Source organism: Enhygromyxa salina (genome assembly GCF_002994635.1).
Lineage (GTDB): Bacteria > Myxococcota_A > Polyangia > Nannocystales > Nannocystaceae > Plesiocystis > Plesiocystis salina_B.
This window is the reverse complement of record NZ_PVNL01000139.1, coordinates 114,470-200,418: the sequence shown is the minus strand read 5'-3', so window position 1 is coordinate 200,418 and position 85,949 is coordinate 114,470. Positions and strand designations below refer to the sequence as shown.

The 85,949-nt window shown below is 67.7% G+C and carries 79 protein-coding genes (1 of these 79 cut by a window edge); 40 read left to right on the top strand and 39 right to left on the bottom strand.

The features are described 5' to 3' along the window. From ENSA7_RS38965 to ENSA7_RS38955, 3 genes are all read left to right on the top strand, one after another. A partial coding sequence (locus tag ENSA7_RS38965) for a dihydrolipoamide acetyltransferase family protein (protein ID WP_146158656.1) occupies positions 1–776 on the top strand: 776 nt, incomplete at its 5' end. Positions 777–830: 54 nt separating this feature from the next. Continuing rightward, complete coding sequence (gene lpdA / locus ENSA7_RS38960; RefSeq protein WP_106094505.1) at positions 831–2,246, top strand: dihydrolipoyl dehydrogenase; 1,416 nt, start codon at positions 831–833, stop codon at positions 2,244–2,246. 469 nt (positions 2,247–2,715) lie between these two features. Beyond that, the gene (locus ENSA7_RS38955; RefSeq protein ID WP_146158655.1) at positions 2,716–3,249 is read left to right on the top strand and encodes a helix-turn-helix domain-containing protein; all 534 of its coding nucleotides are present in this window, start codon (positions 2,716–2,718) and stop codon (positions 3,247–3,249) included. 109 nt (positions 3,250–3,358) lie between these two features. On the opposite strand, the gene aat is transcribed toward ENSA7_RS38955, so the two are convergent. Genes aat through ENSA7_RS38935 form a run of 4 tightly spaced genes read right to left on the bottom strand, consistent with a single transcriptional unit; the run spans position 3,359 to position 8,014 of the window. Beyond that, positions 3,359–4,048 carry a leucyl/phenylalanyl-tRNA--protein transferase gene (aat, locus tag ENSA7_RS38950; RefSeq protein WP_106094518.1) on the bottom strand — a complete coding sequence of 230 codons (690 nt, stop codon included), beginning with the start codon at positions 4,046–4,048 and terminating at the stop codon, positions 3,359–3,361. 5 nt (positions 4,049–4,053) lie between these two features. After that, entirely contained in the window at positions 4,054–5,004 is a 951-nt protein-coding gene (locus tag ENSA7_RS38945; RefSeq protein ID WP_106094503.1) for an HTTM domain-containing protein, read from the bottom strand. Beyond that, entirely contained in the window at positions 5,001–5,483 is a 483-nt protein-coding gene (locus tag ENSA7_RS38940) for a hypothetical protein (protein WP_106094502.1), read from the bottom strand. The genes ENSA7_RS38945 and ENSA7_RS38940 overlap by 4 nt, the downstream gene beginning before the upstream one ends. Beyond that, positions 5,480–8,014, bottom strand: a complete 2,535-nt coding sequence (locus ENSA7_RS38935) for a prenyltransferase/squalene oxidase repeat-containing protein (protein ID WP_106094501.1) — start codon at positions 8,012–8,014, stop codon at positions 5,480–5,482. Before ENSA7_RS38935 ends, ENSA7_RS38940 begins: the two co-directional genes overlap by 4 nt. Positions 8,015–8,276: 262 nt before the next feature. Between ENSA7_RS38935 and ENSA7_RS38930 the strand changes: the two genes are divergently transcribed. Continuing rightward, complete coding sequence (locus tag ENSA7_RS38930) at positions 8,277–8,936, top strand: hypothetical protein (protein ID WP_106094500.1); 660 nt, start codon at positions 8,277–8,279, stop codon at positions 8,934–8,936. 69 nt (positions 8,937–9,005) lie between these two features. After that, complete coding sequence (locus ENSA7_RS38925) at positions 9,006–9,890, top strand: class II glutamine amidotransferase (RefSeq protein ID WP_106094499.1); 885 nt, start codon at positions 9,006–9,008, stop codon at positions 9,888–9,890. Between the two features lie 26 nt (positions 9,891–9,916). On the opposite strand, the gene ENSA7_RS38920 is transcribed toward ENSA7_RS38925, so the two are convergent. Together ENSA7_RS38920 and ENSA7_RS38915 are read right to left on the bottom strand one after the other, a co-directional pair. Continuing rightward, a complete protein-coding gene (locus tag ENSA7_RS38920; RefSeq protein ID WP_106094498.1) occupies positions 9,917–10,561 on the bottom strand; it encodes an L-threonylcarbamoyladenylate synthase in 645 nt (214 codons plus the stop codon). 55 nt (positions 10,562–10,616) lie between these two features. Continuing rightward, complete coding sequence (locus ENSA7_RS38915; RefSeq protein WP_146158654.1) at positions 10,617–12,089, bottom strand: hypothetical protein; 1,473 nt, start codon at positions 12,087–12,089, stop codon at positions 10,617–10,619. Between the two features lie 45 nt (positions 12,090–12,134). Here ENSA7_RS38915 and ENSA7_RS38910 point away from each other — a divergent pair, with 45 nt between their 5' ends. Genes ENSA7_RS38910 through ENSA7_RS38885 form a run of 6 tightly spaced genes read left to right on the top strand, consistent with a single transcriptional unit; the run spans position 12,135 to position 18,261 of the window. Next, positions 12,135–13,358 carry an Ig domain-containing protein gene (locus ENSA7_RS38910; RefSeq protein WP_146158653.1) on the top strand — a complete coding sequence of 408 codons (1,224 nt, stop codon included), beginning with the start codon at positions 12,135–12,137 and terminating at the stop codon, positions 13,356–13,358. Positions 13,359–13,412: 54 nt separating this feature from the next. Beyond that, positions 13,413–15,479 (top strand): class I SAM-dependent methyltransferase, encoded by a 2,067-nt coding sequence (locus tag ENSA7_RS38905; protein ID WP_181234542.1) that lies wholly within the window; start codon positions 13,413–13,415, stop codon positions 15,477–15,479. Further along, positions 15,479–16,612 (top strand): FAD:protein FMN transferase, encoded by a 1,134-nt coding sequence (locus ENSA7_RS38900; RefSeq protein WP_106094494.1) that lies wholly within the window; start codon positions 15,479–15,481, stop codon positions 16,610–16,612. Before ENSA7_RS38905 ends, ENSA7_RS38900 begins: the two co-directional genes overlap by 1 nt. A gap of 36 nt (positions 16,613–16,648) precedes the next feature. Next, complete coding sequence (locus ENSA7_RS38895) at positions 16,649–17,209, top strand: hypothetical protein (protein ID WP_146158652.1); 561 nt, start codon at positions 16,649–16,651, stop codon at positions 17,207–17,209. 1 nt (position 17,210) lies between these two features. Next, a complete protein-coding gene (locus tag ENSA7_RS38890; RefSeq protein WP_106094492.1) occupies positions 17,211–18,065 on the top strand; it encodes a deaminase in 855 nt (284 codons plus the stop codon). Between the two features lie 10 nt (positions 18,066–18,075). Next, positions 18,076–18,261: a hypothetical protein gene (locus tag ENSA7_RS38885; RefSeq protein WP_106094491.1), complete on the top strand. Its 186-nt coding sequence runs from the start codon at positions 18,076–18,078 to the stop codon at positions 18,259–18,261. 34 nt (positions 18,262–18,295) lie between these two features. Here the strand turns inward: ENSA7_RS38885 and ychF are convergent, their stop codons facing one another. Then, complete coding sequence (gene ychF / locus ENSA7_RS38880; protein WP_106094490.1) at positions 18,296–19,396, bottom strand: redox-regulated ATPase YchF; 1,101 nt, start codon at positions 19,394–19,396, stop codon at positions 18,296–18,298. Between the two features lie 54 nt (positions 19,397–19,450). Beyond that, positions 19,451–20,137: a ribonuclease HI gene (locus tag ENSA7_RS38875; RefSeq protein ID WP_181234541.1), complete on the bottom strand. Its 687-nt coding sequence runs from the start codon at positions 20,135–20,137 to the stop codon at positions 19,451–19,453. 220 nt (positions 20,138–20,357) lie between these two features. On the opposite strand from ENSA7_RS38875, the gene ENSA7_RS38870 reads away from it, so the two are divergent. The 4 genes from ENSA7_RS38870 to ENSA7_RS45960 all read left to right on the top strand — a co-directional run bounded on the left by ENSA7_RS38870 (position 20,358) and on the right by ENSA7_RS45960 (position 23,401). Continuing rightward, positions 20,358–21,266 (top strand): hypothetical protein, encoded by a 909-nt coding sequence (locus tag ENSA7_RS38870; protein ID WP_181234540.1) that lies wholly within the window; start codon positions 20,358–20,360, stop codon positions 21,264–21,266. A 97-nt stretch (positions 21,267–21,363) separates the two neighbouring features. After that, positions 21,364–22,347, top strand: coding sequence for a hypothetical protein (locus ENSA7_RS38865; RefSeq protein ID WP_146158650.1), 984 nt, complete (start codon positions 21,364–21,366; stop codon positions 22,345–22,347). Positions 22,348–22,461: 114 nt separating this feature from the next. Next, positions 22,462–22,824 (top strand): hypothetical protein, encoded by a 363-nt coding sequence (locus ENSA7_RS38860; RefSeq protein WP_146158649.1) that lies wholly within the window; start codon positions 22,462–22,464, stop codon positions 22,822–22,824. Positions 22,825–23,272: 448 nt separating this feature from the next. Next, the gene (locus ENSA7_RS45960) at positions 23,273–23,401 is read left to right on the top strand and encodes a hypothetical protein (RefSeq protein WP_280524068.1); all 129 of its coding nucleotides are present in this window, start codon (positions 23,273–23,275) and stop codon (positions 23,399–23,401) included. A gap of 87 nt (positions 23,402–23,488) precedes the next feature. Here ENSA7_RS45960 and ENSA7_RS38855 read toward each other — a convergent pair whose 3' ends face one another. Continuing rightward, the gene (locus ENSA7_RS38855) at positions 23,489–23,791 is read right to left on the bottom strand and encodes a hypothetical protein (RefSeq protein WP_106094485.1); all 303 of its coding nucleotides are present in this window, start codon (positions 23,789–23,791) and stop codon (positions 23,489–23,491) included. Positions 23,792–24,121: 330 nt separating this feature from the next. Between ENSA7_RS38855 and ENSA7_RS38850 the strand changes: the two genes are divergently transcribed. Further along, positions 24,122–24,499, top strand: coding sequence for a hypothetical protein (locus ENSA7_RS38850; RefSeq protein ID WP_146158648.1), 378 nt, complete (start codon positions 24,122–24,124; stop codon positions 24,497–24,499). A gap of 17 nt (positions 24,500–24,516) precedes the next feature. On the opposite strand, the gene ENSA7_RS38845 is transcribed toward ENSA7_RS38850, so the two are convergent. Beyond that, positions 24,517–24,864 carry a hypothetical protein gene (locus ENSA7_RS38845; protein WP_106094483.1) on the bottom strand — a complete coding sequence of 116 codons (348 nt, stop codon included), beginning with the start codon at positions 24,862–24,864 and terminating at the stop codon, positions 24,517–24,519. 58 nt (positions 24,865–24,922) lie between these two features. Here ENSA7_RS38845 and ENSA7_RS38840 point away from each other — a divergent pair, with 58 nt between their 5' ends. From ENSA7_RS38840 to ENSA7_RS38820, 5 genes are read left to right on the top strand one after another with little or no spacing between them, the layout of a single operon-like run. Further along, the gene (locus ENSA7_RS38840) at positions 24,923–26,305 is read left to right on the top strand and encodes a hypothetical protein (protein WP_181234539.1); all 1,383 of its coding nucleotides are present in this window, start codon (positions 24,923–24,925) and stop codon (positions 26,303–26,305) included. Then, complete coding sequence (locus ENSA7_RS38835; protein ID WP_106094481.1) at positions 26,302–28,458, top strand: hypothetical protein; 2,157 nt, start codon at positions 26,302–26,304, stop codon at positions 28,456–28,458. The genes ENSA7_RS38840 and ENSA7_RS38835 overlap by 4 nt, the downstream gene beginning before the upstream one ends. Beyond that, positions 28,455–31,403, top strand: a complete 2,949-nt coding sequence (locus ENSA7_RS38830) for an SNF2-related protein (protein ID WP_106094480.1) — start codon at positions 28,455–28,457, stop codon at positions 31,401–31,403. Before ENSA7_RS38835 ends, ENSA7_RS38830 begins: the two co-directional genes overlap by 4 nt. Next, entirely contained in the window at positions 31,400–33,121 is a 1,722-nt protein-coding gene (locus ENSA7_RS38825) for a winged helix-turn-helix domain-containing protein (RefSeq protein WP_106094479.1), read from the top strand. Before ENSA7_RS38830 ends, ENSA7_RS38825 begins: the two co-directional genes overlap by 4 nt. Further along, positions 33,121–34,305 (top strand): 5-methylcytosine restriction system specificity protein McrC, encoded by a 1,185-nt coding sequence (locus tag ENSA7_RS38820; protein ID WP_106094478.1) that lies wholly within the window; start codon positions 33,121–33,123, stop codon positions 34,303–34,305. Before ENSA7_RS38825 ends, ENSA7_RS38820 begins: the two co-directional genes overlap by 1 nt. Before the next feature lie 115 nt (positions 34,306–34,420). Here ENSA7_RS38820 and ENSA7_RS38815 read toward each other — a convergent pair whose 3' ends face one another. From ENSA7_RS38815 to ENSA7_RS38785, 7 genes are all read right to left on the bottom strand, one after another. Beyond that, the gene (locus ENSA7_RS38815) at positions 34,421–36,520 is read right to left on the bottom strand and encodes a hypothetical protein (protein ID WP_146158647.1); all 2,100 of its coding nucleotides are present in this window, start codon (positions 36,518–36,520) and stop codon (positions 34,421–34,423) included. A gap of 7 nt (positions 36,521–36,527) precedes the next feature. Next, entirely contained in the window at positions 36,528–38,480 is a 1,953-nt protein-coding gene (locus ENSA7_RS38810; protein ID WP_106094476.1) for a SpoIVB peptidase S55 domain-containing protein, read from the bottom strand. Beyond that, on the bottom strand, positions 38,464–39,042 hold the full coding sequence (locus tag ENSA7_RS38805) for a thioredoxin family protein (RefSeq protein WP_181234538.1): 579 nt from the start codon (positions 39,040–39,042) through the stop codon (positions 38,464–38,466). The genes ENSA7_RS38810 and ENSA7_RS38805 overlap by 17 nt, the downstream gene beginning before the upstream one ends. A 347-nt stretch (positions 39,043–39,389) precedes the next feature. Continuing rightward, positions 39,390–40,253, bottom strand: coding sequence for a carboxylating nicotinate-nucleotide diphosphorylase (gene nadC / locus ENSA7_RS38800; RefSeq protein WP_244924056.1), 864 nt, complete (start codon positions 40,251–40,253; stop codon positions 39,390–39,392). Further along, a complete protein-coding gene (locus ENSA7_RS38795) occupies positions 40,250–41,035 on the bottom strand; it encodes an HAD family hydrolase (protein WP_106094474.1) in 786 nt (261 codons plus the stop codon). The genes nadC and ENSA7_RS38795 overlap by 4 nt, the downstream gene beginning before the upstream one ends. Further along, positions 41,032–41,889 (bottom strand): myxosortase MrtZ, encoded by an 858-nt coding sequence (gene mrtZ, locus ENSA7_RS38790; protein ID WP_106094473.1) that lies wholly within the window; start codon positions 41,887–41,889, stop codon positions 41,032–41,034. Before mrtZ ends, ENSA7_RS38795 begins: the two co-directional genes overlap by 4 nt. Positions 41,890–41,977: 88 nt before the next feature. Beyond that, positions 41,978–42,268 (bottom strand): hypothetical protein, encoded by a 291-nt coding sequence (locus ENSA7_RS38785; protein ID WP_146158646.1) that lies wholly within the window; start codon positions 42,266–42,268, stop codon positions 41,978–41,980. 373 nt (positions 42,269–42,641) lie between these two features. Here ENSA7_RS38785 and dnaG point away from each other — a divergent pair, with 373 nt between their 5' ends. The 3 genes from dnaG to ENSA7_RS38765 all read left to right on the top strand — a co-directional run bounded on the left by dnaG (position 42,642) and on the right by ENSA7_RS38765 (position 48,074). Next, the gene (gene dnaG, locus ENSA7_RS38780) at positions 42,642–44,483 is read left to right on the top strand and encodes a DNA primase (RefSeq protein WP_106094471.1); all 1,842 of its coding nucleotides are present in this window, start codon (positions 42,642–42,644) and stop codon (positions 44,481–44,483) included. 28 nt (positions 44,484–44,511) lie between these two features. After that, positions 44,512–46,281: an RNA polymerase sigma factor RpoD gene (gene rpoD / locus ENSA7_RS38775; RefSeq protein ID WP_106094516.1), complete on the top strand. Its 1,770-nt coding sequence runs from the start codon at positions 44,512–44,514 to the stop codon at positions 46,279–46,281. A gap of 152 nt (positions 46,282–46,433) precedes the next feature. Next, positions 46,434–48,074, top strand: coding sequence for a vWA domain-containing protein (locus ENSA7_RS38765; protein WP_181234537.1), 1,641 nt, complete (start codon positions 46,434–46,436; stop codon positions 48,072–48,074). Positions 48,075–48,153: 79 nt separating this feature from the next. Here the strand turns inward: ENSA7_RS38765 and ENSA7_RS38760 are convergent, their stop codons facing one another. Then, positions 48,154–48,453 carry a rhodanese-like domain-containing protein gene (locus ENSA7_RS38760; RefSeq protein WP_106094469.1) on the bottom strand — a complete coding sequence of 100 codons (300 nt, stop codon included), beginning with the start codon at positions 48,451–48,453 and terminating at the stop codon, positions 48,154–48,156. Positions 48,454–48,567: 114 nt separating this feature from the next. Between ENSA7_RS38760 and ENSA7_RS38755 the strand changes: the two genes are divergently transcribed. The 3 genes from ENSA7_RS38755 to ENSA7_RS38740 all read left to right on the top strand — a co-directional run bounded on the left by ENSA7_RS38755 (position 48,568) and on the right by ENSA7_RS38740 (position 51,296). Then, positions 48,568–50,085, top strand: coding sequence for a vWA domain-containing protein (locus tag ENSA7_RS38755; protein WP_181234536.1), 1,518 nt, complete (start codon positions 48,568–48,570; stop codon positions 50,083–50,085). Between the two features lie 100 nt (positions 50,086–50,185). Continuing rightward, entirely contained in the window at positions 50,186–51,007 is an 822-nt protein-coding gene (locus tag ENSA7_RS38745) for a hypothetical protein (RefSeq protein WP_181234535.1), read from the top strand. Between the two features lie 46 nt (positions 51,008–51,053). Then, on the top strand, positions 51,054–51,296 hold the full coding sequence (locus tag ENSA7_RS38740) for a hypothetical protein (RefSeq protein WP_106094465.1): 243 nt from the start codon (positions 51,054–51,056) through the stop codon (positions 51,294–51,296). 17 nt (positions 51,297–51,313) lie between these two features. Here ENSA7_RS38740 and ENSA7_RS38735 read toward each other — a convergent pair whose 3' ends face one another. Genes ENSA7_RS38735 through ENSA7_RS44680 form a run of 3 tightly spaced genes read right to left on the bottom strand, consistent with a single transcriptional unit; the run spans position 51,314 to position 55,466 of the window. Then, positions 51,314–54,085, bottom strand: a complete 2,772-nt coding sequence (locus ENSA7_RS38735) for a serine/threonine-protein kinase (protein ID WP_106094464.1) — start codon at positions 54,083–54,085, stop codon at positions 51,314–51,316. A 41-nt stretch (positions 54,086–54,126) separates the two neighbouring features. Continuing rightward, entirely contained in the window at positions 54,127–54,792 is a 666-nt protein-coding gene (locus tag ENSA7_RS44685) for a hypothetical protein (RefSeq protein ID WP_181234534.1), read from the bottom strand. A gap of 32 nt (positions 54,793–54,824) precedes the next feature. Beyond that, complete coding sequence (locus ENSA7_RS44680; protein WP_181234533.1) at positions 54,825–55,466, bottom strand: hypothetical protein; 642 nt, start codon at positions 55,464–55,466, stop codon at positions 54,825–54,827. Positions 55,467–55,646: 180 nt separating this feature from the next. On the opposite strand from ENSA7_RS44680, the gene ENSA7_RS38710 reads away from it, so the two are divergent. Further along, positions 55,647–56,294, top strand: coding sequence for an RNA polymerase sigma factor (locus ENSA7_RS38710; RefSeq protein WP_106094460.1), 648 nt, complete (start codon positions 55,647–55,649; stop codon positions 56,292–56,294). Between the two features lie 3 nt (positions 56,295–56,297). Here the strand turns inward: ENSA7_RS38710 and pseB are convergent, their stop codons facing one another. Next, positions 56,298–57,311 carry a UDP-N-acetylglucosamine 4,6-dehydratase (inverting) gene (gene pseB / locus ENSA7_RS38705; protein ID WP_244924055.1) on the bottom strand — a complete coding sequence of 338 codons (1,014 nt, stop codon included), beginning with the start codon at positions 57,309–57,311 and terminating at the stop codon, positions 56,298–56,300. A gap of 135 nt (positions 57,312–57,446) precedes the next feature. Between pseB and ENSA7_RS38700 the strand changes: the two genes are divergently transcribed. Continuing rightward, positions 57,447–58,334, top strand: a complete 888-nt coding sequence (locus tag ENSA7_RS38700) for a hypothetical protein (protein WP_146158644.1) — start codon at positions 57,447–57,449, stop codon at positions 58,332–58,334. Beyond that, positions 58,331–59,920 carry a lipopolysaccharide biosynthesis protein gene (locus tag ENSA7_RS38695; protein WP_106094457.1) on the top strand — a complete coding sequence of 530 codons (1,590 nt, stop codon included), beginning with the start codon at positions 58,331–58,333 and terminating at the stop codon, positions 59,918–59,920. The genes ENSA7_RS38700 and ENSA7_RS38695 overlap by 4 nt, the downstream gene beginning before the upstream one ends. 1 nt (position 59,921) lies before the next feature. Here ENSA7_RS38695 and ENSA7_RS38690 read toward each other — a convergent pair whose 3' ends face one another. Together ENSA7_RS38690 and ENSA7_RS38685 are read right to left on the bottom strand one after the other, a co-directional pair. Then, on the bottom strand, positions 59,922–61,004 hold the full coding sequence (locus ENSA7_RS38690) for an AAA family ATPase (RefSeq protein ID WP_106094456.1): 1,083 nt from the start codon (positions 61,002–61,004) through the stop codon (positions 59,922–59,924). A gap of 41 nt (positions 61,005–61,045) precedes the next feature. Beyond that, positions 61,046–63,088: an RCC1 domain-containing protein gene (locus tag ENSA7_RS38685; protein WP_106094455.1), complete on the bottom strand. Its 2,043-nt coding sequence runs from the start codon at positions 63,086–63,088 to the stop codon at positions 61,046–61,048. 87 nt (positions 63,089–63,175) lie between these two features. Here ENSA7_RS38685 and ENSA7_RS38680 point away from each other — a divergent pair, with 87 nt between their 5' ends. Next, the gene (locus ENSA7_RS38680; RefSeq protein WP_146158643.1) at positions 63,176–63,826 is read left to right on the top strand and encodes a hypothetical protein; all 651 of its coding nucleotides are present in this window, start codon (positions 63,176–63,178) and stop codon (positions 63,824–63,826) included. Here the strand turns inward: ENSA7_RS38680 and ENSA7_RS38675 are convergent, their stop codons facing one another. After that, a complete protein-coding gene (locus tag ENSA7_RS38675) occupies positions 63,827–64,654 on the bottom strand; it encodes a lysophospholipid acyltransferase family protein (protein ID WP_146158642.1) in 828 nt (275 codons plus the stop codon). A 98-nt stretch (positions 64,655–64,752) separates the two neighbouring features. Here ENSA7_RS38675 and ENSA7_RS38670 point away from each other — a divergent pair, with 98 nt between their 5' ends. From ENSA7_RS38670 to ENSA7_RS38645, 7 genes are all read left to right on the top strand, one after another. Further along, on the top strand, positions 64,753–65,910 hold the full coding sequence (locus ENSA7_RS38670; RefSeq protein WP_106094452.1) for an esterase/lipase family protein: 1,158 nt from the start codon (positions 64,753–64,755) through the stop codon (positions 65,908–65,910). 60 nt (positions 65,911–65,970) lie between these two features. Beyond that, a complete protein-coding gene (locus tag ENSA7_RS38665) occupies positions 65,971–66,321 on the top strand; it encodes a helix-turn-helix domain-containing protein (protein ID WP_106094451.1) in 351 nt (116 codons plus the stop codon). A gap of 16 nt (positions 66,322–66,337) precedes the next feature. Beyond that, entirely contained in the window at positions 66,338–66,496 is a 159-nt protein-coding gene (locus ENSA7_RS44675; RefSeq protein WP_181234532.1) for a hypothetical protein, read from the top strand. Positions 66,497–66,583: 87 nt separating this feature from the next. After that, positions 66,584–67,348, top strand: coding sequence for a lysophospholipid acyltransferase family protein (locus tag ENSA7_RS38660; protein WP_106094450.1), 765 nt, complete (start codon positions 66,584–66,586; stop codon positions 67,346–67,348). 143 nt (positions 67,349–67,491) lie between these two features. Beyond that, a complete protein-coding gene (locus ENSA7_RS38655) occupies positions 67,492–69,366 on the top strand; it encodes a mechanosensitive ion channel (protein WP_106094449.1) in 1,875 nt (624 codons plus the stop codon). A gap of 163 nt (positions 69,367–69,529) precedes the next feature. Next, complete coding sequence (locus ENSA7_RS38650; RefSeq protein WP_181234531.1) at positions 69,530–70,921, top strand: serine/threonine-protein kinase; 1,392 nt, start codon at positions 69,530–69,532, stop codon at positions 70,919–70,921. 168 nt (positions 70,922–71,089) lie between these two features. Beyond that, the gene (locus ENSA7_RS38645; protein WP_106094447.1) at positions 71,090–73,072 is read left to right on the top strand and encodes an ATP-dependent nuclease; all 1,983 of its coding nucleotides are present in this window, start codon (positions 71,090–71,092) and stop codon (positions 73,070–73,072) included. A gap of 137 nt (positions 73,073–73,209) precedes the next feature. On the opposite strand, the gene ENSA7_RS38640 is transcribed toward ENSA7_RS38645, so the two are convergent. The 14 genes from ENSA7_RS38640 to ENSA7_RS38575 all read right to left on the bottom strand — a co-directional run bounded on the left by ENSA7_RS38640 (position 73,210) and on the right by ENSA7_RS38575 (position 84,621). After that, positions 73,210–74,031, bottom strand: a complete 822-nt coding sequence (locus ENSA7_RS38640; protein ID WP_106094446.1) for a GNAT family N-acetyltransferase — start codon at positions 74,029–74,031, stop codon at positions 73,210–73,212. Positions 74,032–74,117: 86 nt separating this feature from the next. Beyond that, positions 74,118–74,954 carry a F0F1 ATP synthase subunit gamma gene (locus tag ENSA7_RS38635; protein WP_181234530.1) on the bottom strand — a complete coding sequence of 279 codons (837 nt, stop codon included), beginning with the start codon at positions 74,952–74,954 and terminating at the stop codon, positions 74,118–74,120. Beyond that, positions 74,951–76,525, bottom strand: a complete 1,575-nt coding sequence (locus ENSA7_RS38630; protein ID WP_106094444.1) for a F0F1 ATP synthase subunit alpha — start codon at positions 76,523–76,525, stop codon at positions 74,951–74,953. The genes ENSA7_RS38635 and ENSA7_RS38630 overlap by 4 nt, the downstream gene beginning before the upstream one ends. After that, positions 76,522–77,277, bottom strand: coding sequence for a F0F1 ATP synthase subunit B (locus ENSA7_RS38625; RefSeq protein ID WP_106094443.1), 756 nt, complete (start codon positions 77,275–77,277; stop codon positions 76,522–76,524). Before ENSA7_RS38625 ends, ENSA7_RS38630 begins: the two co-directional genes overlap by 4 nt. Positions 77,278–77,281: 4 nt before the next feature. Then, on the bottom strand, positions 77,282–77,536 hold the full coding sequence (locus ENSA7_RS38620) for a F0F1 ATP synthase subunit C (RefSeq protein ID WP_219908136.1): 255 nt from the start codon (positions 77,534–77,536) through the stop codon (positions 77,282–77,284). Then, positions 77,533–78,216: a F0F1 ATP synthase subunit A gene (atpB, locus tag ENSA7_RS38615; protein WP_106094442.1), complete on the bottom strand. Its 684-nt coding sequence runs from the start codon at positions 78,214–78,216 to the stop codon at positions 77,533–77,535. The genes ENSA7_RS38620 and atpB overlap by 4 nt, the downstream gene beginning before the upstream one ends. Next, entirely contained in the window at positions 78,213–78,497 is a 285-nt protein-coding gene (locus tag ENSA7_RS38610; RefSeq protein ID WP_106094441.1) for a hypothetical protein, read from the bottom strand. The genes atpB and ENSA7_RS38610 overlap by 4 nt, the downstream gene beginning before the upstream one ends. Then, positions 78,494–78,832, bottom strand: coding sequence for an AtpZ/AtpI family protein (locus tag ENSA7_RS38605; RefSeq protein ID WP_106094440.1), 339 nt, complete (start codon positions 78,830–78,832; stop codon positions 78,494–78,496). The genes ENSA7_RS38610 and ENSA7_RS38605 overlap by 4 nt, the downstream gene beginning before the upstream one ends. After that, complete coding sequence (locus ENSA7_RS38600; RefSeq protein WP_181234529.1) at positions 78,829–79,242, bottom strand: F0F1 ATP synthase subunit delta/epsilon; 414 nt, start codon at positions 79,240–79,242, stop codon at positions 78,829–78,831. The genes ENSA7_RS38605 and ENSA7_RS38600 overlap by 4 nt, the downstream gene beginning before the upstream one ends. Further along, positions 79,239–80,645, bottom strand: coding sequence for a F0F1 ATP synthase subunit beta (atpD, locus tag ENSA7_RS38595; RefSeq protein ID WP_106094438.1), 1,407 nt, complete (start codon positions 80,643–80,645; stop codon positions 79,239–79,241). The genes ENSA7_RS38600 and atpD overlap by 4 nt, the downstream gene beginning before the upstream one ends. A gap of 94 nt (positions 80,646–80,739) precedes the next feature. Continuing rightward, complete coding sequence (locus ENSA7_RS38590) at positions 80,740–82,092, bottom strand: DNA ligase (protein WP_106094437.1); 1,353 nt, start codon at positions 82,090–82,092, stop codon at positions 80,740–80,742. Between the two features lie 35 nt (positions 82,093–82,127). Next, positions 82,128–83,111, bottom strand: a complete 984-nt coding sequence (locus tag ENSA7_RS38585; RefSeq protein WP_146158639.1) for a hypothetical protein — start codon at positions 83,109–83,111, stop codon at positions 82,128–82,130. Between the two features lie 2 nt (positions 83,112–83,113). Continuing rightward, entirely contained in the window at positions 83,114–83,545 is a 432-nt protein-coding gene (locus ENSA7_RS38580) for a hypothetical protein (protein ID WP_106094435.1), read from the bottom strand. A gap of 26 nt (positions 83,546–83,571) precedes the next feature. Then, on the bottom strand, positions 83,572–84,621 hold the full coding sequence (locus ENSA7_RS38575) for a WD40 repeat domain-containing protein (protein WP_106094434.1): 1,050 nt from the start codon (positions 84,619–84,621) through the stop codon (positions 83,572–83,574). A 162-nt stretch (positions 84,622–84,783) separates the two neighbouring features. Between ENSA7_RS38575 and ENSA7_RS44670 the strand changes: the two genes are divergently transcribed. Both ENSA7_RS44670 and ENSA7_RS38570 read left to right on the top strand, forming a co-directional pair. Further along, positions 84,784–85,686 carry a TlpA family protein disulfide reductase gene (locus tag ENSA7_RS44670; RefSeq protein WP_181234528.1) on the top strand — a complete coding sequence of 301 codons (903 nt, stop codon included), beginning with the start codon at positions 84,784–84,786 and terminating at the stop codon, positions 85,684–85,686. After that, on the top strand, positions 85,662–85,949 hold the 5' end (the start) of the coding sequence (locus ENSA7_RS38570) for a DUF7168 domain-containing protein (RefSeq protein ID WP_181234527.1). The gene runs 855 nt beyond the window's last position; the window shows 288 of its 1,143 coding nt (coding positions 1–288); it begins with the start codon at positions 85,662–85,664; its stop codon lies beyond the right edge, outside the window. The genes ENSA7_RS44670 and ENSA7_RS38570 overlap by 25 nt, the downstream gene beginning before the upstream one ends.

Below are 85,949 nucleotides of genomic sequence, written 5' to 3'. Positions count from 1 at the left end.
CCCTACCAGCCGCGCGCGCGCCCGCCCCCGCGCCCAGCCGCCCCGCGCCAGCGCAGCGCGTCGCCGACCGCGAAGATCAGACCATTCCCTTTCGTGGCATGCGTCGACGGATCGCCGAGGGCCTGGTCCGCTCGTACACGACGGCGGTCCACTACACCTACGTCGAACAGATCGACGTCACCCGCCTCGTCGAGCTGCGCAACCAGGCCAAGGCGGCCGCCCAGCAACAGGGCGTCTCGCTCAGCTATCTGCCGTTCATCATCAAGGCGGTCTGCCACGCGCTCAAGCGGTTCCCGATCGTCAACGCCGAGCTCGATGAGGCGAATGGTCGGATCATCCTCAAGCAGCGCTATCACGTCGGAGTCGCCGCCGCGACGCCGCAGGGCCTCATGGTCCCGGTGATCCACGACGCCGACACGCTCAGCTTGCTCGACATCGCCCGCGAGGTCGCGCGATTGGGCGAGGGCGCCAAGGCCGGGTCGCTCAGCCGCGACGAGCTGAGCGGATCGACCTTCTCGGTCACCAGCCTCGGCTCGATCGGTGGGGTGCTCGCCACGCCGATCCTCAACTACCCCGAGGTCGGGATCCTGGGCGTCCACGCAATTCGCAAGGTCCCCGTCGTCACCGACGACGATCAGATCGGGATCGGGCACATCATGAACCTGTCCGTCTCGTTCGACCATCGCGTCGTCGACGGGTTCGAGGGGGCCAGCTTCCTGCAAGAAGTTCGGCGCTTTCTCGAAGATCCCACGCTCCTGCTGCTCGCGGGAATCTAGCCGGCTGGCTTCTCCGGGCACCTCCGGGTGCTTCACGACCCATCGAGTCTCCCCATGCCAACAATCAAGAAACAGGCACTCGTCATCGGCGCCGGCACTGGCGGCTATCCTTGCGCGATCCGGCTCGGCCAGCTCGGCGTCGACGCCATGCTCGTCGAGAAGGCTGAACCTGGCGGCGTGTGCCTCAACTGGGGGTGCATCCCCAGCAAGGCCCTGATCTCGGCGACCAAGCTGGCCCACAAGGCCCAGCACGCCGAGCACATGGGTCTGAGCTTTGGCGCGCCCACCACCGACATGCCCAAGATGCAGGTCTGGAAGGCGGGCATCGTCAGCAAGCTGACCGGTGGCGTCAAACAGCTGGTCAAGGGCTCGGGCACCCAATACGTGACCGCGACCGCCGAGATCCTCGGGCCGGGGCGGGTCAAGCTCAGCTACCCCGACGGCAAGCCCGACGACATCGTCGAGTGCGAGCACCTGGTGATTGCGACCGGCAGCGTGCCGATCGAGATCCCTGGGTTTAGCGTCGATCAGGACAAGGTTCGCGACAGCACGGGCGCGCTCGAGCTCGACTTTGTCCCCGAGCACATGGTCTGCATCGGCGGCGGGATCATTGGCCTGGAGCTCGGTCAGACCTTTCAGCGACTCGGCACCAAGCTGACCGTGCTCGAGGGCCTCGACCGGATCTTGAGCGTCTGTGACAAAGACCTGGCCCAGGTCGTCGCCCGCCAGATCAAGCAAGATGGCGGCGAGATCGTCACCAACGCGATGGCCAAGGGCTTTAGCGAGCGTGACGGCAAGCTGTGGGTCCGCGCCGAGGTCGGTGGTGAGAGCAAAGAGTTCCCCGCCGATGTCGTGCTGGTGGCCGTTGGCCGCCGCCCCGTGGCCAAGGGCTTTGGCCTCGACAAGCTCGGCGTCGAGCTCGACGAGCGGGGCTTCATCAAGGTCGACGCCCGCCAGCAGACCAACGTCGCAAAGGTCTATGCGGTCGGCGACGTGTGCGGACAGCCGATGCTGGCCCACAAGGCCAGCCACGAGGGTGAGGTCGTGGCCGAGGTCATCGCCGGCAAAAACACCGTCAACGACGCCCGGACGATCCCCAACGTCGTATTTACCGAGCCGGAGATCGCCTCGGCGGGGCTCGGTGAGGCCGAGGCCAAGCAGGCCGGTCACACCATCGAGATCGGCAAGTTCCCGTTTTCGATCAGCGGTCGGGCCATGGCGATCGACGAGACCAACGGGTTCGTGAAGGTCATCATCGACAAGTCGGACAATCGGGTTCTGGGCATTCACGTCGTCGGCCCGGAAGCCAGCGACCTGATCAGCGAGGCGGCCCTGGCGATCGAGATGGGCGCCTTCGCAGAGGACATTGCTCTGACCGTTCACCCACATCCAACCCTTGGTGAGGCGGTGATGGAAGCGGCCAAGCACGCGCTGGGCGAGGCCATCCACGTCGGAAACCGTCGGCGCTAGGGATCCGCTGTTCGCGCGCGGCGCCGCTCTGTGCGGCGCCGCGTCTCGTTTAAGAACGACGTTCAGGATTGTGGGGTCGTCGGCGCCGTGACACATCTGAGCATGGCGTGAGTGGCTGCTGCTCGGAGGTTCAGTGTAGCGGGTGACAGAGATCGACCGTGTGCCATTAGCATGGATCGCGGGGGTGATCGCGGCTGACCACGATCGAACGGTCTGGATCCAACTATGCCCAAACGACGGTCAATTCGCCCGAATTCGAGATCGCGGGGCATATCTGTGACTCGAATACCACGTTGGCCAACGCCGCAAAGCAGGCCCGGATGGATCCCCTTCGAATCGCATTCTGGGCGTGGCCACAAAGCAACCCACATGCTCATGAATCGAGTTACGGATCGAGCGCACATAATCCCGTGAAAAAAACTGACATGGCCCCCTGTCATTTCGAGATCTTTCGTGCATAAATGCCGCCATGGCCAATCTCTCCAGCGCCTTTCAGGATGCCCTCGCTGACCAGTCCAAAGCTGCACTGGTTGCGATCATCGCTAAGAACCCCGGAACTACGGTCAGGGATCTGAAGCAACTCGTCAGTGACAACCCCATGCTCGGCTCGATCACCCTTGGTGGTCTGCTCGGTGTTGGCGGCGTCGCGCGGGGCCGCGGCGGTCGACCCAAGGGTTCCGGTTCCAACGTTGCTGCTGCCGCAGCTGCTGCCCCCGGTGCAGCGGCTGCTGGCGCTGCCCCACGCAAGGCCGGCAAGCCCGGTCCGCGCAAGGGTGCTGCCCACAAGCGCAATGTTCGTACCGAGACCGGTCGCGAGGCACTCGACAAAGAGGTCCTCGAGGCGCTTACCGCGCACGGTGGTGAGGCGGTCGCGGCGACCCAGCTGCGTCAGTCACTCAACGCCGATCCGACCCAACTCCGTACTTCCCTCAATCGCCTGATCGAGCGCGGCCTGGTGACCTTCACCGGCAAGGCTCGCGGCACCCGTTACTCGCTGTCCTAGCGCAGCGCGAGCGGCCCAGGTCAGCTCAGCTCAGCTCTTCACGTTTGTACAAACCCCGGGTGGCTTCGCCGCTCGGGGCTTTGGTGCGTCCAGGCTCCAACGCTCCGGCTCAGGCCTCGAACGCCCACGGACCGGCCGGGCCAGCTTTGCGCTGGCGCAGGCGCTCGAGGGTCGCCAAGAACCGTGACCGGGGCCAGTCGACCGCCCCAAACCGCTGCAGGTGATCCGTGTGGACCTGGCAATCGATCAGCTCGAAGCCCCAGCGCCCGAGCTGCTCGACCAGCTGCACGAACGCAACCTTGGAGGCGTCGGGCGCCAGCGCGAACATCGACTCGCCACAAAACACGCTGCCGACGACGACGCCATAGATCCCGCCGACCAGCCGCTCGCCGTCCCAGGCTTCGACGCTGTGTGCGTGACCCAGGGCCGACAGCTGCTCGTACGACGCCATCATCTCCGAGGTGATCCAGGTGCCGTCTTGATCGTGGCGAGGGACCTCGGCGCAGCGGCGTATCACCTGATCAAAGGCGGTGTCGAAGCTCAGCCGATAGCGCTGACGACGAAGGCTCTTTCGCAAGCTGCGATTGACTCGCAGCGCGCCGGGCTCGAGCACGAAGCGGGGATCCGGGGAGTGCCAGAGGATCGGCAGGCCCTCGCTGTACCAGGGGAAGATGCCGCGACTGTAGGCGTCGAGCAGGCGCGTGGGCCGCAAATCACCCCCGATTGCGACGAGCCCCCGGGCGTCGGACTGCTCGGGATCGGGCAGTGGTTGGTCTCCGCGAATCAGGCGAACAGGCACGGCGGTCACTCTGGCAGCAGGCGCGAAAGGGGAGAGTCGGGTCGCCGCTGGCGAGCCCAGGCCGCGAGCGCGAGCACGGGCCGCTCGACCGCGAACAAGGGCGCAAACGCGACCCCGGACAGGGGATACGCAAACACAATCCACATGATCGCCACGACCCCCAGGTGAAAGCACCAGATGCCAATCGACCACACCCACGCGAGCCGCCGGCCGAACAGCGCGAGCGGGGCGCCCAGCTCAAGCGCGACGCTGACCCAGGACAGCGGGATGAACACCGAGGGAAATGCACACAGGGCCGCGCCAAGCGGGGAGTGGGTGCTGCCGAGCTCCTGCTTGCGCAGATTGTCCCAGCCGACGTGACTGAGCAATACATCGCCATCGAGCCAGGCCCAGCCGGCGGTGCGGAGCTTGGCCACGCCCGCGAGCACATACGCGAGCGCGGTGACCGTTGCCATCAGCTTGGGACCCCATCCGTAACGAGCATCCGGCTCCAGCGCGAGCGCGCGCTGGTCACTGGGGCGCGCGCGCGCGTCGAGAGACCACGCATCGCTTGCGGGGAGCATCACGACAATCAAGGTGTGGACGACCAGCAGATTCTCGGTGTGGAAGATCATCCCCCACGAGTTGCGGTAGCTCGCGACCCACAGCAGCCCGAGCGCGTAGACCGGGCCCAGCACGCGAAACCGCCAGCCCAGCAGCGCCGCGACCCCGAGGAGCACGGTGACCAGCCAGATCCCCGCGCCCAGCCCGAACGAGACGGGCGCGTCGAGCAACGAGACGACCCCGGTTGGCGCGAATTGCTCGGGCGCGAAGCGCAGGTTGGCGAGCAACAGCGGCGCAAAGCCGACCAGCCAGATCAGCCCATAGCCAATGATCAACACGCGCAAGACCGCGAGGCGGAGCGCGGGCGCCGGGCAGAACCACCAGCGATCGAGCTGATCCAGCAACCGACTCATGCGCCGTCCTCGGGGATCTCGCACCCCGCCCGCCGACGCAGCTTTAGCGGGATCTTGCCGTCGGCCTCGACGAAGTAGGTGCGGGGATCAAAGCGGCGGCTCTGGACCTCGAGGCGCACGATCTGCGCAAACTCGGGATCGTCTGCGACGCGCGCGGCGACCTGCTCACAGAGCAGCTTTGGCCGGCGTCGCCGGACCGCGATCCGGATCGTCTCGGCTGCCTGCATGACCTCGACGTTGGCGACCAGGCGCGGGGGAATTGCGCGTTCGTTGTCCTGGGCGTCGAATCCGACGATCACGTGGATCCACGCCTGCTTGCGCACGGTCGAGAACATTGGATAGGTCGAGAGCGGGAACGAGTCGCGCGGGGGGTCACGCAGGGCCGGGGCGACCACCGCGGCCACGACCAGCGCACACAACAGCAGCGCAGGGGCGCGGCGCAGCGATCCGCGAGCGGGCTTGATCTCGGCCTCGCTCACTCTTCGCCCGGGGCCAGCGCTGGCAGCTGATCGTAGATCCAATCGCCGCCGTGCCCGAGCGCGGACCAGGCGTGCTGGGTGTAGTCGATGCGGATCTCGGGCGCGCTCATGGACTCAGAGAACCCGCCGACCACCGTGCGGTGGGGCGTGCAGGCGAAGCAATTGTCCTTGTTCCATTGCTGGCGCAGCAGGAACTCGATGACGTCACGCATTTGCTCGATGTCGGCCTCGACGTCTTCCCCGCGCGCGCGCTTGAGCGCGATCGCGGCCGCCATGCCCTCGCCAAACCCGGCGGCCGGGGTGTTGACCGGCGTGAGGATGTTGCCGAACGAGTAGCCGCCGTAGAACTCGCGGGCCACGTCGGCGCTCTCGTCGAGCACCAGGCGCGCCTTGTAGGTCATGTAGTCGATGCAGTAGCGCTCGTACGCGTCATTGCGGTGGTGATCGAGTGAGGCCCGGGCCGCGAGGCAGTGCCAGTTCTCTTCGAGCCAAAAAAAATCGCGGACGAAGGTCGCCCAGTAGGGCCCGGTGTAGAACGCCATCGCGCGCTCGACCGCTTCGTTGAGGACCTCGGCGCTGGGTAGGCCGGCGGCTGCGGCGGCGTCGGGTTGCTCGAGCGCGAGCTTCTCGGCCAGGCTCAGCGCAAAGATCGCCTGGCCGCCCGCGTACATCGGCTCGGGACCGTCGATGACGTGACCCCCGGCGAGGTCGTAGAGCGGATAGAAGCTCCCGTCTTCGCGCTGCATCGCGAGCAGGAATCGGGTCATGCCAGCAAAGGTGCGATCGTGCTTGTCGCCGACGTGCTCGCGGCAGCTAGCGAACGCGATCGCCGGCAGCGCGGTCGAGCCCAGATCCGCCTGCTCGGCCCGGCGCCGCTTGGTCAGCGGGATCAGCTCGCCGGTCGGCCGCGCGTGCCTGGCCATGAACTTCAGCGACAGCCCGCCCACGCGCCGGGTCCGGCGAGCGTCGTTGCCGAGCTCGCACATCACCAAGGTGGTGCCGGCCTGGCGGGGCAGGTTCCAGTTGTTGAGCTCCTGCGCGCCCGTGAACGGATCGAGGGTGTAGCGGAACCGACCGTCCTTCAGCTGGGCCTTGGCGATGTGCATGTCGGCGGCGACGCGGGCCTGATCGAGGCTGCGCTGGCTGAGCCGAACCTCGCGCTTGTGCATGCGCACCAGCGAGGTGAACAGGCCGTTGCGCGTGACCATGTAGCTGAGGGTCTCGATCCGCGTGAGGCCGTCGATCAGCTGCCAGGACTCGACGTCGGCCGGCCGCGGGGTCGCCTTGCCGGCTTCGATCAGCCGCTCGAGCCGCGCGGGCCTGCGCTGCTCTCGGTCAAAGCGGAGCACGTCCTCGGGCACCTCGAAGCCCAGCGCGGCGCGCAGCTCGACGGCCGACACCCCCACGCGAAAGTCGGGCACGAACGGCAGCGGCTCGTTGGCCGTGAACTGGTCGAGCGCCACGAGCTGCCACGGCATCAGGCAGTGGTGCTCGTCGCACACCCCGTCCAAGCCTGGGCGCAGCGAGAACATGTCGAGGGCCGGGACCCGCGAGCGCAGCGGCGCGACCCCGCTGATCACGTCGATCTTCACGGGCGCGCGCAGGGCCTCGGACGCGATCAGGCTGACGATCTCCGCGACGATCTGGTCGGGGGCGGCGCGGAGGCAGCGGGTCACGGGCTCGACGGCGGCGACCTCGTCAGGCCGCGCGGACGGCTTCTCACTGAGGACCATGTAGGTCACGACCGCGACCGACTCGTCGGACGCGGGATCGGGGACGCAGGCGATCGGCGCGACCGTGTACAGCGACGGCACCCGCAGCTTCGCGTGGCGGTAGCCGCCCTCGACCTTCTCGATCGGGCCTTCGGTCGGGACCTCGGGCAGCACCCCCCAGTGCTCGATCCGGCCCGACATCTCGGCGAACAGCAGGGCCTCGACCACGCTGTTTTGGACGCCAGGGTCGTGGCGGTCGACCAGCTCGAACTCACCGGGCAGCGGCACCAGCTCGGCGTGGGCGTCCTCTGCCTGACCCAGCGCGCCCAGGGTCCACACGCACAGCAGCACGGTCGTGGCCGCGGCCGCGCCACCGTTGTAGGCGCGCCGCCAGGTGGCCGCGAGGCCCCACGCCGAGATCGGCAGGCTCAGCAGCGCGACCAGCCCGATCACCGCCAGCAACCCCGCGCCGATCCCCTCGCCCAGCGAGCCGTACAGCCCCGCGAGGTAGCTCGCCGCCGAGGTCAGCTCCCACGCCAGCCAGCCCAGCACGATCAGCCCAAACGCCGAGCTCACCCGCCAGATCGGGGCCAGCGCCCGCAGCCTCGCGCCAGCCGCCACGGCTGTCAGCGCGTGCCCCAGCGCGAGCAAGTAGCAGACGATCGTGAAGCTCGACCACTCGCTCCAGGCCAGCTTCGCGCCAGCCCAGGCGAAGATCAGCGCATGCAACCCGGCGACCAGGACCAGCGACCAGCGCGGCAGCGGGCGCGCGGGTGGGTCGGCCGGTTGGGGATTTGCCTCGGCTTGGCCCGTCGACATCGCCGCGAGGATACGGGTTTTTTTAGACCCCCACATCGGTCGGGGTGTTCGCCGACTGCAGCCGCTGGCGGGTCTGGTCGCTCTGCTCCTCGGGGCTGTTTGTGTGCGGTGGCATGTGTGGCCCCCTGGGAGGGGGCTCGGTGCGTGCCCGACCTACGTCGGGGGTGTTTGCCGACTGCAGCCGCTGGCGCGTCTGGTCGCTCCTCGGGGGTGCCGGCGTCCAGGCTTTGCGGGTGTGTGTTGGCCTGTTAGCTTTGGTGTGGTGAACGAGGGAGCTGGCGGTGACGCGGACGAAGACCGCTCGGGCCCTGCGGTGCGAGCCAGCTACCTGCGCGCGCTGTTGTTCGCTTGCGATGAGTTCGGTCCGCCGGCCATGGAGATCCGCAGGCAGCTCGGTGACACCCATCAGACCAGCATCGAGTGCGCCGGCCCGCTCGTGTGGTTGCCGATCGAGGCCGACCTCGCGCTGCAGCGCGCGCTCGACACGGTGCTGGGGGCCGAGCGCACCCGCGCGTTCGTGCTCGCCAACCTGCGCGAGTTCATGGTCGCGTCGATCCTACAAAATGTCGTGCAGACCGCCGTCGGCCTGTTCGGGCTCGACCCCGGGTCGTTCGCGCGCTTGCTGCCGCGCGCGTGGGGCTTGCTGTACCGCGACTGCGGCAAGTGGAGCGTGAGTCGCAGCCTCGATCCCGATCGCGCGCGCGCCCGCGAGTGGCGCGAGGTTCAGATGTGCCTGTCGAGGCTGCCGCACGCGTGCGCGACCGAAGACGCGTGGCTGGCCGCGGTCGCAACTGTCCAGCACGCGCTGCTGATCCTGTGCGGTCGCGCCCAAGACGAGGGCGACGGCGAGGTCGAGCTGCTCGAGCGGATGCTCGACGAACCGTCGCAGGTCGTGTTTCGCCTGGCGTGGAAGAACCGGTAATCTGGTCCCCGTGGTCCAGTCTGTCAAAGTCCCGAGCCGCTCGAACCACCTCACAAAGGGGTCCTAGCCATGTGCAGGATCTTCGGGTTTCGCTCGGTGATGCAGAGCCAGGTCCATCGCAGCCTGGTCAGCGCCGACAATGCGCTCATGCAGCAGAGCGAGCACAACCCCGACGGCTGGGGGGTGGCCTACTACGTGGGCGGGGCCCCGCACGTGGTCAAGAGCGTGGCCACGGCGGTGTCCGACGAGATGTTTCGCCACGTGTCGGGGGTCGTGACCTCCGAGACCGTGGTCGCGCACGTCCGCAAGGCGACCCAGGGCCAGCTCACGGTGTTCGACACCCACCCGTTTCAGTACGGCAGCTGGGTCATGGTTCACAACGGCAACATCGCCAACTTCGCGGCGATCCGCGACGAGATGCTCGATCGCGTGCCGCCGGTGTTGCGTCGCTTCATCCTGGGTCACACCGACAGCGAGGCGCTGTTTTATCTGATGCTCGGCAAGATGGCCGAGCGGTGTGACCTCGAGCGTCGCGGCTATCCGCTCGAAGAGCTGGCGGCGGCCGCCCGCGAGGCGATCGACCTGGTCAGCGAGCTCGCGGGTGAGCTGTGTGAAGACGACAGCGCCGATCCGCTGACCAACAATTTTTTGACCTTCGTGATCACCAACGGCCAGACCATGCTCGCCCACCAGGGCGGCAAGATCCTGCACTGCTCGACCCACAAGAAGCACTGCCCCGAGCGCGACACCTGCCCGTATTGGGCCGACGAGTGCGAGCGCAAGGTCGAGGACGGCTTCGTCAGCCACCTGGTGTTCTCGAGCGAGCCGCTGCTCGGCGACAACGTGTGGGAGCCGATGCGGCTGGGCGAGATGATCGGCGTGGACTGGCGCATGCAGATGCAGCGGTTTCCCAGCCCCAGCTCCGGTGGGCGGGCTTCGCTGTCGGTCGTCTGACTACCAGTCCGCCCTAAAAGTCCGCCCTACCAGTCCGGTAGCGGCCCCTGTCCTGCGCGCAGGACCTCGATGTCGCCGGACTCGTCGAAGCGCAGCACCGTCGAGGGCTCGGGCCAGATGTGGCCCGCGTCGATCATCAAGGCGATCTCCCGCGAGTAGCGACTCTCGAGCTCCTGTGGATCCTCGAGCTCGGGCGCGTCCTCGCCCGGGGTCACCGATCCAGTCAGCAGCGGCTCACCTAGGTGCTCGACCAACATCGTGCTGACCTTGTGATCCGGCAGCCGCATGCCGACCTCCTGGGCCCGGTTCTTCATGGCCCGCGGCACGTCCGAGGTGGCCTTGAGCACGATCGTGTAGGGCCCCGGCAGCAGTCGGCGAACCACGCGAAAGGCCGTGTTGCTCATGACCCCGTAGCGGCCCATGTCGTTGAGGTTCTCGACCAGCATCGTCAGGGGTTTTTGATGCTTGGCGTGGATGCCCTTGAGCTGGCGCAGCTCGGCGATCCCCTTGCTGCTCGACAGCGCGCAGCCGAACGCGTAGCCGGTGTCCGTTGGATAGATGATGACCTCACCGCGGCGCAGCGCGTCGACGGCTGGGATCAGCTTGCGCGGATCAGGTCGGTCGGGGTCGATGCGCAGGCGCGCGAAGGTGTGCTGACGGGCGGCGGACATGCGGAACGGATCCCAAACTGGTTGGGCGGACCATCGGGCGGGCTTGGGGGGCCTGTCAATCTTGGCGCAGGCGATGCGCGAGCCGTGTTGTCGCCCACGAGACCAGCGCGAGCGCCAATAATAGAGCGAAGGGATCGTAGGGCACCCGGAGGCGCGGAGTGCCGAAGAACACGGCCGAGATCACCAGGATTGACAGCAACTGCAGCGCGCACACGCCCAGACAGGCCTGGCGCTCGTGTTGGGCGGACGGTCGGGCCGGCCTCGCCAGGCCCCAGCCGAGCAGCGCGAAGATCATTCCGGCCACGCACAGCGGGGCGAGCAGGGCCGCGAGATCACGACCGCGGACCGCCAGCGGCAACAGCTCCGGCGCCCACCTGTCCGAGCTCTCGGGCCACGGCCGGGCCACGACCCACAGCAGCGCCGTGTTGGTGATCGCGTAGCGCAGCTGCCCGGCGATGCCCGTCGCGGCGTAGCAGCGCTGGCGGATCTCGCGATGGACCGCGGCGTCGCCGATATAGCCGACCAGATCGATGCTCTCGCCGCCCAGCGCCGGGCGCAGCGCGAGCGGGTGGTCGGGTCCCTCGCGCCCCAGCGCCCGAAACCCTGGCAGGCTGATCCGCCGATCAGCGACAGGGCTGCCGGTCTGTCGCGCTGACTCGAGCGCGGCCTGGCTCGGATACGAGCGCGTGACGATGTTGTGGCAGCGCCCGGCCGTGAGGTTCATGCTGCCGTTCTCGGCCATCGCCCCGAACGAGCCGGTGTACACGCGAACTCGCACCACCGAGATCGCCAGCGCGAGCGCGAGCGGCAGCGAGAACAGCAACGCCGCGCGCCCGTCGACCCGCCGCGACCACGTGCCGCGGATCCCGTGCGCGTCATGGTGGCGGCGATCGAGCAGCCACACCGCCCCGAGCATCAGCAAGAACACCGCCGACTGCGGCCGCAGGACGAACGCCAGCGCAGCCCAGATCCCGGCCCCGAGCGCCCCGCGACCGTCCTGGATCAGCCGCACGATCGCCAGCGTCATCGCCAGCAGCACGCAGGTGTACGGCGTCTCGCTGATGAAGAACCCGGTGTGCGAGAGCAGCGGGATCCACACGAGCAGCACCAGGCCCAGCCCCGCCGCCAGCCACCGAGTGTTGCGCGAACTCGGCTTGCCCGCGCCACCGAGCGTCCGCAGGCCCAGCTGGTAGCCGAGCACCACCGTCGCCGCCGAGCACCCGGCCCAGACCAGACCGGCGAACTCGAGCGCAGACTCGCCGGGACCCATGAGCAGCATCGGGATCGCCAACAGCGCATGCGTGCCCCAGGCCTGCCACACCATCTCGCGCATGCCCGCGTGGACCTCGAAGCTGGCGACCAGCCGCGCCCGGTGGACGTAGTGGGCCATGTCGCTGAACACGTGGTCGCGCGGGGGGTGGACCCACACCACCCACACCAGCCGGCTGATCACGGCAGCTGCGAGCAGCGACCAGAACACCCAATCGCGGGAGGTCCCCGCGGGCGACTGCGAATCTGGCGCGTCCACGAGCGGCCATGATATGCTGCCGCCGGTCCGCGGAGATTGTTCTACATGCTCGAGCCCAAGAATTATCGTCCACGCCCGGGGAGTTTGCGCGGCATCGTGCGAACCGTCGGGCTCAGCGTGCCCGCGCTGGCGCTGCTGACCACGATCGGCTGCAGCCGCGACGAGCTCGCGCCCGACTGCTTCGAGATCGACCCCGACACTGGCATCTGTCTGGTCCCGGATCCGGGCGGCACCGCCGTGGGGATCGACTGCGAGATGTTCCCAGACGGCGCGGTCGGAGCCGAGTACAGCTTCACGCCGCCAGTCGGCGGCGGCAGCGGCAACTACAGCAACTGGATGGCCAGCAACCTGCCGCCGGGCCTGAGCATCGACCCGAACACCGGTGAGATCACGGGCGTCCCCGAAGAGCCCGGCAATTTCGAGTACCAAGACATCACGATCACCGTGTTCGACGAGGGCAAGGGCCAGTCGTTCGACGCCAGCTGCGGTCCGCTGCTGGTCAACGAGCGGCTCAACGCCAACATGGTGCGCACCGAGCCGCTGCACTGCATCCCGCACACGGCCTCCAAGGCGGAGATGATCGAGTTCCTCGGTGGCGGTGACGAGTCCGACATCAGCTGCAGCGCGCTCAACATCAGCGACCTGCCGTGTCCGCTCGGCGACGGCAACGGCCGCCCGCCGCCCGGCATCAGCTTCAACGAGTCGAGCTGCACGCACTCGGGCGACATCACGGGCAACCGCCGCGGGACCTGGGTGTGGATGGTCGAGATCGTGCAGAGCGGGCTCAAGACCCGCGTGCCGTTCTGCGCCAGCAACGACGTCACCACCTTCCACGACATCACGGTCACCGCCAACAACGTCGACGAGTCCGACCTCAAGCCGGGCTTGCTCGAGTTCGATCCCAGCATGCCGCTGGGCTTCGGCAACGGCAGCTACGAGTGGAAGATCGACGATCCGGCCTGCGTCAACGACCCCTCGCTGTGCAGCAGCTTTGGGTTCCGGTTCAACGTGACCTGCTCGCCCTTCGACGAGCCGTTCGTGCTCAACGGCATGCTCAGCATGACCGGCATGGCCCACGGCCTGACCGCGACCGGCCCCACGCCCAGCGCCGGCTTCGCGACTCGGCCGTTCGTCGCCTCGTTCGAGATGAGCTACTGCACCTCCAACGACGGGGCCGTCTGCGACACTGACGACCCCAACTTCGACCAGAACGCGCAGACCCAGTACCACTTCGACGTGGTCGGGTACCCCGTGCTCGGCAACCCATGACCCCGACGGGCTGATCCCTCTCCAGTGAACACCCAGAGGAGCACAGCCTCCAGCGTGCGCGAGCAAAAGCTGGCGCGCGTGATCGACCGGGAGGTCGCGCCGATCTGGCACGATCGGTTCGCGCGTCTGCTGATGCGCGAGCTGCCCAGCGCCCCGGAGACCTTCGCGCTCGACATCCACAGCGGCGCGGGCCACACCACCGCCGAGCTGCTGCAGCGCCTCGACGAGAGCTCGCGGATCGTCGCGCTCGGCCGTGACCCGTGGCTGATGCAGGTGTCCAAGACCCGCGTGCGGCCCGAGTGGAAGCGCCGCGTCTACTTCAAGTCCGGTGACATCGACGACGTCACCGACATGAACGACGACACCTACGATCTCGCGATCGCCAACCTGGTGCTGGGCGAGCAGGTCGTCGAGTGGCTGCCCGCGCTCGCCGAGCTGGTCCGAGTGACCAAGCCGGGCGGGCAGGTGCTGGCCACGCTCCCGCTCGCGGGCACCTGGCGCGAGGTCGAGGACATGTTCGAGGAGGTCCTGCGCGACGAGGACATGCGGCGCGAGGTCGCGACCTTGCAGATGCTGCGACGCCGCCGACCCTCGCCCTCGCAGCTGGTCGCGGGGCTCGAGAGCATTGGCTTGACCGAGCGAGACGTCGTCGTCGAGCACGAGCACTTCGAGCTGCTGTTCCGCAGCGGTCGCGAGTTCCTGTTCGCGCCGGTCATCGAGCACGGGCCGCTGCGCCTGTGGAAGGCGATCATCGGCCGGGCCGAGAAGCCGCAGGCGCTGTTTTGGCGGTTCAAAGAGGCGATCGACACCTACTACGCTGGCCACGTGCTGGCCGTGAACGTCGTCGCCGGGCTGGTCCGCGTGCGCGTGCCAGGCGGCCCCGCAGACGAGTTCTCGACCAGCTACTGGCGCCGTTACCCGACCCTGGCCAAGCTCTGGGGCGGCCTGGGCGGCGAGGCCGAGGCCGACGCGTCCGCCGAGGACGACTTCGAGTTCGACCTCGACATCGATCTCGACGAGGCCGAGGCCGCGATCGATGCCCTGACTGACGACGCGGGTGAGGACTCGGTCGACGCCGGTGACAGCGCCGCGCTCGCTGCATCCCTCAACGAGGTCGGGTTCGCGGACGCGGGCGCAGGCTTCTCGGCGATCGAGCTCAGCGGCGTCAACGAGCTGCCCGCGATCGAGGACGTCGCGCTCAGCGGTGACAGCGACGACATGTTCGCCGGTCTGCTCGAGGAGCTCGACGCCGAAGAGGCCGCCGCCGCCGAGATCGCGGCTGCCGACGCCGAAGTCGAGGCCGCCGTGCAGCCCCGCAAGCACCAGGCCTCCGGCCGGGCCGCGACGCTGGGCGGCGTCGAGCACTCTCCGCTGCCGGGCCGGCTCCCGCGCAAGCCCGGCGAGAGCGGCGTCGCGCCGATCCCCGCCGCCAAGGGCTCGGGTCCAGTTCCGGCGGCGCCATCGGTGGCCAAGCCGTCAGGCACCGGTCGGGTGCCGCTCGCGAGCCGGCTACCCGGGCGCAACCCCGGCGACAGCGGGACCGGTCCAATCCCGGGCAAGCTGCCGCCCGCGCCCAAGCTCGGCGACAAGCTGCCACCGCGCCAGCCCGGCGGTAGCCTCGCGAGCCGGCTGCCCCGCCGGACCGGCTCCGGGTCCACGCCGCTGCCGCCGATCCCAGCGCCGCCAGCCGCCTCGGCAGCCGCCCCGCCGGGCACTCGGTCCGACGTCGCGGCGCCCGGCGAGTCGCGCCGCACACCCACGGACACCAAGGCGCTGCTGGCCAGGCTCGGCAAGCGCGGCGACACCCAGTCCGGGGTCAAGCCGATCCCGCGCCCACCGGTTGGACCCCCGCCAGCAACCGCGACGCCGCCGGCCGTGTCGACAACACCGCAGCCCCGCGTGACCCAGCCCGGCGAGGACGACCCGTTTGCGAGCATGGAAGACGAGGTCGAGGACGAGTTCGAGGAGCTCGACGAGATTGAGAGCTCGCTGATCGCGGGCGAGCTCGATGAAGACGACGACTTCGCCGACAGCTTCGGAAACATCTCGCCGGATCCCGCCGCGGGCCGCTCGGGCTCACGGCCGATCCCGCCGCCGCCTCCTGGCCGGAAAAAGAAGTGATGCGGCCCGCGAGCTTGGTCGGCGCCGCGCTGCTCGTCGTGGTCGGTGCGTGCTCGCGCGACGCCGACCCGGCGGCTCGCACCAATGCCGCCGACAAGCCCGCCGTAGCTGGGGAAGTCGCCGCCGAAGATCAGGCCCAACAATCGGCCAAGACCGCAGCCGAGGCCGCGTCCTTGATCCGCGAAGACGGCACGATCTTCGCCGAGACCGAGCTCATGGGCACGCGGGTCTCGATCAACTTGTGGGTTGGCCCTGGCGGCGACGCGCTCGCGGCCAGCGAGGCCATGACCGACGCGATCCACGAGATGGCCAGGATCGAGGACATCGCCTCGGAGTGGCGGGCGACCAGCGATCTGACCCGCGTCAACGAGGCCGGCGGCGCCCCGGTCACCGTCGCCCCCGAGTTGATCGAGATCCTCGCCCGGGCGGCCGCCGTCTCGGCCCAGACCGAGGGCCTGTTCGACGTCAGCTTCTACAGCGTCGGCCAGCTGTGGCGGTTCGAGCCGGGGGCCGAGCCGCCCAGCAAGGATCGGATCGCCGAGCGTCTCCCGAGCGTCGACTGGCGATCGATCGAGCTCGACCCGAACGCCGGCACCGTGCGGCTCGGTAAGCCGGGCATGAAGGTTGGGCTGGGAGCGATCGCCAAGGGCTACGCGGTCGACCGTGCCTCGGCCGTGTTGCTAGCGCGTGGGTTCGCCAACCATATCGTCGAGGCAGGCGGCGACACCCAGGTCAGCGGCCAAAAGGGTGACAAGCCCTGGCGCGTCGGTGTTCAGGATCCCAGGCAAGTCGCGGGTCGCATTGGCCACATCAGCGCCAAAGACGAGGCCGTCGTCACCTCGGGCAACTATGCCCGCTTCTTCGAGTGGGAGGGCGTGCACTACACCCACATCCTCGACCCGCGCACGGGCTGGCCGATCCCCACGGATCGCAGCCCCAAGAGCGTGACCCTGGTCGCCAGCAACGCGACCGACGCAGACGCCTATTGTACGGCCGTCAGCGTGATGGAGCCGGCCCAGGGGCTCGCGTTCGTCGAGGCCCACGCTGGGCTGGAGGCTGTGATCATTGGGCCTGATGATGCGCTGTATGTGTCGGCTGGGTTGAAGGATCGCTTCGTCGACGAGCGTGAGTGATCGAGTAGCTGTGGAGTGATCTTGTCTGATACGAACATGTCCAAATTCACTCCGCCGTCGCCCTTGGACCAGCCGGAGCTGTTCTTTGCGTTGGTTGGACCCACCGGGACGGATCTCGACAGGGTCACGGATGCGCTCGACGCCGAGCTGGGAATCGTGGACTACGAGCTCCGCGAGCCGATACGACTCAGCCGGCTGATCGCAGGGCTGCCAGGCCACGAGCACCTACACGACTTCAGCGGTACGGAGGATGAACGAATCGAGGCCTACATGGACGCTGGCGACGAGGTCCGCGAGACGTTTGGTCATGCGGGGGCGTTGGCAGCGCTGGCCGTTGCCGAGATCCGACGGATCCGAGGCGGCGATGAGGCCCAACCCGCGACCGCATTCTTGTTCCGGTCGCTAAAACATCCGAAGGAGGTTGAGCTCTTGCGAGACGTCTATGGGACCTCTCTGGTTGTGATTGCGGTCTACGAAGTGGAGGAGAAGCGTGAGCGGCACTTGAGCCGACCAGGAAGGGCGGGGCACTCCAGGTTTTGGACAGAGCGTCCGCAAGGCGTTTCCGCTCGCCGACTTTTTCCTCGATGCCGGTGTTAATTTGCGCAACCAGATCGAGCGCCTGATCCGGCTTCTCTTTGGCCACCCACAGATGAGTCCGACGCGGGACGAGTACGCCATGTTCTCGGCACAGGCGGTCGCGTTGCGCTCCGCTGACATGTCGCGGCAGGTCGGCGCCGTGATTGTTGACGGTGAAGGTGAAGTCTTAGCCTGTGGGTGCAACGAAGTCCCCAAACCCCGCGGTGGCGTGTACTGGGAAGGCGACGTCTCGGACGGACGCGACTTCAGGCGCGGCTCGGATCCAAATGCGATCTTTGGTCGCGAGATCCTTCGAGAGCTATTTGACGTGCTTCACGGTGAAGGATGGCTTGCAGAAGAGAAGACCCAACTTGGCACGGCGGCGCTCGTTGAGCAGGCGCAGAGCACGAAGTTGTTCAACGATGCTCGGATCGGCAACCTCATCGAGTTCGGTCGGGTCGTCCATGCGGAGATGAACGCTCTCGTCTACGCGGCTCGCCGGGGGATCCAGGTCGACCAGCGTCAGCTCTACTGCACGACCTTCCCCTGCCACGTTTGCGCGCGACACATCATCGGCGCGGGGATCGCCGCGGTCGTGTACATCGAGCCATACCCGAAGAGTCTCGCGGTTGATCTCTATCCAGAAGCCATCACGCTGGGAGGAAGCGACGAGCGCAAGCTCGCCTTCCGCGCATTCACCGGTGTGGCCCCGCGGCGGTACCTCGACTTCTTCAGTTTTGGCCGACGCAAGGATGGCCGGGGATACGCGGTGGAGTGGATCCCCGGGGGGGCGAGCCCACGTGCGCGTGCGCTCGGAAATCCTCACCTGTTGGCGGAGCAACTGCTCTGCGATACCCTCGACCAGGTCCTGCAGTAAGGGTTACCCAATGCCAGAGAAGACTCCACGCGAACTCCTTCGAGAGACGCTCGATCGTAACGCCGAACAGGTCAAGGCGTTGCCAGCGTGGCTGCGCGCGTCGATCTCGACACAGAACATCTTCAAGGTCGCACCTGCAGGCACGCGACGAGAAGACGACCGCGACGCAGCGCAGGCCGAGCGAACCCGCGGGTGATGGCAGGGCCGCTGGGCCCCACGCGCTCATCTGGCTACACGTTGAAGCGGAAGTGCATCACGTCGCCGTCGCGGACCACATACTCTTTGCCCTCGACCCGCATCTTCCCAACGGCCTTGACCGCCGCGTCGGACTTGAGCTCGACCAGCGTCTCCCAGTCCACGACCTCGGCGCGAATGAACCCCCGCTCGAAGTCGGTGTGAATCACCCCCGCGGCCTGGGGCGCCTTGGTCCCGCGCTTGATCGTCCACGCGCGGCACTCTTTCTCGCCGGCGGTGAAGTAGGTGATCAGGTCCAGCAGCGAGTAGGCGGTGCGGATCAGCTTGTTGAGCCCCGGCTCCTCCAACCCGATCTCGGCCAGGAACTCCTTGCGCTCGTCCGGCTCGAGCGCGGCGATCTCCGCCTCGTTGTTGGCCGAGATGACCACGACCTCGGCGCCGCTCGGCGTGACGTGATCGACCAGACGCTTCACGAGCGGATCGTCGAGCCCGGCCGCGAGCTGATCCTCGCCGACGTTGGCCACATAGAAGACCGGCTTGGCGGTGAGTAGATCCAGCTCGGCGAGCACGGCCGCCTCGTCGGGGGTGAGCTCGAGCTCGCGCGCGGCCTTGCCTTCGTTGAGCTCGGCGATCACCCGCGGGCACAGCTCGAACGCCAGCTTCTCTTGCTTGTCGCCGCTCTTGCTCTGCTTGCGAGCCCGCTCGAGCCGGCGCTCGAGCGACTGCAGATCCCGCAAGATCAGCTCGGTGTCGATCGTCTCGACGTCGTCGATCGGATTGACCTTGTTGGCGACGTGCTGAATGTTGTCGTCTTCGAAGCAGCGGACCACGTGGGCGATCGCGTCGACGCTGCGGATGTGGGCCAGGAACTGGTTGCCCAGCCCTTCACCCTTGCTCGCGCCCGCGACCAGACCCGCGATGTCGACGAACTCGACAGTGGTCGGGACGGTGCTCTTCGGCGTGATCACCCGGATCAGCGCGTCGAGGCGAGGATCGGGGACCAGCACGATCCCGTGGTTGGGCTCGATCGTGCAGAACGCATAGTTGGCTGCCTCCGCGCCCGCGTCGGACAGCGCGTTGAACAGCGTGGACTTGCCGACGTTGGGGAGGCCGACGATGCCTACAGAGAGCGCCATGGTGGGGCCGGAGGTAGCACGGGCGCGAACCTTTTTACAGCGGTAGCGGTAGCTCTACCGCGGGCGTTCGCGGACGGTCGAGTCTTCGATCCTGACCGCCTTGGTGGCGAGCGCGTCCGCCTCTTCGTTGCCGTCTTGCCCGGCGTGGCCGCGCACCTTGAGCAGCTCGAGCTTGGGGAACTCGGGCAGCCTGGCCTTGATCTTGTCGATCAGCGGGACGTTCTTCTTGGCCTTCCAGCCGCCGATCAGCACCCCGAGCGACCAGCCGCTGTCGGTATAGAGGTGGATCGTCCGCTCGCGCTCGTCCTCGTGGAGCTCCTCGATCGCGCGGAGGATCGCGCGCAGCTCGGCGACGTTGTTGGTCGCCTCGCCGATGTACTCGCTGATCTCGCTGATCTTGTCGGGCCGCACGATGTGCACGCCGATCCCCGCCGGGCCGGGGTTGCCGGAGCACGCGCCGTCGGTGTGGATCACGATCGTCTGCTCGTCGGCGGCGACCGCCGGCTGTTCGCGGAGCTTGGTCGAAGGGGTGGTGGCCTGTCCGCCGAACGCCTCATCCGAGAGGATCTCGCCCGTGCCCTCGCCGGCCTCCTCGAAGTTCTCCCGCTGGGTGCGGTACGACTTGATCGCCCCCTGCTTGTAGCGAAACTCCACGAGCCCGCGCCGCACGATCGGCTTGCCGGTCTCCAGCACCCGAACCCAGACTGACTCACCGCGATATTCGAAGGCCTTCCAGGGCATGAGCGCGGGGATGGTAGCCGGGCAGGCTCGATCCTGCACATCGCGTCTCCAAACCGTCCGCGCTAACTTCGCGCCGCCGCAGAACGGCCTAGAGAAGCGAGCGGTGCTCTGTTCGGCGAGCCGCGCGAGCCGCCGATCAGCCGAGTGAGAATCTTTCGTGCGCGAGCGGGTGCACACCGGCTTGACCGCGAGAGTTGCGCCCGCGTATAAGCCGACGACCATGAAGCGTATCTGGACGACGTCGCTGGCTGTCTCCCTGTTGGTTCTTCCCGCCTGCAAGGGGGGAGCGAGCGCCGACGCAGTCAAGCTCATCCCCGACGAGGCTGAATTCATCGTTGGGTTGAACCCCAAGACCATCACCGGCTCGGACCTCTACAAGGAGTTCTCCTCGGAGTTCGAGAAGGAAGATGACTTCAAGGAGGCCATGAAGGCCTTCGAGGACTGCGGGCTCAAGCCCACCGAGTTCGACGCGGTCGTGATCGGTGCCAGCCAGACCGAGGACTTCGTCGCGGTCATCGTCGGTGACGGGATCGGCGAGGACGACAACGCCTCGTGCGTCATCAAGAACATCCAGAAGATGAGCGGCGAGGAAGAGGCCGCCGAGGTCAGCAAAGAGGACGGCAAGAAGGTCATCCAGTTCACTGACGGCCGGGCCTACCTGGTCAACAAGAACATGATGGCCCTGTCCACGACCGCGTGGGAGGACAAGGTCGGCGAGCTGATCGACGGCAAGGGCACCCCCGCGATCGAGAACGGCAAGAAGGACCTCTACGGCAAGGTCGACGCCAAGGCCGCCGTGTGGTTCATCGCCGACGTCCCCGCCGAACTCGCTGGCATGGCCGCGATGGCCGCTCCCGAGGCGACCGCCGTCAAGACCGTCGCGGGCAGCGTGGATCTGAGCAAGGGCGTCGCGCTCGACTTCATCGCCGGCTTCGGCGACGAGGCCAAGGCCAAGGCGACCGCCGACAAGATCCAGGAGATGTTCGACGGCCTCAAGGGCCAGGCTCCCCCGGAGCTCGCGGGCGTGGTCGAGAGCGTGAAGATCGAGGCGTCCGGCCCCGACGTCAAGGTTGGCGTCTCGGCCAGCATGGACGACATCAAGGCCGGCAAAGACAAGATGCCGCTCTAGTCTCTCGAGCCACTGGCTCGCGCTCAAAAAGGGACCGGTGACGGTCCCTTTTTGCGTGCTAGCGTCCCGACAAATGTCCGGCCAACGACCGTCCACCATGCCCAGGCGACTGTATGTGAGGCTCGCGCTGGGTCTGGCGGTGGCTGTTGGCTCGGGCTGCGGGCGCGAGGCCGAGTCGGACGCCGTCGCGGTCGCCCCGGCACAGCCAGCACGCGAGGCCTTCCCGCAGCCGATCGAGCTGATCCCCAACGAGGCCAGCGTCATCGCGGGGCTCACCCCCACCGTGTTCGCAAGCTCGCAGCTCGCCAGCCAGTTCGCCGCCGAGCTGGCCGCCGAGCCCCAGTTTCAGCAGGCCAAGCAGGCGCTCGACGGCTGCGGCCTCGAGCTACGCAGCTTCGAGAGCGTGGTGATCGGCACGCACGCCGACGAATTCGTGGTCGCGCTGACCGGCTCGGGGTTCGGCGAGGACGCGCGGGCGCTCTGCATGATCGAGGCGGCGCAGCGGCTGGTCGGGGCTGCACCCAGCGCGGAGATCAGCGTCGACGACAGCAAGAAGATCATCGACTTCCCCGACGGTCGGGTGTTCTTGGTCAACGCGAACCTGCTCGTGCTCGCCACGGCCGGGTGGCAGGGGCAGGTCGGCGAGCTTATCGACGGAGAGGGCGAAGCCAAGCCGGCGGCCAAGCACGCCAAGCGCGAGCTGCTGACCACCGTCGACACCCACGCCGCTGCGTGGCTCGCCGCCGATCTCCCGCCGCAAGTTGCGATGCTCTTCAATTTCGTGGGCGTGCCCGAGGCCGCCGCGGCCATCAACTTGACCGGCGCCGTCGAGCTCGGCGAGCGCGCGCGGGTCGAGCTCACGGCTGGCTTCGAGACCGACGCCGCAGCTCAGACCGCCGCGGCGGGGCTTCACGGCCTGCTGAGCAAGGACGCCGCCGCGGAGCTCCCCGCCGCGCTCGCGGGCGTGCTCGGGCGCGTGAACGTGGGCAACGTCGGCGACCGCGTGCGGGTCGGCCTCGAGCTTCAGGCTGGTGACTTCGCCGCGCTCGCGGCCGCGGCCCACGCGACGCCAGCACCCTGAGCGCCCGCCCCAAAAGTCACGCCCAGCGCCTGGACGCGCCCCGGTTCCTGAGTTTCAATGCCGGCCCCCTCCTCCCGCCAGCTGCTGTTGGCGGTGCCCAACGGGAAGAGAACCATGGCCAAGCAAACACCCCTCCAGATCCTCAACGAGAAGTACGGCTCCAAGAAGGAGCTCGCCAAGCAGCTGTCCGACGTGCTCGAGCCGCTCGAGGACGAGTCCAAGGACGAGCTGGCCGAGCGCCTGACGCTGGTCTCCAACGCCAAGTTGCTGCACCTCAAGGCGCTGTCCGACAAGGTCGCCGCCCACGGTGGGCGCGAGGGCCTGGTCCAGAAGGTCGCCGCGGCCGAGAACAAGACCGCCGACAAGGACTACGTGCAGGCGCTGACCAGCAAGCGCACGCTTGGGTGGCTGCTCGACCGCGTGGAGTCGCAAGAGCGACGCGCTCGCAAGGCCGCCAAGGCCGCGAAGTCCGCTTAGCAACTCCTCGCCACCCCAAAGGCCGGTGCTTCGATCGTTCGGCGGTCGAGGGGCCGGCCTTTGCCGTAGGTGAGAGCGGGCCTACCAAAAATCCAGAATTCCAGTGGGGCTGGAAATCCCAGCTAGAAATTCCAGGTTGGCTGTTGGTCGGGCCGCTCGATTCTGCCCTCATTATCAGCATATTTCGTATGTAAAACTACTAAATAATGCGTATAGTACGGCCTTGGAATCACGTTGAACGCCGATTTCAACCAGCTAATGGTCCAATGGAGCTCGATCTGAGGGGGCCGAGCGCCTAACCTCAAAAATCCAGTGACATGAAAATTTTCCATCAAATAGGTTGACCTCCAGATTCAGTATCTGTAAAACAGAAGCACGTCAGGCATCACCTCCACCCACAAGCCGTGAGGGAGGCGCCAGCCGCTAAACCGCCAAGAAAGGCAAGACCATGCGCTTTATCACTAAGATTGTTCGCCGCCTCGACCTCATCGGATTTGCCGAGCCACCCAAGGCCCGCGTTCGCGGCAAGTCACCGCGCGCCCGGCTTCGGGCCGAGGCGCTGAGCTTCTTGGCCTGACCAGCCGAGCGAGCATGGGTCTGGCTCACGGATGAGCCGAACAACCGCAGAACCAGGGGCCGAGTCGTTCAGCTCGACGCGAGCCTGTCACGCCAGCTCGCGGCGCAGGTGCTTGTGGGCGAGCTCGACCTTCTCGGCTGCGTTGACGAGCGCCCGTTGGGCCCGCTCCCACGCCTCCGCGTTGATCTTGCGGATCAGCTCTTCGCCGCTCACTTCCTCGGTGTCGGGCTGAAGCCCGGCCACGAATTCGACTCGCGCTTGGCCGCTGTCGCCCGGCTTGGTCGCAGACATCGGCAGCAGCTCGGCGAGCCGTGTCCTCGCCGCACGCAGCTCATCGTATGCCTCGTCGAGTGTGCTGAGGATGCCTTCGATCTCTGCTTGTGCCGTCATGAAACCGCGCCCCGGGGTGTGGCCCCCAGAGTGCCACGATGTTTGGGCGCGTGCATGTGTTGGATGCGTGGGTTGTCAGCCGGCCCGCCGGCCGAACTTCTGAGCGGCGCTGACACTCACGCCCCGTGGCGTGAGGGCGGCGTGGGCTCAGCCGCCGACTTCGAGCGCCACGGTCGTGAGGTTGCCCCGCACGTCCCGCGCGCGCGCGACCACGCGGTGCAGCCCGGGCCCGAGCGCGCTCGGCAGCACCAGCTCGAACTGCTCGGCGCTCGAGGCCGTGGAAGAGATCGTTGATGTTGGCCATGCTGGTGGGGCGGCATTGCCAGCACCGTGCCGATCTTCGACGCTGGTGGAGCCGAACCATCCCCCGCGGTGCCCGACCCCGTGAAAAATGCTTCGACCGCGTGCCGGTGCTCCGAGGATCGCTTCATCGACGCGACGACGCTCGGGGCAGGGGGATCCAGACACCTACGACGCCGCCAGCTCTGGCTCTGGCGCCGGACCCTGCTCGACTCCAACGCCGCCGACGCCCGGGTCGAGCGCGCGAACGCGACGTTTCGCTGGACCGGGAGCTGGCTGACGATCTTCGTTTCTGTCGATCCGATCGGCGCCTTCACCATGACCCGCGCGCAGCTCAAAGAGCTCGAGGATTTGGTGGATTGCGTGCGCCAGGTCGGCCGCGACGTCCACGTGCTCGCGCAGATTTGATTGCAATCGTATGGGTGCTACTCGAAGTCCAGCCACCACCGCGCTGGGGTGATCCGTGGATCTCGGTCCGAGCCGCGTAGGCGCAGGGCCTCTTGGATCAGCTGGCGCACGAGCTTGGGCGTGACCGGGGCGATGTGGTGGGGCCGCAGCTCCCGGCGCAGCTCGCCGACGTGGAGGTGGACGCCGTCCCAGGTCGCGAGGAGGCTCTTGTCTTCGGCGATGATGCGAACCACCGCTGGCCGCGGCGCGAAGTACATGTCGTCGGCCGTGATCTGCCCCGGCCCGCGCCCGCTCGCGCGGTAGTCCCAATGGTAGGCCTGACCCTCGACCTCGATCCGCCTTCGGCCCTTGGTTCGAATTCCCACGGCTGAAATCTAGCAGTCTTCCTACCGCGCGGAGCGAGACCCATGGGAGACAAAACGGGTGCGTTTGGATATCGTGCCGACCCGTCGTCGTGATCTCATGTTGCTGACACAAAAAACTCTGCCCAAGACGCTATACTGGTCGGCGCCCCTCGACCTCGACTCCGACTTCACGCCCGAGGACCCGCTGGCGTTCGACTACCTCGGACAACAGGTCGGCCTGTGGCTGTTCGAAGGGTTCACGACCCGTACGAGCCGGGCACAGAACTACGCCGTCGTCATTTACGGGCTGCATCTCGCCGAGCTCGCTTGTCAGCGGTATGACATCCCGAGCGACGACGTCTCGCGCACCAAGCTGTTCGAGCGCTGGGAACGGTTCTGGGCACTGGCCACGCTCGAGTCTCATGGTCGGTCGCTGGGGCGAGGTCACGCGGACGGGATGCGAGGCATACGTGGGGCCACGCGAGCGTGGTTCGACGGAGCCAGGCCGTTGCGGCTCGACTATAGCCTGATCTCTCGTCAGAGCGAGCTGGGGAGCCTTGGTGCCTACCTGTCGTCGCTGCGGACATACAAGCTCGTGGTCCCTGGCACGCTGCGACCATCGCTGGCAGCCAGGACGATCATCGACGCGTTCTGGGACGAACCCGACCAAAATCAGGCCGTGGGCCAGTACCAGGAGTACGCGCTCCGAGCCCTCGACCCCAAGCGGCTCACGATCGAGCGCAAGCACGGAAGAATCTCGCTCGCCAAGGTCGGGAAGATGTCGCGCTTGTCGTCGCTGACCGAGCGCGGCCGAAAGGCTCAGCAGGATCGGCTATGGCAAGCCTTGTTCCTCAACGCCCGCGACGGCACGACCTTGTCGCTCGCCCACCAGCTGATCGCCGCTCGACGGGACGGCGTGGACGCGTCCGCCGAGCTGCTCGAAGGGATGTTGGAGGGCCGTTGGGGCCCGCTCGATCCCCCGTTGCGAGACTTGGTCCAGACCGCGATCGCGTTTGGCCGCTTCGCTCAGCTCGTGCTCGATCGCTTCGCCAGCGCCTATGCGTTCATCAACGACCACAACTGGGTCGCCGACTTCGCGGCCACGGCCAGCGCCGCGTTTCCAGCCGCACAAATGGACGAGCTGCGTGCTGCGTGTCGCGAGGTCCTCGATGCCCCGGCTTCGGCCCGCTTTCGCCGACTCGTGTTCCACGGGCCTCCCATGATGCAGCTCGTCGTGGAGCTCTCGGTTGCCGATAGCTCGACGGCCCTCGATCGACTGCTCGCGTTTCACCGGGCCGTGCAGCAGTCTCGGCGCGGTGGAGGGTCGTGGATCCGTCGGCAGGACGACAAGCTCATCTTGCAGGCCACCAACTACACGGGCTATCGCACGAGGGCCCAGTTTCCGGAGTTCAAGCTTGGTGTCGTCCAGCGGCTGCTCCACGATCTCGGGAGGCTCTCGTGAAGGTCGCCGTCGGCAAGGTGCTCGACCGTCTCGCTGCCGAGGAGATGTGCTTCGGGGCCCTGTTTCTCACCTACGCGTTCGACCCGTCGTTCTTCGAAAACCACGTCCTGCGCGCGGTCCTCCGGCTCAGCTCAGACCCCGTCGAGCAGCCGACGCGCTACCACGACGAGGCGCTCGCCAGCTTGCAAGTCACGCCGATCGCCGTGATCGCGGACGCCGGCGTGCGCCAGGGTGGACGCCGCCTGGCCTACGACCTCCTCGACGTGTCGGCCCGAGTCTTTCACTCGAAGCTGGCGATCTTGCTCTACGAGGGCTTCGCTCGGGTCCATGTCGGATCGGGCAACCTGACCTCGGCTGGCTATGGGAGCAACGCGGAGCTGTTCCTCACCCTCGACCTTCGCTACGACATCCAGTCGGAGGCGCAGACGCTGCACGAGCTGGTCGGGTGCATCGAGCGGGCTTCAGCGTTTGCGCGGCGACGAGGCACGCAACTTCACTTGTTCATGGAGGAGTTCGAGCGCCGCCTGCCAGGGCGGACGGGAGACGTGGACAGCTCGGTCGCGTGCCTCGACTCGACCCTGGATAGCTGCATCCTCGACCAGGCGCTCGCGCTGTTGCCTGCAGACGCCGTCATCGAGCGAGTCGGGATCATGGCGCCGTTCTTCGAGCGTGATGATCGAGCCGCCGCCGAGTCGCTCGACTCCGTGTTTGGCCGTCTGTACCAGCTCGCCGGTCCGAGCGCGCACCTCGATGTCGGCGTGCTCTGGGAGAACCCGGCGGTCCGGCCCCAGTCACACACCACACGCATCGCCGACGGTCTCGGCCGCTTGTGGGGGTGGCTCGGCAAAGACGAGGCTGGGAACGAGGCCGTGACCTACCTGGTCCCGACCAAGGTCGCGCGGACCCGACTCCACGGCCTCGATGCGCACGCCGAACGTCAGTCGTGGCCATTGAAGGGTATCGAGGCCGCGCTCGCCAAACAGACCCTCTGGCCGTTGGAGCAGCCCCGCGCCTACGCACCGCCCGCGGCCCTCGAATCCGCCCGCGCCGCCTTCGAGTCCATGCAGGTGTGGCTGCACCCCACGACCCAGTTGGTCGATGGGCGGCTGGTCTATCGCCCGCTCCACGCCAAGCTGCTCGTGCTCGCGTACGAGACCGCGGGCCGCAGCGAGACCCTGGTCGTCGTGGGCTCGGCCAACGCATCGCGCAAGGCGTTGTTGCTGACCACGGCGCAGACTGGCAACGTCGAGCTGTGCTTCGCGCAAAAGGTCGAGGGGTCGCTCGCGCTCGACGACATCGCCCCTGATCTCGTCGCGTGCCCACACCTCGCGGTGTCGGTGCACGAGCGCGAGTTCCCCGACCTGGGCCCCAACTACGCGCTGGCGGTGCTCGACGCGGTGTATGACGCCGCCGCTCGAACGCTGGTCGTCGAGTGGACCCAAGCGGTCGTGCTGCCTGCGTGGTCACTCACCTACCGCGACGCCATCGTCGCCAGCGGGGTCGGGGCCCCCACGCAGGCCACGGTCATCAACGAGTTCGACCTCCACCGATCCAGCGCCGAGCTCACGCTGATCGTCGGCGACTTCGCATGCGCGATCCCGATCTTGGTCAGCGACCTCGTCGCGCTCCCGGTTGGTCCCGGCGAAGGATTGTTGGGCCTCTACGAGCTCTTGCTGCTGTTGGGCCGACGCTTGGGACGCGAACGCCTCGAGCATCTGACGCAACAGCGTCTCGTGGCTGGCTCGGACTCCGACGCCCCGCTCGACGAGTTGTTTGGGCTCGGCTTCGGTCCCACCGACGTGTTCAAGGCGTGGTGGAGCGTGGCGGCCGAACTCGCTCATCCCGAGACCTCGGTTGCCGCCTTTCGGCTCGGTATCGACGGCTCGTTGGGGCTGCGCGCGGTCTGGAAGCGCATGCTCGAGGCGGCCGCCACGGAGGCGTTCTCGCGCGACACGATCTGGTTCTACGGGGCCGAGCTGCTGCGGGAGCTCTCGACCGTTCACTTGCCCGACGACGACGCCAGCGACAAGAAGAGGGGCTACCTCGACGGCTTTGTCGAGCAGCTTCAGTCCGACCTCGACACGCTGGTATCGGACTCGCCGCCTCGGGCCTGGCTCGCGCAGGTTCGCTCGTTCTACGGAGTGCAATCATGACTGACACGGCGACCCTAGATTGGCTTCGGTGTTTCTTGCAGCTGGGCGCTCGGCGAGCGCAGGACGGGATCCCGTCTCGGGATGTGCGTCGGCAGGAGGACACTGTCCTTCGCGCCCTGCATACGCTCGAAGATCGCCCGGGCGTCATCTTGGCTGACGAGGTCGGGATGGGGAAGACCTTCGAGGCGCTCGGCCTCGCCGCGGCCGTCCGACATCGCAAGCCCAAGGCGCGGATCGTCGTCGTCACGCCCGGGCCCGACCTCAACACGAAGTGGGTCGAAGAATTTGCGCGCTTCAAGCAGATGTACGACTTCGGGGGGGAGGTGCAGTCGGCGACCAGCCTCTCGGGGTTCATCCGTCTGGTTCGTGAACACCCGATCGTCGTCTCTCCGGTGACCATGTTCCAGGGGGGCAAGGGCGGAGGCGCACAGACCTACCTGCTGTCTTTGTTCTTTCACTGGAAGGGTCTCCACGGCAGGACCGCGAACGCGATCATGGCCAGGTTCAGGGAGGGGAAGCACGAGCGCGTCGACGTCACGCACGAGCGCTTCCTCGGACATTTCGGTCTCGGAGATCTCGAGCGACACTTGCGGTCGGCATTCCATCGAGGGAAGAAGGGTGAGGGTGAAGGCAGCAAAGGCTGGGCTGGACTCGATGACATCTATGAAGCCGAAGGTCTGGCTGGCTTCGAACGACCCTACGCCGTCCGCAACGCCCTGTATCGAGCGCGCTTCATCCTCGCCGGCCGCCTACTCCCCGCCATCGACCTGCTGATCGTCGACGAGGCCCACAAGCTAAAGAACTCGGGCTCTTTGCGCTCTCAGGGCATGAGAACCATCTTCCACAACGGCTTTCACAAGGCCGTGTTCCTGACCGCGACGCCCTTCCAGCTCGACATCGGCGAGCTCCGCGAGGTCTTCGGCCTGTTTAGCTTGGCCAAGTCAGCACCGAGGGGCCTGCTCGACGAGATCGACGCCCTGTTGTCCAAAGTCCGCGAGTACCAACACGCCTACGACGCGTTTCAAACCACCTGGACCAACCTCGAACCATTCGTCGCGGCCGAGTTCTCGCGCGACTACGACGCTGACCCGGAGCGCTACGCACCCGAGGATGAGAGCCTTCAGATCGTGCTGGCGCAGGTGAAGAACCTCCGACGACTGAAGAACGACGTCATCGAACCCGGGTTTCGCAAGTGGATGATCCGCAGTCTGCGCGAGGACAAGCGCCAGTACCGGGACCACCAGCCCAAGACCCTCGACGCCAAGGGTGACTCGGTCTTGCCCTTCCTGATCTACGAGCGCCTGACCGCCGAGATGTTTCGACGTCACCGCCCCACGCACAAGGCCGCCGTCGAGATCAACATGGTGTCCTCCTATGCGGCCGCGTCGGGTGGCGCGATCATGACGACTGAAGGCACCCCCCTGCCGCCGCAGGCCGAGGTCTACCGCGAGCTGCTCAAAAGCGTGCTTGGTCACATCGACGCCAGCGCAGAGAGCCACCCCAAGCTCGAATTCGGGATCGCTGACGCGTTGACGGCTGCCGAAGGCGGAGAGAAGACCCTCATCTTCTGCTCGCGTGTCGCCACCCTCGAGCAGCTGCGACGCGAGATTCGAGCCGCTTGGGATCAGCGGATGCTCGCTCGCTGGCAGCGGGTCTATCCCGGCGCGACCGCCGACGAGATCTTTGACCGCAAGGGTGAAGGCGAAGACCCCAGCCGAGTCCGTGGCAAGCACACCCGACTTCAGCAACGGTTTCACCGAGCTCAGGATTCGCTATACCTGGCGCTGCGCGAGCGATACCTTCGCACCGTCGTACCGATCTCCGGCTGGGCCCTGGTCAACGTTGGGCCGATCGCGGAGGAGGCGAATCGGCTCCTGCGGTCGGTGACCGTCGCAAGCTCCGCTGCGAGCGACATCAGCTACCAGGTCGCCAAGCGATGTGTCGAGCAGGCTGCGGTTCGCTTGTGGGAACACGCCGGTCGGCCGGTCGCAGCGGCCGCAAACCCGGAAGCGATCCACGCCATCTTGCGCGCCGACTTCCTGACCCTCGGGCTCGATCTCGAGAAAGACGAATTTGAGAATGACTCGGTAGGCGATCAGCGCCCCACTTGGACCGTCAGTGAATCGATTGCCCGCCTGGTGATCGGAGAGCACGGAAATCTCTGGGAGTCGGTGACCGGGCTCTTGGATCGGCTGGCGCTGAAGCTGCGGGTCCGCGTCGTCGAGCAGCTGAGCCGGTACCTCACCTATCGACAGGTCCCGTTCGTGCCGGAGTTCCTCCACGCGGCCATTGACCATGGTCTCTCCGTCGACCCTGTCCACTCCGCCCCGAGCTTGGCGTTCCTCGATCAGTATTGGACGCTGCCCGAAGGCCGGCATTGGCTCGAGCTCGTGCGGAGCTTCCTCGAGTACTTCATCGATCGGGACGATCGGCAGCAGGCGATGATCCTCGAGGGACCGATCCGGTCGGGCAGCTTTGTCCGACACACCAAGAGCCCCGAGGGGCGCGATCGCCTGCGCGAGGCCTTCAACACCCCGCTGTTTCCAATGGTCCTGGTCGCGAACGAAGTCATGCAAGAGGGCCTCGACCTCCATCGACATTGTCGTCGCGTGGTCCACCATGACCTCGTCTGGAACCCGGCGCAGATTGAGCAACGAATCGGCCGGATCGACCGACTCGGATCCAAGCTCGTTCGCGTCCGTAGCGAGACGCCGGACGCGAAGCTCGATGTACTCTACCCGGTGATCAGGGGGACCATCGACGAACGCATGTTCCGCACGGTGAAGCTACGCGAGAAGTGGCTCGAGTTCTTGCTCGGCGCCCAACCTCAGTTCAACGAGTACGAACTTCACGATGTCGAGCCTCCGGAGCTGCCGTCGCGGTTGGCGGAGTCGCTCGCGATTGATCTCGGGCCCGGGCCTCGTACGTTGACGGCCGCATCATGACCAACGACCCCACCCTCGAAGCGGCCGAAGCGAGCTTGGCTGCGACCTCGAGCTCCCACCGCCCATTCTTCGTCCCGGTCACACGTGCGCTGAGCCAGCTCGGCGGCCGTGCTCGCAAGCAGAGGGTCGTGATCAGGATCCGAGAGCTCTTGGCGGGAGAGCTCACCGAGGGGCAGCTCGACTACCTCGAGTCAAAGAACCGATTCGGTTGGGCTCGACACGACCTCAAGCACGCAGGCCTCATCGTCGGCGAGTACGGCTGGTGGGAGCTCACCGAGCTCGGCCGTGCCCACGCCCGTGCTCACGAGAGCGATCCACTCTCCGTCGACCTCGCCATCCCCGAGGCCACCGAGCCAATCGCGCGCAAGGTCCAGACCGACACCGTCGAGGTCACGGCATTCAAAGCCTATGAGGTCCCCATACTCGAAGCGCTGGCCCTCAACCTCACCGATCGCGGGGAGATCCTCGAGCGCGTCGAGCGACACCTCGGCGACCGACTCCGACCGGGCGACCTTCGTCTCATGCCTGGCGGTGTCCGGGTGTTCGAGTTCCGAGCCGCCTGGGCGCTCTCGAACCTCGGGAAGCGAGGGCTCGCCGAGAACCCCCAGACCGGCCAGTGGAAGATCACTCCTGCCGGGCGCCTGCACCTCGAGCAAGAGCGCGACGGCTGGGATCCCAACGGGTTTGCGCCCGCCAGCGCCAAGGTGCGGGCCGACGGGAGTGGAGGCGCCCCCGTGTGGCCGCCACCGACCGCCAATGCCCCCGCCCATCGGGTGCTCGACACCTGGCAACGCCTCCGGCCCAAGCTCGGCAAGCCCATCCACGACGCCCTGACCCTCCGTCTCGCCCCTCAGCTCGGCGCGTCCCCGGACCTCGCCCCGCCCCGCAACCTGATCTTCTACGGCCCACCCGGCACCGGCAAGACCCACGTCGCCAAGCAGGTCGCTCGCGCGCTCACAGGCGAGGACGCGGCCGACGAGGACGGACGGTTTCGCCTGGTCCAGTTCCACCCCAGCTACGCCTACGAGGACTTCATCCAGGGCCTGCGTCCAGACATCAAGCAGACCACGCTGCGCTACGAGCAGACCAAGGGGCCGTTCGTGCAGATCGCCGAGGCGGCGGGCGAGGACCCCGACAATTTTTACGTGCTGGTGATCGACGAGATCAACCGTGGTGACCCAGCGCGGATCTTTGGCGAGCTGCTCTACGCGCTCGAGTACCGTGGTGAGTCCGTGACCCTCGCGCTCGGGGGCAAGCTGGTCGTTCCGCCCAACCTCGTGGTGATCGGCACGATGAACTCGGTCGATCGCAGCGTGGCGTTGGTCGACTACGCACTGCGTCGTCGGTTCGGGTTCGTCCGCGTCGACCCCAACCCAGAGGTCGTTGGGGCGGCCCGTGTGCCCGGGCTGATCGCCGAAGTGGGTCCGGGCATCCTCGATGCGTTCAACCAGTGGATCGCCAAGCGTCTCGACCGGGACCATCAGATCGGCCACAGCTACTTCCTGTCCCCAGCGCTGGTCGAGGACGGCGACCCGTTCGGGCAGCTATGGGCGATGGACATCCGGCCGCTGCTCGAGGAGTACTTCTTCGGTGACGAGCAGGCCTTGGCCGAGGCCGACGGAATCTGGCGGGCGATCGTCTCGCGCGAGCTCTCCGACCGCCAGACCCTCCAAGACGAGGATGACGAGCTCGAGGAGGGCCAGGTGGCGGAGCCTTGATGGTTCGGGTCGTCTACGAGAACGAGCCCTTCGCTGCGTCGCCAGAGCATGCCAGTCACCTCGGGCGACTGCTGGGTGGGAACTTTGGGGTCAGCGCCGATGGCATGCGAATCGTGCGGGTCGCAGGCTCGCTGCGCATGCCGGATGGATCGACCCTGTGCATACGCTCGCGCAAGGCTCCGCTCGCGTGTCTGCTAACTTGGGCCGCCTATGCCTACCCGGAGCTGTCGGCTCTGCGGCACGTGAGTCGCAGCGACCACGGCGGTGAACAGGGCGACGTCGCGGCCGCGCTCGCGCGGGTGTTCTGCGACGAGCTGAGTCGCGCGATCCAGGCGACGGGGCTGCTCCGCCACTATCGCCGGCAAGAGCAGGTCTCGTCGGTCGTACGCGGTCGTATCGACTTCGCCCGGATGTCTCGGATGGGCGCGAACCTGGCCCAAGTCCCCTGCATCGTGTTCTCGAGGCTCCCGAACACGCCTTTGAACGGGCTGCTCGCGGCCGCGCTGGCGTCGATCCAACGAGTGTCCGTCATGCGCGCCGCCGCAGGGCCGGCCCTCGGTCCCCTGACCGCGCTGTTCGCCGAGGTCCAGCCCCGCGTCGAACCTGCGCTGGTCAGCGGCAAGCTGCCCTTGACCCGACTCGAGCGTCCGTTCGAGCCGAGCGTCGCCCTGGCCCTGTTGCTGGCTCACGCCCACGGCCTGACAGAGGGCACGGGCGTCCGCGGGCTCTCGTTTCTGATCAACCTCGCCAACTTGTTCGAGCGCTCGGTCGCCCGCGCGCTCACCCGGTCATTGCCCGGCGCGCGCGCGAAGGTTCAGCTCCCGTACCGACGCGGCCCGGTGGACGCCTCGGTCCACGGGGGCAGCATGGAGATCGACGTATTGCTCGAGCGCTGCGACGGTGACCGCCCCGTGATCGTCGACGCCAAGTACAAGACCACCCCCGCGTCGGCGAACCTCCAACAGACGCTGACCTACTGCTGGATGACCGGCGCGCGACAGGCCGTGCTGGTGTTCCCCAAGGGGATGCTGAGCGACCTCCGGCCGTTCCGATACCGCAACGTCGACGGCTCGCGGATCACGGTCCACTTGGTCGAGCTAGCGACCGATTCGGACACCCTTCAGGGCTGGGAGGAGGCGGGCGAGCGACTGGTGGCACGTGTACAGGCGACCACCGAACGATGATCTCATGGCCGTGGTGAACACCACGGGCGGACGTCACGAGGCCAAGCTAGTGTCGTACTCCGCAGGCGGCACGAACCCCAGCGGCGTCAGCGAGGGCGCGGCCAGGTTCGAGCGCTCAGCCGCCGACTTCGAGCGCCACGGTCGTGAGGTTGCCCCGCACGTCTCGCGCGCGCACGACCACGCGGTGCAGCCCGGGCCCAAGCTCGCTCGGCAGGACCAGCTCGAACTGCTCAGTGCTCGAGTCATACAGCCCATCGCTCGCCGAGGCCGACCGAAACGCCCCACCGTCGATCGAGAACGCCACGTCGCGCACGTAGCTCCCCTGGTCCTTGGCGACCCCGGTGATCCGCCCCGCGTTGGCGCGCACGTTCTCCAGCGTCGGCCGACGTCGGTCGATCACGAACGGCTCGGAGATCAACGAGTCCCGCGCCGCCGCGCCAGCGCCGTTGCTGGGCTCGTCGCTGGCGATCACCTGGACCTCATAGATCCCGTCAGCCAGGGTATCGAGGTCGAGCTTGATCTCCTTCTTGGTGAGCGGCCCGTCCTTGTTGAGCCTGACCCAGGCGTCATCCCCGGTCCCGGTGCGCCGGATCGCAACCTCGTACAGCAGGTCGTCATCATCGCGGGCCTCGGCGTCCCACTCGATCGTGATCGTGGGATCGGGCTCTTCGTCGCTGCTGCTGCTCACGCTCGGCATCTTGACGTCGATCTCCTCCACCAGCGGCGCGAGGTTCTCGGGCGCGTAAAAGGCAGTGATCGAGCTGAGCTCGGCGCTGTCGTCCCCAAGCGCGACCTCGACCTGCAGGTAGCGACGCTGCGGCAGATCCGTGGACCCACGCAGCTCACCGTTCTCGCTGGCCAGCTTGACGGGCTTCCAGGCGCTCCAGCGATCATCGACCTCCTCGGTCGGCCCCGAGCGCACGCGCAGCTCGAGCTTGCCCTTGCCCTCGAGCGCGAAGCTGCCGTAGCGGGCGGGGTGATCGGCGTCGAGCACCTCGGACACCCAGCGCGGCTTGGTCTTGGCGTTGGCGGCCTTGGGCGAGAGCAGGTACACGGCCGCGCCGTCGCTGGCGGTTGCGAGGATGTCGCCGCTGTCGGTCCGGCACATGCTGGTCGCCTGGCGCTCCTCGAGATCCGCGACGATCGAGACGTCTCGGCGCCCGCGGGCCCGATAGATCCTGCCGCCCTCGGAGCTGGCCGCGAGCACGGTGCCGCTGTCGTCGAGCGCGATCAGATCAATGAAGTACTGCGAGCCCTTGGCGAACCACTTGTCCCACGCCGCGTCCTGGGCACGCAGCACGTCGCGCTTGCTGCCCAGGTCCACGGCCCACAGCTCGGCGTCGGCGTCGGCGCGGGACCGGGCGGTGTTGTTGTCCTCGGGCTTCTCGCCGGTCAGGCTCGAGCGGTTGAGCTGCTTGGTCAGGGCCACGCGGCTCGACACGCTGCGATCCTCGAACTTGTTGACGGCGGCGATCACCGTGGAGCCGGACAGCGCGAGCGCGCGGATCTCATCGCCCTTGAACTCGTGGAGCAGCACGCCCTCGAGCGCGGCGTCCAGCTTGTACAGCCGCGACTTGGGCGAGGTCCCAACTAGGATCTCGTCGCCGACGGCGAGCACCGACAAGATGTCTTTCTCGGGCACGTCGAGCACGACCTTCGGGTCCTTGCCGTCGGTGCCGACCGACCACAGCTCGCCCTTGGGACCGGTCGCAACCAGCAGCTTGCCCTTGTGGGGGACGATCGCCCAGATCTGCTCGACGTCCTTGAGCTCGGCGAAGTCGCTGACCTCGCCGTTCTTGTCGACCCGCAGCAGCTTGGAACCAGGGAGCACGGCGACGACGAGATCCTGGCTGGGCAGCCGGGCGATCGCGCTGACGACCACGCCCTCGAGCTCGACGAGCTGCTTGACGGCCGGGGTCCCGCCGCGCAGGTCAACCTGCTGGATCGTGGCGTTGTCTGCGGTCCCGACCCAGGCTTGCTTGCCGTCGGTCACGCAGGTGAACGCGGAGCTGAGCTCGAGATCGGCGCGCTCGCTGGCGTAGCCCCGGGTGACCCGGCCGCTGGTCTCGATCGCGGCGCCGACGACCTCACCGTCGTCGAACTCGTCGAACTCGTCGAGCTTGTGGGTCTTGGTGCCGCCGGCCTGTGCTGAGCCAGCAGCGAGGATCAGCGAGGCGCACAACAAACTACGAGGGAACCACTTGGATTTGGTCATCGGGAGCTCAGTCGATCGCCTTGGCGGGCCGCACGTCGATCTCCAGGCTGGCCTCGCCCCGGATGATCGAGTTGGTTCGGATCACCCGCCGCGCGGCCTGCTTGAAGTGGACAGCCTTGCGGTTGCTGCCACCCGGGCTGAGGGTCTGCAGCACGCTCTCGGGCAGCTCTTGAACCAGGCCATGCTCGGTCGCGAGGCCCTCGCCGGGGCGATAGATCGTGCCGATGATGCTGCGCGCCGGGTAGCTCGCGGCCAGGTTGTCGAGCAGGTCGTCGAGGTTGCCGGGCAGCGGGGCGTAGGGCGTGATCCACTCGCCGCCGCCGAGCTCGAGCACGACCCGCTCCCCGCCGGCGTCGGCGGGGATCCGCACGCTGACGGTCTGGGTTCGCGTGGGCCCGCGCGGGGGCTTGAGGTCGACGAGGATCTCGAGCAGGTCGCCCGCGCGGACCACCTCATTGGTGATGCGGATCCGATCGATGGTCTCGACCTCGGCGCCGTAGTGCACGACCGCGCTCTGCTTGACCGACTTGATGCTGGCGAGCTCGAACGGGTTGTCGAGCGCGGCCATCATGATCAGCAGCGCGCGGCTGCGGGCCGCGAGCCCGCGCACGATCCCGCGCGGGTAGTAGGTCTCTTCGTCGAGCACGAGCGTGCGCGGACCCTGCGAGGTCTCGAGCAGGATCTCGTGCCGGGTCTCGAGCACGACCTCGACCGCGTCGCTGCCGGCCTCCTCGATCGCGTCGAGCATCAAGGTGGTGACCAGCGGCGGCGTGAGCACCTCGGAGTCGGCGACGGCGCTGTGGTAGCTGCGGGTCTTGAACTCGGGATCGGGGCCGGTCACGCTGGTCGTGACCGGGATCATCGGGGTGTGGATGTCCGTCCGCAGCGAGATCGCCGGCTGGCGATCCTGGATCATGGTGCCCTGGATGTCGCGCGGGCTCGACAGCTTGACCGAGCGCTCGACGCTGGCGAGGATCGTGTGCACGTGGCCGTTGGCGATCGGGTACTTGGACGGCCCCTCGCCGTACATGGGGTGGCCGAACGCGAGTAATTTTTCTTGCTGGGCGCCGCCGACCCACGTGACCGTGCCGTTGGGCGCGGCGCCGTTGTCCCCGGCGATCAGCACGACCGAGACCGAGTCGCCCGGGGTCCACTTGTGGCGGGTACCGGCGCTGGCTTCTTGTCCCGAAGACGGCGCCGAGCGCATGGAGCCGCCGCCGAGCACCGGGACCAGGCCGGTCGCGTCGGCCAAGAATTGCGCAGCGTGCGGGCTGAGCCCGGCGACCGACATCGGCGCGCCGATCGGCGCAAGACCGCCCGAGGGCATGCCGTTGGGCCCCGGGATCTGCTCGGGGACCTGGCGCGCGGGCAGCTGATCGGTCCCGAGCGCGAGCATTTGATCGGCCCACGCCGCGGTCCCGGTCCGGCCGCTCGCGCGCGCGGTCTTGGGGAACACCTCGGGCCGATAGGGTAGATCCGCGACCTCGAGCATGTTCTCGATCGGGGTCATGCCGCCGAGCGGGTCCTTGCCGAACCGGTAGCCGTAGGCGAGCGCGCCCGCGAGCTTGTCTTGAATGTAGATCGGGCTGCCGGACATGCCGCCGACGATCCCGGTGTGAACCAGGCGTGGATCCGGCGAGCGAAACAGGACGGCGTCTTGCCCGGTGACGTAGTCGCGGACCACGTCGACGACCTCGATCTCGAACTTGTCGGGGACCTCGCCCTCGAACACCGTCAGCGCGTAGCCCTTCATGCCGGGCTTGATGTCGTCGATCGGGATGATGTTCGCGTCTTTGCTGCGCTTGCCGGGCCGGGCGCTCTCGGTGCCCGAGCCGTCACCCGCGATCGCGTCGCCAGCCAGCCAAAAGCCCCCGTAGAGGGTTGCCAAGGCCGCGACTGGCGCGAGCACGGGCCGCAGCAGGCGGCGGAGATTCGAGGTGCGATCAGGACTTGTTGCCATGCTGGTCCAGGGCCCGTCGCATGGTCGCGACAAGGTCTTCCTGCGGCGTGTAGAAGTAGCGGAACCTGCTCGGCCGGTTGGGGTTTTGCAGGCCCTGATCGACGTTGCCGTTGGCGTCGAGGAACATCACCCGGGGGATGTACTGGCCGTCTGGCCCATACAGCGTGGCCTCGGGGTTGTCGTCTTGGTTGACGTGAACCATGACGAAGCGCTCGGACAGCTGCTCGAGCTTGGCGTCGGCGTTGAAGGTGCGCTTGAGCTTCTGGCAGTTCCCGCACCAGTCGGTGTGGACGACCATCATGACCGGCATGCCCGAGCTCTTGGCTTCTTTGAGGCCCTCTTCGAATCCACGCCAGGCGATGTTGTCGTTCCAGCCGTCGGCGGGGATCGTGGCCTGTCGCTTGGCGCTGGTCGGCGCGTCGGCCTTGGCGTGGGTGCTGTCGGCGTCGGCCTCGCGCTCGGGCGGCTCGATGCAGCCGCCGACGAGCAAGGGCACCACGGTCAGCAAGCTCATGGCCACCGCGAACAGGGGCCTGCGTGGCGGCTGTGTCCGGGTTCGCAAGGTGCGGGAGCGTAGCATTTTTAGACCCCCACAGAGAGCTTGGCACTTCGCCGACTGCAGCCGCTGGCGCGTCTGGTCGCTTCGCTCCTCGGGGCTAGCTGTGCGCATGGGTATGTGTGGCCCCCTATGAGGGGGCTCGGAACCTTGTTTGCCGGCGTCCATGGGCCGCGCAGCGCGCGCGAACCTTTGGCTAGATTTTTGCGTAGCGGAAAATGTGCTCAGAGCCCCCTCCCAGGGGGCCACACATGCGCCTGCGAGCAAACGGTCCCGAGGAGCGAAGCGACCAGACGCGCCAGCGGCTGCAGTCGGCGAAGGGCAAGCTCTCTGTGGGGGTCATTTACAGCGGGTCAGGGCAGCTCGAACAGCAAAGACATGTCCACGCTTGGGGCGGAGTGGGTGATCGCGCCGACGCTGACCAGGTCGAGGCCGATCGTGGCCAGGGTCGGCAGCCGCGCGAGGGTGATCCCGCCGCTGACCTCGAGCAGCACGCGATCATTTTGTTGGCGGGCGATTTCGACGGCCTCGCGCAGGGTCTGGTCGTCCATGTTGTCGAGCAACAAGACGTCGGCGCCTGCGCTGATCGCCTGGCGGACCTCGGCCAGGGTCTCGACCTCACACTCGACGCGGACGGCGTGTGAGGCGTGCTCGCGGGCGGCCCGAACCGCGGCGTCGACCGAGCCGGCGCAGCGGATGTGGTTTTCTTTGATCAACAGCCCGGCGCCAAGGTCGTTGCGGTGGTTGTGGCCGCCGCCCATGCGCACGGCGTAGCGGTCGAGCGCGCGCAGGCCCGGCATGGTCTTGCGGGTGTCGACGACCCGCAGGGTGGGCCCGGCGGCCTCGACGTAGGCGTGGGTGAGGGTCGCGACCGCGCAGGCGCGGCCGAGCAAGTTCAGGGCGGTGCGCTCGCCAGCCAGCAGCGAGCGGGCGAGCCCGGCGAGGCGGACCAGCTCGGTGCCCGGCTTCACGCGATCGCCCTCGCCGACACACAGCTCGACCGTGACCGCGGGGTCGACCTGCTCGAAGGTCCGCACGACCACGGGCCCGGCGCAGAAGCTGAGCGCTTGCTTGGCGATGATCCGGCCATTGGCCGGCGCCAGCGCCGGGACCGTCAGCCGCGAGGTCATGTCGCCCGACGCGAGATCTTCGTGGAGCGCGGCCGCGATGATCCGATCGATGTCGCCGAGCTCGGCGAGCTCACCCCGACCGCTCACGCCTGTCCCCCGACAGTCTTGGGCGCCGAAGGCTTGCTGGCGGCGCCACCTGGCGGCACCGCTTGCGTGGGGTCCACCCCTTGCGGATGCCACTGCTCCCAGGCCATGCCGCGCCGCTGCGCCCAGGCCTTGAGCCGCGGGTCGGGGTTGGTGATCTTGGGGTGCCCGACCCGGTCGAGCATCGGCCGGTCGGAGTAGCTGTCGGTGTAGAAGTACGAGCGATCCAGATCGATGCCGTGCTGCTCGGCGAACGTGAGACCGGCCCGGAGCTTGCCCGGCCCAAAGCAGCTGGGCGGGTAGTAGTTGCCCGTCAGCTTGCCTTCCTCCATTTCGAGCTGGGTGCACACGAGGTGTGGGATGCCCAGGATCTCTTGCAGCGGCTCGACCGAGAAGAAGGTACCCGAGGTCAGCAGCACCAACACGTGGCCCTGGGCCCGGTGCCACTCGACGCGCTCGCGCCCCTCCACGCAGATCCACGGCTCGACGTCGCTGTGAAACCAGGCTTCGATCTCGGCGCGGAGCTCTGCGACGGACTGCCCGGCGTAGTCGGCGAGCACCTTCTTGGTGACGTCTTCGTAGTCGAGCACGCTCAGCCGGTACTTGGCCAGCCACCAGACCGAGCGCAGCGTCGCGGCGACCGAGATCTTGCCATTGCGCCACAAGTACTCGACCCACTTGCGCGCCGAGTTGCAGGCAAGCAGCGTGTGATCGACGTCGAAGAAGGCCGCGACCTGACTGGGAGTGGGGTCCGCGTCCATGTTCGAGTTCACGACAGCGCTCACCGTGGCGCGAAGGTACTCGCGAGCAGCACATCCATCAACAGGTTGGAGGCCACGTGGAACAGCGCCGGGGCCCACAGACTGTCGCTTCGCCGCCACAGCCACGCGAACACCAGCGAGGGAAAGAAGGTCGCGAGGCGGGCGGTGCTCGGCGAGGCGACCAGGTGGCCAAGAGCAAACAGCACGCTCGAAATGATCGCGGCCCAGCCAAACGGGACCCCGAACAGCTTGCGCGTGGGCGGCCAGCGTTGCTCCAGCGCGCTCATCAGGTAGCCGCGATGAAACACTTCTTCGGGCAGCGCGATCGCGAACAGCCCCACCGCCACGGCCTGCACGAACCCCAGCCCGTAGTACTCGACCCACGCGATCGGCACGTAGAAGCCCCGCGGCCAGAACCCGCCGGGGTGGGCGCGGCACTGTCGGCCCAAGAACCGCGCGAGGCTGCCGTCGGCGGGGGTCAGGCGCTCGACCGCGAGCACGGGTGAGAGCAGCGAGAGATCGCCCTGGCAGACCTGCCAATAAAAGCCCCAGGTCAGCAGCGCGAACAGGGGAAAGATCGCCAGCGCAGCGTACAGGGCCCAGCGCCAGCCGCTGCGCCGCCACGGCGGGATCGGGACGTCCGGGCCGACCTGCCAGCGCTTGGCCAGCTCGGGCTGGTTGCGCAGCATGAAGCCGGGCAGAAAGTAGAACCCCGCGATCAGCACGACGCCGAGCGACTCGGCGATCAGCGGCGGCGCCGGGATCTGTCGGACCAGCGCGTAGCCGCCGTAGAGCCCGACGGTCGCGAGCAGCGCCTTGCGGGCGAGTGTCCGCGCCTGCTCGGGAGACACCTCGACTGGCTGGGCCGGCTCGCTCACCTGTGTGCGGTCTACGTGAAGCGGCCGCCCAGGGAAAGGGTCGCCGCGCTCACGATTGATCTCATGGACAGTCGAGCGGCGCCCGCCCTCAGAGCACGTGCGCGAGCCGGGCGACTCGCCGCCGCAAGCTCTCGAGGTTCTCGTTGAGCAGGTCGATCTGATCCAGCACGTCGACGTCCGTGGCCAACGCGTGGACGTCGGCGCGCACCAGGTGGTCGGCCTCGAGCATCTCGAGGGTGGAGATCAGGTAGCGCTCGATTCGCTCCATCGACAGCGCCGTCTCGCGCAGGTCGTCGTCGATGAACATCATCAGGTTCTCGACGTGGCGGATCTTGGCCAGCTCGGGGTTGGGCGCGTAGGGCTGGCTAGCCCGATCCATCAGACGATCGCGCGAACGCGCGCGCCGACCGCTACCGCGTCGGTTCGCCTCGGTGTCCTCGGTGTGCGGAGCGTGGGCGGCGGAACTGGTGACGTGGACCATGCCCAGACCCGTTGCATGGGTCGCCCGGCCTCAGCAAATTTTCGACGGTTCAGCGCGGTGGCGCTGGCGTGGGTCCGCGCCCCCAACCGTTCGGGTGGCCGCGCTCGCGCACGGTGTTTGCAGGCGCTGACCGGTGCGTCGTGGGGCGTGGGGGCGGCGACCCGCGGACGCATCCAACGACGCCGCCAGACCGACGTGGCGCTCGCCGACTTGCGATTTTCGAGATTGTGGGGATGCTTGCCCTGGGCGTCGCGTCGGCGCTCGTTCACCGATGGCGGCGATCCCAGAGCAGATCATCGAGCGGATCCGCGAGCAGACTGACATCGCGGATGTCGTCGGCGGACACGTCGGGCTCAAGCGCTCCGGCAAGCAATTCAAGGGCCTGTGCCCGTTTCACGACGAGAAGAGCCCAAGCTTCTACGTCGACCCGGTCCGGCGCAGCTTCAAGTGCTTTGGCTGCGGCGCGTGGGGGGACGTGTTCGACTTCATCCAGAAGGTCGAGGGCATCGGGTTCTTGGCGGCGGTTCGAACCCTGGGCGCGCGGGTCGGCGTGGCGATGCCGGATCAGAGCACGGGCGACGTGCGGCGGGCCGAGCAGCGCGAGCGCGAGCGCGAGGACGCCTATCAGGTCAATGCCTGCGCCGCCGAGCTGTTCCGCCGGGTCCTGACCGACGAGCCGGTCGGCGAGGCCGGGCGCGCGTACCAGCAGCAGCGCGGGATCGATGCCCAGACCAGCGAGAGCTTCCGCGTCGGCTACGCCCCGGCGCCCGAGGAGGGCGGCTGGGACACGCTGGCGCGAGAGCTGCAATCCAAGCAACTGTCGCTCGATGTCGCCGAGCAGCTCGGCCTGGTCGCGCGCAGCCAGCGGAGCGGCAGCTACTACGATCGATTTCGGGGTCGCCTGATGTTCCCGATCCTCGCGCCAGGCGGAAGGGTGCTCGGGTTCTCGGGTCGGGTCCTGCCCGCGTTCGCCGAGACCGACGACGGACAAAAGGCACCCAAGTACATCAACTCGCCAGAGTCGCTGCTCTACAAAAAGTCGAAAACGTTGTTCGGTCTGCACGCCGCCGGATCGAACATGCGTGAGCGCGAGCGCGGGATCCTCGTGGAGGGCCAGATCGACGTGGTCGCCATGCACCAGCGCGGCTACATCGAGACCGTCGCGGCGTTGGGCACCGCCCTGACCAAGCAGCAATGCGAGCTGCTGGCCCGGTTCACCGACACGATCGTGCTGTGCTTCGACGGTGACCGGGCCGGGGCCAAGGCCGCCTACGCTGCGCTCCCGCTGTTGCTCGAGATCGGCATGGATGTCCGTATTGCGGCGCTCGAACCGGGGGAGGACCCCGACAGCACCTCGGCCGAGTTGCTCGACAACCTGCTCGCTCGTCCCCGCCCGGCCATCTTGTGGTTCGTCGACCGCATGATCGCCAAGGGGGCGCTGCGATCAGTCGAGGCCAAAGAAAAAGCGCTCGATGCGCTGTTGCCGCTATTACGACATGTGCGCCGGCAATCGGCCCGAGAGACCTACGCCGACCTCGCGGCGGACATGCTCAACGTACCTGTCGCGAAGATCAGGGGGTCGATCGAGAATGGCCAGAGGTCGCATTTTTTGGCGGATATGCAACACTCCGCGGCCATGCGCCCGGTCAAGCCTTTGCCGAGCGGACAGGCGAGCGTCACCGCGTTGTTGGTCGATCGCCCGGAGCTCGCGCGCGTGGCCGAGCGCGAGGGAGTCTTGAATCACGTCACCGATGACCGCCTCGGTCCGATCGTTCGCCGGACCATCGAGGCCGCCAAGAACGGCGAGCCTCGCCCGAGCGCAGGCGAGCTGCTCGAGCTCGTCGATCCCAGCCAGCGCCACGCGCTGCACCTGTTGTTCACCCCGGATCGCCGCAGCCCGAGCTTCTCCGACGAAGAAGATCCCAAGGCCGCGCTGCAGGCCGCGCTCGCCCTGTGTGAGCGCGAAGTGTTGTTCGCCACCCGCCACCGGCTCGAGCAACAAATTTCCCAGACCATGGCCCGCGGCGATCAAGACCGCGCCCGCGAGCTACTCGCCGAACTTTACGAGATCAAGGGCAAGCTCGAGCCCCCGTCTCGTTCCCGCCCCAACTGACTTGAGCCCGCAAGAGGTCCAGCATCGCATGTCCGGCAAGAACCGCCCCGTAGACGTCGAGAAGATCAAGAAGGCCGTTGTCGCCTTTGGCAAGAAGAAGGGTCATGTCACCGTCGATGAGCTGCGAGAGCTGCTCCCCCCGGATGTCGTGAACCACGAGAATCTTGGCGAGTGGCGCAAGCAGCTCGAGGCCGCCGGCGTCAACATCGTCGACGCCGAGCCGGCGACCAAGAAGACCAAGGCCCGGGCGCGTCGCCGCGACAAAGAAGAGTCCGAGACCGCGCGCACCAACGACCCGGTTCGCATGTACCTGCGCAAGATGGGCTCGGTCTCGCTGCTGACCCGCGAGGGTGAGGTCGAGATCGCCAAGCGGATCGAGCAGGGCGAGATGCAGGTCCTCTCGATCGTGCTGCGCAGCCCGGTCGCGGTGCCCTACGTGCAAGAGATGTTCGACCAGATCAAGCGCGGGCAGCTGCGGATCAAAGACGTCGTGCAGATCGCCACCCCCAACGACGGGCCCAACCAAAAAGAGGACACGCCGATCAACCAGGAGGCTGCGTTCGAGAACATGACCAAGCAGCTCGAGAAGATCCGGCGCCACCAAAAGGACGTCGAGAAGCTGCGCACGGCCGCCGCCGAGGCGGTGGAGAAGCCAGCCAAGGAGCGGGGTAAGACCGTCGAGCAGCAGATCGACGACCACCACGCCGGGATCGCCGACGACATCCGCGAGATGTTCCTGGCCCGCCGACCGATCGACGGCATGGTCGAGGAGCTCAACTCGATCGTCGACCGCCTGCAGAAGTCCACGGCCGATCTCGCGATGTGTGAGAAGCGGGCCGGCATGGAGCTGACCGAGCTCCGCGGTCTGTTTGGCAGCGCGCGCCTGAGCGAAGAAGAAGAGTTCAAGCTGTGCCGTCGGCTCGGCCTGCACCCGTCCGAGCTCCACGAGATCGAGGCGCGGATGAAGATCGCCGACAAGCGGATCAAGCAGGTCGTCGAGGAGACCGGCATCACCTCGTCCGAGCTGTTCGAGCTGCACACCGAGCTGACCACCGCGCGCCGCCAGGCCGACAAGGCCAAGGCGGAGCTGGTCGAGGCCAACCTCCGACTCGTTGTCTCGATCGCCAAGAAGTACACCAACCGCGGCTTGCAGTTCCTGGACCTGATCCAGGAGGGCAACATCGGCCTCATGAAGGCCGTCGACAAGTTCGAGTACAAGCGCGGCTACAAATTCTCGACCTACGCGACCTGGTGGATCCGGCAGGCGATCACCCGGGCGATCGCCGATCAGGCCCGGACGATCCGGATCCCCGTCCACATGATCGAGACCATCAACAAGCTGATCCGGACCAGCCGCAGCCTGGTCCAGGAGCTCGGCCGCGAGCCGACCCCGGAAGAGATCGCCGAGAAGATGGAGCTGCCGCTCGACAAGGTCCGCAAGGTCTTGAAGATCGCCAAGGAGCCGATCTCGCTCGAGACCCCGATCGGCGAGGAAGAAGACTCGCACCTCGGTGACTTCATCGAGGACAAGAACGCCGTCAGTCCGTCCGAGGTGGTGATCAACATCAACCTCGCCGACCAGACCCGCCGCGTGCTCGCGACCTTGACCCCGCGCGAGGAGAAGGTCCTGCGCATGCGGTTTGGGATCGGCGAGACCTCCGACCACACCCTCGAGGAGGTCGGACAGGACTTCTCGGTCACCCGCGAGCGAATTCGCCAGATCGAGGCCAAGGCGCTGCGCAAGCTCCGGCATCCCAGCCGCAGCAAGCGCCTCAAGGCGTTCGTCGAGAGCACCTGAGCTGTTTGGCGTGATCGGGAGTGATCGGAGTGATCGTGAGTGATCGTGAGTGATCGGGAGTGATCGGGAGTGATCGGGAGTGATCGGATCAGGGTCGTCGGGGTACCAGGGGAAGGAACCTCCCTTCGGTAAGACCCATGCGACGCCATAATTTGAACTCCCTCTTCCTTTCACTGCCCATTTTCGCGCTTCTGGCCCTGCCGGGGTGTGGTGACGACGGCTTCTCGGACGACGGCGCTGCGTCGGGTCTGGGCGATGGTGAGACCAGCGGCCAGACCGGTGGCGAGGGCAACGAGGGTGACGGCGACGGCGACGGCGACTCCGGCAGCGACAGCGGTGATGGCGATCCCGGCGGCGATGGTGACGGGGACAACGGCGACGGCGACGGCGACGCTGACACCGGCGACGGCGACGGCGACGGCGACGGCGACGAGAGCGAGAGTGAGAGCGAGAGCGAGACCGGCGATCCGCTGTGCAACGACGTCGACGACGTGATCTTGTACCTGTCGCCGGACGACTCGAACTCGATGAGCTCGCCCGTGCAGGTGCGCGAGCGCGTGCTGACGGACGGCTCGGGCTCGCTGTCCGGCGTGCCCGTGCGCGTGTGGGAGTTCATGAACTACTACGGGTTCGACTACCCGGCGGCCGAGGACGGCGAGCTCGCGCTGTTCGCCAACATGCAGCCGCTCGAGGGGGAGCCCTCGACCTGGCAGCTGCAGCTCGCGGTCACCAGCGAGGTCATGACCCCGGCCGAGCGCCCGCCGATGAACCTGGTGTTGGCGCTCGACACCTCCGGCTCGATGAACGGCGAGCCCATGAACCTGCTCAAGGAGACCTGCCGGGCGATCGCGGCCAACCTCGCCTTTGGTGACACCGTCTCGATCGTCGAGTGGGACACCGAGAACGTCTGGACCCTGGCCGGCTACCCGGTGACCGGGCCCAACGACGCGGTCCTGTCCGAGAAGATCGAGGAGCTCGCCGCGGGCGGCGGCACGGATCTAAACGGCGGCTTGGTCTCGGGCTACGAGCTCGCCCAGCAGACCTACGACATCAACATGCTCAACCGGATCGTGTTGATCTCCGACGGTGGCGCCAACGCGGGCGTGACCGACATCGACCTGATCGCCGAGAACGCCGCGTTTGGCGGGTCCGACGGGATCTACATGGTCGGCGTCGGCGTCGCCAAGGACTCGAACTACAACGACAAGCTCATGAACGACGTGACCGACGCAGGCAAGGGCGCCTCGGTCTTCGTCCCCAACGACGCCGAGGCGTGGTCGGTGTTCGGCGACAACTTCGAGAACACCATGGCGATCGCCGGCCGCAACGTCCAGGTCGAGCTGACCATGCCGCCCGGCTTCGAGATCGTGAAGTTCTCCGGTGAGGAGTTCTCGAGCGATCCCAAGGAGGTCGAGCCCCAGCACCTCGCCCCCAACGACGCGATGGTGTTCCATCAGCAGATCGAGACCTGCGCCCCCGAGCTCGTCGACGACGAAGCCGAGATCACCGTGGTCGCCACCTGGGAAGACCCCTGGACCTTCGAGTCCAAGCAGATCATGCAGTCGTGGACCTTTGGTGACCTGGCCGGCATGGATCAGGGCCTGCTGCTCAAGGGCGCCGCCGTCCTGGCCTACGCAGAGTCGCTCAAGGCCTACCAAAAGGCCCAGAACGACGCCCAAAAGACCGCGGCGCTGTCCGCCGCCTTTGCAGCGATCAGCCCGGCCCAGGCAGCGCGTCCCAACGACGACGACTTGCTCGAGATCGCGATGATCCTGGCCCAGCTCAACCCCTAGAGCTCAGCAACGGTGGCTGCACCGAGCACACAACTCCCGTTCGGCGGGGGTTGTGTGTTTTCGTTTGTTTGAGACCCCCTCACCAGGCGTCGATCGAGCCGAGGTTGGTCACCTCGGTGAACCCGCTCGCGAGCAGCGCCGCCTTGGCGACCTCCGCCCGGCCGCCGCGGCGACAGAACACCACGATCGGCTTGCTCTTGTCCCCGCCCTGGGCATCTAGCACCTCGGCGATGCGCGCAGGCAGCTCGGTGTGGGGGATCAGCAGCGAGCCGTCGAGGTGGCGCTCGGCGTACTCCGCCTCGGTGCGCACGTCGAGCAGCAGCGCGCCGTCCTCGACGAGCTTGTGGGCGAGCTTGGAGTCTCCATCGGGCAGGGGCATGGGCGGGACGATAACCCAAGATGATCCAAACGTGCCGCTGGGGATACATCCAAACCGTACCCCGAACGCGACCTTGCCATGAAACGTATCGAGCTTCCCTGTGCCCTCGCTCTCGTGACCCTGACCGTCAGCCTCGCCGGCTGCGGTGACGACGGCTCCTCGTTCGGCGACGAGGGCTACTACACGTCGGGCGATGGGGGCGAGAGCGGCGGCGGGCAGGACGGCGGCGCCGAGGGAGGCGACGAACCCGTGATCCCCGACGAGGAGGGTCCCACAGAGGAGACCGAGACCGAGACCGACACTGGCGAGCCGCTGTGCAACGACGTCGACGACGTGATCTTGTACCTCTCGCCCGACGACTCGAACTCGATGAGCTCCCCGGTGCAGGTGCGCGAGCGAGTCCTGGTCGATGGGCTCGGGCTCGGGCCCGTGGCGATCCGGCCGTGGGAGTTCATGAACTACTACTCGTTCGACTATGCCCCCGCCGACGACGGCAGCCTGGCGCTGAGCGCTGAGCTGCGCATGCTCGAAGGGTTCCCGGAGGACGCGCCGCACTACCAACTGCAGCTCGGGGTCACCAGCGAGGAGATGACCGACGCCGAGCGGCCGCCGATGAACATCACGCTGGTGCTCGACACCTCGGGGTCGATGTCGGGCGAGCCGATCGAGCTGCTCGAGCACAGCTGCCGGGCGATCGCGGCCAGCCTGCGCGAGGGCGACAAGGTCTCGATGGTCGAGTGGGACACCCAAAACTCGTGGACGCTGGCCGGCTACGCGGTCACCGGGCCCAATGATCCGCAGCTGCTCGACAAGATCGAGGCGCTCACCGCTGGCGGTGGGACCGATCTCCACGGCGGGCTGACCTCGGGCTACGAGCTGGCCCAGCAGACCTGGGACATCAACGCGCTCAATCGCCTGGTGTTGATCTCGGACGGTGGCGCCAACGCGGGCGTGACGGACATCGAGCTGATCGCCGAGAGCGCCAACTACGGGGGCTCGGACGGGATCTACCTGGTCGGCGCGGGGGTCGATCTGGTCGGCACCTACAACGACGATCTGATGGACGTGGTCACCGACGCGGGCAAGGGCGCCTCGGTGTTCATCACCAACGAGGCTGAGGCCTGGGACACCTTCAACACCAACTTCATCAGCACGATGGGGCTGGCGGCGCGCAACGTTCAGGTCGAGCTGAGCTTGCCGCCTGGGTTCGAGATCGTGAAATTCTCTGGGGAGGAGCTGTCGTCGGATCCCAAGGAGGTCGAGCCGCAGCACCTCGCGCCGAATGACTCGATGGTGTTCTTGCAGGAGCTGGTGACCTGCGCGCCGGAGCTGATCGACGAGGCCGCACAGATCACGGTGACCGCCACCTGGGAGGACGTGAGCAGCTTCGAGAGCATGGAGGTGTCGCAGAGCTACAGCTTCGCGCAGCTGCTCGACAGCGACGCGAGTCGGATGGCGAAGGGCGCGGCGATCATCGCGTATGTGGACGCATTGATTGCGATCAAGTCGGGCACACTCACGGAAGCAGGCGTCGCGATTGACGCGGCGTATGCAGCGATCGCGGCGGCGCAGGCGGTATTGCCGGGAGACGCGGATCTCGACGAGATCAAGCAGATCCTGGACGCGCTGTAGCGGCGAGGGGCTCGCCAAGCGGCGAGTCTGCGTGTCACAGGGTTTGCGAGCGCAAATTAGTAGAGGCGATCGGTGCTCTAGGGTGTGCTATTCGGCTGACGTGCAAGCTTCAGCGTCAGCTTCATGGATCGTCGTCTTCGCCTTGCTCGGAACCGCGTGCGCCGAGCCGCCCGACAACGGCGACACGGCGGGCAGCCTGGACACCGCGGCGCCCGAGACCGAGTCGGAGTCGGGAACCCAGACCGAGACGGGGACCGAGACCGAGACCGAGACCGAGACCGAGACGGGCGACGGTGATGGGGACGGCGATGGAGATGGCGATGGAGATGGCGATGGAGACGGCGAAGCCCAGTGCTGGGACGCGCCCGACAAGTGCTTGAAGTACCTGACATGCTTCGGAGCGATCGACCCCGAGCAGCTCGAGTCCGCCGAAGCCATGTACGGCGAAGGGGGATCATGCTGGTGCGACAGCACCGAAGAAGAAGCGCAGGCCTGCTACTCGGCGTGTGTGCACGGCCTGACTGACGCCGTGAAAGACCACCCGACCGCGAACGAGTGTCAGGACAGCTACTGCACCATCGACGAGCTCGACCCGACGCTACCTTACGGGCCGGTCGTCGACGGGCAGTGTCCCGCGCACGGTAACTCGCCGCAGCTGGCGTTGATCGAGCCGTTTGGGCTGGCGGGCAGCGTGTGCGCGCCGAAGTGCTCGGGCCTGGCCAACTACTGCCCGGAGCACCCGCAGACCTCGGCGGCCGGGACCTGCTACCTCACCGTGGGGGACACCAACTACTGCGTGAACCGCTGTTGGGTGGACTCGACGTTGATCGGCGGGACCCAATGCCAATGTGGGGCCCGCTGCCAGCCGCACGGGTCGCCCGACGGCGAGGGCAACATGCGGGGGATCTGCACCTTCGAGTAGAAGCTCGCGATTGCGCGGAAGCCCCGCACGGAGCACACTCACTCCAATGGATACAGATTTCGATCCGAGCGTCGCGCCCCCGTGGCTGGTCCGCGTTCGTGAGACAGTCTACCTGGCCGCAAGGCGGTGGTGGCTCGTCGTCCCCGGCGTCATCCTGCTCGGACGGGCCTGCGGATTGATGTGGGGCGGGGCTTGCCTGCTCGGGCTGTTCGCGTTGGCCGCGATCCTCGTGAGCCCCTTCGCGTTGGGCGTGCTCATCGCGTTCGTGAGCCGGGCCAGGCAAGCCTAGAGATTTTGAGCAGCCGCTCAGTCGATCGGGTTGGCGGCCAGCCAGCGCTCGACCTGCTCGCGCTCGCCGCGAAAGTCTTCGCCGGCCTCGAGGTAGTCGGCCCGGGCCTCGGTTGCGAGCGCGTGGGCCTCGAGCGTGGCCTGCTTGCGATCGCCGTCGGCAGCCGCGAGCTGCACGGCCCGCGCGAGCGCAAACAACGACTCGGCGATCACGTCGGGCGAGCGCTCTTGTTGCTTGCTGGGATCCGCGGCCGAACGCAGCAGCGCGAGCGCGGCCTCACTCTCGCCAAGCTCGGTCAGCACCCGACCCAGGGCCGTGATCGTCAGCAGCACCGAGGGGTGATCCTCGTCCATGTGCTTGCGCTTGATCTCGAGTGAGCGCTCGAGGTCTCGGCGGGCGTCGAGGTAGTTGCCCAGCCAGCGCTGGGCCTCGGCCAGGTTGTGAAGGTTGACGGCGACCGAGGGGTGCTCGCCGTCGGAGTTGGCCTCGCGGATCTTCACGGCCTTGCGGTAGTGCTCGACGGCCTCTTCGAAGTACGGCCGGGCCCGCGCGGGGTCGTCCCAATTGATGTGGCGGCCCTGCTCGAGCAGGCTGTTGCCGAGGTTGTTCTGCGAGGCCGCGGTGTAGGGGTGATCCGAGCCGAGCTGGGCCTCGAAGATCGCCAACGCCTGGCGGGCCATCTGCTCGCTGAGCTCGTGCTCGCCCTGGGCCAGCAGCGCGTTGGAGATGTTGGTCAGCGAGATCGCAACCTCCGGGTGATCGGCGCCGAGCTGCGCCTCTCGGATCGCGAGCGCGCGGCGGTGGTACTCGCCCGCGCGCTCGTTCTCGCCGCGGGCCAGGGCCAGCGAGGCGTAGTGCAAGAAGAAGTCGGCCTCGAGCAGCGGGGCGTCGCCGAGCCGGGCCAGGGCCGCGCGGGCGTCGTCGGCGAGCGCCTCGCCGCCCTCGAGGTCGTGCTCGAGGAACGAGACCCGCATCAGCTGGGTCAGCGCCTCGACCCGGGTCGCGTCGTCGCCCGCGACGTCGGCCCGGCGCAGGGCCTCGCGCAGGCTCTGCTTGGCCTCGGGGGTCTTGCGCCGCTTGGACTGCAGGTCGCCGAGCAACAACAGCGCCCGCGCTTCGCCGTGCGGGGTGCCGATCGTCTGCGCGAGCGCGAGCGCCTGCTGGGCGATGTCGAGGCCCTCGTTGTACTTGCCGAGCGCCTTGCGGCCGTTGGCGCTGGCGAGCAGGCGCTCGAGCTCGTCGAGCCGCACGTCGTCGACGTCGGAGATCAGCGAGCGCTCGTCGGCGCAGCTCTGGATCTGCGCGAGGCTGCTGGCCGCGACCACGGCTCGGCTGAGCACGTCGGCGTCGACGTCGACGAGCAGCTTGGTCAGCTGCTCGAGCTCGGTGAGGCGCTGCCCCAGGCACACCATCTTGCGTCCGAACAGCTCGGGGCTCTCTTCTTGGCGCACGACCGAGGCCTCGCAGACCTCGCGGTGCATGATCACCCACTCGTCGGCGTAGGCGTCGAGGTGGCGCGAGGTCCCGAGCCAGGCGTTGTCGGCGTAGGGCGCGTTGGTGGCTGAGAACGAGGCGTGGACACGCTCGCGGATCTCGTCGTCCCACACGCCCACCAGCTCGCGCTCGCCTCCTTCGCAGGGGCTCGGGGCTGGATCTCGGGTCAGCGCCCAGCCGGTCCCGCCGATCGCCAGGGTCGTGAGCAGCCCGCCCGCGACCACCCACCACCGACGCTTGCGCGGGTCGCCCGAGAGCGCGATCAGCAGCGAGTTCATGTCGGGCCAGCGCTGGTCGGGATCGACGGCCATGCCCCGCTCGATCGCCCTGCGCAGCCACTGGGGGACCGGGTGTTGGCTGTGCTCGGGCTCCTCGATCCGGCCGTCGAGCACCTTGATCGCGAGCTGGCGCAGGCCGTTGGCCCGAAACGGCCGCTGACCGTGGAGCTTCTCCCACAGCGCCACGCAGAACGCGAACTGATCGCTGCGGGCGTCGGCTCGGTTGCCGACGTGCTGCTCGGGCGACATGTAAGCCGGCGTCCCCAGGATCGCGCCGGTCCGGGTCAGGGGTTGGCGCAAGGTCGAGTCGTGCGACTCGAGCAGCTCTTGGCTCTGATCGAGGGTCGACTCGCCGCCGAGCTCTTGTTCTTCGAGCCCCCGCGCGAGGCCAAAGTCGAGCACGCGGACCCGGCCGTCGTCACCGACCAGGGCGTTGTCGGGCTTGAAGTCGCGGTGCACCAGGCCAGCGGCGTGGGCAGCCGCGAGCCCGCGACCGGCCTCGCTGAACTTCTCGACGATCAGCTGCACGACCCCCGGCTGGTCCTCGGGCTCCCAGTCGCGCAGGGTGACGCCCTCGATGAACTCCATGGCCACGAACACCTGGCTGCGGAACGTGCCGATCTCGTAGACGTGGACGACGTTGGGGTGCGAGAGCTTGGCGAGCGCCTGCGCCTCGCGCTTGAGCCGGGTGAGGTGGGCGCCCTCTTCGTCGACGCCGCGCAGCAGCTTGATCGCGATCTTGCGGTCGAGCTCGGTGTCGTAGGCCGCATACACGACACCCATGCCGCCCGCGCCGAGCCGCTTGAGCACCGTGAACTTGCCGATCTTGACCGGCTCGGCGGCGGTGCCAAACAGGCGGGACGCGACGGCGTTGCGCAGGTGCTCGGCGTCGAGCGCCGCGACCCGGACCGGGGCCGCGCGCCCGGCTTCAGCGAGCGCATGATCCCCGTCGCTGTCGCTCTGCGTGCGCTCGAGCGACGGGCGTAGCTCATGGCTGGACTCGCCGTCGTTGGTCACCTGGGACAAGTGTAGATCCCCTGTGCGAGGGCTTGGGGTGATCAGAGGGCGGTGATCGTCACGGTCGCGGCGCCTGGATCCATGGACGAGTCGACGATCACGTAGACGACCTCGTCGGTGAGCATGGGGTAGACGATGTCTTGACCCTCGGGCTGGCAGTCGAGCTCTTCGAGCGGCAGGCAGGTCGGGCCCGCGAGGTAGATGACGCCCTCGAACTCGGCGTTGCTGAGCGAGAACGAGAAGCTCGCGTCGGATGGGGCCGTGAAGCTGAACAGCGCGTCGGGTCCAGGCGCGCCACACGAGGCCTCGAACGAGGACATCACGTTGGCGAGGGCGACGTCGTTGTCGCCCTCGACGAGGGGCTCGGCTTGGAGCTCGGCGCAGGGGATGTCGCCGTCGCCGTCGCCGTCGCCGTCGCCGTCGCCGTCGCCGTCGCCGTCGCCGGTCTCGTCGTCGCCGTCGCCGTCGCCGGTGGCATCACCGTCGCCGTCGCCGGGATCACCGTCTCCGTCGCCACCAGGGTCGCCGTCGCCGTCGCCGTCGCCGTCGCCCGTATTCCCCTCGCCTGTGCCGCCGTCGCCGCCGGACTCGCCTTCGTCGACGAAGTCGATCTCTTCGGGCTCAATCTTGTCGAAGAGGCACCCTGGCAGCGCCAGCGCGCCGCCGAGGATCAAGCCCGAGAGTCCAAATTTTGCTGAGTTGGTCATGTCATGTCCCTGCAAGATCAAAGTAGTAAATATTAGACAGGCGTAATCTCGAGGCTGCCGGTTCCGCCGACCGTGAACGAGTCGATCAAGATGTAGACGACCTCGCCGGCCGTCACGTCGAGCTCGAGGATCTGTGGCGCGGGCTCGCAGTCGAGTGGTTCGCACAGCGCGTTCATGAAGTACACGGCGCCCTCGAAGGTGGCGTTGCTGAGGGTGACCTGGATCGTGCCGGTCGCGGCGGCGGTGTAGACGAACATGGCCTCCGGCCCGGCTCCGTCGCACTCGCCCTGCAGCAGCGACATGCCGTCGGGGACGTCGATTGGGTTCGCGCCGTCGAACACTTCTGTCGTGGTGAGGGCGTCGCAAGGGGTGTCGCCGTCGCCGTCGCCGTCACCGCTGTCGGTGTCGCCATCGCCATCGCCATCGCCGCTCGGATCACCGTCGCCGTCGCCACCGGTGTCGTTGGCCCCCTCGGTCCCGGCTTCATCGCCGGTCGCCTCAGCTCCGGTGAGCCCACCGGTGCCGCTCTCATCGGCGATGTCGATCTCCTCGGGCTCGATCTTCGCAAACCCACAGCCGGTCACGGGCAGCCACAGTAGGACGCTAAATCCCGCGATCCCCGCGAGGGTTCGGCGTGAAGAAGGGCACGTGAGGGGCCGGGAAAAAATGCTCATGGTAAGTCGCTCGTGGACCGGAGGGGGTGTGGGTGTGCCCCGGGGCCCCGTCCGTAGCTAGTAGGTGTCCGAGGTAGATGTACCACGAGCGTTGCGGATCGATCGTCCTCCGGCAACTGTCCTCTAGGCCAAAGCCCAGCGCTGGGCGGGAAGATTCCGCACTGCTAGGATCGCGCTCGCATGGCGCAGGTACCCGCGGCCAAGTCGGACATCGACCTGCTCGAGAGCTGGCGGGATGGAGACGCGCGGGCTGGCAACGAGCTGTTCAACCGCCACTTCGACTGCATCTGTCGGTTCTTCGCCAACAAGGCGCCCAACGAGGTCGACGATCTCATCCAAAGAACCTTCCTCGCGTGCGTGGAAGGCCGCGACCGGTTCCGTGGCGACGCCAGCTTTCGCGGCTACCTGTTCGGCGTGGCGCGCAACGTGCTCCGCCGCTACTACCGTGACAAGCGCTACCACGACGCGCGCTTCGATCCGCTGGTGGTCTCCGTTCACGACCTCGGGCCTGGCCCCAGCTTGTTGGTCGCCGACAAGCGCGAGCAAGAGCTCTTGTTGCAGGCGCTGCGCCGGCTGCCGATGGATCACCAGATCACGCTCGAGCTCTACTACTGGGAGAACATGTCGGGCTCGGAGCTCGCGCAGGTGCTCGAGGTGCCCGAGGGGACCGTGCGTGGTCGCATCCGCCGCGCCAAGCAGCTGCTCGAGGCCGCGCTCTCGGAGCTCGCCGAGTCTCCCCAGCAGCTCGAGAGCACGATCGCCAACCTCGAGGGCTGGGCCGACTCGCTGCGGCAAAAGCTCCTGGTCAAGCGCGCGACCAGCTCGTAGCAATTACACGCTGTAGCCAATCTCGCGGAGCATGGCCGCGACGGTTGGCACGTCGAGCTGCTCGGCGATGTCGCTGGAGAACTGGTAGCCCGGCTCGACGGGCTTGCCCTCGCGCTTGGGCCCGCCCCACCACGGAAAGCTGGGGGTGATCACGAAGTGGCGGTCGTACTCGAGCACGTTGCGCGACTCGTCGGTGGTGATCATCAGCTCGTGGATCTTCTCGCCGGGGCGGATCCCGATCACCTGCTTGGCGGCGGTGGGCGCGACCGCGTCGGCCAGCGTTGCGACGGTGCAGGCGGGGATCTTGGGCACGAAGACCTCGCCGCCCCGGCCGTCTTGGAGGGTCAGCATGACGAGGTCGATCGCCTGGTCCATGCGGATCCAAAATCGCGTCATCGTGGGGTCGGTCAGGGTCAGCGTGCCGGTCTCGCGCTGCTGCAAGAACACCGGGAGCACGCTGCCCTTCGAGCCGACCACGTTCCCATAGCGGACCAGCTTGAACTTGGGGCCGTCGCTGCCGCTGTAGGAGTTGGCGGCGACCAGCAGCTTCTCCATGCACAGCTTGGTCGCGCCGTACAGGTTGACCGGGCTCGCGGCCTTGTCGGTCGACAGGCCGATCACGGTCTCGACGTCGCGCTCGAGCGCCGCGTCGATCAGGTTGGCCGCGCCGTCGACGTTGGTGCGGATCGCCTCGATCGGGTTGTACTCGGCCAGCGGCACGTGCTTCATCGCCGCCGCGTGGACCACGATGTCGACGCCCCGCAGCGCCCGCAGCAGACGTGAACGATCGCGGATGTCACCCACGAAGTAGCGCAGGCGCGGATCATCGAGCTCGCGCTGCATCACGTAGTGCTTCTGCTCGTCGCGCGAGAACACGATCACTTTGGCCGGCGCATGTTGCGCTAGCACCCGCGTGACGAAGGCGCGACCGAACGAGCCCGTGCCGCCGGTGACGAGGATGACCTTGCCGGAGAGATCCGGCGGCGTGTCCATGAGGGGGGGCCAGAGCGAGGCCATTGCGGAGCATCCTCAGAGCCACACCCGGCCGTGTCAACTCAGCAGGCGCGGCTGGACCCAGTGGCTGGCTTGACACCCCCAGCACCGCCGGGCAAACGAGCGCTGTCGCCTCAATTGGCGCTCGTGACACCCACCATGTTCGCCGAGAACCGCCACTACGGACACGCGCACCTGCTGCTGTCCTACTGCGGGCTGTCGCCGCACATGCCGATCCCCGTGCGTCTGCAGCATGGTTGGCAACCTGGGATCGGCATGCGGCCCCAGGACATGGCCCAGCCGGGGCCGAAGATCGTGTGGTCGAGCCGCAACCTGGCGCGGGCGCGCGAGGCTGGGCATCGCGGGGCGGTCGCGATTGGTGCGCCGTGGCTGTACATGCCGACCACGCCCGACCCCGGGCCGGATCATCCGCGCAGCGTGCTGATCGTGCCGTTCCACGGGTGGGAGAAGCAGGCCCTGGCCGGGACCATGGACGCCTACGCACAGGCGCTGGTGCGGCTCGAGGCGTCCGGCTTCGGGCCGATCACCGTCTGCCTATACTGGTTCGAGTACGAGCAGCCGGCGCTGCGCGAGGTGTTCGAGCGCCAGGGCTTCGCGACCACGACCATGGGCCCCCGCGGTGACAACCCGGCGTTTCTTCGGCGCCAGCGCGAGCTGATCCAGCGCCACGCCTTCGTCAGCTCGAACCGGGTGAGCACGGCCAGCTTCTATGCGCTCGAGGCTGGGCGGCCGTTCTTCTTGTACGGGCCGCTGGCCGGGCTGAGCGCGACCGAGGACGCGAGCGGCGAGCAATTTGATCGGTGGCAGCGTGATGAATTTCCCACGCTCACGCATGCGGCCGCCGACGCGGGCTGTGACGTCGAATTGGGCGGCTACGAACTGGGCGCCGAGCACAAGCGCACGCCCGAGCAGCTGCGTGAGATCTTGTTGCTTGGCACCGAGCACCGGGTCGCGCGGGTCAAGGTTGGGGTGCGCCGACGTGCGCACGACCTGGGTGTGGCGCTGGGTCTGGGTCGTCGGCCATGAACGACACGGGCGACACGGGCGACACGGGCGACACGACCGCCGCGGACAACCCGGGGCCCGAGCTCGGGAGCTCGCGCGTTCGGATCACGCGGCTGTTCAAGAACTCGAGCATCTACGCGCTCGGCGAGCTTGGGTTGTCGCTGCTGTCCGTGCTGATGATGCCGATCCTGACCATGTTCCTGCTGCCGGCAGAATATGGGCTGTTTTCACTAGCGATGATGCTGTTCACCGGCTTCACGCACCTGTGCAACCCCGCGCTGCACGGATCGGTGACCCGCTTCTACTTCGATCACGAGCACGACGAGGTCGGCAAGCGCCGGTTTCAGGGCACGATCCTCTCGTTCTTGTTGGCGTGGTCGTTTGGCATGTGCGTGATCGCGACGGTCACCGGCCCCTCGCTGTTTCCGCTGTTGTTCGTTGATCTCCCGTTTTGGCCCTACGGCGTGATGACGGTGTGGATGGTGTTCTTGGGCGTGCTCGGGGTCGTGCCCAAGGCGACCTGGGTGGCGTCGGAGAATTCAAAGCCGTTCGTCGGGGTCAGCCTGCTGGGCTCGGCGGTCAACGTGCTGGGCACGCTGAGCCTGGTCGCGCTCGCGGGCCTCGGGGTGATGGGCATGTTCCTTGGCCGGGCCGCGAGCTTGATCGTGCTCGCGGTCCCGTTCACGGTCTACTCGGTTCGCCACCTGAAGCTGGCCTGGAGCTGGGATGATCTGCGCTCGGCGCTGCGCTTCTCGCTGCCCTTGGTGCCCCACTTGATCGCGCACTGGGTGCTGGGCATGTCGGATCGCTTCATCATCGAACACCACTATCCTGGGCTCGACGCCGGCGCGAGCGCGGCCGCGGTGGCCGAGATGGGGGTCACGCCCGACGAGAACGGCGAGCTGAACCTGGGCCTGGCCGCGGTCGGGATCTATAGCGCCGCCTACGACTTCATGAACGCCGTCAACATGGTCGCGGTGTCGATGAACAACGCCTGGGTCCCGCAGTTCACCCGCGCCCACGGGCGACCGGAAGAGCGCCCATTCGTGGCCCGCTCGATCACCTATTTCATGCTCGCGGTCGGCTCGATGAGCGCCGCGATGGTCGTGCTCTCGCCCACGATCGTGCGTAGCGGGCTCATCAATTCCAAGTACGCGTTCGCGGCCGAGATCGCGCCGATCCTCGCGCTCGGTGGGCTGTTTCAGGGGCTCTACTACGTCTATGTGGCGGTGCTGTTCTACTACAAGCAAAACCGCCTGATACCCGTGATCACGGTCGTCAGCGGCGTGACCAACGTGGTGCTCAACTTGCTGTGGTTGCCGAGCTACGGGCTCGTCGGCGCGGCGTGGGCGACTGTCGTGGGGTACACGATCTTGGTCGTTGGCGTGCGCTGGGCGGCGCGGCGCTGCGAGATGCCGGACTTCGAGGTCGGCCGGCTCGCGCGGATCGCCGGGGTGCTGCTGGTGGTCGTGGCGGCGGGGATGCTCGTGGACGGCCGACTGTGGGTCTGGTGGGAGCTGCTGGTGAAGCTCGGCATCCTGGGCCTGGGGGCGCTCGCGCTGTGGAGCCTGGGGGTGGTCTCGCCCCGTGATCGAGAAGCGGGCTGATCTACGTGCGGCTCCCGGTCACGTCGTTTCTCCCAGAGATCGCCGAGTCGGACCACGCTGACATGTCCTCGGCGGACAGCTGCTTGAACACGCTCTGCCCCCCCTCACGCTCGACCGCCCACACCTGCGCAGGCGTGAAATGGTTGATGAGGGTGACGGACTGCGTGGCTGCGATGATCTGTATTCGTGACGCTGCGGCGGACATCATGCCGGCGAGAACCGTGATCGCGGCCGGGTGCAGACCCAGTTCCGGCTCGTCGAGCAGGATCAACCGCGGGGGCTCGGGCTGGAGCAGCAGGGCGGCGAGACAGATGAAGCGCAAGCTGCCATCGGAGAGCGCCGACGCCTTGAAGAACGCGTCCCGGCCCCGCTCTTTCCACTCGAGCTGGATGCGAGATGGGTTGAGCCGTGACGGGGCGAGCTCAAAGCGGTCGAAGAAGGGGGCGACTTGGCGGATTGCACCTTCGATCGTGGCGAAGCTGTCGGGGTGCTTCTGTGCGAGAAAATACAGGTACGCGGGAAGGTTCTCCGCGTTCGCTCGAAGGAAGCGGTTGTCATCGATCTCGCAGAGCTGCTTCATTGGCGCCGAGGCGCTGGTGTCGTGAAAATGGAAGACGCGGTAGCCCTCGAGATCGTCCAGCACTTGTTGGGCGCACCGATGCGAGTGTGTCCGCAGCTTGGACTCACTCGAGTACGAGCTGATAGGTAGATCGTGTGACCGCGGGTCGTTGTCGCGTTCGCGGTAGGAGGCCGTCTCGCTCTCGATGACGAATCGGTTGTCCTCAGTCGGGATGAGGTCGACGGCGTAGCTATTGGTGACAGCACCGTCAGCGAAGTCGAGGCCGATGTGCAGCCGCTCCGTGTGCTTGCGTCCAAAATGCAGCACCGCGTCAGGGCCACCCTTGGTGGCGGTGTAGGCGGCGAGGTTCTCCGCGACGATCTCTCGCAGCAGCTGAAAGACCCCGATGAGGTTCGATTTGCCGACCCCGTTGGCGCCGATCAGGATATTCAGCGGCATGAGCTGCAAGGTCTGATCTCGGATCGACTTGAAGCCCCTGATCGTCAGTTTCTCGAGTTTGCGCACGCGTTCCTCGTCGGTGGGTCGCCGCGTAGGCTACCAGACCGCTACAAGAACGGCACATCGCCGACGCTGGCGGGCACCTCGGTGTCGCCGATCGTGATCGTGTCGCCGTAGCCGAGCTGACCGTTGGAGTTGCGGCCCCAGCAACGGACGGCGTGGTTGCCGAGCAGCGCGCAGCTGTGCTGGTAGAAGCTGGACAGCTGGGTGACGACGCCGCCGATCTCGACCGCCCCGACGGCGCTGGGTAGCTCGTCATCGCCGATCGAGCTGGTGTTGGCATACCCGAGCTGACCGCGGTCGCTGCGACCCCAACAGCGGACCGCGCCGTCGTCGAGCAACGCGCAGGTGTGGGTGTCGCCGAGCACCAACCCGGTCGCGAGGCCGCCGCCGAGGTCGACGTCGCCGACGCTGCTGGGTGGCTCATCGTCGCCGATCGTGACGGTGTCGCCGTAGCCGAGCCGACCGAACCCGCCGTTGCCCCAGCAGCGTACGGCTTGGGTGTCCGTGATCACGCAGGTGTGCTGCCAGCCGGTCGCAACACGGATTGCGACGGCGCCGATGTCGACCGGACCGACCGAGGCCGGCGTCTCGTTGTCGCCGACGCTGGCGGTGTTGCCATAGCCGAGCTGACCGTTGCTGTTTTGGCCCCAACACAGGACCTCGCCGGTATCGAGCAGCGCGCAGGTGTGCACGGCCCCCGCGGCGATCTGCACGGTGGTGCCGCCGAGGTTGAGCGGGCCGACGGTGTTGGGCAGCTCGTTGTCGCCGATGAAAGTGGTGTTGCCGAGCCCGAGCTTGCCGGCCGTGCCGGAGCCCCAGCAGCGAACCGCGCCGCCCTCGATCAGCGCGCAGGTGTGCTCGGTCGCGGTGACGACCTGGACGACGTCGCCCGGGATGTCGATGTCGCCGGCGGTCGCGGGGTCCTCGTCGTCGCCGATGTTCATGGTGTTGCCGTAGCCCAGCGCCCCGCCGTTGCCGAACCCCCAGCAGCGCAGCCTGCCGGTCTCGAGCACGGCGCAGGTGTGCAAGAAGCCAGCGGCGAGCGCGACCACGGGACCGCCGACCACGACTGGCGGGACGGTGTTGGGCAGCTCGTCGTCGCCGATCGTGCCGACGCCGGGCAGGCCGAGCTGACCGAAGTTGTTGGCGCCCCAGCAGTGGACCTCGTGATCCAGGCTCAGCGCGCAGGTGTGGCGGCTGCCAGCCGCGATCTCGAGCGCGCCGGGGGTCGGCAGGCAGCTGGCCTCGCAGCCGTCACCGTCGATCAGGTTGCCGTCGTCGCACAGCTCGCCCGCGTCGGGCTGCAAGAACCCATCGCCGCACGCTGGCAGCTCGCAGGCCTGGGTGCACGCGTCGGTGTTGTCGTCGTTGGCGTCGTCGCAGGCCTCGACGCCCTCGTTGACCAGACCGTCGCCGCAGGTCGCTGCGATGCAGCCGGTCAGGCACGCGTCGGTGTCGACGTCATTGCCGTCGTCGCACGGCTCGACGCCCTCGTGCACGAAGCCGTCGCCGCAGGTCGCGTCGACGCAGCTGGTCAGGCACGCGTCGGTGTCGCTGGCGTTGGCGTCGTCGCAGGCCTCGACGCCCTCGTGCACGAAGCCGTCGCCGCAGCTGGCCTGCGCGCAGGTCGAGAGGCAGTCGTCGGTCTCATCGGTGTTGGCGTCGTCGCACTGCTCGGGCTCCTGGACGATCCCGTCGCCGCACGTGGTGGGCACGCAGGCGTTGCTGCACGCGTCGGCGTTGTCCTGGTTTCCGTCGTCACAGCCCTCGCCGGGGCCGACGAAGCCGTCGCCGCAGCTCGCTTCGACGCAGCCCTGCACGCAGGTGTCGGTGTCGTCCTGGTTGCCGTCGTCGCACTGCTCGCCGTCCTGCACGACTCCGTCGCCGCAGCTGGAGCTCACGCACTGGTCATCGACGCACGCGAGCCCCGACTCGCACGAACCCTGGTCGCACCCGCAGTCCTCGGCGCCGAGCCGGCACTCGTCGCCGGTCTCGCTGCTGGTCTCGCCGTCGTCGGTGACCTGTGGATCTGCGCACGCGATGAGCAACATCGAGCACATGAGTGGCCAGTACCAGCGGTGGGACATCGGCCTAGACTAGCTTGGACTCCGAGGATCCGACCAGCCCAGCTCAGACCGTGGCGCCGTCACAACCGGACCCGTACAATGTGAGCTGTGAGCCGCGCGTGGACCCTCGTCTGTCGGGCTTGCCGGGCCGACTTGTCCGTCGCGCTGACGGAGATCGAGGTCGACGCCGATCCCGTGCAGCTCGTCGAAGGCCGCGACATGCTCCCGGCCGGCTGCATGTGGCGGGCGCGGTCTGGCTTCGTCGAGTTTGGGATCTCGGCTGCCGATATCCTGTGCTGCCGCCGCGACCTCCCGACCGCGACGCTCGGCGGCAGCACCGGCTGCTGTGGACCCGACGGGCTCGATGGCCCCAACCTTCGCTGTGCGTGCGGGGCCGCGTTTGCGACCGAGTATGGTGATTGCTATCAGCCGCACGTGGTGTGTGTGGACCCCAGGCGGGTCGACTGCGCGCCCGCGACCCCGGAGGTCGGCGTACATGTCTATCCTCCGAATGCATCACATCCCTCGGCCTGGACCTTCGCGGCGTGGTTGCATGAATTGCTCGAGCTTCCAGACTGGTACGGGCTGGACCTCGACCTGCTGGTGCGCGACTGGGCCGGCCGCGCGCCAGTGATGCCGATTGTGGTGATCTGGCTCGACACAGCGCGTGAGCGGGCCGCGGGCGTGCCGGTGGGTGAGCTGATCGGTCGGCTCGCGGGGGCGCCAATCACCGTCATCACGCCGGTCGGCGATGGTTAGCTATCCGAACAGCAGTCGGCGGTTGGCGGCGCGACGATCGATCGCGGCCTGCAGCGCGCCGCGGACCCGCGCGTCGATCTCGACCGTCGAGCCGGCCGCGACAACCTCGGGATCGATCGGCTCGAGCACGTCGATCTCGATCCGGGACGGAAGCGGCACGTAGCCCGGCGGCGGCCCAATCCACAGGCCCCACGGGATCGACAAGCTGACCGGGAACGACTCGAGCCGCAGCTTGCGGTCCACCCCGAGCCGACGCGCGAGGCGGCGACCTTCGCTGAGGATGATCAGGGTTTCGTGCCCGCCGATCGCGGCGATTGGGACGATCGGCACCCCGGCCGCGCGCGCGAGCTCGACGTATCCGGTGCGGCCGGCAAACACGACCTGGTTGCGCTGCGAGAACGGTCGACACGCGTCGTGGTCGCCGCCGGGGTAGACCTGCACGGCGTAGCCTTGACGCAAAGCCGCGAGTGCGTGGTCTGGGTCGGCGCGCATGGCCCCGAACCGGGCGACCCATCGGGCCAGGCGGCGCGGGTAGTTATCGAACATCTGATCGTGGACGAGCGTGAGCAGCGGTGTTGGTCGGCGGGCGCTGTGGTACGCGGACAGCCACACCAGGGCGTCCGGGACCAGTCCGACGCCGCTGTGGTTGCCGACCGCCAAGAACGGGCCCTCGGGTACGCGCTCGAGTCCGTGAATGCGCGCTCGAAAGTAGCCGTGCAATAGACGCTCGAGCTTGGGCGCGGTGCGGCGAACGAACGCGGCGTCGTAGCAACCTAGCTGTCCCGGTGTGTGGTCGGACGGATTGGACTGCATGGGGGGCGTACCCACGGCTCGAGGGCCGCCAGCACAGCGTAACAGCCCAGGCGCCCGCGCGGCCAGACCCCGGACGGGGACAAACCAGTGGATCGATCGGGGTATGATGGGCCGTGGCCACGCAACACCTCGTGCTGGTACCCGGCTTCTTCGGGTTCGTGAACTTCGGTCCGCTGGTCTACTTCGCTCACGTCCGCGAGCTGCTCGAGAGCGAGTTCCGAGCGCGGGGCAGCGACGTCCAGGTCCATCGGGTTCGCACGCACCCGGTCGCGTCGCTGCGCCAGCGAGCGCGAGACCTGCGAGACGTGATCGCCGTGCTGCCCGACGACGGTCCGGTCCACGTGGTCGGCCACAGCACCGGTGGGCTCGACGCCCGGCTCGTGACCAGCCCCGGGGTGGATCTCGGGCCGGGCGAGGTCGAGCGGCACGCGGCGCGAGTCCGCAGCGTGATCTCGGTGTGTACGCCTCACCGTGGCTCGCCGCTGGCGGGGCACCTCGCAGGAATGATCGGCGAGCCGCTGCTGCGCACGGTCTCGATCTTGACGGTGCTGTTTCTGCGCCACGGCAAGGTCCCCGCTCACCTGGCGCTGCGCTTGGCTCGCGTGCTGGTGGGCGAGGGGCTGCTGCCGAACACGCCGGTTCACGTGGTGCTGCAGACACTCGAGCGCGAGGCCGCCGAGGCGCTCGAGAAAGACTGCGCGACCGAGGACGAGCGGCTCTCGGTCGCCGACTTCATGCGCGAGCTTCGAACCGAGCCGCACCTGATCCCGCAGCTGATGCCGCAGGCGCTCGACCTGTTCAACGCGGGCGTGTCCGAGCGACCGGGCGTGCACTACGGCTCCATCGTCGCGCGCTGCCCGGCGCCAAACCTGCGCTCGCAGCTGCGCGTGAGCGGGGGCCCCTACGAGCACGCGACCCATGCGTTCTTGCAGTGGCTGTACCGGCGCGCGACGCCGCTCTCGCCCGACTTTCACGTGCCCTTCAACGAGCAGCAGCGCGGCGCCATGCGTGCCGCCTGGGGGGCGCTGCCGACCGCGGCGGACAACGACGGGATGGTTCCGACCGCGTCGCAGGTGCACGGGCGGATCCTGCACGTGGCGACGGCCGATCACCTCGACGTGATCGGGCACCTGCACGACCCCTTCCACAAGCCAGCGCACCACGACTGGATCTCGTCGGGCTCGGGGTTTGGGCACAAGAGCTTCGCGGCCCTGTGGCGGGATGTCGCCGGGGCGATCCTCGAAAATTCTGGGGGCCCGGCGCCAATTTAATACCCGGTAATCAACCGTTTATCTGGATCAACTGGAAACGAGGCGCCGACAACACAAACAGTGGCAGTTTCATTTGGGGCTCACGTCAAGCGTCTCCGCGAAGTTCGGCGGCTCACTCAAGAAGAGTTGGCCGAACGGAGCGGGCTCGCAGCCGACACAATCAGGCGTCTCGAGCATCAGGACTTCTCGCCCTCGCTCCGAACCTTGCGAAAGGTCAGTAAGGGCCTGGGTTTGACAGTTGCGGCGATGTTCACCTCCTTCGAGCTCGAGGGCGTCCCTGAGGAGATCGCCCGGATCAACGGCTTGTTGGCCGGGCGTTCTCCCGCCGAACTCAAGCTGGTGGAGCGGGTGCTCGCCACGTTGTTCGAGGAACTCGATCGCGACTCCGGGTCGGAGGCCGACAACAAATGACCTAGGATCGCGATCAATGCGCATGCCATCGCGAGCGATCGCGATCATTGCGCACCAGATCGCGATCACTGCGCACCAGATCGCGATCACTGCGCACCGGATCGCGATCACTGCGCACCGGATCGCGATCACTGCGCACCAGTTTGCAGTGCTCATTCGGTCATTGGCCGCGTGAGTGAGCTGTCATCGTGGCGCGGTCATCCGACTTGACGTCGGTCGCCGAGCTGTGTCCGCTGGTGCGGCACCCTGGTAGTCTACCCCGATGAGGCAGGCTGCTCAGGTCGTGTTTGCGACGGTGTGGTGGCTGACGTTCGGGCTCGTCTGCATGGTGATGTTCCTGGGCGCGACGGCGTGCTTCGTGCTCACGGTGCCGTTCGACCGGCGCCGCGTGGTCCAGCATCTGTACTCCTGCTTCTGGGCCCAGATCATGTTCTACCTCAACCCGTTTTGGCGGCTGCGGATCACGGGGCGCGCCAAGCTGCCGTGGCGCGGCAAGGCGGTGCTGGTCTCGAACCACGAGTCGCTCGGCGATATCTTGGTGCTGTTCGGGCTGTATCGTCCGTACAAGTGGGTCAGCAAGGCGGCGGTGTTCCGGTCGCCGTTCCTGGGCTGGAACATGCACTACAACGGCTACGTGCCGCTGCGTCGGGGTGACAAGGCCAGCATCATCGAGATGAGCCAGCGCTGCCACGCGTGGCTCGCCAAGGACATGCCGATCCTGATGTTTCCAGAGGGCACCCGCTCACCCGACGCCGAGGTCAAGGCGTTCAAGGACGGGGCGTTTCGTCTGGCGATCGAGGCCAACTGTCCGGTGTATCCGATCGTGCTGACCGGCACCGCCGACACCCTGCCCAAGCACGGTCTGCGGGTGAAGATCGCCGCCAAGTGCCACGTGCAGGTCATGGACCCGGTCGATCCCAGCCAGTTTCAGGGCGACGTGGCGGCGTTTCGAGATCACGTGCGCGCGTTGATCATCGCCGAGAAGGCCCGGATGTTGGCCGCGGCCCTCGAGCCGGGCCCGAGCTGAACGCACACCTTCGAGTCAACGCAAACACCTGACGAGGATCGGGTGACAGCTCGCAAAGAACGCCGGATGAGCGCGTTGATCTCCATCTCGACGGGCCCATGCTTGAGCGTTCGCAGGCGCCCGAGCGCAGGCGAAGGAGAACCATGCTGCACCGACTCGAGCGAATCATCATGGGCGCCGTCGCCCTGCTGGCGGTAGCCGTCCCCCGACTCGCCCTCGCCGGGCCGCCCGACGCCGAGCGGGTCGTCGTCGAGCAAGGCCGGCCGGACATCCTCACAGCGCAGTGGTGGCGGGACCTGGTCGGCCCGGTCGCGTCCGACGACATTCTGCAAGTCGGCTGGCAGCTGCTCGCGGGTGTGCTGCTGTTCATCGTTGGCTGGCTGATCGCCAAGCTGCTCGCGTGGGTGGTGTATCGGGTCCTGGTCAAGACCAGCTGGGACAACCGGCTCGCCAAGCGGCTGGGGATCAACATGATGGTCGATGACACGGAGGGGATCAGGACCGGCACCCAGGCCGATCCCCATCGGCTCGAGCGGATCACGGCGAAGGTCGTGTTCTATCTGCTGATGGCGCTGGTGGTGGTGGGCGTGCTCGAATTCGCCGGCCTCGAGCAGGCGGCGGCCCCGATTCAGGGGTTCGTCTCGACGGTGGCGCAGGCGCTGCCGCTGATCGGCAAGGCGATCCTGATCATGGTCGCGGCCTATATCGTCGCGCTGATCTCGAGCAAGGTCGTCGTCAAGGCCCTGCAGATTGCGCGCGTCGACAAGCGCTTCGCGGAGCTCGATCAGGTCCCGGCTGCCGAGGTCGTCGTCCGCCCCAGCACCGCGGCCGCGGGTGAGATCGAAGCCAAGGACACCCGGTTCTCCGAGACCGCGGGCAGGGTGGTGTTCTGGCTGGTGATTCTGCTTGGGCTCGCCGGGGCGATCGACGCGCTGCAGATCCCCGCGATCTCGCGCCCGCTCAGCAACGTCGTCAACTCGATCATGAGCCTGCTTCCGGCGCTCGGTGTCGCGGCGCTGATCGGCATTGGTGGCTGGATCCTCGCCAAGGTCGTGCGGCTGGTGGTCACGCGCGCGCTCGAGGCTGTCGGGTTCGACACGCTGGTCGCCAAGCTGCGGCTGTCGGGTCTGTTCGGCAAGTCGACGCCGAGCAAGGTCGCCGGGTGGCTGGCGATGGCGTTCATCTTGATCGAGACCGGGATCGCGGCGTTGCAAGCGGTCGGGCTCGAGACCCTGTCGGTGCCGCTGACCGCCATGATGGCGCAGTTTTGGCTGATGCTACCTTCGCTGCTGCTCGCGATCGTGATCGTGGTCGTGGGTGTGTTCGTGGGCCGGCTCGCGCGGGGGATCACCCAGCGGGCCCTCGAGGGCGTCGGCCTGGATCGCTGGATGGCGAAGATCGGGCTCAACCAGATCGCCGAGCGCGAGGACGAGCTCGGCAAGCCGTCGGGGCTAGCTGGCTTCGTGGTCCAGATCGTGATCGTGCTGCTCGCGCTCGCGCAGGCGCTGCACAGCCTCAGCCTCGACCTGTGGGCCAGCTACGTCGACGCGCTGTTGGTGTTCTCGGTCACCCGGGCCGCGGTCGCGCTGGTGATCGTCGGCGTCGGCTTCGCGGTCGGCAACTATGTGCGGGATCTGATCGAGACCCGCCAGCGCAGGGCCGCGCCGCCCCCCACGGCACAGCCGGGACAGATGGGACAGATGGGACAGCCGGGACAGACGGGACCAGTCGGACCGGGGAGCGCGGAGCAGGGCCCGGTGTGGATGGCCGAGTTTGCCCGCTACGCCGTGCTGGTGTTCGCGTTCACGATGGCCGTGCACCAACTCGGTTTCGCGGACGAGTTCGTGCTGTTGAGCTTCGCGCTGTTGTTTGGCGGCCTGTGTCTCGCGGGGGCGCTGGCGTTCGGCCTGGGCTCGCGGGATGTCGCGGGTGAGATCGTCCGCAAGCAGTATCGCGAGGCCAAGGGCGGGGGCGCTGGTTCGAGCAGCACGATCATCTCGTCGTCGCATGATGTTTAGCCGGGGCCGGTAGCCGAGGCAGCGGGTGGCGTGCGGTCGGTGCGCGCCACCCGTAACTGCACTACGGTGTGGTCGTACGCGCGGTGGCAACCCACAGATGCGATACTTGCGGGGACCTGTCGATCCGTCCGTGGTTCGCACGTCGTTTTGTCGGAGCACTCCCATGACCGTACGTGAGACCGTCGCCTATCCGCCCACGTCTGCCGGCCGTGCCAGCTCGGCGCCGCAGACCGAAGCCGCCACGCTGTTCGCCACAAACACCCAGCAGACGCTGGTCGCTGATCATGCGGCGTCGCCGAATTCGACCCAAGAGACGCTGTTGGCCGAGGGCACGGGCCCGGCGAGCACGACCCAGGAGACGCTGGTCGCGGGTGGGCAGTCGGGGCAGGGCCAGACGCTCGGGCAGACGCTCGGCCCGACATCGTTGGGGCCAACGCGAGGTCACGCGACCGTGCTGCCCGACGTCCGCAGCGAGGGTGACCGGCTGATCATCGTGCCCCGCGACCAGACCCGCTACGAGAATGACAAGCTGCTCGGCCGCGGCGGCATGGGCGAGGTCAAGCTCGCCCACGACCACGACATCGGGCGCAAGGTCGCCGTCAAGCGGCTCCTCGATGACACCAACCCGCACGCGGTCGCGCGCTTCATCGACGAGGTCCGCACGGTGGGCAGCCTCGAGCACCCCAACATCGTGCCGATCCACGATGTTGGCGTCGACGAAGACGGATCGCTGTTCTTCGTCATGAAGTACGTCGAGGGCGAGACCCTCAGCTCGATCATCCAAAAGTTGGCCGCGGGCGACGCCGCCTACCACAAGCGCTACGGCTTCGAGGCTCGCCTCGATCTGTTCGCGGGGCTGCTGCGGGCGCTGCAGTACGCCCACAGTCAGGGCCTCGTGCATCGCGACGTCAAGCCCGAGAACATCATGGTCGGGCGCTACGGTGAGGTCGTGCTGATGGACTGGGGCATCGCCCATCCGATGCGCAGCCAGGAGCAGCTCGGCCGCAACCTCGCCGCGCTCGACCGGGCCTCGACCGAGACCGTCGACGGCGCCGTGGTCGGCACGCCGCAGTACATGTCGCCCGAGCAGGCGAGCGGGCAGGTCGCCGAGCTCGACGGCCGCAGCGATCTCTACAGCGCCTTCGTGGTGCTCTACGAGCTGCTGACCCTCGTGCCCTACGTGAAGCTCGAGCCGACGGCGATGCAGACCGTGCTCGCGGCCGAGGAGCGCTCGCTGGTGGCGGGGCTCGATCCCAACTTCGACAACCCGCATCAGGCCGCGGTCCCGATCGAGCTGCGCCACTTCCTGCGCGACGGGCTCGCGCACGCCAAGGATCAACGCTTCGCCGGCGCGCTCGAGGCGATCGAGACCCTCGAGCACGTGCGCGGCGGCGACTTTGCGGTGTGCTGCCCGGTCACGTTCATGAAGGCCAACAACACCAAGATGGGCCGGTTCATGGATCGCCACCCGGGCGGGTCCATGATGTTCGCGACGATGTCGGCGCTGGCGTTCCTCGGCGGCCTCGCCGGCTGGGTGATGTGGGCGATCGGGTAGTCGCCAGTTGCAAGTGGTTCAGACCGAGCGCGCGAGTCGAGGTCTCGGCCGGACCACGATGAGCTCCACGGCCGCCCGGCGCTGCGCTGCCGTCGTCGATGACGAGCACGGGTAGGTGCTTGCGCCGCGCTCGACAGCGATCCCGGCCCTGGCTACCATCGCCGCGCTGTGCCGCTGCGGATGAAGTCGTTTCGGATTCAGGGGTTCAAGGCCATCGGCGATGCGACCTTGCACTGGCATCCGCGGGTCAACGTGATCACCGGGCCCAACAACTCGGGCAAGACGACGGTGCTGGAGGCGCTGGCGCTGTGGGTCGAGAGCTTCGAGCGGATCAGCGCGCAGATGGGGAAGGCCAGCTCCAAGCAAGGCGTCCGCCGTGGGGACTGGTACCTCGACTCGGCCCTGGTCCATCACAGCGAGGTCGTGTCGGTCCGCAGCCCCGGTTTTGACGATCTGTTCTACCGCGAGAGCGGTCAGCTGACGTTGACCGCGACACTGGCGGACGATGACGGGGACTTCGACGTCCCTCTGGAGGTCCGCAAGGCACGTGGTGGCAACTACGAGTTCAGGTCGGGCGCCGCCAATCCCAAACAGCTCAACCCTCGCCTCAACGCCAGCTGTCAGGCTTGGCCACACCCCTTTCGAGTCTTGTTTGCGTCGCCGGTCGCGGCCGTGCTGACGACTGAAGAGTTCCTGACGCCGGGCAAGACCACATACCTGATCCGTCAGCGCCGTTCGGCCGAAGTGCTGCGCAACCGTATCTTTCGGCTCCACGCCCGCGCCAACGACTTCCAGCGCTTCAAGGACGACGTCAGCCAAATTCTGACTGGCGCGACCGGTCAACTCGACATCGAGGTTCACGGCGATCCCAACACCAATGTGCGTGTGCAGGTGCTCGCCCGCAGCAGCCAGCGCGACCGTCTGCGCGACATCTCGCTGCTCGGTAGCGGCTCGCTGCAGATCATCGAGGTGTTGCTCAACCTGTATTTGGACCCCTCGGATCTCGACCTCGTGCTGCTCGATGAGCCCGACTCGCACATTCACCGCGACATCCAGCGACGTCTGCTCGAGGTCATCGAAGACCGCGCTCAGCATGCGCAGGTGTTCGCAACCACGCACAACGAGTCGCTGCTGCGCAACGTGAGCTGGGATCGCGTGTTCCACCTCGCGCCGGCGCCCGATGACGCCCCACGAGAATTTCGGGCAGTCGCCAGCGAACGAGTTGTCGCCAAAGGCCGCCAGCACGGACTCATCGCCTCGCCGCTGCGCAGCGTGCTGTCGTCGATTGGGGCCGAGACCGCCCTCGACTTTCTCAACGCGCTCGAGGCCCAGCACTTCCTGCTCGTCGAGGGGCCCTTGGACGCGGCGTTGATCGACCGCATGTTGGAGATCGATCGCCTCGGTCGGCCGCGCGAGAAAGCCATGTACTGGAGCTTCAATGGCATCGACGGCGGACTGCGTTCGCTCGCCGCGCTGCGGGTCGTGCTCCAGGAAATCCGCAACGATCGCAGCATCTGGGACAAGGCTCATCTGATCCTCGATCGCGATCTGCTCACGAGCGAGCATGCCGAGGCCATCGCCGAAGCACTCGAGAGGAAGTTCGCACTCACGACCAGCTTCTGGGCCGCGCGCACGGCGGAGGCCGTACTGCTATCCGGCGGACCTCGGCTCGGGCCACTGCTGAGCAAAGTCGGCAAGTCGAACCAGATCGCCGGCATCGATGACTCTCCCGAGGTCGCCGCCGAAGCCTGTACACGAGCCTGGGAGTGGCTCGGACAGCAGCTGCGAGACAAGTGGGCACAGCCCAACCTGCAGCACCTGCATGGCCAGCTACAGCAGCGCAAGGACCTGCTGAATGAAGCCTGTGGCAACGCGGTGCTCGGCACCAACGACCTCGGCGTGCTGCAGCAGCAGGTCTGCAACTTCCACCGCAGCGCGATCGAAGCCGGTCGCTACCACGACTCCGCCGACAAGCGCGACGTGGAGGGCTTCATCTGTCAGGCCCTGCAACACATGGGCGTGTCCAGCGAGAGCGCGAGCGCATGGCTCGAGGGGCTCAACTGGTTCGACTTGATCGTCGCCGAGTTGGGCAGCTTGCGGGAGATGCCTGCGCTGCAGGCCATGCGCGAGCGGCTGCGGACCGCCGGCTGACACGTCGGTCGCCCACGAGCACAATCGCGGCGATGATCCTTCGAGGCTGATCCGTCCACGCTCATCGCGGTCGGGTCATCCGGCGCGGAGAGCTGCTCGGTCATGGGCGATCGGGTCGTCCGCTGGTCCCAAGTGGTTCAGACCGAGCGCGCGAGCCCAGACCCCGGGCGGACCACGATGACCTTGGTGTAGGCGACCGAGAACCCGAGCCGCAGCGCGTTGCGCTCGGTCGGGATCCCCGGGCGTGAGCCGATCGTCGCGAGCACGCACCCCCGCCCGCGGGCCAGCGCGAGCCGCTCGACGATCAGCGCCTGCTGGATCCCCCGCCGACGTGCGCGCGGCTCGGTCGAGACCCCCATCAAGCTCGCGACCTCGCCGCCCACGCTGACGGTGCCCGCGGCCACCAGCTCGCCGTCGAGCCACGCGAGCACGGTGAGGTTGTTGGGCATCGAGTTGGTGGCCACGCACGCGTCGAACATCGCGCGTGGGATCTCGCCGGTCGGATAGAACCCCCGCAGCGCGACCTCGACCGCGCGCTCGAGCATCGGCCGGTCGGCCTGGTCGAGCTCGCGCAGCTCGAGCCCGGCGGGCCGCCCAAACGGCAGCGCCGCCTCGAGATCCTCGCCTGGGTCCAGCTCACGAGCGAGCACGTGCTCGAACTCGCGGATCACGAAGCCACGCTCACCGAGCCCGGCGACCAGGCTCTCGTCGGCGAAGGGTGACAGCTCGACCCGCGGCTCGACGCCCCGCGACTGGTAGAACTCGATCATGTTGGTGATCTCGTCGGCGCCGACCGGACCCGCGAGACCGACGCCGCAGGCCTGGTTCTGCCACGAGCCCGGCTCGTGAAAGCCCATGAACCCGCCCGCGAACGGCTGGACCAGCGGGGTCACGTCAGCGAGCAGCCGCGCCTGACGACGCTCTTCGAGCTGGGCGATCTCGGCGGGAGGGAGCCGCATCGGCGCAGTATGGAGCACCGGTCCACGAGCTGTCGACGGGGCCAGTTGGAGTGACTACGGGACCAGATGTGCCTGGCGTCGTGACTTCAGACTAGTCGGCGCTCGCGGCCGCGGGGTCGCTGTCCGCCGCGGACCTCGAGCATGTCCTGGGTGATCTCCTCTTGCTCGAGCTTGCGCAGGTCGAGCTGCTGCTGGCGAATGCTGCGATCGCTGGCCTCGTAGGCGCGACTCATCGTGAACAGCCGCGCGGCCGCTTCGCTGGCGGCCGCGACACACAGCGCGTGGGCGATGCGAGCGCGAAGGTGCAAGCTGGCGACCGACTCTCGGGCGAGCTCGGGCGGGCTCAGGTCGACGATCGGTGGCGCGAGCGAGCGGCGGACCCGTGCGAGCTCGCTCAGCTCGGGGCCCTCGCGCCAGATCTCGAGGATCGGGTAACCGTCGTTCGTGGTGGTCGCGCTCAGCAAGATCGACAGCTGCAGCTCGGCGGTGCGCGCCGCGGTCTCGAGCGCGGTAGCGATCCGGCTCGACAGCTGCTCGATCGCCTCGAGCGAGGCGGGAGCAGGCAGCGAGAACACCGGCTCGACGTCCCGCAGCTCGTCGAGCAGCCGCGCGCCAACGACGATCAGCGCGCCCTCGTCGACCAGCGCCGACGCCCGCAGCTGCGCAGCCAAGGCCGCGTTCAAGCGACCGCAAAGACCAAGGTCGGTGCCGATCACGAGTACACCTCGCGCGGCGTGCTCGGGCGTCGAGACTTCAAAGTGCTCGATCAGCCCGCGCGTCCACGCGAGATGCCGGGCCGCCTGCTCGGCGTGCGCCGACCAGCGCTGGCCCTGCGCGGCCGCCAGGGTCCGGGCCGCTCGGGCGATGCCCCGAAAGCTGCGCCACGCCGCGAGCCGCTGCGCGAGCGCCCGGTGGCGAGTCACGGCTGCGCCCCCAGCACGACGCCAACGACCTCGCGGACCAGCTCGCTGTCGCCGGGCGCGAGCGCGTCGCCAAGTTCGAGACGCGTCCACACGTGCAGGTGGTGGCTCTCGATCGTCGTGCAGACCGAGTCGATGAGCGCGCGCAGATCCTCGAGCGCGACGTCAGTGATCCGCGGGTCGTCGAGCACCAGCAGGGTCGCGGCGGTCTGGGCCCACGTGCGCGGCTCGGATCGACCCTGCCGCAGCGCTCGGCGTACGCGTCGGCCCCAGTTGATCGTGCGCTGGGCGCTGGTCTCGAGCCGGGCGCCGAACCGCGTGAACGACTCGAGCTCGAGGAACTGCGCGTAGCGGTGCGCGAGCTGGCCGGCCAGCTCGCGGATCAGTCGAGGCTGCGCCTTGCTGCCAACCCGCGAGACGGACAGCGCGACGTCGACGGCCGGCACCTGCCCCTCGGACACCAGCCCAGCGTCGAGGCGGATCTGACCGTCGGTGATCGAGACCAGGTTGGTGGGGATGTACGCGGTCAGATCCCCGGCCTGGGTCTCGATGATCGGCAGCGCGGTGACCGACCCACCGCCGCGCTCGCGACCGAGCTGCCCGGCGCGCTCGAGCACCCGAGCGTGGGCATAGAACACGTCGACCGGGTAAGCCTCGCGCCCAACCGGACGCCCGAGCAGCAGCGCCAAGCTGCGATGCGCGTGGGCGTGAGCGGTGAGGTTGTCGAACACGACGACCACGTCGCGACCTTCGTGCATGAGCGCCTCGGCCATCGCCATCGCGGTGTAGGGCGCCAGCTGGACCAGGCCGACGCTCTGATCCGCGTTGGCGACCAGCGCGAAGCCACGCTGGAAGAACCCGTGGTCGGTGAGCCAGCCCAGGTTCGCGGCGGTGTCGGCCCCGCGGCGACCGATGCTGACATAGATCCCGACCAGCCCATGATCGAGCGCGGCGAGGATGTTGAGACACAGCTCCGACTTGCCGGTCGAGTGATCGCCGACGATCAGCTGCCGCTGCCCGCGACCGATCGGGATCATGGTGTCGACGACGAACAGCCCGGTACGCAGGGGACGGCTGACGGCCTCGCGATCGGCCAGGCTGGCGGCCTCGCCCTCGATCGGCACGCGCCTGCGGGTGTTCAGCCGGCCGCGGTGATCGATCGGGCGTCCGAGCGCGTCGACGACCCGCCCGATCAGCTCGACGCCAGCGGGGACGTCGAGCACGCGGCCCGTGCGACGAACCGGCGCGCCGGCTGCGACGGCCTCGCTCCCGCCAAACAAGATCATGCGGACTTGATCCTCGGAGACGATCTCGGCGCGCGCGGGGACGCCATCGATGTCGAGCAGCTCGCCAGCGACCGGGTGCTCGAGCCCGACCGCCGTAGCGACGCCGTCGCCCGCTTCGACGACCCGCCCGAGTCGCGCGACCGTTGGCTGCGTGTGGAGGTGGGTGAAGTCCTCGCGCAAGCCGGCGACGACCCGACGCGCCTCGTGCTCGAGGCGATCGGTCAGAGCGAGGCGGCTGGGGTCAGCGCTGTCAGGCTGAACGACGGGCGCGGACAGCTGCGATTTCACGACCCAGCCCCAAGCCCGAGCTCGGCTCGAGACCGCGAGGCCCCGAGCTGCTCACGCAGCCACCGTCCAAGCGACGCACCCGCGCTCGCCTCGACCTCGACCCCGTCCGCGATCAACTTCACGCCACCGACCAGCGAGCTGTCGACGTCGAGCTCGAGCTGCGAGTCTCCGAGGGTCTGTTCGAGCACCCGTGACACCGCGTGCAGGTCGGCGTCCGGGCTCACCCACGCGCGCACGCGCTTGTCGGCCAGGTCGGACTGGTCCGCCGCCAGGGCGTCGCGGAGGCTGAGAGCGCCGCGGCTGGCGAACGCCTGCGCGAGCTCGCCCAGCTGCATGTCCGCCAGCAAGCGCCGCCCGGCCTCGAAGGTCAGCTGAATCAGCTCGGGCCGCAGACGCTCCAGCGCCTCGACCCGGGCGCGCTCGAGCTCGGCTTCGAAGCGCGCGCGAGCTCGTCGAATATCCTCGCGCCCGGCCTCGATCAGCTCGTTGGCGGTCTGCTCGGCCTCGGCCTTGGCCCGGTCCTGCAGCGCCTTGGCCTCGGCCTCGAGCTCGCGTTGGCGCCCCTCGAACTGGGCTTTGGCAGCCTCACTCTCGGTCCGCGCGGTCTCGGCGAGCACCTGCGCGCTGGCGACCTCGCGCTTGCGCTCGAGCAACAGCTCGCGGACCGGCTTGAACAAGAACCGCGTCAACAACAGCATGAGCACGCCGAAGTTGATGAGCTCGAAGACGACCGTGGTCCAGTCGAGTTGCATGGCTTCAGCTCGCGAACGGGTTGGCGAACAGCAGCACCAAGGCGACGACGAGGCAGTAGATCGCGGTCGACTCGATCATGGCGATGCCGACGAACAGGGTCCGCGTCGTGGTTGGCGCGACCTCGGGCTGTCGCGCGATCGCATCGAGGGCGGCCACGACCGCCCGGCCTTCGGCGATCGCCGGGGCGATCGTGCCGAACGTGACCGTGGCGCCCGCGACGATGATCGAGATGAGATAGATGAGGGTTTGATCCATCATGATGCTGCCTGTGCAGGGGGTGACTTGGTCTCTTCGATCTGGACCGCCGCGGCGATGAACACCGCAGCCAGGACCCCGAAGATGTAGGCCTGAATCAGCCCGGTGATGATCCCGAGCAACAACAGGGGAATCGGTACGAGCACGCCCGCGACCACGAGCATGACCGCGCCGACCATCTGCGCGCTCATCACGTTGCCGAACAGCCGCACGGCCAGAGCCAGCGTGCGGGTCAGCTCGCTGATCAAGTTGAACGGCAGCATCAAGGGGTGCGGCCGCACGTAGTTGCTCAGGTAGCCCCACAGCCCACGCCGCCAGATCCCGTAGCCAGGCACCGCCAAGAACACGACGAGCGAGAGCGCGACAGTGGTCGAGAGGTCCGCGGTCGGGGGGCGCACGACCGGGATCAAGCTGAGCATGTTGCAGGCGCCAATGAACAGGATCAGCGTGCCGATCAGCGGCGTGTAGGGGTCGGGATCCTCCTCGACGATCTCGCCGACGAGCCGGCGGATCCAGCCCACGTAGGCCTCTACGGTGATCTGCCAGAAGCCGAACCGGGTCGGGTGGAACGCGCGCGAGCTGGCCAGCGCCACGAGGCTCAGGACCAGCGTGAGCGCGACGCTGACGATGACCGTGTCGGTGATCGTCAGGCCGAGCAGCTCGAGGCTGAACAGCGGGCTCAAGGCCCGACGCCTTTGGTTCGGGCCAAGAGCTGCGCCGTGAACTGGGTGGCCAACAGGCCGACGACGCCGCCGAGTAGGGCCAGCCGATCCCACCGTGCTGCGAGCGCGAGCGCGACCGCGGGCAGGGCGACCCGGGCGGGTGCGCTCCACAGCATGCTGGTGCGCTTGCGCTGCTCGATCAGCGTGCAGATCGCCCGGCGCAGCATCGACAGGTAAATGTTGCCAGCTGCGATCCCGATCGTGAGCCCGGCCAGCACCAGCGCGATCCCTTCAGCCGTCATCGCTCACCTCGGCTGGCCATGCCCTCTTGCATTGCTCGGTACAGCGCGTAGCCACCGGTGATCAGACCCAGGAACATCAGCGCCAGCGCCCAGCGGACCCCGCTGTCGAACCTGAGATCGAGCAGGTGTCCGACCAACGCGCCAGCGACGATCGGCAGCACGATCATCCATCCCAGCGTGCCGACCCGGGCGACCTGCTGCCACAGGCTAGGCGCCCGCCCACGATTGTTGCGCTGGTGTCGGCGGGCCTGCTGCTCGAGCTGCCGCGCGAGCCGATCGGCCCTCGACGGCTCGGAGTCGGGCGCGGGCTCGGGCTCGGCGGCGTTCTTGCTCACCAGCTGACCTCGCGTTTCAGCTTTGTCAGCGCCCGGCGCAGAGCCGTCTCGCGCTGCCGTCCGAGCGCCTTGGCTGCCCGGTCGATCGCTTCACGTCGGGTCTCGCGGGCGCGGACGAGCTCGGCCAACGCGGACACCTCGTCGGCGCGCTCGGCCCACGAGCTGACCAGCACGACCTCCCGCGGTCCGATCACCGCGATCCCACCTTCGGTCGCCACGAACTGCTCGCGCTGGACCTCGCCAGCGCGAGTTCGGACATACACCGCCCCTTCACGCAGCTGATCAGTCGCGCGCTCATGGCCGGGCATCACCCCGCGGGCGCCGTCGTCGGCTTCGAAGCGCAGGTGCAGGACGTCGTCGAGCGCGAGCTCGCGGGTCGGCGTGATCACCCGCAGGCGCAGCTCGTTCACGCGGCTGACTCCGCGTCGCGCTGGGCAGCCTCGAGCATGCCCTCGAGCCGCCCGCCCATATAAAAAGCTTGCTCGGGCAGCTCGTCGTGGGCGCCAGTCAGGATCGCTTCGCAACCGCTCAGCGTGTCGGCGAGCGTCACGTGAACGCCAGCGATGCCCGTGAATTGCTCGGTCACAGACAACGGCTGAGTGAGGAAGCGACGCAGCCTCCGGGCCCGGATCACCGCCTGGCGATCGTGTGGGCTCAGCTCGTCGATGCCCATCAACGCGATGATGTCGCGCAGCTCTTCATACTTGGCCAGCGTCGCCCGGACCCGCGCGGAGACGCTGGCGTGGCGCTCACCGACGAGCCCGCTGGCCAACAAGCTCGAGCTGCTGCGCAGCGGATCCACGGCGGGGTACAGGCCCTCGGCGGCGGCCTCGCGCGACAGGACCAAGAAGCTATCGAGGTGGTTGAAGATCTCCGCGACGCCCGGATCGGTGATGTCGTCCGCCGGCACATACACGGCCTGGACGCTGGTCAGCGCGCCCCTGTCCGTCGAGGTGATTCGCTCCTCGAGCTGCGCGACCTCGGCCGCCAGGGTTGGCTGATACCCGATCCGCGACGGCGGCCGGCCCAAGGTCCCCGACACCTCGTTGCCGGCCTGAACGAACCGAAACACGTTGTCGATGAACAGCAACACGTCCTGGCTGACGTCGTCGCGGAAGTACTCCGCCACGGTGATCGCCGACAGCCCGGTCCGGAATCGGACGCCGGGGGTCTCGCCCATCTGCCCGAGGATCAAGACCACGTGGTCGAGCACGCCCGACTGCTGCATCTCGAGCCACAGCTCCCTGGCCTCGCGCGAGCGCTCGCCGATCCCAGCGAACACGCTGACCCCTTGGTGGTGCTGCACGGTGTTGTGCATCAGCTCCATCATCAACACGGTCTTGCCGACCCCCGCGCCGCCGAACAACCCAGCGTTGCCGCCGCGCGGCAGCGGGGCGAGCAAGTCGATCACCTTGAGCCCCGTCTCGAACATCTCGGTCGCCGGCCGCCGCTCGAGCGTGGTCTGGCTCGGTCGCAACACCGGGCGCGTGGGTCCGTCCACGGGCGGGCCGCCGTCGAGCGGACGCCCGAGCATGTCGAGCACCCTGCCTTTCACCCCGGCCCCGACTGGCACACACAGCGGCGCGTGGGTGAGCTCGAGCGGATCACCGACCGCCAGGCCGCGCGTGTCACCCAGCGCGATCGTGCGCAGCCGATCTGGCGCGACATGGTTGACGACCTCCAACAGCAGGGGGTCCGCGTGGCGGCGAGGGGCCCGGATCACCTCGCCGATCGTGGGCAAGCGACGGGCATCGTCGGCGGACAGCCGGACCTCCACGACTGGTCCGCTCACGGCCGCCACCTTCGCGCACATGCGGCCAGCTTATGTCGCAGCGCGAACCGGACGGAGCGACTTGGCCGGCTATTAATTCGGCGAGGACATCGCGGCGACGCAGTCTTGTGGCGGCTCAGTCGCTTCCGGCCGCCACGGCAGCGTCCCAGTCAAAGTCGCCGCGCACGCCGATGTAGCTGGGGAACCGTGGCACACCTGCGTCGGTCAGCTCTTGATAGCGGACCGTGATGATCTCGCCGACCGCGGGCGGGTTGTCACGCTCGGCGTCGGACAGCCCGGTGCCAACCTTGAAGCGCGTGCCGTTGGGGAGCTCGAGCATCAGGGCCCCGAGCCGACCTTTGTGGCGACCGGTGCCCGGCTGGTAGCCAACGATCCGCGCTTCGGTGTCGAGGAAGGTCTTGACCTTGAGCAGCGTGTCGGACCGGCCGGCCACGTACGCTGAGCCAGGCTTGCGAAGCATCAGGCCCTCGCCGCCGAGCGCCTCGACCCGCTTCAGCTCGGCGTTCAGATCCGCGAGGCCCGTGCACACGCGATGCGCGAGCACGCTGGCGTGGGCCCACGGGCTCGCGCGGAAGTGTTCCTCGAGCTCGGCGATGCGAGCCTCGAACCCCCCGCTTGCGCCGGGGCCATCGAAGATCACGAACGAGAGCGATCGCCAGGCCTCGCCCGCGTCGGCCCGCCGGGCGATCGAGACGGCCTGGGCAAACCGACCGCGGCCGGCGAACAGCTCGCCGTCGAGCGGAAAATTGGGCAGACCTTCGGTGAACCACGCCGGGGCCAGATACCCGTTGCCGAGCCGCGAGACGAAGCCCTTGCCGTCCCAGTACGCTCGCACGCCGTCGAGCTTCTCGCTCATCCACCAGCCGGTGGGATCCTGCTGCTCCCAGCGGTGCGCGAGCAGCAGCGCGGGCGCGTCGGCGGCGACGACGGCTCGCTGCGGGAGCGTGGCCCCGACGCCCTGCAGCCGGGCGTGCTCGGCGGCCTCACCCCGGAGGTTGCGAAGGTGCTTGCAGGTCCGGCGGTCGATGGCCAGCGACTGGTTGCGCCACGCCGGGCACGTGCACGAGTACACCCCGCCGACGTTGCGCAGCGTGTAGACGCTCGAGCCTGAGCCCTTGACGCTCGCCTCGGCGCCGTCGGGCAGCGGGTCCGTGGTGGCTGGCGCGACGGTGGCAGGCGCGGGCGCGACGGTGGCAGACGCGGGCGCGGTGGTTGCCGCGGCGGTGGCAGGCGCGGGCGCGGCGGCCATGGGCATACTGGCGTCATCCGACTCGACGTAGCCCTTTCCCTGCTTGGACAGGATCTGCTTGTCAACGTCAGCCTGAGCCTTGGCAGCCGTTGCGTAGGCCTTGGTCTTGGACTGCCCGTCGGTGCCGATCCGGCCCCACTGCGTGGTGACCTCGCTCCCTTGCTGATCGATCTGCCAGAACTTGTTGGATTTTTGATCGCGATATTCGAAGCGGCGCATGAGTAGAGACCCCAGAGTATAGGCTGTGATCGCGGCTAAAACTCGACCTCGTGCGGCGGCTGATTGGTCTCGGCGTCCGCGAGCGAGTGGGGCGTGGGGGCAGCCCACGCGAGCGCGACCACCAGCGCGCCCACGCACGCGAGCACGCCGAGCTCGCGAACGCTGAGCGGTGGATCGTCGACGACGCTCGGGGGTGGCGGGGGGCGCCGTCGCACGAACGCCCAGATCCGCGCCCAAGGGTAGGACCAGGCCACCAGCAACACCGTGGCCATCACATAGATGATGTGCAAGAACGCGAGCGTTCCCAGGTGAAAGCTGATCAGCAAGGTCCCCCAGACCATGCGCCCGCGCGGGCCCGTCAGGAACACCCAGGCGCCCGCTTGAATCACCACCACCGACAGCGCCAGGCCCACGCCGATCTGCGGGTACGCGACGACGAGCTGGGCCAACCACCCGATCACCGAGCTGTCGTCGATGTGATGGTGGTGCAGCACGTAAATCTGGAACGAGTGATCATCGAACAGCCCGCCCGCCGACAGCTTTTGCAGCCCCGCGTTGGCGTAGGTCGCCGCCAGCGCGGCCGCGGCTCCAGCCTCGGCCAGGCGTTCACTGCGATCATCGTCGGCGCCGCGCCAGCGGGCGAAGATCAGCCCGCTGAGCCAGCCAAACAGCGCCGCGCCGACGCTGTAGAACCGGCGCCGATGCTCGCCCACGTGGGCGGCCATCGCCTCGACCAGCACCGCCATCGCCAGCAACGCCAGCAGCCCAAACCACAGCTGCGCGCGCTTGCCTCGAGCGAGCCCGGCGATGCCAATGCCCGCGAGCACGCTCAGCGCTGCGATCGGCCAGACCAGCTCGTCGAGGGTCACCAACCACGCGGGCGACCAGGCCGGCGAGCTCTCGGGCGGCGGGATGATGTACAGGTTCTCGAGCACCCCATACAGGCTGATCATCAGCACGATCGCCAGCACCCAGCGCAGCCCAGGCCGGCCACCATCGCCGTGGACAGACGCGCCCATGCTCATTGCAGCCGCGCCCTGCACCGGGCCACTGGGCAGTCGAGCTCCACGATCTGCTCGCCGTCCAGCCTCCAGGTGCGGATCACCAGGTCGACGGACTCTTCAGCGTCGCGTGAATCGTCATCGGGATGCTCGCGGATGTGATCGAGGGCCTCTTTGACCAGGTAGCCAGTCGGTTGGCCGATACGACCGTCGGGGCAGACCGTCTGCTCGAGGTCGTCGAAGCTCAGATCCGCCGCGCAGGTCCAGTCTTCGTAGCGGTCGACCTCGCGCCGCTCACCGCCGCGATCTTTCACGACCAGCCGCGCGCCAAACGTGGGCGAGTCCTCGGAGTACATGGGGAAGGTCGAGAACGGGTACGCGTTGGTCACTCCCAGCGCCGCGCCCCCGTAACAGGCGAACACCACGATCGCCAGACCCAGCCGTTCTCGCATTGGCGCCATGATACCCGTGGACGGGGTCACGGCGCCGCCCAGATCAGCACCGTGGCGTCTGAGCTCGCGCTCGCGAAGAAGTTGTCGTCGGGGGAGAACACCGCGGCGTTCACGGTGCCCGCGTGGCCCAAGAATCCGCGCACGATCCCGCCGCCGTTCGCTTCGATCAGCGTCACGGCGAATTCACTGTCGTCGAGCGGTCCGGCGGCCAGCATCAGGTTGCCTCCAGCGCCAAACCCGAGCGGCTGCGCGAGCGGGAGCTTGGCCGTAATCTTGCCGGTCGCGGTCGCGAAGATCCCCAGCTCCGCGGCGCCGATGCGGGCCGCCACGCGCTCGCCGTTGCTGCTGTAGGCCACGCTGGAGGGTGCTTCGCTGATCTCGATCGTCCGCTTGATCTTGCCGGTCTTCGCGTCGATCACCCGCACGCGCCCGTCCCCCCAACCCGAGGCGAGGGTGCGGCCATCGGCGCTGAACTGCACGGACGAGACCGACGCCTCGCGCTGGTTGACATGCCGTCGCTGGCGCCCGTCGGCTGCCCAGATCCGCAGACCGTCGACCCCGCCCGAGGCGATCACGGTCGCGTCGGCCGTCACGGCGACGGCGAACACCGGCCCGTCGTGGGTGAGCGTGCTCTCAGCCTCCCCGACGAACACGTGGACCTGGTGCTCGACGTTGGTGACCACGGTGCCGCCGTCTTCGCTGATCGCAACGCGTCGGCTGCCCGAACTGGGAAGCCCCTCGATCGTACGGGTGAGCGTGTAGTCGTGGGCGTCCCACAGTCGCAGCTTGCCGTCGCTCGAGGCGGTGGCGATTACTGCACCGTCGGCCGACCACGCGAGATCGACGACGGCGGCGTCGTGGGCCAGCCGGGCCAGCGTAAAGACCGGCAGCGGGTCAGCAGGTGACGGTTCAGCAGATGGCGGGTCGACAGCCGGCGGACGTGGTTCCAGCTCGACCTGGGCCTTGGCCTCCGCGGGTGGGGCCACGCCTGGAGCCGGCGCGCGATCGGCCGATCGCTCGCAGGCGGTCGGCAACATGATCAACAGCGCCAGCGCGGCCTTCCCAAGCTCGTCCACGTGGGGATCCTACCCTGCACGCGCCGGCTTCGATGGCCGATTATCCAGCCTGGTGAGGCGGTGAAGCCGCCCTGGTTCCGGCCTGAAATTTACCGTGTGCTCTCACCGCGGTCGGGGTCAGAAGTGCTATGTTGGCGCCGCACCCACGCGTCGGAGATCTTCGTGAAACCACATCAGCTCGTCATTCTTGCCAGTGTTAGCGCCCTGCTCTGTACCTCTGCCTGCGACGGCGGGAGCGACGACTCCCCCAACGCCGACGACGGAAGCGCGGACGCGGACGCTGGCGACACGGGTGAGACCGAGACCGAGACCGAGACCGGCGAGCCCGCAGATCCCGACAGCGATCAAGACGGCCTGACCGACGCCGAAGAAGCCGAGCTCGGGACCGACCCGAAGAAAAAGGACACCGACGCCGACAACTACTGGGACAGCTGGGAGCTGATCGAGGGCACCGATCCGCTCGACCAGTCCAGCCGCATCTATCAGGGCTGGTGGCCCTATAGCCCGACCAAAGCAGAGCTCCCTCAGGGTAGCTGGGCCACGTCCACGACCGAGGCCGGCAGCCCGTTCCCGCGCGCCGAGTTCCTCGACCAGCACGGCGACCTGGTCGACATCTACGACTTCAACAACTTCACGATCAACGACACGGGCGAGCCCTCGTACATGATCATCGATCTGTCGGCGCAGTGGTGCGGGCCGTGCCACAACATGGCCGAGTGGATCTCCGGGGCCGACACCGCCGAGACCGCGTCGCTGCAGCAAACCTACCCGACGGTCCGCGAAAAGGTCTACAGCCTGCGAATCTGGTGGATCACCGTGATCGTCGAGGACGCGGGTGGCGGGGCGCCCACGCTCAGCGACGCGCAGTCTTGGTACTCGATCCACCAGGACAACCACATCCCGGTGCTCGTCGACGAGACCCAAGGGGTCCGCGACATCTACAACGGCGGTCAGTACCCGTTCTTCTTCCTGCTCGATTTCAACATGGCCGTCGAGTACTGGGGCGTGCCCGGGCCCGGGGACAACCCGTTCTTGGCCCTGTGGTTCGTCGAGCAGTACCTCTGAGCGAGCGCGCGACACAGGAGGCGGCGCGGCTGAGCGTCGAGCTCGAGGCCAAGCTGCTCGCGCGCCTGGTCCAAGAGTGGCGCGGCATCAACTACGCCTACTTCAAGAGCGCGCTGCGACTCCCGGTCGTCCGCCTGTCGGACCCGCCCGCGCCCCTGGCCCACTGGAGCGCGCCGCTGCGCAGCCTCGAGATCTCGCGGACCTTGGTGCTGGAGTACGACTGGGGCGACGTGCTCGAGACCCTCAAGCGCGAGGTCGTGCTG

Bases quoted from the DNA above. Each gene is read 5' to 3' on its own strand.
- ENSA7_RS38785 (WP_146158646.1), bottom strand. From the start codon at position 42,268: ATGGATCGGGCTAGCCAGCCCTACGCGCCCAACCCCGAGCTGGCCAAG.
- ENSA7_RS38650 (WP_181234531.1), top strand. From the start codon at position 69,530: ATGACCGTACGTGAGACCGTCGCCTATCCGCCCACGTCTGCCGGCCGT.
- ENSA7_RS38885 (WP_106094491.1), top strand. From the start codon at position 18,076: ATGCCAGAGAAGACTCCACGCGAACTCCTTCGAGAGACGCTCGATCGT.
- ENSA7_RS38585 (WP_146158639.1), bottom strand. From the start codon at position 83,111: ATGGGCGCGTCTGTCCACGGCGATGGTGGCCGGCCTGGGCTGCGCTGG.
- ENSA7_RS44675 (WP_181234532.1), top strand. From the start codon at position 66,338: ATGCGCATGCCATCGCGAGCGATCGCGATCATTGCGCACCAGATCGCG.
- ENSA7_RS38900 (WP_106094494.1), top strand. From the start codon at position 15,479: ATGCGGCCCGCGAGCTTGGTCGGCGCCGCGCTGCTCGTCGTGGTCGGT.
- ychF (WP_106094490.1), bottom strand. From the start codon at position 19,396: ATGGCGCTCTCTGTAGGCATCGTCGGCCTCCCCAACGTCGGCAAGTCC.
- ENSA7_RS38640 (WP_106094446.1), bottom strand. From the start codon at position 74,031: ATGCGGCTCCCTCCCGCCGAGATCGCCCAGCTCGAAGAGCGTCGTCAG.
- ENSA7_RS38865 (WP_146158650.1), top strand. From the start codon at position 21,364: ATGCCCAGGCGACTGTATGTGAGGCTCGCGCTGGGTCTGGCGGTGGCT.
- ENSA7_RS38625 (WP_106094443.1), bottom strand. From the start codon at position 77,277: ATGCAACTCGACTGGACCACGGTCGTCTTCGAGCTCATCAACTTCGGC.
- lpdA (WP_106094505.1), top strand. From the start codon at position 831: ATGCCAACAATCAAGAAACAGGCACTCGTCATCGGCGCCGGCACTGGC.
- ENSA7_RS38590 (WP_106094437.1), bottom strand. From the start codon at position 82,092: ATGCGCCGCTTCGAATATCGCGATCAAAAATCCAACAAGTTCTGGCAG.
- ENSA7_RS38925 (WP_106094499.1), top strand. From the start codon at position 9,006: ATGTGCAGGATCTTCGGGTTTCGCTCGGTGATGCAGAGCCAGGTCCAT.
- ENSA7_RS38820 (WP_106094478.1), top strand. From the start codon at position 33,121: ATGGTTCGGGTCGTCTACGAGAACGAGCCCTTCGCTGCGTCGCCAGAG.
- atpD (WP_106094438.1), bottom strand. From the start codon at position 80,645: ATGTGCGCGAAGGTGGCGGCCGTGAGCGGACCAGTCGTGGAGGTCCGG.
- ENSA7_RS38870 (WP_181234540.1), top strand. From the start codon at position 20,358: ATGAAGCGTATCTGGACGACGTCGCTGGCTGTCTCCCTGTTGGTTCTT.
- ENSA7_RS38695 (WP_106094457.1), top strand. From the start codon at position 58,331: ATGAACGACACGGGCGACACGGGCGACACGGGCGACACGACCGCCGCG.
- ENSA7_RS38945 (WP_106094503.1), bottom strand. From the start codon at position 5,004: ATGAGTCGGTTGCTGGATCAGCTCGATCGCTGGTGGTTCTGCCCGGCG.
- ENSA7_RS38660 (WP_106094450.1), top strand. From the start codon at position 66,584: ATGAGGCAGGCTGCTCAGGTCGTGTTTGCGACGGTGTGGTGGCTGACG.
- ENSA7_RS38860 (WP_146158649.1), top strand. From the start codon at position 22,462: ATGGCCAAGCAAACACCCCTCCAGATCCTCAACGAGAAGTACGGCTCC.
- ENSA7_RS38760 (WP_106094469.1), bottom strand. From the start codon at position 48,453: ATGCCCCTGCCCGATGGAGACTCCAAGCTCGCCCACAAGCTCGTCGAG.
- ENSA7_RS38740 (WP_106094465.1), top strand. From the start codon at position 51,054: ATGGATACAGATTTCGATCCGAGCGTCGCGCCCCCGTGGCTGGTCCGC.
- ENSA7_RS38935 (WP_106094501.1), bottom strand. From the start codon at position 8,014: ATGTCGACGGGCCAAGCCGAGGCAAATCCCCAACCGGCCGACCCACCC.
- ENSA7_RS38920 (WP_106094498.1), bottom strand. From the start codon at position 10,561: ATGTCCGCCGCCCGTCAGCACACCTTCGCGCGCCTGCGCATCGACCCC.
- ENSA7_RS38825 (WP_106094479.1), top strand. From the start codon at position 31,400: ATGACCAACGACCCCACCCTCGAAGCGGCCGAAGCGAGCTTGGCTGCG.
- ENSA7_RS38655 (WP_106094449.1), top strand. From the start codon at position 67,492: ATGCTGCACCGACTCGAGCGAATCATCATGGGCGCCGTCGCCCTGCTG.
- ENSA7_RS38620 (WP_219908136.1), bottom strand. From the start codon at position 77,536: ATGATGGATCAAACCCTCATCTATCTCATCTCGATCATCGTCGCGGGC.
- ENSA7_RS44680 (WP_181234533.1), bottom strand. From the start codon at position 55,466: ATGAGCATTTTTTCCCGGCCCCTCACGTGCCCTTCTTCACGCCGAACC.
- dnaG (WP_106094471.1), top strand. From the start codon at position 42,642: ATGGCGGCGATCCCAGAGCAGATCATCGAGCGGATCCGCGAGCAGACT.
- ENSA7_RS38855 (WP_106094485.1), bottom strand. From the start codon at position 23,791: ATGACGGCACAAGCAGAGATCGAAGGCATCCTCAGCACACTCGACGAG.
- ENSA7_RS38875 (WP_181234541.1), bottom strand. From the start codon at position 20,137: ATGCCCTGGAAGGCCTTCGAATATCGCGGTGAGTCAGTCTGGGTTCGG.
- ENSA7_RS38810 (WP_106094476.1), bottom strand. From the start codon at position 38,480: ATGGCAACAAGTCCTGATCGCACCTCGAATCTCCGCCGCCTGCTGCGG.
- ENSA7_RS38685 (WP_106094455.1), bottom strand. From the start codon at position 63,088: ATGTCCCACCGCTGGTACTGGCCACTCATGTGCTCGATGTTGCTCATC.
- ENSA7_RS38610 (WP_106094441.1), bottom strand. From the start codon at position 78,497: ATGACGGCTGAAGGGATCGCGCTGGTGCTGGCCGGGCTCACGATCGGG.
- ENSA7_RS38815 (WP_146158647.1), bottom strand. From the start codon at position 36,520: ATGACCAAATCCAAGTGGTTCCCTCGTAGTTTGTTGTGCGCCTCGCTG.
- ENSA7_RS44685 (WP_181234534.1), bottom strand. From the start codon at position 54,792: ATGACCAACTCAGCAAAATTTGGACTCTCGGGCTTGATCCTCGGCGGC.
- ENSA7_RS45960 (WP_280524068.1), top strand. From the start codon at position 23,273: ATGCGCTTTATCACTAAGATTGTTCGCCGCCTCGACCTCATCGGATTT.
- ENSA7_RS38830 (WP_106094480.1), top strand. From the start codon at position 28,455: ATGACTGACACGGCGACCCTAGATTGGCTTCGGTGTTTCTTGCAGCTG.
- ENSA7_RS38955 (WP_146158655.1), top strand. From the start codon at position 2,716: ATGGCCAATCTCTCCAGCGCCTTTCAGGATGCCCTCGCTGACCAGTCC.
- ENSA7_RS38710 (WP_106094460.1), top strand. From the start codon at position 55,647: ATGGCGCAGGTACCCGCGGCCAAGTCGGACATCGACCTGCTCGAGAGC.
- rpoD (WP_106094516.1), top strand. From the start codon at position 44,512: ATGTCCGGCAAGAACCGCCCCGTAGACGTCGAGAAGATCAAGAAGGCC.
- ENSA7_RS38895 (WP_146158652.1), top strand. From the start codon at position 16,649: ATGTCCAAATTCACTCCGCCGTCGCCCTTGGACCAGCCGGAGCTGTTC.
- pseB (WP_244924055.1), bottom strand. From the start codon at position 57,311: ATGGCCTCGCTCTGGCCCCCCCTCATGGACACGCCGCCGGATCTCTCC.
- ENSA7_RS38700 (WP_146158644.1), top strand. From the start codon at position 57,447: ATGTTCGCCGAGAACCGCCACTACGGACACGCGCACCTGCTGCTGTCC.
- ENSA7_RS38910 (WP_146158653.1), top strand. From the start codon at position 12,135: ATGCTCGAGCCCAAGAATTATCGTCCACGCCCGGGGAGTTTGCGCGGC.
- ENSA7_RS38580 (WP_106094435.1), bottom strand. From the start codon at position 83,545: ATGCGAGAACGGCTGGGTCTGGCGATCGTGGTGTTCGCCTGTTACGGG.